This window comes from Pseudoxanthomonas sp. SGT-18 (assembly GCF_003931645.1).
Lineage (GTDB): Bacteria > Pseudomonadota > Gammaproteobacteria > Xanthomonadales > Xanthomonadaceae > Pseudoxanthomonas.
On the sequence record NZ_RRYJ01000003.1, the window covers coordinates 113,016 to 225,050 of the forward strand.

The window sequence follows — 112,035 nt, forward strand, 5'->3', positions numbered from 1 at the left end:
AGCTGTTGCTGCTGCTGTTCCTCGCCGGCCTGCTGGCCGGCTTCATCGATTCCATCGCCGGCGGCGGCGGCATGGTCACCATCCCGGCGATGCTGCTGGCGGGCATCCCGCCGCTGCAGGCGCTGGGTACCAACAAGCTGCAGTCGCTGTTCGGCGCCGGCACGGCCAGCTGGAGCTATGCCCGCCATGGCCACGTCGACCTGCGCGCGCAGCTGCCGATGGCGCTCACCGCGGCCGCAGGCGCAGTCGCCGGGGCGCTGCTTGCGACGGTGGTCCCCGGGAGCTGGCTGCGCGCGGTGCTGCCGCTGCTGCTGTTCGGCATCGCCCTGTACTTCTGGCTCAAGCCGGACGTCGGCGCGGTGGAGCGGCATCGACGCATCAGCGAGAAGGCCTTCGCCCTCACCTTCGTGCCGGTGATCGGCTTCTACGACGGGGTGTTCGGCCCGGGCACCGGTTCGTTCCTGATGCTGGGCTTCGTCGGCCTGGCCGGGTTCGGCATCCTCAAGGCCACCGCGCACACCAAGTTCCTCAACTTCGGCTCCAACCTGGGCGCGTTCGCGGTGTTCGTTGGGTCCGGCGCGGTGCTGTGGAAGGTCGGCCTGGTGATGGGCGCCGGCCAGGTGCTGGGCGCACGCCTGGGCTCGCGCTTCGCCATGCGCCAGGGTGCGAAGGTGATCAAGCCGCTGCTGGTGACGGTGTCGCTGCTGCTGGCGTTGCGGCTGCTGGCGGATCCGACCCATCCGTTGCGGGAGTGGGTGGGGTTCTGAAGCCCCCTCTCCCCGGGATGGGAGAGGAAAGGAACGAAGCCACGCCCCGAACGCACGCCACGGGCCGCGGTCGCGCGCGGGTATTGCTGCCGCTGTTTGCGGCCTTGCCCCGCATGCCGTCGCGTGGCGACGGCATGTGGCCTCCCCTCGCCTAGACCCGCTCGAAGATCGCGGCGATGCCCTGGCCGCCGCCGATGCACATCGTCGCCAGGCCGTAACGGCCGCCGGTGCGGTGCAGCTCGTGCACCAGCTTCACCGTGATGATCGCGCCGGTCGCACCGACCGGGTGACCGAGCGAGATGCCGCTGCCGTTGGGATTGGTCTTCTCCGGATCGAGGCCCAGCGCATCGGCGACCGCGCAGGCCTGCGCGGCAAAGGCCTCGTTGGACTCGACCACGTCGAGGTCCCCGACCTGCAGCCCTGCGCGCGCCAGCGCGGCGCGGGTCGCCGGCACCGGGCCCATGCCCATGTACATGGGCTCCACGCCCGCGTGCGCGTAGGCGACCAACCGGGCCAGCGGTTTCAGCCCGTGCCGCTGCACCGCCTCGCCCGTGGCCAGCACCACCGAGGCCGCGCCATCGTTGATGCCCGAGGCATTGCCAGCCGTCACCGTGCCGTCGGTCTTGAACACCGGCCGCAGGCCGGCCAGGTCGCCGGCGGTGACGCCAGCGCGCACATGCTCGTCCACGCGGAACTCCGTCTCCCTGCCTCGACGTCCCACCTCCACCGGCACGATCTGGCCCTCGAAGCGTCCCTCCGCGATCGCCCGCGCCGCGCGCCGGTGGCTCTCCAGCGCCAGCGCGTCCTGCCGCTCGCGGTCGATGCCGTGGCGCTCGGCCACGTTCTCCGCCGTGATGCCCATCAGCACCTTGTCGAACGGGTCCTTCAGGCCCTCGTTGAGCGCGTCCACCATCACCGCGTCGCCGAGCTTGCGGCCCCAGCGCTGGCTGGGCACGTGGAACGGCACCCGGCTCATCGACTCCGCGCCGCCGGCCAGCGCCACCTCGCAGTCGCCGAGCAGCAGCGACTGGGCCGCCGACACGATCGCCTGCAGGCCCGAGCCGCACAGCCGGTTCACCGTGAGCGCCGGCGCCGCCACCGGCACGCCCGCCTTCACCGCGACCACCCGGGCCAGGTAGGCGTCGGCCGGCTCGCTGGGCAGCACCTGCCCGTATATCGCATGGCCGATCGCGGACGGATCGATACCCGCGCGGGCGATCGCCTCGCGCGCGGTCACCACGCCCAGCACGGACGGCGGCACGTCGCGCAGGCTGCCGCCGAACGCGCCGATGGCCGTGCGCACGGCCGAGACAAGGAACACGTCGGTCATGGCGATCCCCCCGGGTTCAGGCGGGCACGCCGGACCTGGCGCGCAGCGCGCTGGCGACCTCGCGCTCGGCCTGGGTGAAGCCGTAGTCGGGCACGACCTGGCCGCCGGGATCGGACACCGCGTCCCACGACGCCATCAGCCGCTCGCCGGCGTCGTCGCCACCACCGAGATGGCGGCCCTCGGTCAGGGTCACGTAGGCGCGGGCGAAATGCCCGGCACCGGCGCAGACGATCGCGCGGGTCGGCGCGTCGTCGACCACCAGCGGCAGCAGCGCCGGGCTGACCAGCGCCGGATCCAGCACGTCCAGCTGCTCCTGCGGCAGGATGCCTTCCATCATCCGCGTGTACGCGGTCGGCGCCAGGCAGTTGGCCTTGATCCCGTACTTGGCGCCCTCGATGGCGAGCGTCTGCATCAGCCCGACCAGCGCCATCTTCGCCGCGCCGTAGTTGGCCTGGCCGAAGTTGCCGTACAGGCCGCTGGACGAGGTGGTCAGGACGATGCGGCCGAATTTCTGCCCGCGCATCGCCTCCCACACCGCCTTGCAGCAGATCGCCGCGCCCATCAGGTGCACGTCCACCACCAGGCGGAAGTCGTCCAGGTCCATCTTGGCGAAGCTCTTGTCGCGCAGGATGCCGGCGTTGCTGATGAGGATGTCGATGCGGCCCCATGCGTCATGCGCGCGCTGCACCATCGCCGCGACCGCGGCTTCGTCGGTCACCGAAGCTGCCACCGCCATCGCCTCGCCGCCGGCCGCGCGGATCTCCGCGGCGACCGCCTCGGCGGCCTCCAGGCCCAGGTCGTTGACCAGGACCTTCGCGCCCTTGCGCGCCAGGTAGAGCGCATGCTGGCGACCCAGGCCGCCGCCGGCACCGGTGACGATCGCTGTCCTTCCCTTCAGTGGCATCATCGAACTCCCGTTTGTCGTGAGGCACGGAACGGGAGCGCACCGGCGCTCAGCCGGGTTTCGAACGCGTTCCGTTCCGCGGTTTGCAGATGGTCTTGAAGCCGGCGGCCATGAACTTCGCCATGCGCGCCTTCACCGCTTCGTAGTCGTCCGAGCGGCACAGGCCGCCGGAGAGGCGGTCGATGCGCCCCGTGCGCGCCAGGGTGAGCATCAGCGCGCCAGTGACGAAGTGGTAACCCCAGAAGATGTCCTCCTCGGCCGCTTCCGGCAGCGCGCGCTTGAGCAGGCCGATCAGGCGCAGCACCACCGGGTCGAAGTGCTGGTCCATCAGCTCGCCGCCGTGGCGGGTGTTGGACATCAGCGCGCCGAGCGCACCGTAGTTCTTCCACGCCTCGCCGCCCTGGCTGTACAGGTCCAGGTCGGTGTCCAGGAACGCGCGCAACGCGCCTTCCACCGTGGGCTTGCCCTTGCAGGCTTCCTCGTAGGCGTCCAGCGCCTGCATGCGCGCGCTGCTGGTGACGCCGGCGCGACGCGCGATCACCGCGTCGAACAGCGTCTGCTTGTCCTTGAAGTAATAGTTGACCAGGGTGTGGTGCACGCCCACGCGCTCGGCCACGTCCTTCAGCGTGACGCCGTACAGCCCGTCGCGGGAGAACAGGTGTTCGGCCGCGTCGAGGATCTGTTCGGTCATCTCCGCGCGCTGGGCCGCCTTGGTGGTGCGCGCGGTCCGGGTGGTGCCGGCCTTCTTCGCACCACCCCGCCGGGATCCGGACGTCGTCGCCTTTGGCACCCTGCAGCCTCCAATGCCGCCCGGCATATGCGCTGGCCGGAGACATCACGCCTCCCGTCGCCATTGTGCGCCGCCGAATTCGGCCCTCAGCCGCATTTTGTCAATTTTGCCGGTCGCTGCCAAAGGCATCCGTTCCACCCGGATGATCTCATCCGGCATCCACCACGAGGGCACCGCGCCGCGCAGCGCGTCCAGCAGCTCGTTGTCGGTGGTGTCCGCGTCGGCGCGCATCTCCACCAGCAGCACTGGGCGCTCGCCCCACTTCGGGTGCGCCCGCCCGATCACCGCGGCCAACGACACGCCCGGGAGCCGGCCGACGATCTCCTCGATCTCGGCCGGGTTGATCCACTCCCCGCCGGACTTGATCAGGTCCTTGGCGCGACCGGTGATGACCAGGTTGCCATGCTCGTCGATGCGCGCCAGGTCGCCGGTGGGGAACCAGCCATCGGCGTCCACCGCCGGTTCGAGCTGGCCGAAATACCGGTAGACCACGCTGGCCCCGCGCACGCGCAGGTGCCCCTCGCAGCCGCGCTGCTGCGGCAGCGGTACGCCGTCGGCGTCGGTCAGCAGCAGGTCGATGCCCAGCGCCGGGCGCCCGGACAGGTGCGGGGCGCGCCCGGGATCGTCGGGCAGGGCGACGGTGCCGGTGGGCGACAGCTCGGTCATGCCCCAGCTGGTCTGCACCACCGCCCCCAGGCGCTGCTCGATGCGCTGCATCAGCGCCGGTGCCATCGGCGCGCCGCCGACGAGGATCCGCTTCAGCGAGGGCACCTCGCCGCCGTGCGCATCGAGATGGTCGACCAGGCCCAGCCACACGGTGGCCACGCCGATCGCCACGGTGACGTCCTCGTCGCGGATCAGCCTGGCGAGGCGGGCGCCATCGAGATGGCGACCCGGCAGCACCAGCTTCGCGCCCACCGCCGGCGCGGCGAACGGCACGCCCCAGGCGTTTGCATGGAACATAGGAACGGCCAGCAGCACGCTGTCGCGCTGCGACAGCGCCATGGTGTCGGCCTGCAGTGCACGAAGCGTATGCAGGAACACGCCGCGATGGGTGTAGGTCACGCCCTTCGGCGCGCCGGTGGTGCCGGAGGTGAAACACAGGCCGCAAGGCAGGCGTTCGTCGAAGCCGCCCCATCCGGCCGGCTTGCGCGGCGCACCGGATCCCGCGTCGAGCAGACGCTCCAGTGGTTCGATCGCCGGCGCAGCATCGTCCGCCACGGCCGTGCCATCGATCGACAGGATCCGTTCGACCGACCCGGCGCGCGTGGCGATGGCCCGCGCCAGCGGCGCCAGGTCGGCGGCGGCGACCAGCACGCGCGCGCCGGACTGTTCCAGCATCGTCGCCAGGTGTGCCTCGGACACGCGCGGGTTGAGCGTCTGGCAGACCGCGCCCATGCCCATCACCGCGTACCAGGTCTCCATGTGCGACTGGGTGTTCCAGGCCAGGGTGGCGACCACGTCGCCGCGACCGACGCCCATCCCGGCCAGCAGTTCCGAGACTTCGCGGCTGCGACGCTGCAGGTCCGCGTAGCCGACGCGCGCCGTGCTTCCATCCTCGGCCGCGGTGACCACCTCGACCCCGGCGTGCCACTTGGCACCATGCTCCAGGAACCTGTCGATGGTCAGCGCCCAGGCCTGCATCTGGCCATGGATCACGGACATCCAGGCACTCCGGCGGGCAGCGGCGGCGCGGCGATGCCGACGTTCCAGTGCCAGGGCTGGCCGCCCTGCGCGCGGCGGCGGCACACCACCTGCTCCACGAGTTCGTACATGCCCGGCATCAGCTTTTCGCCCGGCACCGGCGCGCCGTCGAAGGCCATGTAGGCGCGCGCCTGGCCATAGGGCTGCCACGCCGGCTGGCCGGCGACGACCGGCTGCCCGCTGCGCGCGAACGAGGCCCAGTAGCCCGACATCGCCGCGGTCAGCGCCCGCTCGCCGTCGGAGTCCGGTGCCTTCGGCCACTGCGGCGGGGTGCGGTCGTGCCTGGCGAACACGTACGGCAGCTCGGCGGCGTGGAATGCGTGCAGGCCGGCGTCGCTGGCGGCCGGGTAACCGTGGTTGAAGTAGTACAGGTACGACGGCAGGCCCAGTTCGGCCTGCTTGCGTACCAGCCGCTCGGCGGTCCAGCCGTACAGCGCGTCGCGGGTGGTGGCCAGCATCGCCGCGTCGAGGTCGGTCGCCGGATAGCGCTGCAGCATCGCTTCGGCCAGGTCGCCGTAGGCGGCGCGGATCGCCGCCTCGTAGGCCGCGGCATCGGCCGGCTTCGGCGGCAGCAGGAAGCGCAGCGAGCGGATCTCGCCCTCGTTGAAGCCGGCCAGGATCGGCACCGGCGCCTGCTCGCCGCGGTCGAACACCTCCACCAGCTGCGCCGGCAGGACCTTGCCGTCGACGTTGCCGAACGGCAGGAAACCGGACATCGCCGCCTTCACCGTCAGCTCCTGCGGGTCCATGGCACGGAGCCGCGGCAGGCCGCGCACGCCGAGCTTGCGGCCCAGCTCCAGGCCCGACTCCTCGGCCGCGGGCATGCCATGCACGGCCTCGCGCAGCGCCGGCGTGGTGATCATGTACGCACTCTGGGCGATGGCCTTGTGGAACAGGCCGCGCGCCGGCGGTGCGGCCATCAGGTACATCACGCTCAGCGCGCCGGCCGACTCGCCGGCGATGGTGACGTTGCCCGGATCGCCGCCGAACGCGGCAATGTTGCGCTGGACCCAGCGCAGCGCCTCGATCTGGTCGAGCAGGCCGTAGTTGCCGGACACGCCGTCTGCCGACTCGGCGCTCAGGTCCGGATGGGCCAGGTAGCCGAGCACGCCGAGGCGGTAGTTGATGCTCACCACCACCATGCCCTGCCCGGCCAGGCGCGCGCCGTCGTACATCGGCTCGCGGCTGGAGCCGGCGACCAGCGAACCGCCGTGGATCCACACGAACACCGGCGCGTCCTTCGCCTCGGCCGGCGCCCAGACGTTGAGCGACAGGCAGTCCTCGCTGGTCGGCAGGGCCTCGCCTGGCGAGTAGATGCTGCCGGGGCGCGGCGGCGGCTGCACGCAGGCCGGGCCGAAGCGGGTGGCCTTGCGGGTGCCCTTCCAGGGTTTGGCTGGCACCGGCGCGCGCCAGCGCAGCTGCTTCACCGGCGGCTCGGCGTAGGGAATGCCAAGGAAGGCATGGATGCCGCCGTCGAGCGCCTCGCCCCGGAGCGCGCCGACGGGGGCGTGGACGACCGGCCCCTGGGACCACGCCGCACCCGGAAGCGCGGCACAGCCCAGGACCGCGGACACGACCAGAGAGCGGAAGGTGGATCGGGTCACGGGGTGGTCTCCTGCGAAGCCTGGAGTCGGATGGTGCGCGCCAGCCGCAGGAACATGCCCACCGCCAGCAGGTAGAACGGGATCAGGGTGTAGAACGCCATCTGCAGCGAGTTGTCTGGGTGGCTGGCGCGGAAGAAGTCGCTGGCCATGCCCAGGTAGGCCGGGCCGAGGCCCAGGCCGATCAGGTTCATCACCAGCAGCAGCAGCGCGCCGGAGAGCACGCGCTGGTTCGGTCGCACTTCCTCCTGCACCAGGGTCACCGCCGGCGACAGGTAGAAGTAGTTCAGTCCGGTCGGCAGCAACAGGAAGGCCAGCGCCAGCGGCCAGCGGTCGGCCCACACGAACAGGGCGAACAGCGGCATCGCAAGGGCGAGGCCTGCGGCCGGCAGGTAGGCGTAGGCGGTCTTCGACCGGCGCGACAGCCGGTCGATCAGGCGACCGGAGGCGAACATGCCGGCACAGATGCCGGTGCCGATCACCAGCGCGTACCACACCGCCACCTGCTCCAGCGCCATGCCCTTCTCGCGCATCAGGAACAGCACGGTGAAGTTGAGCACCGCATAGGTGATGAACTGGGTCGCGCCGCAGGCCAGGGCCATGCCGCGCAGCACCGGGTTGGCGAAGTACTCGCGGCAGGTGCGCCAGAACGGCGGAGCCGGCTCGGCGGCGGCAGCCACCGCTCCGGGCGCGGCATCCAGCCCGCCCTTGCGCGGCTCGCGCACCACCTGCCACACCACCAGCGCGGTCACCACCCCGACCACGCCGACCCAGATGAACGCCAGGCGCCAGGAGTAGGCCGCGGCGATCGAGGCGCCGAAGGCCACGCCCAAGGCCTGGCCTATCGGCGGGCCGAGGTTGAACAGGCTCAGCGCGGTGCCGCGCATGCCCGGCGGGAAGTAGTCGGAAATGATCGCGTAGGACGGAGGCACGCCGCCGGCCTCGCCGACACCGACGGTCATGCGTGCCAGCGCCAGCTGCGGATACGAGGAAGCCATGCCGCAGGCGGCGGTGGCCGCGCTCCACAGTGCGCAGGAGAACGCCAGCACCCGCACCCGGTTGGTGCGGTCGGCCAGCCAGCCGACCGGGATCGCCAGGATGCAGTAGAACATCGCGAAGTACAGGCCGCCGATCAGGCCGAGCTGGGAGTCGGTGACCCCCAGTTCGTCCTGGATGGGCTTGGCCAGGATCGACAGCAGCTGCCTGTCGAGGAAGTTCAGCACGTAGACCAGGCACAGGATCGCCAGCACGATCCATGCCCGCGCGCCCGGTCGCGCGTGCTGCGCGCCGGGCATCGCCTGGCTGGCCGGAAGCGCGGCCATCAGAACCGGTACCCCACGCGCACGCCGACGGTGCGCGGCCGCACCAGCGCGTAGCGGCCGTCAAGGAACGCCTCCGGATGCACGTAGGTCACCGAACGGTCGTCGAACAGGTTCTCCACGTACATGCCCACCGTGTAGTGGTCGAACGCGGCGGCGACATTGGCGTTCACCACGGTGTACGCGTCGGTGTAGTCGAAGGTCGGGCTGACCACGCCCGGCTGGCCGGGCACGTACTGGAACTGTCCGGGGAAGTCGCCGACGTGGACGATCGCCAGCGAGGCATTGCCCTCCGAGCCGCGGATGAAGTCGAAGCGGTAGCTGGTGACCAGCGAGGCGCTGAACTCCGGCGCGGCCAGCCGCGCGCCGAGGACAGTGCCGGAAATCGTGGCCTCCTGCGGGGTCAGTTCATCGACCCGGGCGCGGTTGAACGAGCCGTTCAGTGCGATCGTCCAGTCCATGTTCGGCATGGCCATCAGCTCGAACTCCAGGCCACGGCTGTAGGCCCCGCCGATGTTGGTGGCGAACTGGACCTGGTCGGAGACGCGGTTGGCCTGCACCTGGATGTCGTTCCAGTCGACGTAGTACAGCGCCAGGTTGGCGGCCAGGCGGCCGTCGAGCCAGCTGCCCTTCATGCCCAGCTCGTAGTTGATGAGCTTGTCCGAATCGGCGCCGTAGGGGATGACCAGGTCGTCCGGGTCGATGGTGCTGACCGATCCGGCGCGGGCATTGACCACCGGCGCGCGGAAGCCGGTGGCGACCGCAGCGTAGGTGGTGACCGACGGCACCGGGCGCCAGGAAGCGCTGAGCCGGTACGACGGGCCGGTTTCCTTGGCCTTCGCGCCGGTGGCGGCCTCGACCGGGGTGATCGTGACCGGGCCGCCGGGGATGCCGAAGAAGGCGTACAGGTAGGCCTGGGTGAGGTAGTCGCTGTTGTAGCCGCCGGCGGCGGTGAAGGCCTGGGCCTGGGTGCTGCCGTAGCGCAGGCCCAGGGTGGCCCAGAAGTCGTCGTTGAAGTGGTAGGTCAGCTGGCCGAACAGCGCCTGCTCCTTTGACACGTCGGTGCTGAGGAAGCGCAGGTAGTACTCGTCCGGCAGGCCGGTGATGCCGCTGCGCTGCAGGAATTCCTCGTTGGAGCGGTAGCCGAAGTAGACGTCGCGGTCGCGCTTGAAGTGGAAGCCGCCGAGCACCCACTCGAACCGGCCACCGGTGTCGGACACCAGGCGCACTTCCTGGACGAAGGTCTTGCTGTTGAACGGCGCGTCCAGGGCGAAGGCGAAGGCCTGGCCGTAGGTGCCGGCCAGGTCCACGTTGAACGCCGCGTCGTAGTCCGACCAGGTCGAGGAGCTGGTCAAGTGGGCGCCGTCGAACTGGTAGTCCAGGGTCAGGTTGTAGTTGTCCATCGTCCCGTTGAACATGTCGGGACGGTCGGAGTAGCGCTTGTCCCGGCCGAGGTCCGGGTTGGTCAGCGAGGAATCCTCCGGCGTGCTCTCCTCGCGCGACAGGCGCACCTGCGCGGAGAAGCGGTCGGTCGGCTCCCACAGCAGGGTGGCGCGGCCGCCCCAGGCCTTGAGCACGTTGGCGTCCTTGACGCCGGTGCCGAGGTTGTCGATGTAGCCGTCCTCGTTGCGCGAGAAGCCGACCACGCGCAGGGCCATGGTGTCCTGCGCCAGCGGGATGTTGACCATCGCGTTGTAGCGCTGGCGCAGCGAGCTGGAACCGGTGACGCCGACGTCGGCCAGGAACGAGGCGTCGAAGGCGTTGGGGTCGGGCGCGTGGGTCAGGATGCGCAGCGCGCCGGCCAGCGAGCCGGAGCCGAACAGCGTGCCCTGCGGGCCGCGCAGGAACTCGATGCGCTCGACGTCGTACAGGCTCGGGTCGAGCACGGTCGAGTTGCCATTGGCCGAGATCGGCAGTTCGTCGATGTAGATCGCCACCGTGCTCTGCAGGTTGGCGTTGTAGCCGTTGGTGGCGATGCCGCGCGCGGTGAAATTGTTGAAGTTCGCACTGGGGCGGTTGAGCACCACGCCCGGGGTTTCATGGGCCAGGCCCTCGTAGCCGACGATGCCCTTGGCATCGAGCTGTTCCTGGCCGAGCACGGTCACGCTCAGCGGCACGTCCTGCAGCTTCTCGCTGCGGCGGGTCGCGGTGACCACGATGGCGTCCAGTTCCTGGGCGCCGCCAGGCTGGGACCGCGATTCCAGCGCCTGGCCGGTGGCCTGCGCCAGGGCGGAAACAGGTAAAGCGAGCAACGTTGCCACGTATGCGGACGCGACCAGACGACTTGCCATGCGGATCCCCTCCCAAGGATTGCCGGTTAAGCACGAAAGCGTGCCCGGATACTGCAAGGCGGAAACCGCGCTGTCAACACTCACTCACGGCTGTGTGAATATTTTTTCTGGTCCGGAAACCGCTTTTGGATCAGGAGCTTGCTGCTGCACTGCGACAATCCGCAGGCGTCCGGTGGCGCCCGCGCAGGCGCGCCCGGTACGCACGCATGCGTACGCGATGGCCCACGGAATAGCTGCGGTGCATGCCGGCGACGCCCGCACGGAACGGCGCCCCTGCCGGCGCCAGGAAGGCTGCGCTGGCTTCAGCGGAAGACGACGGTCTTGTGGCCGTTGAGCAGGATGCGGTGCTCGACGTGGCGGCGCACCGCACGTGCCAGCACCTGCGATTCGATGTCGCTGCCGACGCGGATCAGGTCGCGCGGGGTCATGGCGTGGTCCACCCGGGCCACGTCCTGCTCGATGATCGGGCCCTCGTCCAGGTCCGGGGTCACGTAGTGCGCGGTGGCGCCGATGATCTTGACCCCGCGCGCGTGCGCCTGGTGGTAGGGCTGGGCGCCCTTGAAGCTGGGCAGGAAGCTGTGGTGGATGTTGATCGCGCGCCCGGCCAGCGCCTCGCACATGCGCGGCGAGAGGATCTGCATGTAGCGCGCCAGCACCACCAGGTCGACCCGTTCGCGCTCGACCAGGTCCAGGATCGCCTGCTCCTGCCGCGGGCGGTTCCCGTTGTCCACCGGCAGGTGGTGGAACGGCACCCCGTAGGAGGCCGACAACGCGGCGAAGTCGAGGTGGTTGGAGACCACCGCGGCGATGTCCACGTTGAGCTGGCCGCTGTGGGCGCGGAACAGCAGGTCGTTGAGGCAGTGGCCCTGCTTGCTGACCAGCACCAGCAACCGCGCACGGCGGCGCGCGTCATGCACCTGCCAGTCCATGCCGAATTCCGCCGCCAGGTGGCCGAAGCGCTCGATCAGCGCCGGGTACGCCTCCGGCGCGGGCAGGTCGAAGTGCACGCGCAGGAAGAAGCGGCCGGTCTCCTCGTCGCCGAACTGCTGGGCGTCGAGGATGTTGCAGCCCTGGCCGAACAGCAGGCCGGAAACGCGGTAGACGATGCCGGTACGGTCCGGGCAGGAGAGGGCGAGGATGTAGTCGTGGCGCATAGGCCGGCCATGGTATGCGAGCCACGGCCGGCGCGCGCGGCGGTTGCAGCTGTTACCACCGCCTCAGCCGAACAGGCCGCGCGCCCCGTGCGGCTCGCAGCGCAGGTACTGCGGCGGTGCGTGCACCTTCGCCCCCAGCTCGGCGGCGGCATGCCAGGGCCAGCGCGGGTCGTAGAGCATGCCGCGGGCCAGGGCCACGGCATCGGCCTGGCCACCGGCCACGATGGCCTCGGCCTGGCGCGCTTCGGTGATCAGGCCCACCGCGATCACCGGCATGCGCACCTGGCCGCGGATCGCCGCGGCGAACGGCACCTGGTAGCCCGGGCCCACGGCGATCTGCTGGCGCGGATCCAGGCCGCCGCTGGAGACGTGGATGAAGTGGCAGCGGCGCGCGTCCAGTTCCCGCGCCAGGGCGATGCTCTGCTCCAGGTCCCAGCCGCCCTCGACCCAGTCGCTGGCGGAGATGCGCATGCCCAGCGCCACCTGCTCCGGCAGTGCCGCGCGCACTGCATCGAACACCCGCAGCGGAAGGCGCATGCGGTTCTCCAGGCTGCCGCCGTAGGCGTCGTCGCGGTGGTTGCTCAGCGGCGACAGGAACTGGTGCAGCAGGTAGCCGTGCGCGGCGTGCAGCTCGATCAGGTCCAGGCCGAGGCGCGCGGCGCGGCACGCCGAGGCCACGAAGGCCTCGACCAGGGCATCGATGCCGGCCGCGTCCAGCGCCTGCGGCAGGGGGTGGTCTCCGGCATACGGCAGGGCGGAAGGGGCCACCGTGGTCCAGCCGCCCGGCTCGCCGGCGGCGATCGGGCCGCCGCCCTCCCACGGCCGCGCGGTGGAGGCCTTGCGTCCGGCATGCGCCAGCTGGATGCCCAGCGGCATCGGCGACCAGCGCCGCAGCGAGGCCAGCAGCGCGGCCAGCGCCGCCTCCTGGTCGTCGTTCCACAGGCCCAGGTCGGCATGGGTGATGCGGCCGTTGGCCTGCACCGCGGTCGCTTCCAGGATCAGCAGGCCGGCGCCGGACAGGGCCAGGTTGCCGAGGTGGATGTGGTGCCAGTCCGAGGCCACGCCGTCGTGCGCCGAGTACTGGCACATGGGCGCGACCACGATGCGGTTGCGCAGTTGCAGGGGACCGAGGTGGAGCGGGGTGAACAGCTGGCTCATGGCGAGGCGGTTACCGGTGGGCCCCGCATTGCAGCCCCACCGCGGTGGCGCTGCAAGGCCGTGGCCGGATCGCAGCGTCGCGCGATCCGCACCGCCGCCTCACAACGCGGCGACCAGCTCCGGCAGGACCCGGGCGCAGTCGGCTTCCAGCCTGGCCGCCTCCAGCCCGTCGGCGCGGGTGCGGCCGCGGTTGAGGATGGCCAGGGGGATGCCGGCCTCGGCCGCCATCCGCGCGAAGCGGAAGCCGGACCAGACCATCAGCGAGGAGCCGACCACCAGCAGCGCGTCGCTGTCGTGCAAGGCGGCGGTGGCCTCCTCGACCCGGGCGCGGGGCACGCTCTCGCCGAAGAACACCACGTCCGGCTTGAGCATGCCGCCGCAGGCCGGGCAGTCCGGCACCTGGAAGGCGGCGAAGTCCACGCCTTCCAGGTCGGCGTCGCCGTCCGGCGCCACCGCGGCCAGGTGCGCGTCCCAGCCGGGATTGCACGCCAGCAGCTGCTGCTGGAAGCCGGCGCGCGGCAGGCGCAGGCCGCAACCCAGGCACGCCACGTGGTCCAGGCGCCCGTGCAGGTCGATCACCCCGGTGCTGCCGGCGCGCTGGTGCAGGCCGTCCACGTTCTGGGTCAGCAGCCGGGCGACCCGGCCCTTGCGCTGCAGTTCCGCCAGGGCGTGGTGGGCGGCATTGGGCCGGGCCGCGGCGAACGGCGCCCAGCCGGCCAGGCTACGAGCCCAGTAACGGCGGCGGGTGTGGCCGTCGCCGGTGAAGGCCTGCAGGGTGATCGGCGGCGTGCGCTTCCAGGCGCCGTCGGCGTCGCGGTAGTCGGGGATGCCGGAACCGGTGCTGATCCCGGCGCCGGTGAGCACGAACAGGCGGCGGTGGCGGGCGAGGAACGCGGCCAGCGCGGCCTGTGCCGCGGCGGCGGGGGGTGGGGCGGTGGCGGCCTGGACGGACATCGGGGACGGCGGCGGAAGGCTTGGCGCGGGCGGACATGTTGCACGAGATCGCCCACATGTCGGTGTGCAGGCGCCGCCCTGACAGCGTTGTCTGGCGCCGGCGGCACGTCGCGCTTACGGGCCGGCGGCTAAGATCGTCGGCCCCCGAACCTAGCCAAGGGAACAGCCGTGACCATCAACCGCGAACAGCGTGACCGCATTGCTTCAGGCCAGGGTTTCATCGCCGCGCTCGACCAGAGCGGCGGCAGTACGCCCAAGGCGTTGAAGCTGTACGGCATCGACGAGTCGGCCTACGCCAACGAAGCCGAGATGTTCGCCCTGGTGCACCGCATGCGCGAGCGCATCGTCACCAGCCCGGCCTTCGACGGCAGGCGCATCCTCGGTGCCATCCTGTTCGAGCGCACCCTGGACGACCGCTTCGCCGGCGAGGAGGCGGCGCGCTTCCTGTGGGAGCGCAAGCAGGTGGTGCCGTTCCTGAAGATCGACAAGGGCCTGGAGGCCGAGGACGGCGGCGTGCAGCTGATGAAGCCGATCCCCGGGCTTGAAGAGCTGCTGGCGCGGGCCAAGGCCAAGGGCGTGTTCGGCACCAAGGAGCGCTCGGTGATCAAGGCCAACAACCCCGCCGGCATCGCCGCGGTGCTGGACCAGCAGTTCGAGCTGGCGCGCAAGGTACTGGCCGCCGGGCTGGTGCCGATCGTCGAGCCGGAGGTGGACATCAAGGCCGCCGACAAGGAGGCGATCGAGGCCGAGCTCAAGCGCGGCCTGCTGCAGCGCCTGGACACGATCGACGCCGCCACCCCGGTGATGCTCAAACTGACCCTGCCCAGCATCGACGGCTATTTCGCCGAGCTGGTCGCGCATCCGTCGGTGCTGAAGGTCGTGGCCCTGTCCGGCGGCTACAGCCGCGAGGAGGCCAACGCCAGGCTCGCCCGCAACCCGGGCGTGATCGCCAGCTTCAGCCGCGCCCTGACCGAGGGCCTGGGCGCGCAGCAGTGCGACGAGGAGTTCAACCAGGCCCTCGATGCCTCGATCGAGTCGATCTACCGCGCCTCGATCGCCTGAGGCCGCGCGCGGGCGGATGCCCCGCGCGGGGCATCCGCGGCATCATTGCAGGCCCGCCGCATGCCGCGGCAGGCCCGGTTCCCCGTGATGCATCCCGACACCACCGCCCTGATCGTCGTCGACCTGCAGCCGGACTTCATGCCCGGCGGCGCCCTGCCCTGCCACGAGGGCGATGCCATCGTCCCGGCCATCGATGCGCTGCTGCGCTCGCGCAGCTACCGCACCGTGGTCGCCACCCAGGACTGGCACCCGCGCGGGCACGCTTCCTTCGCCAGCGCCCATCCCGGTCGCCAAGCGTTCGCGCAGGTCGAACTGCACGGCCAGCCACAGACCCTGTGGCCGGACCACTGCGTGCAGGGCATGCCCGGCGCCGCGCTGGACCCGCGGGTGGACTGGAGCGCGGCCGACCTGGTGCTGCGCAAGGGCACCCGGCCGCAGGTGGATTCCTACAGTGCGTTCCGCGAGAACCATGGCCCCGGCGGCAGCCGCCCGGCCACCGGCCTGGCCGGCTGGCTGCGCGAACGCGGCATCGACGAGGTGCACGTATGCGGCCTGGCGCGCGACTACTGCGTGCTGTGGACCGCGCAGGACGCGGCAGCCGCTGGCTTCCGCGTCCGCTTCCTGTGGGAGCTGACCCGGCCGGTGGCCCCGGACGGCGACGCGCCGACCCGCAGCGCGCTGGAAGCGGCCGGGATCGCCCTCGGCTGAGGCCGCGCCACAAAGGAAAACGCCGGCGCGAAGCCGGCGTCTTCCTGCCTGGAAGGCCGCGAGGGACGGCCTTCCGGAACGCGGGGGATCAGAACTCCTGCCACTCGCCGTCGTCGGCGGTCGCCGCCGCCACCGGCGCCGCCGCGGCCGCGCGCGGGCGCGCCGCAGGCGCTGGCCGGGCCGCTGCCACCGCCGGGCGCCTGTGCGCCGGCGCGCGCAGCGCGGACTGGCCCAGGCCATCGGCCAGGCGGAACACCGCCACGGCCTCCACCAGCTGCCCGGCCTGCTCGGCCATCGAGCGCGCCGCGGCGGAAGCCTCCTCCACCAGCGCGGCGTTCTGCTGGGTGGTCTCGTCCATCTGCACCACGGTCTGGCTGACCTGCTCGATGCCCGCGGTCTGCTCCTGCGAGGCGGCCGAGATCTCGGACATGATGTCGGTCACCCGGTGCACGCTGGCCACGATCTCGCCCATGGTGGTGCCGGCCTTCTGCACCAGCGCCGAACCATTGGCGACCTTGCCCACCGAGTCGTCGATCAGCTGCTTGATCTCCTTGGCGGCGCCGGCCGAGCGCTGGGCCAGGGTGCGCACCTCGGAGGCGACCACGGCGAAGCCGCGGCCCTGCTCGCCGGCGCGCGCCGCTTCCACCGCGGCATTGAGCGCCAGGATGTTGGTCTGGAAGGCGATGCCGTCGATCACCGAGATGATGTCGGCGATCTTCTTCGAGGAATCCTCGATGGCGGTCATGGTCTGCACCACCTCGCCGACCACCGCGCCGCCCTGCGAGGCGACGTCGGCCGCGCCGATGGCCAGCTGGTTGGCCTGGCGCGCATGCTCGGCGTTCTGCTTGACGGTGGAGGTGAGCTCCTCCATCGAGGCGGCGGTTTCCTCCAGGTTGGCGGCCTGCTGCTCGGTGCGGCGCGCCAGGTCGGCGTTGCCCTGGGAGATCTCGGCGGCGGCGGTGTTGATGCTGCCGGAAGCCTCCTGGATGCGGCTGACGATGCTGGTCAGGTTCTGCACGGTGGTGTTGGCGGCATCCCGCATCTGCGCGAACACGCCCTCGTAGTCGCCGTCCATGCGCACGGTCAGGTCGCCGTCGGCCACCGCCTGCAGCACCTGGGCCAGCGACTGCAGGCTGGTGTCGGAGGTGTGCATCAGGCGGTTGAGGTTGGCGACCATGTCGCGGAAGCCGAACTCGAAGCGGGATTCGTCGCCGCGCTGGCTGAAGTCGCCATGCACGGCGGCGGTGCTGAGGTTGCCGATCTCCTCGCTGAGCGCCAGCAGGTTGGCCTTCACCCCGTCCATCGCCTCCATCAGCACGGCCTTCTCGCCCGGCACGCGCGGGAAGTCGTCGTGCAGGTCGCCGCGGGCGTAGGCGCCGGCCAGGCGCCCGGCCGTGAGCGCGGCCTGGACGTGCTCGTTGACGACCGCGTTCACGACCTCCATCAGGCTGCTGTAGTCGCCCTGGACCACGCTGGGATCCAGGCGCGCGGAGATCGCGCCGAGGTCGTGCTGGCGGCCCATCTCCTTCGTCGCTTCGATCACGGTCTGGACCGACTCGCGGGTGGCCTGCACGGCGCGCAGGACGTCACCGACCTCATCGGCACCGCCGACCAGGCGGGTGCCATCCGTCCTGCCGGCGGCCAGGTCGCGGGCGGCCGCCGCGGCCAGGCCCAGCGGGCCGGTCAGGCTGCGGGTGAACACCACCGCCAGAAACACCCCGAAGACGATTGCGATGCCCAGGACCGCGAACAGCGTGGTGCGCGCGCGGCTGGTGGCCACCACGGCCTCCTCGTGCGCCGCCTTCATCTGGCGGGCTTCGCGCTCGACATAGGCGTTGACCGCCTCGCGCCAGGTCTTCAGGCCGGCGCCTGCCTCGCCGTTGAGATAGGTGGTGGCCTCGGCGATGTTGCCTTCCAGCGCCAGTTTGGCGACATGGTCGTTCAGCGGCGCCGCGTCCACGCGGGCCTTGTTGATGGCCGCCAGCAGGCGCTTGCCTTCCTCCCGCGCCGGCATCGCATCCAGCTTTTCGTAGGTCGCGGCGAAGTTCTCGCGCGTTTCCTTGATCCGCTGCTGCGCAGCCAGGCGCTCCTCGTCGCTCTCGGCGAGGATCATGGCCTGCATGTCGATGTTGAGCAGGTTGGCGCTGTCGTACAGCGTGTTCGCCAGCGCGGTCTTGGTGACACGTTCGACCGCGATGGTTTCCAGGTGCTTTTCCAGCGTGGACAGCGAGGTCGCCGAAACCACGGCGATCGCGGCCATCAGCACCAGCAGGAAGCCAAAGCCGGCGAACATTCGCTTGCCGACGGTAAAGCGTTGGAGGAACTCGTTCATGACTGCCTCGGGGGGAGGTTGTTGCGGCTGGAGGACGGCGGAGCCGCCCGGGGCGCCTGGTCGGGGGATGCCCGGAGCCGCGCGGGCGGTTCCGGGTGTGCCCATCTATCGGCGCCCGCTGCACGGCGATTGAGCAGGCCTAATGAAGATCCTCAATACGATCGACGGTCTCTGCGGATTGGTAGCGATCCCTTGGCCCGGCGCAGCGCCGCCCGGGCGGTTGCACAGGGGTCTTTCGCCGCCGGGAGTGCCGAGCTCGTCACACTATCGGTGGCGAAAATCTGAATAACAGGCGTCCGCGGCGCAGCCGGGTCGGCTGCCTGCGCGGCACGGTGATCGGCTACGCTTTCGCGATGCCACCCGACCCTGTTTTCCCGGCGGACGATCCACCGCCGCAGCCCCCGGAAAAGCCGCTGCCGTCCGAATGCTGCGAGAGCGGCTGCCCGATCTGCGTGTACGACCTCTACGCCGAAGCCCTGGACGAGTACCGCCAGGCGCTGGCCGCCTGGCAACAGCGCCATCCCGGGATCGATCCCGGGGTGGCCTAGTCGGCCGCGGCGCCCGCCAACAGCTTGGGTACCGGCGTCGGCCGGCCCAGCGGATCCAGCGCGATCATCACGAACTGCCCGCGGGTGCACAGCTTGCGCTCGCCGCTGAGCAGGTTCTCGGTGATCACCTCGACCTCGACGTTCATCGAGCTGCGGCCCACCTTCACCAGGCGCGCGATCACCTCCACCAGGTCGCCCTTGTGGATCGGCTGGTTGAAGTCCACCTGCTCCGAGCGCGCGGTCACCACCGTGGTACGCGCGTAGCGCGAGGCGACGATGAAGGAGGCCATGTCCATCCACGCCAGCGCCTGGCCACCGAACAGCGTGCCCAGGTGGTTGGTGTGGTCGGGGAAGACCATGTTCATCAGGCGCGCCTCGGTGGGGCGCGCTTCGGCGGGGACGGCTTCGGACATGGCGGCGTTCTCCCTGTTGGCCCGGCCCGATCATCGCCGATCCAGGGAAAGGCGCGCGTGAGGCGACGGCTACAGGTACGCCGCGACTGCCGCGGCCAGCTGCGCGGGGCCTTGGAAGCCCGGCAGCCGCGCCGTCTCCACCCCATCGCGGAACAGCGCCAGGGTCGGGGTCTGGCGCAGGCCCAGGCCGCGGAAGAAGTCCTCGCCGACCTCCTCCAGCTTCACCTTCAGCAGCACCAGGCCCTGCGCGGCCGGCTCGGTGGCGAACCTGCGCAGCGCAAGATCGAGCATGGTGCAGCCCGGGCAGGCGTCCTTCCAGTAGTCCACCAGCAGGCGGGGATGGGCCGCCAGCGCGGCGGCATGGGCCTCAGGCGAGGCGGCGTGCAGGATCTGCATGGGCAGCGGCTCCGGTGGCGGCCAGCACCTGGTCGGTCCAGCGGGCGATGGCCAGCGCATCGCGCTGCCCATGCGGCATCTGCTCGATTTCCAGGCGCGGGAAGGGTGAATCGAAGAAGCGGGCGATGCGCCGCACCGCGCCGCAGTAGTACTCCTCGCCCCACTGGGTCTCGCCGGTGCCAAACACGGCCACGTTGGCCGGCTTGCCCACGGCCGCGACCAGGTCGGCGATGAACTGCTTCATCTCCGCCGGCGTGCGCCCGCCGTTGTCGGTCCAGCTGCCCAGCAGGTAGAGGTCATGGCGCGGATCGCCCGCGTCGGCCAGCGCGTGCAATCCCGCCTCCAGCCAGGTCACGGCGTGGCCATGCGCCTCGCAGTGCCCACGCACCTGCCGTGCGAGGTCGCGGGTGTTGCCGCTGAGGGATGCGTAGGCGATCAGGAGGCGCATGAAGGCCGGGATTGGTGATTCGATAAAGGCGAGGGTTCGAGGTCAATGTCCGGGTCCCGTGATTGGCGCCGAAGCAGCTTTGCTCTTTCCGATCACGAATGACCAATCACGAGTCACGTGGCTCATAGCTCATCGAATCCGTTGTCCGCGTTGGTCTTCTTGTACGAGGCATTACGCATCTCGAAGAAGTCGGTCTTGGTCTGGGTGAAGTTGTCGGCGTAGGCGCGGATCCAGGGCATGACGTTGTCGGTGGTCTCCGTGTACAGCGACTCGATTCCCAGCATCCCGGCCATCTTGTTCGCGCGGTACTTCACGTAGCGGATCATCTCGTCCACGTCGATTCCGTCGATCCCGTCCAGCACTTCGCCGGTCCACTGCGTCTCCAGCTCGATCGCGTGGCGGAAGGCGACGTGCACGTAGTCGGTCAGCTCGTCGGTCTGCAGTTCCGGGTTCTCGCCGACGATGGCGCGGATCACCTCGCTGATGAACTTGGTGTGCGCCAGCTCGTCGCGGTTGATGAAGCTGATGATCTTGCCTGTGCCGGCCATCCGGTTCTGCCGCACCAGGTTGTAGAAGTAGGCGAAGCCGGAATAGAAGTTGATGCCTTCCAGGATCGAGGACTGGATCAGCGCGCGCAGCAGGGTCTCGGCGGTCTTCTCGCGCATGAAGTCCTCGTATGCGGCCATGATCGGTGCGTTGCGGCGCAGGATGGTCGGGTGGGTGCGCGCGATCTCGAACACCCGGTTCTGGTTGGCCAGGTCGGTGATCGAGGCCAGCACGTAGCTGTAGCTCTCGTTGTGGATCACTTCCTGCTGGCCGATGATCGCCGCGTTGGCGTGCGCCGCCGGATCGGTGATGTACTCGGCCACGTTGTAGATGAAGCGGGTCTGCGGCGAGTCCAGGGTGGCCAGCAGGCCGATGATCGAGTCGAAGGCGTTCTTCTCGCGCGCCGACAGCTCGCCGTACTGGCGTGCATCGCCCTTCATGTCGACCTCGTCCGGGATCCAGAAGTTGGTCGAGAGCTCCTTGTAGGCGCGGTAGAACGACGGGTAGGGGATGTCGTTCCAGTTGAGGATGCCCGAGGTGGTCCCGTTGATGATCCCGGTCGAACGGTTGGGATGGCGCGGCTCGAGGATGCGGATGCGGTCCAGCCGGGTGGCAGTACGCGGTGCGGCTACAACGTTCATGGTTCGTCTCTCTCTGCCAATCGCCCATGGCGACCAGCTCACTGGGGGAAAGCCCCCCCTGAGTCAGGGGGGCGCCGAAGGCGCGGGGGTGTGGAGGCTGATGAGCGGGGCCCACGGTTCGCAACGGGACCGTGGAACCTGGCAAGCGCGAGCGCGCGCAGTCAGCTACTGCACCATTCGCATTCCGAAGCCTCGATGTCGTTCGAACGCACGTAGTAGGTCGTCTTCAGCCCCTGCCGCCAAGCCTCCAGGTGCAGCTCCAGCAGCACCGAAGCGCGGATCGAGGAAGGTACGTAGAGGTTGAAGCTGATTGCCTGGTCCACGTGGCGTTGGCGGCGCGCGTTCTGCCGCACCGAGGCGAACTGGTCCACCTTCCACGCGCCCTTCTCGTAGTAGGGCCAGGTTTCCAGCGACAGGCCGGGTGCGGCCACCGGGCGCCGGTAGTCCTTCTTTTCCTCGTAGTAGAACGCCGAGTAGACCGGGTCGATCGAGGCGCTGGAGCCGGCGATCTGCGCGGTGGACATGTTCGGCGCCACCGCCAGCAGCCAGCCGTTGCGCAGGCCGTTGACCGCCACCTGAGCGGCTAGGTCCAGCCACTCGGGCGAGTTGTAGCCGCGTTCGCGGAAGTAGGCGCCGGTGTGCCAGTCGCTGCCGGGGAAGGCCGGGTAGGTGCCCTTTTCCTTCGCCAGCTCCATGCTGGCCTGGATCGCCAGGCGGTTGATCCGCTCGTACAGCGCGTCGCTGTAGTCCTCGGCCTCCTTCGAATCCCAGTGGATGCCCTTGAGTGCAAGCAGGTGGTGCCAGCCGAAGGTGCCCAGGCCGATCGCGCGGTACTTGCGGTTGGTGATGGTCGCCTGCGGCACCGGCAGCTGGTTGAGGTCGATGACGTTGTCGAGCATGCGCACCTGGATCGGTACCAGGCGCTCGAGCACGTCGCTGATCAGGTCGCCCTGGCCCTCGGCCTGGACCACGGCGCGGCCCAGGTTGATCGAGGACAAGTTGCAGACCACGAAGTCGCCAGCCTGCTTCGTGGTCACGATCTGGTCGCCGGAGACGACCTCCTGGATCATCCGGGTCGGGCTCTGGTTCTGCAGGATCTCGGTGCACAGGTTGGACGAATACACCATGCCGCAGTGCTTGTTCGGGTTCTTCCGGTTGACCTCGTCGCGGTAGAACATGAACGGGTTCCCGGTCTCCAGCTGCGAGACCATGATCCGCTTGAACAGGTCGATCGCGCGGACCGTCCTGCGGCTGATGCGCCCGTCCTCGACCAGCTCCTGGTACTTGCTGCGGAAGCTGCCCTCGCCGCGCTTTTCGTCGTAGAAGTCCTGCAGGTACCAGCCCTTGGCCTGCTTCACCTCGTGCGGGTCGAACAGGTACCAGTCGCCGCGCCGCTCCACCGCCTCCATGAACAGGTCCGGGATGCACACCGCGGTGAACACGTCGTGCGCGCGCAGGCGCTGGTCGCCGTTGTTGAGGCGCAGGTCGAGGAAGGCCTCGATGTCGCGGTGCCAGATGTCCAGGTACACCGCCACCGCGCCCTTGCGCTGGCCCAGCTGGTCCACCGAGACGGCGGTGTTGTTGAGCTGCTTGATCCACGGCACCACGCCGCCGGAGGAGTTGGGCACGCCGCGGATCGGCGCGCCGGCGGCGCGCACGTAGCCCAGGTACGCGCCCACGCCGCCGCCGCCCTTGGACACGCGGGCGATGTCGGTGTTGGAGTCGTAGATGCCCTGCAGGCTGTCGTCGACGGTGTCGATGAAGCAGCTGGACAGCTGGCCGCCGACCTTGCCGGCGTTCTGCAGGGTCGGCGTGGCCACCGTCATGTACAGGTTGGACAGCGCCCAGTACGCCTCGCCCACCAGCTGCATGCGCCGCTGGCGTGGCTTCTCGTCCTGCATCAGGTACAGGGCGATGGTCAGCCAGCGCTCCTGCGGCAGCTCGTAGACGTTGCGCGCCTGGTCGGTGGCCAGGTAGCGTGTGGCCAGCAGGTACAGGCCGTTGTAGGTGAACAGCTTGTCGCGCTCCGGGTCGAGCAGGCGGCCGGCCTCCTCCAGCTCCTCCTTGGAGTAGGCGCGCAGGATGTCGTTGGAATAGATGCCGCGGTCGGCCAGGCTCTCCTGCAGGCCGACATAGGAACCGTACTTCCGTGCCACGTCGTAGAAGCGGTTGCGGCTGGCGCGCTTGTACAGGCGGCGCAGGTACAGGCGCGCGGCGAAGTACTCCCATTCCGGCGCGGCCAGGTCCACGCGCGCCTCCGCCTCGCGGACCAGGTGGTCGACCAGGTCGTCGGCCGACAGCGCTTGCTTGCGCGCGACGAAGCCGAGCACGGCGCGCTTGTAGTCGCCGATGTCCAGCTGGGGAAACTCGGCCGCGACCGCATCGATGCTGCGCTCCAGGCGCGCCGGGTCGAATGGCAGGCGGCGGTTGCCGGCCTCCTTGGTGATCCAGGTGGTGGCTGCCGGCGGCGGGGCCGGTGCGGCAGCGCGCGCGGCGGGCGGGGTGGGAACCGGGGCGTCGGCAAGCGCGTGGCCGGCGGCGGCCATGGCTGCGGTGGCCGGGGCCGCGCCGGCGACCGGCGAGGGGGTGTCCTGGGATGTCATGCGCATCCTCCGTGGCGTGATGCACCCCGCGTCCCTCCCTCGGGGAACGCGGATCCGGTGCGGATGCGGAGGATGCGAAGGCAGCGTCGCAACGGCCGCGACGCAGCGCGGCTGCGGCGGACCCTGCTTCGCCAGTCTTCCCCCCTCCGGGGATTCCGTGACCGGCACCGCGCGGTGTGCTTGGCGCGGCTGTCGGCAGGTCTTCGGACTTCCGGACGTGGAGGTTTCCCTCCGCCTACTTCCGCCGCTTCCCAGGCCCTGGCCCAGTGCGTTGGTGCGGGTTCGTTTCCGGTTACCGCTGCGGGGCAGTGCCGGATTCGCCTTGCGGCCCACCGGACTTCCCTTTTAAACCCGCGCCGCGGCGCGGGTACCGACGCGACACAAGATAGTGGGGTACCAGGATCATGGCAACCCCATATCTCGGAACAGGCACCCTGTTGGCGGACTCGTCCGGGCCGCCGCCTGCGCCAGCCCCGCGCCTTTGCGACACTGCCGGCATGCGCATGCCTGCCCCCGACCCCAGGTCCGTGGCCAGCACCCTGGTGCTGGGCAGCCTCGCCCACTTCCTGCTGGCCGCGGTGGCGGTGCAGGCGCTGCGCCCGGAATACGACCCCTGGCTGGCGCCGCTGAGCCTGTACCTGTCCGGTGCCTGGAGCGCGTGGCTGCGCGCGGGGTACTACGGCCTGGCCCTGGGCATCGTGCTGCTGGCGCTGGAACTGCGGCGCACGCTGGAGCCGCGGGCGCGCTACGCGCTGGTGCCCGTGCTGCTGTGCGGCGGCGCGCTGGCGCTGGCGGCCACCGCCGCCTGGCCGGGACCGGCACCCGGGTACCCGGTGGACGACCTGGAGGCGCTGGTCCACCGCATCGCGGCGATGGCCGCGTTCCTGCTGGTCGGCAGCGGCATGCTGCTGCAGTCCGCTGCGCTGCACCGCGATCCGCACTGGCGCGGACGGGCCCTGGCGGCGCTGCTGCTGGCGCTGCTGGCCTTCGCCGGGCTGTGGCTGCACGCGTTGTGGCGCGAGCTGCCGCGCGGGGCCTCGCAGAAAGCGGTGGTCGCGCTGTACCTGTCCTGGCTGTGGCTGTGCGCCTGGCGCCTGCGCACGGCGCCGCGCTGAGGCTCAGGCGCGGTGCGGGGTGGCCAGGTACTCGGCGCTCTGCATCTCGATCAGGCGCGAAGCGGTGCGCTCGAACGCGCCGCCCAGGCGCTGGCCTTCGTACAGTTGCGGCGGGGCCGCGTCGGCGGTGCACACCAGGTTGACCTGGCGGTCGTACAGCTCGTCAACCAGGTTGACGAAGCGCCGTGCCGCGTCCTCGTTCACCGCGCCCATGCGCGGGATGCCGCCCAGCAGCACGGTGTTGAACTCGCGCGCGATCTCGATGTAGTCGGTGGTGCCGCGCGGGCCGTCGCACAGCGCGGCGAAGTCGAACCAGGCGATGCTCTTGCCGCGGCCGCGCACCGGGATCTTGCGCGCGTCGATCTCGATGTTGCACGCGTGGGCCGCGTCGCCACCGCTCAGCTCGCGCCAGCGCTCGGCCAGCCAGGCGTCGGAGCCTTCGTCCAGCGGCGCGCGGTACACCGGGGAACGGGTCAGCGCGCGCAGGCGGTAGTCCTCCTGGCCATCGGAGCGCAGGACGGTGCAGTGCTGCTGCAGCAGGTCGATCGCCGGCAGGAAGCTGGCGCGCTGCAGGCCGTCGCGGTACAGGTTCTCCGGCGCGGTGTTGGAGGTGGTCACCAGGGTCACGCCCTCGGCGAACATCCGCTCCAGCAGGCGCGCCAGCAGCATGGCGTCGCCGATGTCGGTGACGAAGAACTCGTCCAGCACCAGCACCTTCAGCGCGCCGCGCCAGCGCCGGGCGATGTGCGCCAGCGGGTCGGCCTCGCCGGCGTGCTCGCGCAGGCGCTCGTGCACGCCGCGCATGAAGCGGTGGAAGTGGGTGCGGTACTTGCCGTTGCTGACCTGCGGCTTGTCCGTGCCCGGCGAGTACACCGGCAACGGCAGCGATTCGTAGAACAGGTCGACCACGAAGGTCTTGCCGCGCCCGACCTCGCCCCAGTAGTACAGGCCGCGCACCGGCGCCGCCGGGCGCGCGAACAGGCGCGACAGCAGGCCGCCGGAAGGCGGCGCCAGCAGCGCCTGGTGGATGCGGTCCAGCTCGCGCAGGGCCGGGTGCTGCGCCGGGTCGTCGCGCCAGCGCCCGGCCGCGGCGCCCTCGGCGTAGACCTGCGAGGGGGTGCGCACGCCGCTTGCGCTCATGCCTGCGACAGCCAGCCCTTGACCTCGTGCTGGATGGCGCCGCGCAGGTCGATCAGCTTGCGGTGGAAGAAGTGGCTGGTCTCGGGCATGCGCACCAGCTGCGGCTTGCGCGGCAGCGAATCGATCCAGTCGTACACCGCCTGCGGGTCGACGATCTCGTCCTGGTCGCCCTGCACCACCAGCCACGGCACCTCGGGGATCTGGATGCCGGAGAAGTCCCAGCCGCGTCCGGCCACCGGCGGCGCGATCGAGATCAGCGCATCGGGCGCCAGCTCGGCGGCGCTGGACAGGCTGACGTAGGAGCCGAAGCTGAACCCGGCCAGCCACAGCGCCTGGCCCGGGCGCGCGGCGCGCACCCAGTCCACCACCGCGCGCAGGTCCTCGCGCTCGCCGACGCCGCGGTCGAACTCGCCCTCGGAGGCGCCGGTGCCGCGGAAGTTGAAGCGCACCGTGGTCGCGCCCAGCTCGCGCAGCGCGCGCGCGACCATGGTCACCACCTTGTTGTGCATGGTCCCACCCTCGGTCGGCAGCGGGTGGCAGACCACCGCCACCAGCGGGCGGGCGTCGCCCGGTTCGGGCAGGTCCACGGCCACCTCCAGCGCGCCGGCCGGGCCGGGCAGCATCAGGGTGGTCGACTCGTCGGGGAAGGCGCTTGCGGTCATGCGCACATGATACAGACCGGCCGCGCGGCGCCGGTGTGGCTGCCGCGCCCGCCACTCGGCGACAATGGCGCCTTCCCGCCCGCCTCCCCGCGCATGCATTTCCTCCTGCTCAGCGTGACCTGCAGCGTCCTGGTCTCGGTGCTGCTGAAGCTGGCGCCGCGCCGCGGCTGGGACGTGGGCCAGATGGTCACCTGGAACTACCTGGCCGCGGCCCTGCTGTCGGCCTGGCTGCTCAAGCCGCCGGCGGCCGCCCTGCACCAGCCTGGCGCACCCTGGGGTGCGCTGCTGGTGCTGGCGGCGCTGCTGCCGACCCTGTTCCTGGTGCTGGCCGCGGCGGTGCGCCACGCCGGCATCGTGCGCACCGACGTGGCCCAGCGGCTGTCGTTGCTGCTGTCGCTGGCCGCGGCCTTCGTGTTCTTCGGTGAGCGCGCCGGGGCGATGAAGCTGGCCGGCCTCGGCCTGGGCCTGCTGGCGGTGCTGGGCATCCTGGCACGCCCGGCCGCTGCGCCCTCCGGCAGTCGCGGCTGGCTCCTGCTGCTGGCGGTATGGGCCGGCTTCGCCGTGGTCGACGTGGTGCTCAAGCGCCTGGCCATGGCCGGCACCCCGGCATCGGCCGCGCTGCTGGTGGCCTTCGTGCTGGCGTTCTTCGGCATGTCCGCCTGGCAGCTGTGGCGGATGCTGGCGCAAGGCATGCGCCCGGGGCTGCGCCACGCCGCCGCGGGCCTGGCCCTGGGGCTGCTCAACTTCGGCAACATCGTGTTCTACGTGCGCGCCCACCAGGCGCTGCCGGACAGCCCGGCCACGGTGTTCGCGACCATGAACATCGGCGTGGTCGTGGCCGGCACCCTGGTCGGCGTGCTGGCCTTCGGCGAACCCACCTCCCGGCTCAACCGCGCCGCCATCGCCCTGGCCATCGCCGCCATCGCCCTGATCGCGCTGGCGCCGCGCTGAGGCGGACAAGCGCCGTGCAGGCGCGCTTCCCTAGAATGTGCCGATGAATACCCCGCACGATTCCAGCCTCGGCCGCGAGGTCGCCTACCCGACCCGCTACGACCCGACGCTGCTGTTCCCGATCCCGCGCGCCGGCGCCCGCGCCGAACTGGGCCTGCAGGCAGGCGCGGCGCTGCCATTCACCGGCCACGACCGCTGGCATGCCTACGAACTGGGCTGGCTGGACGGCCGCGGCCGCCCGCAGGCGGCCACCGCGACCGTGCTGGTGCCGGCCGATTCGCCCTGCCTGGTCGAGTCCAAGTCGTTCAAGCTGTACCTCAACTCGCTCAACGGCGAGCGCTTCGCCGATGCCGGCGCGCTGCGCGCACGCATCGCCGCGGACCTGTCGCAGGCGGCCGGCGCCGCGGTGCGGGTGGAGTTCGGCCTGCCGCCGATGGCGGCAGGCGCCGAAGGCGCCAGCATCGACGATGCCGACGTGGACATCGACCACTACGGCCCGCCGCAGGCGGAAGTGCTGCGCGCCGATCCGGCCGAGGTGGCCGAGGAATACCTGCACTCGGGCCTGCTCAAGTCCAACTGCCCGGTGACCGGCCAGCCGGACTGGGGCAGCGTGCACCTGCGCTACCGCGGCCCGCGCATCGACCGCGGCAGCCTGCTGCGCTACCTGGCCGGCTACCGCGAGCATGCCGGCTTCCACGAGCAGTGCGTGGAGCAGATCTTCCTGGACGTGCTGGCCCGCTGCCGGCCGCAGTGGCTGTCGGTGGAGGCGCGCTATACCCGCCGCGGCGGCCTGGACATCAACCCCTGGCGCGCCACCCCGGGGCAGCCGGCGCCGGCGCCGCTACGCGACCTGCGGCAGTAACCGCGGCCGCCCAATGCCGGCTTCACGGGTCACAGATGAAACGTTAACGACGCCTGTGACAACGTTGCGCCGTGCATTGGTCCGGCGCCTGGCAGGGTGGCCGCCGGACCCGGCGACCGGGCTCTCCCGGTGCTGCCTTCTCTCTCTCCCGGCAGGGTGAGTGGCTCCTTGGGCGCGCCCTCCCGCGCCCTTCTTTTTGTCCGGACCCGGTTGATTCGGCGCCAGGCAGGCGCCATGCAGGGTTCATGGACGCCCCTACCGAACCCATGCCCCAGGCCGGCAGCGACCGGCGCAGGATCCTGCGCGCCTTCAACGCCAGCCTGGCCTTCGTGTTCCTGCTGCTGGTGGTGTTCGTTTCCCAGCCCGGGCTGGACGTGCGCGCCCTGGCAGTGGCGCCGCGCGACATCGGCCAGTGGATCGGCCTGCTCGCCGCGCCGTTGCTGCACGGCTCGCCGGAGCACCTGGGCGCCAATGCCGGCGCGATCCTGATCCTCGGCACCCTCGCCGGCGCGGTGTATCCGCGCGCCACCCTGCGCGCACTGCCGCTGCTGTGGCTGGGCTCGGGCCTGGGCGCCTGGCTGCTGGGCGATCCGGGCAGCCGCCACCTCGGCGCCAGCGGCCTGACCCATGGCCTGATGTTCATGGTCGCCGTGCTGGGCCTGCGCCGGCGCGACCGCGCCTCGATCGCCGCCGGCATGATCGGCTTCCTGTTCTACGGCAGCATGCTGGTGACCGTGCTCCCGCACGAGCCCGGGGTGTCGTGGCAGTCGCACCTGGGCGGGGCGCTGGCAGGCCTGCTCGCCGGCCTGCTGTGGTGGCGCGCGGACCCGCTGCCGCCACGCCCGCGCTACAGCTGGGAGGACGAAGAGGAGGACGCCGGCTCCCCCCAGGCCGGCACCGACGCCGACACCCTGGAACCCCCGCCGCCGCGCGACGTGCCGGTGCTGTGGCACCGTCGGCCACCGGTGCGCGGCGTGGTGCTGCGCTTCCCGCCGCCGCGGCGCGGACCTCCCGCGGAGCCCTGAGCCCGGCGGCATGACCGCCCGCACATCCGCGCCCACGGTGGGCCGCGGATAATCGGCGGCCTGTTCCCCTGCGCAGGACCTCCCATGCCTTCCGCTTCCGCCCCCGCGCCGGCCCGCTGGCGGCGGGCCCTGGTTCCCGTCCTGCTTGGCGCCGCGCTGGCCGCGTGCAGCGCGCGCCCCACCCCGCCCGCGCCCGCACTGGCCGCCGACGGCGTGCCGGAAAGCCGGCCCGGCTGGGCCATCGGCTACCTGCCCGACGCCGCCGTGCCCGACAGCCTGGCCCTGCTGCCGCCGCCGCCGTCCGGAGAAGCGGCCGCGCTGGACCAGGCGCGCATGCAAGCGGCGCTGGCGCTGCACGGTACCCCGCGCTTCGCCCAGGCCGCGGTGGACGCGGAGCTGCAGTTCCCGCAGGCCGCGCCGCTGTTCGCCTGCGCCCTGGGCGTGGAGATCGACCTGCAACACACCCCGGCCACCTGGCGCCTGCTGCGCCGCAGCCTGGCCGATGCTTCCCGCTCCACCCGCAAGGCCAAGGACCACTACAAGCGCCCGCGGCCGTTCCTGGCCAACCACGCGCCCACCTGCACCCCGCAGGACGAGGCACGCCTGGCGCACAGTGGTTCCTATCCCTCCGGGCATACCGCGATCGGCACGCTGTGGTCGCTGGTGCTGGCGCAGGCCGCGCCGGGCCACAGCGATGCCCTGCTGGCGCGCGGCCGCGCCTTCGGCGAGAGCCGGGTGGTGTGCAACGTGCACTGGACCAGCGACGTGGTCGAGGGCCGCTTCATGGGCATGGCCACCTTCGCCCGGCTGCAGGCCGAGCCGGCGTTCCAGGCCGACCTGGCCGCCGCGCGCCGCGAGCTCGCTGCCGCGCGCGCCGCCGGCCGCGTACCGCAACGCGACTGCGCCGCCGAAGCCGCGGTGCTGCAGGTGGCCGCCAACCCCGGCTGAACACCGGGCGTGGCCCCTGGTGCCGGGCTGACATCCGGCACCTGCGCATCCCGGCGCGCGGTCCTAGACTCGGCCCGCGATTCCCCCCCAGGAGGCCGCCATGACCCAGTGGTACCTGCACGACCCCGCGAGCAACCGCCGCCTCGGCCCCATGGACACCGACAGCGCGCGCGCCGAGGCCGCGCGCAACCCCGGCCTGCTGGCCTGGCGCGAGGGCATGGGCGACTGGCTGCCGGTGCGCAACATCGCCGAGCTGGTCGACGGCGTGCCCGGCGACCCGGCCGCCACGCCGCCGCCGCTGCCGCGCAATGCCGGCCGCGCCCGCGCCGACGAGATCGAGTTCCGCATCCACGGCCAGGAGATGCAGTTCGTCGAGATCGAGCTGGATCCGGGCGAGAGCGCCATCGCCGAGGCCGGCGCGCTGATGTTCAAGGACGCCGCGGTGCAGATGGACACCATCTTCGGCGACGGCTCGCACCGCGGCCAGGGCGGCGGCTTCATGGACAAGCTGCTGGCGGCCGGCAAGCGCGTGATCACCGGCGAGAGCCTGTTCACCACCATGTTCACCCACACCGGCAGCGGCAAGGCCAAGGTGGCCTTCGCCGCGCCCTACCCGGGCACGGTGCTGGCGATGAAGCTGGACGAGCACGGCGGCCGCATCATCTGCCAGAAGGACAGCTTCCTGGCCGGCGCGCGCGGCGTGCAGGTCGGCGTGCATTTCCAGCGCCGCATCCTCACCGGCCTGTTCGGCGGCGAGGGCTTCATCATGCAGAAGCTCGAGGGCGACGGCTGGGTGTTCATCCATGCCGGCGGCTGCGTGGTCGAGCGCGAGCTGGCCGCCGGCGAGCGCATCGACGTGGATACCGGCTGCGTGGTCGGCTACCACGCCAGCGTCAGCATGGACGTGCGCCCGGTCGGCGGCATCAAGAGCATGCTGTTTGGCGGCGAGGGCGTGTTCCTGGCCACCCTGACCGGACCGGGCAAGGTCTGGCTGCAGTCGCTGCCGTTCTCGCGCCTGGCCGGACGCATGCTGCAGGCCGCGCCGCAGGCCGGCGGCCATAACCGCGGCGAAGGCTCGGTGCTGGGCGGGCTGGGCCGCATCCTGGACGGCGACAACCGCTTCTGACACCACGCGGCGCGGCCGCCCCGTCCGCGCCGGCGTCATTGGCTACCGTCGTCCTGCCCGCCGGGCGACGGGAGCGCGCCACGCGTCCTGCTGCACCTGACCGGGTGAAGCGTCAGGCCGACGAGCGACGGCGTGCAAAGTCCAGGCGGGCGAGTGCCCAGCACGCCGGCACCGCAACAAGCTGGCAGAACAGCCAGATGCCAGTGGCCGTATCCGGCCACGCCGCCGCCGGCAGCAGGACGTCGCAAGCGGCAAGCGCCAGCATGACGGCGACAGGCGCCAGCACGATCAAGGCCGCACGCACCGAGCGGTCGAACGGACCGGCCCCGGGGCTGCGCATCAAGGCAAACAGGGCCGGCCAGCCATGCAGCAGCGCCAGCACGAAGCTGACCACCAGTGCCCGCGATGGCGCCTGTCCTTCGGTGCCTACGAACTTGAGCCACCAGAGCGCCGCAAACAGCGCTGCGGACAGGAGGCCGAGAACTGGAACCTTCCGGTCGCGCACTGACCCGACCTGCTGCCTGGCACCTGGAGCCAACTCGCGCCGCAAGGCAGCGTCACCGCGGCGCGGGCACCGCGCCGATGGCGATGGCGATGCCGGTATTGCAGTCGATGCGCAGCGCCTGGCGCGCGGACAGGCCGTAGCGCGGCGTCGTTTCCGGCGTGTAGTCGCCCAGGCCGCCGGTGGAGCGCAGCAGGCGCAGGCGGGTGCCGTCGCGCGGATCCAGCAGCGGGCTGCGGCAGGCCGGCCCGGCCACCGGCGAGGTGGCGCCGGTAGCGGCGTCGAGCACCTGGAAGCGCGGGGGCAGGTCGGTGATTGCGCCCGGGTCGGCGCGATCCGGCCATGCGCTGGCGCAGGAAGCCAGCAGCAGGGTGGCTGCGGCGGTCAACAGCAACGGTTTCATGGCGTCCCCCTTGCCTGTGTGTCCACGGACCGGGGCAGGGGGATTATCGACGCTGCAAGGCGCCGCGCACCCGTGCCGTCGGCCATCCCCCGGGACGCTCAGCCGGGCGCGCGGTCGGAGGGATGGTTGATGCCGTCGCTGGTCGGCACCTCGCCCAGGTCGAAAGGATTGATGCCCTCCAGGCAGGCGACGTTGAGCCCGTACTCGTTCGGGTCCGAGCGCCGCTGGTGGTGGGTGTGGATGCCGCATATGCCGCAGAACCAGTGGCGCGCGGTCATGGTGTTGAACTGGTACAGGCGCAGGTGCTCCCGGCCGGCGGCCACGCGCAGGCGGTGCAGCGGCACGGTGGCCACGATCGTGCCCTTGCGCCGGCACAGCGAGCAGTCGCAGCGGCGCGGGTCGACCACGCCGTCCGGCAGTTCCACCTCCAGCCGCACCGCGCCGCAGTGGCAGCTGGCGCGGTGCACCGGCTGGATCGGCACGCCTCCGATGACCTTGTACATGGCAACTCCCGCCGGGCGGGTTGCCGCCACCTTAGCGCCGCGGCAGTGGCAGGCCGCGGGATTCTTTCACGGTGCGCAGCACGAAGCTGGAGTTCACGTCGGCCACCCCGGTGTTGTTGAGCAGGCGGTCGAGCAGGAAGCGCGAGAAGTGCTCCAGGTCCTCGACGTAGACGTGCAGCAGGTAGTCCATGTCGCCGGTCAGGGCATGGCAGGCCACCACCTCCTCCCAGTCCTGCACATGGGCGACGAAGCGGTCGATGCCGGGCGTGCCGTGCTTCTCCAGCTGCACCCGAACGAAGGCCTGCAGGCCCAGGCCCAGCGCGCGCGGGTCCAGGCGCGCGCCGTAGCCGGTGACCACCCCGGAGGCCTCCAGCCGCTGGATCCGGCGCAGGCAGGCCGAGGGGCTGAGGTTCACCCGCGCCGCCAGTTCGGCATTGGCGGCGCGGCCTTCCTGTTGCAGCAGGGCCAGCAGGCGCAGGTCGGTGCGGTCGAGTTCGACGGTGGCGGCCATTCGTTGCAGTGCACCACGGTTGTGACGCAACAACATTGCGCCAGGCGCCGGGATATCCGCAACTTTGCAACCCGGTTGCGCGGGATCGGTCCTAGGCTGGGGGACGCCCCGCCAGTTCCGGAGACCCCGCCATGGCCACGCCCCGCCGCGTCGAATCCGAACGCCTGCAGACCGACAAGGGCTATGTCCCGGTCTACACCACCGCCATCGTCGAGCAGCCCTGGGACGACTACAGCGCCGACGACCACGCCACCTGGGGCACGCTCTACGAGCGCCAGCGCAGGCTGCTGGTCGGCCGCGCCTGCGACGAGTTCCTGCGGGCCCAGGACGCGATGGGCATGGACGCGCGCGCGATCCCGCGCTTCGACCAGCTCAACGAGGTGCTGGGCGCGACCACCGGCTGGACCCTGGTGGGCGTCGAGGGCCTGCTGCCGGAGCTGGATTTCTTCAAGCACCTGGCCAACCGCCGCTTCCCGGTCACCTGGTGGATCCGGCGCCCGGAGCAGATCGACTACATCGCCGAACCGGACCTGTTCCACGACCTGTTCGGCCACGTCCCGCTGCTGATGGACCCGGTGTTCGCCGACTACATGCAGGCATACGGCCGCGGCGGGGTGAAGGCGCACGGCATCGGCCCGGAGGCGCTGCAGAACCTGACCCGGCTGTACTGGTACACGGTGGAGTTCGGCCTGGTGCGCCAGGCCGGCGGGCTGCGCATCTACGGCGCCGGCATCGTGTCCTCGGCGGGCGAGTCGCAGTATTCGCTGGAGTCGGACGCGCCCAACCGGATCGGCTTCGACCTGGAGCGGATCATGCGCACCCGCTACCGGATCGACACCTACCAGAAGACGTATTTCGTGATCGACAGCTTCCAGCAGCTGATGGACGCCACCGCGCCGGACTTCACCCCGGTCTACGCGCGCCTGGCCGGGCTGCCGGCGCTGCCGGCCGGCGCGGTGCGCGACGGCGACCGCGTCCTGCACCGCGGCAGCGGCGAGGGCTGGGCCGAGGACGGCGACGTCTGAACCGGCGCGGGCGCTAGCGCGCGCCGGCGCGCAGGGCACGCGCGCCGCGCGGCAGGGCGCCCTCGCGCTGCACCCGGACCGAAGCCGCGGGCGCGCGCAGCAGCTGCTGGGCCAGTTCGCGCGCGGCCACCCGCAGTTCCGGCACGGCGATGATTTCCCACAGCTGCCCGCGCAGCAGCGGGCCGATGCAGTACAGCCCGCGCACCGGCGCGCCGTGGCGGTCCAGCGCCTCGAAGCGCTCGTTGGCGCGCAGGCCCAGGCCGAACGGATCGGGGCTGACCAGCCCGGCGTCGCGCAGCTGCCCGACCAGCGGGTGGCTGGTGCGCTCGATGTCGGTGTCCAGCCCGGTGGCGCGCACCAGCACGTCGTACTGCTCGGCCAGCGCGTGCGCCTGGCCGCGCTCGCGCAGCACCACCTCCACCGCTTCCTCGCCGCGGCGCGCGCGCAGCAGGCGCGCGGCACGCACCACCAGGCGGCCCTCGCCGCGCAGCTGTTCCAGCTCCTCGTGCACGCTGGGCGGCAGGCGGTGGCGCACCACCTCCCAGTACGGGCGCAGGTGGCGCAGGAAGCGGCCGCGCTGCACGTCCGCCAGCCCGCGCAGTAGCCCTGCAGGAACGGACGCAGCGCATCGACCAGGCTGCGCCAGTCCGGCACGATCGGCGCCAGGCTGCGCAGCGCGCGCAGCAGCTGGCGCACGTCGCCGCTGTTGAGCGCGTGCAGCACGGTCGGCGGCAGCGCGATCGGGGGGCTGGGTTCGGCCAGGTGCGGGCGCGGCAGCAGGCCGCGGCGCGAGATCGCGGTGATCGGGCCTTGGTGGCCGCGGCGCAGCAGGGTGACCACGGTGTCGGCCATGGTCAGGCCGGTGCCGATCACCAGCACCCGGGCCTGCGCCGGTACCCGCGCCAGCGCGTCCTCGCCGCGCAGGTTCTTCTGCCACGGCCAGGCGATGTAGGCCGGGTCCACCAGCAGCCGCGGGCCGACGCCCTGCAGCCGCTGCGGCGGCAGCGCGCCGACCGCCAGCACCACCCGGTCGGTGAGGAAATCGGCGCCGTCGGCCAGCAGCACCCGGAACGCGTCGCCCTCGCGCTCCACCGCCACCGCCTCCTGCTGCACCTGGCTGAAGCCGGCCAGCGACACCTGCGCTGCCGACTGCAGCCGCGAGTACAGGTACTCGCCGTACACCAGCCGCGGCAGGAAGCTGTCCTCCGCGCGCCGGGTGAGGTTGAGCCAGCGCGCGAACTCGGCCGGCTGGTCGGCGGTGGCGCCCATCTCGCGGGCGCGCACGTTGAGCAGGTGCTCGGGGCGGGCCTCGCCGTAGGCCACGCCGCGGCCGAAGCCGTCGGCATTGCCGACCAGGCACAGGTCCACGCCAGTGGGGGCGATGCGGGCCAGTTCGGTCGCCAGGACGCTGCCGGCGAAACCGGCGCCGATGATGGTGATGCGCATGGCGCTGCCTCCGTGGATCGTTCGCCTTCGATTGGAACGGCGCGCCGCTCCCGGGGGGTAAAGATGCGATTATCCCGGGGCTGCCGGCTCGCTACGGTTCGGCAGAAGCACATTGCGCATTGCCATGAGCGGCGCCCGTAGCGGACACCTAACGGGGCCATGCCTAGACTTGCGCCACCCGCTTCTGCACGCCATTGGCCCCCGATGAAGACCGCGACCCTGCTCCTGGCCGGCGCCACCGGCGCGCTCACTCCCGTTGCCGCCACCGCCGCCCCGGAACCGGAGGGCGTGCCGGCCGACCTGCCTGGCGTGCTCGTCACCGCGCGGCTGGATTCGGTGCCCGCGTTCGAGCTGCCGGCCTCGCTGGACGTGGTCGACCTGCAGGCCGGTTCGGCGCGGCCGCGCAGCGATGTCTCCGAGGTGCTGTCCGGCATTCCCGGCCTGCTGGCGCGCGACCGCGGCAACCGCGCCCAGGACACCCAGCTGTCGATCCGCGGCTTTGGCGCGCGCTCCACCTTCGGCGTGCGCGGCGTGCGCCTGTACGCCGACGGCATCCCCGCGACCATGCCCGACGGCCAGGGCCAGGTCTCGCACTTCGCCCTGGCCGCCGGCGACCGCATCGAGGTCATGCGCGGCCCGTTCTCGGCGCTGTACGGCAATTCCTCCGGCGGCGTGGTCCAGCTGTGGAGCGCCGATGGCACGCCCGAACCCAGCCTGGACCTGCGCGCCACCGCCGGCCGCTACGGCCACCTGGCCGGCAGCGCGCGCCTGCGCGGCACCGCCGGCGGCACCGGCTACAACGTCTCCGCCGCGGTCCTCGACAGCGACGGCTACCGTGACCACGGCCAGGCCAGGCGCAGCTCGCTCAACGCGCGCCTGCACCGCGACCTGGAAAGTGGCGGCCGGATCGAGCTGGTCGGCAACCACTTCCACGCCCCCGACGCGCAGGACCCGCTGGGCCTGACCCGTGCGCAGATGCAGGCCGACCCGCGCCAGGCGACCGCGGTCGCGCACGACTACGACACCCGCAAGTCGGTGCGCCAGGACCAGCTGGGCCTGCACTGGCGGCAGCCGCTGGGCGGCGGCTGGAACCTGCGCGCCAGCAGCTGGGCCGGGCAGCGCGACGTGGTGCAGTACCTGGCGGTGCCGCCGGCGGCGCAGGCCAATCCGCTGCACTCCGGCGGGGTGATCGACCTGGATGGCGCCTACGGCGGGGCCGACGCGCGCGTGGCCTGGCGGGACGCGGGAGGCCGTTTCGAACTCACCGCCGGCGCCAGCTTCGAGCGCCAGCGCCAGGACCGCCACGGCTACGAGAACTTCCTGCCCGGCGACGGCGGCCCGCGCCTGGGCGTGCGCGGCGCCCTGCGCCGCGACGAGGTCAATACCGTGCGCAGCTTCGACCAGTACCTGCAGGCCTGGTGGAAGCTGGCCCCGCGCTGGGCGCTGCAGGCCGGTGCCCGCCACAGCCAGGTGCGGTTCGAGGCCAACGACCGCTACGTCACCGCCGGCAATCCGGACGACAGCGGTTCGGTGCGCTACTCCGCCTTCACCCCGGTGGCGGGCCTGGTGTTCAGCGCCAGCGACGATCTGCGCCTGTACCTGTCGGCCGGGCGCGGTTTCGAGACCCCGACCTTCAACGAGCTCTCCTACCGCGCCGATGGCGGCGCCGGCCTGGCCTTCGACCTGCGCCCGGCGCGCAGCGACAACCTCGAGCTGGGGCTGAAGTGGCGCAGCGATGCCGGCACCGCGGTCGAGGCGGCGCTGTTCCGGGTCGATACCGAGGACGAGCTGGCGGTGGCCAGCAACAGCGGCGGGCGCTCCAGCTTCCGCAACGTGGGCGGGGCGCGGCGCGAAGGCGCCGAGCTGTCGGCGCGCCTGCCGCTGACGGCGGCGTGGTCGCTGCAGGTCGCCGCGACCTGGCTGGATGCGCGCTTCAGCGACGGCTTCGGCCAGGTGGCCGCGGGCGCCGCGATCCCCGGCGTGGCCCGGCGCCAGGGCTGGGCGCGGCTGCAGTGGCGTGGCCAGGCCTGGGAGGCGGCACTGGAAGGCCTGGCCCTGGATGCGGTGCCGGTCAACGACGCCGGCAGCGAGTCGGCCGCCGGCCACGGCCTGCTGCACCTGGAGGCCGCGCGCAGCTGGGACGCCGGCGGCAGCCGCCTGCGCGCGTTCGCGCGGGTGGACAACGTGCTGGACCGGCAATACGCCGGGTCGGTGATCGTGAACGAATCCAACGGCCGCTACTACGAGCCCGGTCCCGGCCGCGCCCTGCTGCTGGGCATGGAACTGCGCCGCTGAGCGCGGCGACGGTCTCGGCGGAAACGGTCGAGCCGCCGCCGGGACCCTGCTACGATTGGGCGGTTTTTGCGGCGCCGCGCCACGGCGGCGCCCGTTCCCGTCCCATCCCACCGCACAGAGCCAAGCCGTGTCCTTCTTCTCGAACGTCGAACTGGTTCCCGGCGACCCGATCCTGGGCCTGACCGAGGCGTACAACGCCGATACCCGTGCCACCAAGGTCAACCTGGGCGTCGGCATCTACTACGACGAACAGGGACGGATCCCGCTGCTCAAAGCGGTGCAGCAGGTGGAGCAGTCGCTGGCCGCGGCGGCGCGCCCGCGCGGCTACCTGCCGATCGACGGCCTGCCGGCCTACACCCAGGCCACCCGCGAGCTGCTGTTCGGCAAGGATTCGCCGCTGCTGGCCGCCGGCCGCGTCGCCACCACCCAGACCGTGGGCGGTTCCGGCGCGCTGCGCGTGGGCGCCGAGCTGCTGCGCAAGGTGCTGCCGCACGCCACCTTGGCGCTGAGCAACCCGAGCTGGGAGAACCACCGCGCGGTGTTCAGCGCCGCCGGCTTCGAGGTCAGGGACTACACCTACTTCGACGCCGCCACCCATGGCGTGGACTTCGCCGGCATGCTGGCCGACCTGCAGCAGCTGCAGCCGGGCACCACCGTGCTGCTGCACGCCTGCTGCCACAACCCCACCGGCGCCGACCTGACCGTCGAGCAGTGGAAGCAGGTGGCGCAGGTGCTCAAGGAGCGCCAGCTGTTCCCGTTCGTGGACATGGCCTACCAGGGCTTCGACAAGGGCATCGCCGAGGACGCAGCCGCGATCGGCATCCTGGTGGACGCCGGCATCGACAGCTTCATCGTCGCCAGCTCCTATTCCAAGTCGTTCTCGCTGTACGGCGAGCGCGTGGGCGCGCTGAGCGCGGTCGCCGCCACCGCCGAACAGGCCAGGGCGGTGCAGTCGCAGATCAAGCGCATCATCCGCACCATCTACTCCAGCCCATCGGCGCACGGCGCCTCGCTGGTGGCCGGCGTGCTCACCAGCCCCGAGCTGCGGGCGCTGTGGGAGGAGGAGTTGGCGCAGATGCGCGAGCGCATCCACGCCCTGCGCGCAGGCCTGGTGGCCAAGCTCGCCGAGCTGGGCCGGCCGGAGTTCGGCTTCATCTCGCAGCAGGCCGGCATGTTCTCCTACTCGGGCCTGAGCCGCGAGCAGGTGGACCGCCTGCGCGACGAGTACGGCATCTACGCCGTGGGCACCGGCCGCATCTGCGTGGCCGCGCTCAACCAGGGCAACCTGGAGTACGTGGCGCGCGCGGTGGCCGCGGTCAGCGGCTGATCCCGCCGCCACGCCGATGCACGAAGGCCCCGCGATGCGGGGCCTTCTGCGTCGCGGGCCCGCGCGGGGAAAGCGCCTACTCGGGCAGCTTGGCCGGCACGAACGGCGATACCGGGTCGCTGGCCGGGAAGGTCTCCTCCAGCGCCTCGTCCTGGTTGCGGTCCTCGTGCCGCTTGCGCTTCTGCTCCTCGGCGGGCGTGGGGGGCTGCCGCTCCTTGCCGGGCGGCGGCGGGTCCTTGCGGTCTCGGTGGGACATGCTCTGCCTCGTGGTCTGTCCGGCGGGAACGCCCATGCTTGCGCCAGGCCGCTAAAGAACGCGTGAGGGGCCGCGTCCGCGCGCCTGTGCGCGTCGCTCACGGCCGCGCCACGGCGCCCGTGCTAACCCTCCAGTCCCCGTCGCCCGAGGCTCCGCCATGGCCCGCCCGATCTGGACCGGCACCCTTTCCTTCGGCCTACTCAACGTCCCGGTCTCGCTGATGTCCGGCGAGCGCCGCACCGACCTGCACTTCCGCATGCTCGACTCGCGCGACCACAAGCCGGTGCGCTACGAGCGGGTCAACGCCGACACCGGCGAGGAAGTGCCGTGGAAGGAGGTGGTCAAGGCCTTCGAGTACGACAAGGGCAGCTACGTCGTGCTGGAGGAATCGGACATCAAGGCCGCCGCGCCGGAGAGCCACGAGACGGTGGAGGTGGAGACCTTCATCGACGCGATCGAGATCGACCCGCGCTACTACGAGAAGCCGTACATCCTGGTCCCGGGCAAGAAGGCCGAGAAGGGCTACGTGCTGCTGCGCGAGACCCTGCGCAACAGCGGCCGCGCCGGCATCGCGCGGGTGGTGATCCGCACCCGCGAATACCTGGCCGCGGTGCTGCCGCAGGGCGATGCGCTGATCCTGATGCTGCTGCGCTATCCGCAGGAACTGGTGGATCCGGCCGAGCACAAGCTGCCGGAGGGTTCGGCCTCCGACTACCGGATCAGCGCCAGGGAACTGCAGATGGCCGAGCAGCTGATCGACTCGATGAGCGGCAAGTGGACCCCGGACGACTACCGCGACGAGTTCCGCGAGCGGCTGCAGGCCATCATCCGCAAGCGGATCAAGAGCGCCGGCGGCACCACCCAGGTGGACGACGAGCCGGACGCGCCGGAGGAGACCACCACCAACGTGGTCGACTTCATGTCCCTGCTGGAGCAGAGCCTCAAGGCCAAGAAGCGCACCCCGGCGAAGAAGGCTTCGCCGGCCAAGAAGGCCCCGGCGAAGAAGGCCGCGCGCAAGTCCACCGCCAAGAAGGCCGCGAAGAAGGCCCCGGCGCGGCGCAAGGCCGGCTGAGCCGCCCCCACCTGCCGGAAGTCACTTCCTGCGCCGGGACCATTGCCTCGGCGCCGGGCAGGACCGAGCATGCGCCCATGCGCCGCATGCTCGAACCCCTGCTGCGCCCGCTGCCGTTGGCCGGGTTGCTGACCATCCTCACCGTGGGCTACGCGCTGCGCTTCGCCACGCCGGAGCAACAGCCGCTGGCGCTGGCGCTGCTGGGCGCGTTCCTGCTGCTGTTCCTCGCCCTGCAGCTGCTGCCCGAGCACTGGCGCCGCAGCCGCGACCTGGTGCTGGTGGCGATGGCGCCGGTGATCCTGGCGCTGGGCGGGCTCAGCTACCGGGTCAATGCCTCGCAGGTACTGCTGGTGATCTGGGTGGCGTGCATGTTTTCGGCCTGGCCGGCTCGCACCTGCCTGGCCGCGGCGGCGGTGGCCAACATCGCCTTCTGCATCGCCCTGCGCCGCGCCGGCTTCCAGGAGCCGGAGCCGATGGTCCTGATCAACATGGGGTTCCAGGCCCTGGCCGCGATCTGCGTGCACTACGCCACCTCGGCCGAGCGCTCGCGCGACGCCCTGGCCCGGGTCAATGCCGACCTGCTGGCCACCCGCGCCCTGCTGGCAGACAGCGCGCGCGACGCCGAGCGCCTGCGCATGGCCCGCGAGCTGCACGACGTGGCCGGGCACAAGCTCACCGCGATGCGGCTCAACCTGCGCCTGCTGCTGGGCGAGCCGCAGCTGGCAGGCCGCCACGAGCTGGTGGTGGCCGAGCGGCTGTCGGGGGAGCTGATGGCCGACATCCGCCAGGTGGTGCAGTCGCTGCGCGACGACCGTGGCCTGGACCTGGCCACCGCGCTGCGCGCGCTTGCCGCGCCGTTCCCGCGCCCGCGGCTGGAGCTGGAGATCGACCCGGGCGTGCGGGTGGCCGATCCGGCCGTGGCCGAGACCCTGCTGCGCGTGGTGCAGGAGGCGCTGACCAATGCCGCCCGCCATTCCGGCGCCGGCACGGTGCGGGTCCGGCTGCAGCGCGAGGACGGCGGGCTGGCCATCGACATCCACGACGACGGCCAGTGCCGCGGCCCGGTGCGCGAGGGCAACGGCCTGTCCGGCATGCGCGAACGCCTGGCCGCGCTGGGCGGGCGGCTGGACGTCGGCCTGACCCCGGGCGGCAGCCTGCGCCTGCAGGCGAGGCTGCCGGCATGAGCGGATCCGCGCTGCGCCTGGCCCTCGCCGACGACCAGGCCCTGGTCCGCACCGGCCTGCGCGCCCTGCTGGAGCGGCTGGACCTGGTGGTGGCGCTGGAGGCCGAGGACGGCCATGCCCTGCTCGAGGCGGTGGCCGCGCAGCCGGTGGACGTGATCCTCAGCGACGTGCGCATGCCCGGCCTGGACGGCATCGCCATGGTCCACGCCCTGCGCGGGCGCGGCGACCCCACCCCGGTGCTGCTGCTGACCACCTTCGACGAGGCCGACCTGCTGCTGCACGCGCGCGAGGCCGGGGCCCAGGGTTTCCTGCTCAAGGACGCCGCGCCGGAGCAACTGCACGAGGCGATCCGGCATGTGGCCGCCGGCGGCACCCTGCTGGCGCCGGTCTCCACCGAGCCGGTGCGCGCGCGCTTCCGCTTCCGCGACGACACCCCTCCTGAGGAGGGCTTCAGCCCGCGCGAGGTGGCGATCCTGCGGCTGCTGGCCGGCGGCTATTCCCACAAGGAAATCGCGCGCAGCCTGTTCCTGGCCGAGGGCACGGTGAAGAACTACGTCTCGGCGATCCTCGACAAGCTCGGCACCCGCGACCGCACCCGCGCGGTGCTGAAGGCCATCACCCTACGCATCATCTGAAGCCGGGCCGAGCAGGTCCGGCCCGCCCTGCGGTACCCGGAAGGGCCCGGCCCACGCCCGCGCCGGCGCCGCTCAGCGTCTGACGTCGTAGCGGCCTTCGCCGACCAGGGCCTCGACCTCGGCCTCCGACACCAGGTTGAAGTCGCCCGGGATCGAATGCTTGAGGCAGCCGGCGGCCAGGCCGAAGCGGATCGTGCGCTGCGGCTCCCAGCCGCGCAGCAGGCCGTGCAGCACCCCGGCGGCGAAGGCGTCGCCGCCACCGATGCGGTCCACGATCGGCCCCACTTCCTCCTGCGGCGCCAGCGCGGTGCCGGACTGGCGGCCGACCAGCACGCCGGCCAGGGCGTGGTGGTCGACGTTGCGCGGGGTGCGCAGGGTGCAGGCCAGCCATTGCAGGTGCGGGAAGGCGGCAAAGGCGTCGGCCGCGGCCGCCTGCACCCGCTGCAGCGGTTCGGCCTGCGGGTACTGCCCGCCCAGCACCACGCCCATGTCGCGGTGGTCGGCAAACAGCACGTCGGCCTCGGCCATCAGCTCGCGCAGGATCGACGGTGCATCGCCCTGCCAGGCCTCCCACAGCTTCGGCCGGAAGTTGCCATCGAAGGACACCCTGGCCCCCGCGGCACGCGCGGCACGCGCAGCGGCCAGCGCCGCGGCGGCGGTATTGGCGCCCAGCGCCGGGGTCACGCCCGACAGGTGCAGCCAGTCGGCGCCGGCCAGCAGCGCCGGCCAGTCGTAGGCATCGGCCGGGGCCAGGGCGAAGGCCGAGCCGGCGCGGTCGTACAGCACCTCGGCCGGGCGGTGGATGGCGCCGGGGGCGAGGAAGTACAGGCCCATGCGCCCGGGCACCCGGCGCACCGCCGCAGTGTCCAGCCCGTGGCGGCGCAGTTCGCCGAGCACGGCCTCGCCCAGCGGGTTGTCGGCCACGGTGCTGGCCATGGCCACGCGGTGCCCGAACCGGGCCAGCGACACGCCCACGTTGGCCTCCGCCCCGCCCACCCGCACCTCCAGCTGCGGGCTTTGCAGCAGCTTCTCGCGGCCGGGCGCGGCCAGGCGCAGCAGCAGTTCACCGAAACACACGACACGCGCGGACATCGCGACTCCTTGGCTGTGGCTGTGGGACCGCAGGCAGCCCGCCGCTGGGGCGAGGCCAATCGGTGTCATTGTAGTGGCCGGACGCGGCGGCGCATGCGCGGGACGGGCCTCCCGCGCGGCACCCGCGTCCGCCGGCAATGCGGCGGCGCGCCGCGGGCGTTGCCGGTGCTTGCGGCCATGCCGCCGCGGCGCGGGCACTCGGGGACGGAGCGTTGCACCGCCCCCTGGTTCCTGCCCGCAGGCCGCGCGCGGATAGAATCAGGCCCCTGTCCACGGGAAGCCAGATATGCCAGCGAGCAAGAGTCCTGAAGTGGCCCGCCTCCCCGCAGGCAAGCCGGCCACCATCAACGACATCGCCCGGCTTGCCGGGGTGTCGAAGAAGACCGTCTCGCGGATCATCAACAACTCCCCGCTGGTGCGGAAGGACACCCGGGAGAAGGTCGAGGCGCTGATGCGCGAGGTCGGCTACACGCCCGACCCGATGGCCCGGGGCCTGGCGTTCCGCCGCTCCTTCCTGATCGGCATGGTCTACGACAACCCCACCGCGCAATACATCGTCGACATGCAGTACGGCGCGCTGGACGCGCTGCGCGACTCGGGCTTCGAACTGGTGGTGCACCCCTGCGACAGCCGCACCCCGGGCTACATCGATGGCGTGCGCCGCTTCGTGCAGCAGCAGAAGCTGCACGGGGTCATGCTGGTGCCGCGCGCGTCCGAGGACCAGGCCCTGGCCGACATGCTGGCGGAGATGGGCTGCCGCTACACCCGCATTGTCTCGGCGGCGTTCGACGATAGCGACAACCGCATGATCGTCACCCACGACCGCGAGGGCGCGATCGAGGCGGCCGAGTACCTGCTGCACCTGGGCCACCGCGACATCGCCCTGATCACCGGCGCCACCACCTACCGCTCGGCGCGGGAGCGCACCGAGGGCTTCGTCGAGGCACTGGCGCGGCGCGGCATGGTGGTGCCGAAGTCGCGGATCATCGAGGCCAGCTACTCGTTCGAGTCCGGCGTGGCGGCGGCCGAGCAGCTGCTGGCCGGCCGCAACCGGCCCACCGCGATCTTCTGCGGCAACGACGAGATCGCCGCCGGCGTCTACAAGGTCGCGTTGCGCTCGGGCATCAGCATCCCGCGCGACCTGTCGGTGGTCGGCTACGACGACAGCCCGCTGGCCTCGCGCCTGTGGCCGGCCCTGACCAGCGTGCGCCGGCACATCCGCGACACCGGTCGCATCGCCGCCGCCGCGCTGATCCGCAGCGACACCGTCGCCCTGCCGGTGGCCAGCGTGCGGCCACACCTGATCGTGCGCGATTCCTGCCAGCCGCCGGCCTGAGCCGGCCGTCGCGGGCGCTCAGAACAGTTCGCCCTGCGGCGAGGGCGGCCGTGGCGGCTGGAAGCGGCTGCAGGCCAGCGGACGTTGCCGCGCCTGCGCATAGCCGAAGCGGCGCCAGGCCAGGGCGAAACGCTGCTCCAGCAGGTCGGCGTAGCGGCCCTGGCCACGCATGCGGGTGCCGAAACCGGAGTCGTAGTCGCGCCCGCCGCGCATCTGCTGCACCGTGCTCATGACGTGTTCGGCGCGGTCGGGCAGGTGCGCCTGCAGCCAGTCGCGGAACAGCGGCGCCACCTCGTGTGGCAGCCGCAGCAGGATGTAGCCGGCGCTGGTGGCGCCGGCCTCGCGCGCCGCCTCCAGCACCCGCTCCAGCTCGTGGTCGTTCACCCACGGGATGGCCGGGGCGAACATCACTCCGACCGGAACCCCGGCCTCGTGCAGGCGGCGCATCGCCCGCAGCCGCGCGTGGGGGGCGGCGGCGCGCGGTTCCAGGCGGGCGCTGAGGTGCGGATCCAGCGAGGTCACCGAGAAGTGCACATGGACCAGGTCGAGCGCGGCGGCGGCCTGCAGCAGGTCCAGGTCGCGCTCCACCAGCGCGTTCTTGGTGATCAGGGTGAACGGGTGGCGGCACTCGAGCAGCACCTCGATCAGCTGCCGGGTCAGTTGCAGCCTGCGTTCCAGCGGCTGGTAGGCGTCGGTGTTGATGCCCAGCGCGATCGGGCTGGGGCGGTAGCCGGGGCGCGCCAGTTCCCGGCGCAGCAGGTCCGGCGCGTTGGTCTTGGCGAAGATCTTCGTCTCGAAATCCAGGCCCGGCGACAGGTTGAGGTAGGCATGCGAGGGCCGGGCAAAGCAGTACGAGCAGCCATGCTCGCAACCGCGGTAGGGGTTCACCGACTGCGAGAAGCCCACGTCCGGGGAATTGTTGCGGCTGATGATGCTGCGCGCGGTTTCCTCCTGGACCCGGGTGCGCGGGCGCGACGGATCCGGGCCGGATTCGGTGTCGGCCTCCGGCGGCGCCCAGCCGTCGTCCACCGCCTCGGTGGTGGTGGCCTCGAACCGCCCCGGCAGGTAGCCGCGCGCGCCGCGCCCCTTGATGACAGGTCCGTGCATGGGCCCAGCCTGCCACGGCCGCGTCTCAGCGGCTGCGACGCCCTCACCCCCGCGTCGCCGCCGGCCCGCCTAGAATCGCCGCCATGCCCGACCTCATCCAAGCCGCCTGGCAGGCCGTCAGCTCGGTTCCGAACCTCGGCCTCTACCTCGCCGTGGCCTGGCTGCTGTACATCCCCTGGCTGGTCGCCTGGGTCGTGCTGCAGAAGCGCGAGCCGGTCGCCACCCTCAGCTGGGTGCTGTCCCTGGCCCTGCTGCCCTACATAGGCTTCCTGGTCTACTTCCTGCTCGGCCCGCAGCGGATCAAGCGGCAGCGCCTGCGGCGCGGGCGCTCGCGCTCGGGCATGGGCCACTACTCGGCAATCTGCCCGGCCGACGACAGCGCGGTGGAGCTGGCGCGCGTGGCCCAGTCCACCACCGGACTGCCGCCGTCCACCGCCACCCGCGCAGACTGGCTGGTCGACGGCCACGCGACCTACACCGCCCTGCTGGAGGCCATCTCCAGGGCCCGCCACCACATCCACCTGGAGTACTACATCTGCCGCCCCGACAGGACCGGCGGACGCTTGCTGGAGGCGCTGGCCGAGCGTGCCCGCGCCGGCGTCGAGGTACGCCTGCTGCTGGACGCGGTGGGCTCCGGGCCGCTGCGCGAACGCCACCTCAGGCCGCTGGTCGAGGCCGGCGGCCAGTTCTGCTGGTTCCATCCGACCAAGTTCCGGCCGTTCACCCGGCCGTGGCTGAACATGCGCAACCACCGCAAGATCGTGGTGATCGACGGCGCGGTCGGCTTCATCGGCGGGATCAACATCACCGACGACCACGACGAGACCGTCCGCGATCGCGCCTTCCGCGACCTGCACATGCGGGTGGAGGGCGAAGTGGTGCGCAGCATGCAGCTGGCCTTCGTCGAGGACTGGATCTACGCCGACTGCACCGAACCCACCCGGTTCGGTGATCCCGCCTACTGGCCCGAGGCTCCGCGCGGCCGGATCTTCGCCCAGCTGCTGGTGTCCGGCCCGGACTCCTCGTGGGAAGCGATCCACCGCCTGCAGGTGGCCGCGATCCACGAGGCGCGGCGCCGGGTATGGCTGGCCACGCCCTACTTCGTGCCGGGCGAGGCGGCGCGCATGGCCCTGACCTCGGCCGCGCTGGGCGGGCTGGACGTGCGCCTGCTGGTGCCGCGGCGCTGCGACTCGCTGCTGGTGACCCTGGCCGCGCGCTCGTACTTCGACGAGCTGCTCAAGGCCGGGGTCAAGGTCTACGAGTACGGCCCGCGCATGCTCCACACCAAGGCCCTGGTGACCGACGACGACCTGTGCGTGGTCGGCAGCGCCAACTTCGACCACCGCAGCTTCCGGCTCAACTTCGAGGCCTCGATGATGCTGCGCGACCGCCAGACCTGCGAGGCCCTGGCGCAGCTGCTGGAAGGGGAGATGGAGCAGTCCACGCGGGTCCGCCTGGACCGCCCCATGGGCCTGTGGCGGCACCGCCTGCCGGAGGCGTTCGCGCGCCTGCTGTCGCCGGTGCTGTAGGCGACGGGCGGCCACGCTGGCGGATGCGCGGGCTGGCCGGCGGCCGCCGGCGGCGGCATCATGGCGGCGCCGGGGCGCACGAGGGGGCGCCGATCTGCGGAGAATCGCGATGCACTGGCTGTACCTGCTGCTGGCCCTGGGGGCCCTGATGCTTGCCTTGACCACCCATAGCGCCGGGCTGTTGGCCCTGTGGCTGCTGATGATGGCCGGCTTCCTGCTGGCCTGGGTGGTCGGCTGGTACCGCGAGCGGATCGGCCAGGGCAGCCGCGACGAGGTGGCGATGGTCGATCCGGCCGAGCTGCTGCGCCTGCGCCAGCTGGCCGAGGCGCGCCGGCGCGAGGCCGCCGTGCGCCAGGGCGGCGACAGCCCGCCGGCGCCATGACCCGGCTGAGCGTCAACGTCAACAAGGTCGCGGTGCTGCGCAATTCGCGCGGCGGCCGGGAGCCGGACGTGCTGGAGGCCGCGCGCGCCTGCCTGGCCGCCGGCGCCCACGGCATCACCGTGCATCCGCGTCCCGACCGGCGCCATATCGTCGCCGAGGACCTGCCGCCGCTGGCCGCGGCCACCGCAGGTTACGGCGTGGAACTGAACATCGAGGGCAACCCCTTCGCCCCGCCGCGTCCCGGCTATCCCGGCCTGCTGGCGCTGTGCGGGCAGGTACGCCCGGCCCAGGTCACCCTGGTCCCGGACAGCGACGGCCAGCTGACCTCCGACCACGGCTTCGCCCTGGAAGGCGACCTGCAGGCCCTGGCCGACCAGGTGGCCGGGTTCAGGGCGCTAGGCTGCCGGGTCAGCCTGTTCGTGGACGCGGGCAATCCGCGGGTCGAGCGCGTGGCCGAGGTCGGTGCCCAGCGCATCGAGATCTACACCGGCCCCTATGCCGAGGCCCATGCCGCCGGCGATGCCCGGGCGGCACTGGCCGCCTGCGCCGACACCGCGCGGCGGGCCCAGGCCGCGGGGCTGGGGGTCAATGCCGGGCACGACCTGTCCCAGGCCAATCTTGGCCAGTTCCTCGCCGCGGTACCGGGGATCGAGGAAGTCTCCATCGGCCATGCCCTGGTGGGCGAGGCGCTTTACGCCGGCCTGGACGCCACCGTCCGCGCCTATCTCGGGATCCTCGGCCGCACTGGCTGAGTGCCCCGCGGCGGTCGCGGCCAGCCGCCGCCGGACCGGCCACAGGCAAGTGCGCCCGTACCGGACCTGCCGGGCAACAGGTCCGGTACGGGCGCCGCCATCCGGTTTGCGGGTTCCACGTGGCGGTACTGCATGCAGCCCGGGACGCGGCGCGCCGGCCCGACGGCTTCCGCCGCGGGCTCCGGGGACGCTGCGTTGCTGTCCGGCGCTGCCGCGCAGCGGCCGCCCGCCTTCCGGGGACGGGTCTGGCGCACCGCTCGGGGCCACGCCGTGCCGTAACCGGAGCGGGGCCGGCGCCGCGGCAGCGTGAAACGAAAAACGCCGCCCGGAGGCGGCGTTATCCCAGTGCTGGTCCCGGCGACCCTACCGCTGCAGGAGGCGGGGCCGCCAGGGCACTGTTACTGCACGAAGTTGATCTTCTTCATGTCCGCGTTCTTGGCCGCGGCCAGCACGCGCGTCAGCACTTCGTACTGCGAGTCGCCGCTGGCATCGATGCGCAGCTCCGGCTGGTTGGTCGGATCGCGCTGCACTTCGGTCTCCATCAGCTGCTGGAGGTTGGCCAGGGCAACCGGGCCGTTGTTCCAGTACACCTGGTTGGAGGCGTCGATGCGCAGGTCGATCGGCGGCGGCGGTTCACGCGTGACCGGCGGCGGGTTGAGCACCCGCTGCGGCAGGGCCACGTCGATCGGGTAGGTCATGATCGGCGCGGTCACGATGAAGATGATCAGCAGGACCAGCATCACGTCGATCAGCGGCGTGACGTTGATCTCCGCCATTGGGCCCTTGTTGCCACCCGTACTGAAAGCCATGGGTTACTGCCCCTTCTCTTTGGTGGCGACAAAACCGATGTCGAGCATGCCCTGACCCTGGGCCACCTTGATGACATCCTGGATGATGCCGGTGCGGGTGGTGCGGTCCGCGCGCAGGTTCAGCGGCGGCTGCGGGGTCTGCTGGGCAACGCTGGACAACCTCGACTCCATCACCTCGCGGGTGATCGGCTCGTCGTTCCAGTAGAGCGAGCCATCCTCCGTCACCGCGATGGTGATCGGCATCAGGCGATCGTTCTCCTCGTCGTGCGAGCGGACCAGGTTGGCCTCGGGCAGCTCGACCTTCACCTTATGCGCCATGAGCGGCGCGGTGATGATGAAGATGATGAGCAGCACCAGCATCACGTCCACGAGGGGCGTGACGTTGATGTCGTTCATCGGACCGCTGCTGTTGTCGGTACTGAAGGCCATGGGGCTCTCCGTCTAGGCTGGAACGACGCTTCGGTACCGGCTCAGCGCACGCGCGAGCCGGTGGCGAAGAAGTCGTGCAGATCGTGAGCGAACGCGTCGAACTTGGCGATCGTGGCGCTGTTGATCTTGCTGAAGAAGTTGAAGGCGAACACGGCCGGGATCGCGACGAACAGGCCGATCGCGGTCATGATCAGCGCCTCACCCACCGGGCCGGCAACGGCGTCGATCGAGGCCGAACCGGTCGCGCCGATGCGGATCAGGGCGCCGTAGATGCCCCACACGGTACCCAGCAGGCCGACGAACGGAGCGGTCGCGCCGACGGTGGCCAGCAGCACCATGCCCGACTGCAGCTTGGCGCTCTCGCGGGTCACGGCCTGGCGCAGGGCGCGGTCGACGAACTCCGAGCGGCTCAGGTTCTCGCCCAGGCCGGCGCCGGCGCCTTCGGTGCGCTGGTGGTGGGCAGCCGCCTGGGCGGCGTCCAGGGCGATCTTGGAGAACGGCTCGCTGCGCGGCTGCTCTTCCATCACGCGGATGGCTTCCTGCGCGTTCGGGGCTTCCCAGAAGGCGTTGACCACGCGGTCGGCGGCGGCCTTCAGGCGCATGTTCTTGATGGCGTTGAAGATGGTCCAGTACCAGGACGCCGCCGACATGAACACCAGGACGAGCAGCACGATCCAGGAGACGGCGAACTCACCGGGCTTGGTGGTCATCTCGTGGAGCAGGTGGTCGAAGCCCATCTGGTTCAGGGCGGAGGCGTTGCCCCCGGCAGCGGCGGCGATGAAGAGTTCCTGCAGCATGACGCTTACCTTTGTTTGGTTTGGTGGTGTTGTAGAAGGAAGGCGGAAACGTAGGCCCGGCTACCGTGGCGGCGGGCCGCCACGGGGTTCGGACATCAACCCAGGGTGAAGTTCACCGGGACCCGGACGCGACCGGCCGCCTTCTGGCCGTCCACGACTGCGGGATTGAAGCGCCACTTGCGAGCCGCCTCCACGGCGGCACGGTCGAGGTCGCGGTTACGGCTGGACTTTTCGACCGTGACGTTGGTGACATTGCCATTGGCGTCGACGTCGATGACCAGGATCACCTCGCCCTCGATGCCGGCGCGCGCGGCGGCCGGCGGGTAGCGCGGCGGGTTCATGTTCTTGGACGAGATGTCCACGCTGGCCGCGATGTCGGTCGGCGGGGCCGGCGGCGCCGGCGGGCTCGGCTCCTGGAACACGTCGGTCGGCCGCGGTTCCGGAACGTCGATCGGCGGAGCCTCCGGCGGCGGCGGCACCGGCGAGGGCTTCGGCGGCGACAGCTCCTTGATCGGCGGCGGCGGCTTGTCCTGCTTCGGCGGCGGCGGCGGCGGCGGCGGGGGTGGCGGCGGGGCGTCGACCAGCGTCACCAGGATGGCGCGCTCCTTCTCCTTCTCCGCCTTGGGGGCCACGGCCGGGATCAGCAGCAGCATCAGCGCCGCCAGATGAAGCGCGATGACGAACGCGATGCCGATGATGCGCGGCCAGCTTAGCCCGCTGTCCTCGGTTTCTTCGTAGTTCCTGTGGACGACCAGTTGTTCAGTCATTGCGCCAATGGCTCGATTGTGAGGCTGGAACCCGGCGGTTCCGTGATGCACGGTGAAAACCGCATGAACCGCCAAGCATATACCAATACCGAGGCCCTGTGCCTAGGGCCCGGCGGCTGATTTTGGACTACTTATTTGAGGTTGATGATCTTGCGCGCGTCCTCGGGCTTGCGCACGCCCTTGGCCAGGGCCTGCTGGGCGGCCTGCTTGGCCTCCGGCACGCGACCTTCCTGGTAGAGGACCCTGGCCAGGTTCAGGTAGGTCTCGCCGTCCTTGGACAGCGGGGCCGCCTTCTGCCAGTTCTCGATCGCCTGCGGGATCTGCTCGCTGTAGTAGTAGGACTGGGCCAGGGCCAGGTAGGTCTGGTAGTCCGGCTTCAGCAGGCCCTTCTGCAGGCCCTCGTTGATCACCGCGATCACGTCCTTCTCGCGGCCTTCCATGTTGGCATAGGTGACGTAGAGCTGGCGGTACTCGCGCTCCTCGCTCAGCTGGCCGGCGGCGCGCAGCTTCTCCAGCACCTCGGCGGCCTTGTCCATGCGCTCGGCCTGGGCGTAGACGGTGGCCAGGTTGGTCTGGGCCTTCTTGTCGCCCGGGTTCTTGGCCACCAGGCGCTCGGCCAGGGCGATCGCCTCGCCGTGCTGGCCGGACTCGACGTAGCAGGCCATCAGCAGCTGCACCCAGTTGTCCCGGGCTTCCGGCGACTCCACCGCCTGCTTCAGCACCGGGATCGCCTCCTGGTAGCGCTCGGCCTGGTAAAGCGCCTGGCCCTTGAGCACCAGGTCCTGCGGCTTGGAGGACTGGGTCTCGGACAGGTAGCGGTCGAGCACGGCCAGGCCCTGGTCGACCTCGTCGTCGGCCAGGTGCAGCTGGGCCAGCATCAGCATCGACTGGTAGTGGCCGTTGTTGTCCAGGCCGTTGTACTGCAGCACCTGCTCCAGGTAGGCCTTGGCGGCAGCGCTGTCATCCTCGCTGTAAGCCGCCTGGGCGGCGACCTGCGCGGCCAGGGCACGGTCGTAGTCGTTGGTGCCTTCGGTGGCCAGGATCTGGTCGGCCAGGCTGCGGGCCTGGGCGTAGTCCTCTTCGTTGAACGCGTCCAGCATCTTCTGCAGGTTCTTGCCCGCCTTGCGCGAGGACGTGGTCGCCGGCTCCTTGCGGGTCGCCTGCGGGTACAGCTGCTCGGCCCCCTGCGACTTCTTGCTGCCGCGCGACTGCGCGGCGGCGTCTTCCGCCAGCACCACGCCCCCGAGGGCGGCTGCGACGAAAAGCGACAGGACGGCGTGCTTGCTGCGGAATTTCATGGATCACCTCTTTCGTGCCACCGGTGGTCGATGGCGGATCGGTCGGCAAACCTAACAGAACCTGCCTCAATACGGAAAGGACTGGTTCCGGATGTTAGGAAGACGTTATCAGCCGCAACGCGGCGTTCGGCCCGCGTTGCGTGCTGCCTGGTAGGTCCCCTGCAGGGTCGGCGCCCGCTGGCGCAGGCTGGCAATCCGGTTCTGCGGGTCGGGGTGGGTGGACAGCCATTCCGGCTGGCGGCTGCCGGCGGCATCGATCATGTTCTGCCACAGGTTGACCGCCTCGGCCGGGTCGAAGCCGGCCTGGGCCATGAGTTGCTGGCCGATCTGGTCCGACTCGGCCTCCTGGTTGCGCGAGAACGGCAGCAGCAGGCCCAGCTGGGCCAGGGTGCCGCCGCCCTGGGTGATGGCCTGGGAGGCGCGGTCGCCATAGCGGGCACCGGCGACCGCGCCGAGCAGGCCCAGCACGCCGGAGGTGGCGGCCTGGCGCGAGACGCGCTCGTTGGTGTGGCGGGCGTAGACGTGGCCGATCTCGTGGCCCAGCACCGCCGCCAGCTGGTCCTGGTTCTTCGCCACCTTGAACATGCCGGTGTGCACGCCGACCTTGCCGCCCGGCAGGGCGAAGGCATTGGGCGTGTCGTCGACGAACACCGCGGTCTCCCACGGCAGCGAGCGCCACTCCGCCGGCAGCTGCGCGACCAGCGCCTGGACCACGCACTGCACGTAGGCCGACTGCTGCCCGCCGGAGAGGGTCTGCTGCTTGGCCTTCATCTCGTTGAAGGCCTGGGCGCCGACCTGGTTGAGCTCGGCGTCCGAATACGCCATGTACTGTTTGCGGCCGGTCGGCGAGGTGGTGGTGGCGCAGGCGGCCACGACCACCGCGATTGCGGCGGCAAGCATCCACTGTCTCATTGTGATCCCGCCCTTGCTGGTTCCACGGGAAAGTGTGTTCGCGGGGGGCTTAACTTTTCGTCAAGCACGCGGCTCAGGCAAGCCCGTGTACCAGCAGCGCCAAGCCGTTGTTGGCCGCATGCGCGGCGATCGGCGCCCACAGCGTGCCGCTGCGCCAGTACAGCCAGGCGAACACCGCGCCCATGCCGCTGTACACCGCCAGCAGCATGGCCACCGCCAGCGGCGAGTTGGCGCTCACCCCGGGGACCTCGTGCATCAGCGCGAACGCCAGGCTGCTGAGCACCACGCCCAGCCACGGCCGGCCGGCGTCCAGGAAGCGCCCGAACAGCACCCGGCGGAACAGCAGCTCCTCGTAGGCCGGGGCCAGGACCACGGCGAACAGCACCAGGAACACCGGCCAGCGCCGCGCGGCCTCGTCCACCAGGGCCAGGTTCGAGGGGACCGGTTCGGCACCGGTCAGCGAGATCAGCCAGCTGGCCAGCGAGCTGCCGGCGAACACCAGCACTCCGGCGCCCAGCGCACGGGCCCAGGTGCGCGGACTGCGCGCCGCCTGCCACGACCACTGGCGCTGGTGCGCGGTGGCCGGCCGGCGCCAGAAGTACAGCACCAGCGCCGCCGCGGACATGCCCAGGATCGCCGCCAGCATCTGCACCAGCGCGCCGGGTTCGCCCACCGCGCGCGCCAGGCTGGCGGCGTCGGCGCTGCCGCCAAGCGCGGGCATGGCGGAGAAGGCGCGCCAGGCGCCCCAGGCCATCATCACCGCGAAGGTCACGGCCAGCAGCACGCCCACCGCCACCACCAGGTCCAGGGCGAACGCGCCCAGCACCCACGGCAGCCGCGCGGTCGGGACCGCGCCGGCGGCATGCGCCGGCGGCGCCGGGGCCGGTTCAGACATCGAGGTTGGCGACCTTCAGCGCGTTGTTCTCGATGAACTCGCGGCGCGGCTCGACCACGTCGCCCATCAGCGTGCTGAAGATCTGGTCGGCGGCGACCGCGTCCTCGATGCGCACGCGCAGCAGGCGGCGGGTGTCCGGGTTGACCGTGGTCTCCCACAGCTGCTCGGGGTTCATTTCGCCCAGGCCCTTGAAGCGCTGAATCTGGCGGCCCTTCTTGGCCTCCTCCATCAGCCAGGCCTGGGCCTCGGCGAAGCTGGCCACCGGCTGGCTGCGGTTGCCGCGGATCACCTGCGCGCCCTCGCGCACCAGGCCGTGCAGCAGCACCGCCGCATCGTGCAGCGGGCGCAGCTCGCCGCTCTCGAAGATCGACAGCGGCAGCACCTGCTGCACTTCCTCGCCCATGTGGCGGCGGGTCAGGCGCAGCGCGGCCGGGCGGTCCTCGGCCGCCGGCAGCAGCTCCAGGCCGAAGCGCGGGGTGCCGAGCTTGCCGCGGTTGAGGCGCGCTTCCAGCGCCTTGAGTTCGGCCGCGCCTTCCGGGTTGCGCGCCAGGTGCTCGGTGTCCAGCGGCGCGAAGTCGACCAGCGCCTCCAGCAGCAGCGGGTCGAAGCGGTGCGCGCTGCGCTGGATGGTGTCGCGCGCGGCCGAATAGGCCAGCAGCAGCTTCTCCAGCGCCTCGCCGGTGATCGGCGGCTCGCCCTCGGCCGGGACCAGTGCGGCGCCGTCGACCGCACTGCTGGCCAGGTAGGCGTCCAGCGCCGCGTCGTCCTTCAGGTACAGCTCCTGCTTGCCCTGCTTGACCTTGTACAGCGGCGGCAGGCCGATGTAGACGTGGCCGCGCTCCAGCAGCTCCGGCATCTGCCGGTAGAAGAACGTCAGCAGCAGGGTGCGGATGTGGGAGCCGTCCACGTCCGCGTCGGTCATGATGATGATGCGGTGGTAGCGCAGCTTGTCGGGGTTGTACTCGTCCTTGCCGATGCCGGTGCCCAGCGCGGTGATCAGGGTGCCGACCTCGGCGCTGGAGAGCATCCGGTCGAAGCGCGCGCGCTCCACGTTGAGGATCTTGCCGCGCAGCGGCAGCACGGCCTGGTTCTTGCGGTTGCGGCCCTGCTTGGCCGAGCCGCCCGCCGAGTCACCCTCCACGATGAACAGTTCAGATAGCGCGGGATCCTTCTCCTGGCAGTCGGCCAGCTTGCCGGGCAGGCCGGCGATGTCCAGCGCGCCCTTGCGGCGCGTCAGTTCGCGCGCCTTGCGCGCAGCCTCGCGGGCGCGGGCGGCGTCCACCACCTTCTCGACGATGACGCGGGCTTCCTGCGGGTGCTCCTGCAGGAATTCCTCCAGGCGCGCGCCGAACACGGCTTCCACCGCCGGCTTGACCTCCGAGCTGACCAGCTTCTCCTTGGTCTGGCTGGAGAAGCTGGGGTCGGGCACCTTCACCGACAGCACCGCGATCATGCCTTCGCGCATGTCGTCGCCGGAGAAGCTGACCTTGGCCTGCTTGGCCAGGCCGTTCTGCTCGATGTAGTTGGTCAGGGTGCGGGTCAGCGCGGCGCGGAAGCCGGCCAGGTGGGTGCCGCCGTCCTTCTGCGGGATGTTGTTGGTGAAGCAGAACATCGTTTCCTGGTAGGCGTCGGTCCACTGCAGGGCGACTTCCACCACGATGCCGTTCTGCTCGCCGCTGACCGAGATCACGTTCGGGTGCAGCGGGTTCTTCAGCTGGGCCAGGTGCTCGACGAAGCTGCGGATGCCGCCTTCGTACTGGAACACGTCCTGGCGGCCCTCGCCGCGCTCGTCGACCAGGGTGATCTTCACGCCGGAGTTCAGGAACGAGAGCTCGCGCAGGCGGCGCGCCAGCACCTCGTAGTGGAACTCGACGTCGGTGAAGATCTCCTGGGCCGGCTTGAAGCGCAGGCAGGTGCCACGCTTGTCCGAAGGCTCCAGCTGCTTGAGCGGGTACAGCGGCTCGCCCAGGGCGTATTCCTGCTGCCAGTGGAAACCGTCGCGCCAGATGTCCAGCCACAGGTGTTCGGACAGGGCGTTGACCACCGACACGCCCACGCCGTGCAGGCCGCCGGAAACCTTGTAGCTGTTGTCGTCGAACTTGCCGCCGGCATGCAGCACGGTGAGGATCACCTCCGCCGCCGAACGCCCCTCCTCCTTGTGGATGTCGACCGGGATGCCGCGGCCATTGTCGGAGACGGCCACCGAGCCGTCCTCCAGGATCCGCACCACGATGTCGTTGGCGTAGCCGGCCAGGGCCTCGTCGATCGAGTTGTCGACCACCTCGAACACCATGTGGTGCAGGCCGGTGCCGTCATGGACGTCGCCGATGTACATGCCCGGGCGCTTGCGCACGGCCTCCAGGCCCCGCAGCACGGTGATCTTGCTGGAGTCGTAAGTACCTGGGGTGGAGCTGGGAGTCTGTTCGCTCATGCCTTCGCCGCAATCGGAAGCCAGGCCGCACGCCTTGCGGGCGACCGGGTGGCTGTGGGGTGACGGTCGATTATATCAGGCCGGGCCACCCGGCCCGGGACCGCCCTGCCCGGCCCGGATCTGGCCCTGTTCCACGTGGAACACGTGGATGGGCAGCGCGGTATGCCCGGCCAGCACGGCTGGCAGTTCGGTGGCCGTCACCAGCACCTGCACGCCGGGTTGGGCCTCGAGGAAGGCCAGCACCCGGTGCTGGTGGTCGCGGTCCAGTTCCGAAGGCAGGTCGTCCAGGGCCATGACCGGCCAGTGCCTGCGCCGGGCCGCGAAATCCGCCGCCTGGGCCAGCAGCATGGCCAGCGCCGCCAGCTTGGTCTGCCCGCGCGACAGCGCTTCCCTGCCCGGCAGTCCGGCCAGCCGCAGGCGCCAGTCGGCGCGATGCGGGCCGACGCCGGTGTAGCCGAGGGCACGGTCGCGGTCGCGCCCCAATAACAGCGCATCGGCCAGCGACAGCTCGTGCCGGCGCCAGCCGGGCTGGAACTCCAGGCCCTGCAGGGGCAGCGAGGCCGAAAGCCGGGCAGCGACATCCAGCAGCCGGGGTTCCAGCGCGGCCAGGTAACCCTCGCGGAATCCGGTCAGGAGCTCCCCTGCCTCGGCCAGCTCGTGGTCCCAGGCATCCAGCTGGGCATTGCTGCCACCGGACTTGAGCAGCGCATTGCGCTGGCGCAGGGCGCGGGCGTAGCGCCGCCACGGCAGGAGGAAGTCGTGTTCCACGTGGAACAGACCCCAGTCCATGAAACGCCGGCGGTTGTCGGCGGCGCCGGAAATCAGGGCGTGGCTACCGGGATCGAAGGTCACCACGGCCAGTGCCGCGCACAGTTCGCCCAGCTGCGGCACGTCGCGGCCATCCAGGCGCCCGGTCCAGGCGTCGCCGGAATGGCGCAGGCCGGCGCGGCGCAGCGCGGGCACGCCGACCGCGTCGGCCTGCTCCCATTCCACAAATACTTCCAGCGCCTCCGCCTCGTGGCGGACCAGGCCATCACGCACCCGGCCACGGAAGCTGCGGCCATAGGCCATCAGGTGCAGGGCTTCCAGCACCGTGGTCTTGCCGGCGCCGTTGGCGCCCAGCACCAGATTCAGGCCGGGGCCCGGCTCCAGCCCGGCCTCGCCAAAGCGGCGGAAATCGCGCAGCTGCAGCCGGGTTACCCGCATGGCACCGGATTTCCCAATGCAAGACGCCCGGCATCGGCCGGGCGTCGTACAGGTTCCACGTGGAACACGGCGGTTTCCACGGTCAGAGGCGCAGCGGCATGACCACGTGGCGGCAACGGTCGCTGCCGGCCTCGCGCACCAGCGCCGAGGAGTTGGCATCGCGCAGGGCCAGCACGATGTGCTCATCGCGCAGCGCGCCCAGCGCATCCAGCAGGTAGTTCACGTTGAAGCCGATCGCCAGGCCGTCGACCTTGGTCTCCGCCTCGACCTCTTCCTGGGCCTCTTCCTGCTCCGGATTGTGCGCGTTGATGCGCAGCAGTCCGGGCGAGATCTCCACGCGCACGCCGCGGTACTTCTCGTTGGACAGGATCGCGGCGCGCTGCAGGGCGGCACGGATGACCTCGCGGTCGACCTTGACCTCCTTCTCCGCGCCAATCGGAATCACCGCCTCGTAATCCGGGAAGCGGCCATCGATCAGCTTGGAGGTGAAGCTGACATCGTCGCGCTTCACCCGGATGTGGCTGCGACCGATTTCCAGTTCCAGGGTGCGGTCGCCGCCTTCCAGCAGGCGCTGCAGCTCGGTCACGCCCTTGCGCGGGACGATGATCTGGCGCTTGGTGCCCACCGGCTGCTCCAGCGGCGCTTCGCACAGGGCCAGGCGGTGGCCGTCGGTGGCCACGCAGCGCAGGATCTGCTCGCGCAGGTCGAACAGCAGGCCATTGAGGTAGTAGCGCACGTCCTGCTGGGCCATGGCGAAGGCGGTGCGCTCGATCAGTTCCTTGAGCGCCGCTTCCGGAACACTGATGCGTTCGGTGGCTTCGACCTCGTCGACCGAGGGGAAGTCGTTGGCCGGGAGCGTGGCCAGCGAGAAGCGGCTGCGTCCTGCCTGCACCGTGACCTTCTCGCCCGAGAGGCTGATGGTCACCCGGCTGCCGTCCGGCAGGGCACGCACGATCTCGAACAGCTTCCGCGCCGGGATCGTGATCTCGCCGTCCACCGCGTCTTCCACCGCGGCACGGGCAATCATCTCGACCTCCAGGTCGGTACCGGTCAGCGAGAGCTGCCCGTCCTGCACCTGGACCAGGAAGTTGGCGAGAACCGGCAGGGTCTGCCGCCGTTCGACCACGTTGACGACCTGGGCCAAAGGCTTGAGCAGGGCTTCGCGCTGGAGAGTGAAACGCATGGGATTCCGTGCCTCTACGCTTTTAAAGAGATGTGGAATAAATCTGAAAGCGGTGGTGCTGGAGGGCGCCGAAGCCTGTGGAAAACTATAGCAACCCGTTGTTTTTGAAAACTTTTCCTGGAGGACAAACCTTGCGGGAAAGTCTCCGGGCGATCCGGGACAAGCTGTGGATGGTTTTGGGGGTTGGATTCTGTCCCCGGGTTATCCCCAGCCTGCCCCCGTTTTCCGCCCAATTTACCCCAGCTCGGTCCACCGCAGCCGCCGGCCGCGGACGGATCACTCGCTGAGCTTGCGGATCAGCTTGTCCCAGTCCTCGCGCAGCTTGCCGTCGGTCTCCATCAGGGTGCGGATCTGGCGGCAGGCGTGCAGCACGGTGGTGTGGTCGCGGCCGGCGAAGGCGTCGCCGATCTCCGGCAGCGAGTGCTCGGTCAGTTCCTTGGTCAGGGCCATGGCCACCTGCCGCGGGCGCGCCAGCGAACGGGTGCGGCGCTTGGACAGCAGGTCCTTGACCTGCAGCCCGTAGTAGTCGGCCACGGTCTTCTGGATGTTGGGGATGCCGATCGCCTGCTGCTGGGCGCGCAGCAGGTCGCGCAGGGTCTCCTGGGCGAACTCCACGGTGATCGCGCGGCCGGTGAAGTTGGCGCGCGCGGCCAGGGTGTTGAGCGCCCCTTCCAGGTCGCGCACGTTGGAGCGCATCTTCTTGGCCAGCAGGAACGCGACCTCGTCCGGCACCACGGTGCCGCGCTCGCGCGCCTTGGCCAGCACGATCGCCGCGCGGGTCTCGAAGTCCGGCGGGTCGATCGCCACCGACAGGCCCCAGGCCAGGCGCGACTTCAGCCGCGGCTCCAGGCCGTCCACCTCGCGCGGGTAGCGGTCGCAGGTCATGATGATCTGCTGCCGGCTGTCGAACAGCGCGTTGAAGGTGTGGAAGAACTCCTCCTGGGTGCGGTCCTTGCCGGCGAAGAACTGGATGTCGTCGATCAGCAGCGCGTCGATCTGCTGGAACTGGCGCTTGAACTGGTCGGCGGTCTTCTCCTGCAGCGAGCGGAAGAAGGCGTTGTAGAACTGCTCCGAGCGCAGGTACAGCACGCGCGCGCCCGGGTTGAGGCGGCGCATCTCGTTGCCGGCGGCGAACATCAGGTGGGTCTTGCCCAGGCCGGTGCCGCCGTACAGCAGCAGCGGGTTGTGCGCGCGGTCGCCCGGCTTCTGCGCCGCCTGCCAGGCCGCGGCGCGGCCGAGCTGGTTGGAGCGGCCCTCGACGAAGTTCTCGAAGGTGTAGTGCGGGTCCAGGTTGCCGTTGAACGGCTCGGCCGGGGCGCTGGCGCGCGCCGGGGCCGGCCCGGCGACCGCGGCGGCAGCCGGCACCGGCTCGGCCGGCTTGGGCCGCGAGCCGATCTCCAGGGAGACGTTCAGGTGCCCGGCGAAGTGCTGGGCCAGCTCGCGGATGCGCGCCAGGTAGCGGTCGCGCACCTGCTCGACGATGAAGGCATTGGGGGCATAGAGGACGACGCTGTCGGGGCGCTCCTCGGCCTGCAGGGGTTTGAGCCAGGTATGGACGTCCTCGGCCGGAAGTTCGGCTTCGAGGCGTTCCAGACAGCGGGGCCAGGCATCCATCGGAAAGGCAAAGCTCGTCGGGCGGTGGCCGCGCCGCCGCAAGCGTCGCCGGGCCACCGCATGGGTCGGGTCGGGACGCGCCAGCCTACCATCCGGGCCCGTCTTTTCCCACTGTTATCAACAGGGCATCCACAGGGCCGCGCGCGGCCCGGCGCAGGAGGCATGCACGCGAACTTGACCGAAGTGCCCGCGCTCCCTACACTTTCCGGTTCTTTCGCCCCATTACCGAATCGAGTGCCGCCATGGCCACCAAGCGCACCTTCCAGCCCAGCAACCTCAAGCGCAAGCGCGACCACGGCTTCCGTGCCCGCATGAAGACCGCCGATGGCCGCAAGGTCCTGGCGCGTCGTCGTGCCAAGGGCCGCAAGCGCCTGAGCGCCTGATTCGCCTCGCGGCCCCGTCTTCCGGACCCCGGGCCGCTGCGATCTTCCGCGAGATGACCACGGACCCGCGCGCGCGATTCCCTCGCAGCGCCCGGGTCCGTTCGCGCGTGGAGTATTCCCGCGTGTTCGAGGGCGGCCGTCGCCTCGGCGACGCCCTGCTCGGCCTGCACTGGTTGCCCGGCGACGGCGAGCCGCGCCTGGGCCTGGCGGTGTCGCGCAAGGTCGATCCGCGCGCGGTCGGCCGCAACCGGATCAAGCGCGTGCTGCGGGACGACTTCCGCCACCTGCGCCTGCATCTGGCGCCCGGCGATTACGTGGTCGTGGCCCGTCCGGGCGCGGCGCGCGCCGGCAACGGGCAGCTCCGGCAGGCGTTCCAGCGCCTGCTGCGCAAGGCCGGCGCATTGCCGGGCCCGGCCCGCGGCGGCACAATGCCGGCGCCTCCTCCTTCCGCTTCTCCCTCCGATTCCTTGCCGGACCTTCCCTCCGGCTGAGCCTGCCTGCCCTGATGAACCAGACCCGCGTATTCCTGATCCTCGCCTGGCTGATGGTGGCCGTCCTGCTGTGGATGGAATGGGGCAAGGAGCAGGCCGCACCGCCGGCCTCCGCGTCCGCCCCCACCACCGCCGTGGCCGAGGAGGCGGTGCCGCAGCCGGTGGCCGCGGTCCCGGCCGACGGTTCGGTCCCGGCCGCCACCGCGCCGGCCCCGGCCGTGGCCGCCACCCCGGCGGCGGCGTCCGCGCAGCGGGTCACCGTGAGCAGCGACGTGCTGCGCCTGGTGCTGGACGGCGGCAGCGTGGTCCAGGCCGACCTGCTGCAGTTCCCGCGCAGCCGCACCGGCGATGGCACCCCGGTGCGCCTGTTCGACGCCGACCCGACGCATTTCTATGCGGCGCAGAGCGGCTGGGTCAGCGCCAGCGGCGGCGCCCCCACCCACCTGTCCGGCTTCGTCCCGGCCGAGGCGCAGCGCGAGTACGCGCTGGCCGAGGGCGCGGACACGGTCGAGGTGCCGTTCCTGTGGCAGGGCGACAACGGCGTGCAGATCCGCCGCACCTACGTGCTGTCGCGCGGCGACTACGCGGTGACCGTGCGCGACGAGGTGGTCAATGCCGGCAGCGCGCCGTGGCAAGGCCAGGTCTACCGCCAGCTGGTGCGCAAGCCGCCGGTGATCGAGCGCGGCTACACCAGCCCCGAGTCCTTCAGCTTCAACGGCGCCGCCTGGTACGACGGCAGCTACGACCGCCGCAAGTTCGACGAGGACTACCTGGAGGACGGCAAGCTCAACCTGCAGGCCAGCAACGGCTGGGTGGCGATGCTGCAGCACCACTTCTTCAGCGCCTGGCTGCCGGCCGGCCAGCAGGCGGCGGGCACGATCTCGCTGGACAAGGTGGGCGACCGCGCGCTGGTGCGCGAGGTGGCCAACCCGCTGGTGGTCGCCCCGGGCAGCTCCGCCACCGCCGAGGCGCGCCTGTACGTCGGTCCGAAGCTTGTGTCGCAGATCCGCGCCCAGGGCGTGCCCGGCCTGGAACGCGCGGTGGACTACAGCCAGTTCACCATCCTCGCCCTGCTCGGCGAAGGCCTGTTCTGGGTGCTGAGCCACCTGTACGACCTGTTCGGCAACTGGGGCTGGGCCATCATCGGCCTGGTGGTGGTGGTCAAGGCGCTGATGTATCCGCTGTCGGCCGCCCAGTACAAGAGCTTCGCCAAGATGCGCAAGTTCCAGCCGCGCATCCAGCAGCTGAAGGAGCGCTATGGCGAGGACCGCCAGAAGTTCCAGATGGCGATGATGGAGCTGTACAAGAAGGAGAAGATCAACCCGATGGGCGGCTGCCTGCCGATCCTGGTGCAGATGCCGGTGTTCCTGGCGCTGTACTGGGTGCTGGTGGAGTCGGTGGAGCTGCGCCACGCGCCGTGGATCCTGTGGATCCAGGACCTGACCGCGCGCGATCCGCTCTTCATCCTGCCGGTGATCAACGTCGCGGTGATGTGGTTCACCCAGAAGCTGCAGCCGGCCGCCGGCATGGATCCAATGCAGCAGAAGATGATGCAGTTCATGCCGCTGGTGTTCGGCGTGATGATGGCCTTCTTCCCCGCCGGCCTGGTCCTGTACTGGGTGACCAACGGCGCGCTGGGCCTGCTGCAGCAGTGGTGGATGATGAAGCGCCACGGCGAGCCGGCGCCCAAGGCCGCCAAGTAAGCTTCCAGGGAACCCGCCGCCAGGCGGGTTTCCTTTGTCCGCCGCCTGCGCCGCGGGAGAATGCGGACGCCCCGTCCCGTTTGCGACCGCCATGACCGCGTCCGACACCATCGCCGCCATCGCCACCGCCCCCGGCGCCGGGGGCGTGGGCATCGTGCGCCTGTCCGGGCCGCGCGCGCTGGCCATCGCCGCCGCCCTGTGCGGGCGCGAGCCGGCGCCGCGCCGCGCCCTGCGCGCGTTCTTCCGCGAGGCCGACGGCGCGGTGATCGACGACGGCATCGTGCTTGCCTTCCCCGGCCCGCACAGCTTCACCGGCGAGGACGTGGCCGAGCTGCAGGCGCATGGCAGCCCGGTGCTGCTGCAGCGCCTGGTCGAGCGTTGCCGCGAGCTGGGCGCGCGCCAGGCGCGGCCGGGCGAGTTCAGCGAGCGCGCCTTCCTCAACGGCAAGCTCGACCTGGTCCAGGCCGAGGCCATCGCCGACCTGATCGCCGCTTCCGACCTGCGCGCCGCGCGCGCCGCGCGGCGTTCGCTGGAAGGCGCGTTCTCGCGCCAGGCCGAGGACATCGCCGCCGAGCTGCTGCGGCTGCGGATCCACGTGGAGGCGGCAATCGACTTCGTCGACGAGCCAATCGAGACCCTGGGCCTGCCCCAGGTGGCCGCCGGCCTGCAGCGGCTGCGCGCCGCGCTGGAGCAGCTGCTGCAGCGGGCCGAGCGCGGCCGCCGCCTGCGCGACGGCCTGCACGCGGTGCTGCTAGGCCGGCCCAACGCCGGCAAGAGCTCGCTGCTCAACGCCCTGGCCGGCGACGCCCGCGCGATCGTGGCCGACGTCGCCGGCACCACCCGCGACGTGCTGCGCGAAGTGGTGCGGATCGACGGCCTGGAACTGGTGCTGGCCGATACCGCCGGCCTGCGCGAGGGCGGCGACGCGATCGAGCGCGAGGGCATGCGCCGCGCCCGCGCCGAGGTCGCGCGCGCCGACCTGGCCCTGCTGGTGCTCGACGCGCGCGACCCGGAGCCGGACCGCGCGCTGCTGGAGGAAGTGGCGCGCGAGGTGCCGCTGAAGCTGTGGATCCACAACAAGGCCGACCTGCTGCCGGCGCCGCCGGCCGGCGACGGGGCGCTGTACGTGTCGGCGCTGACCGGACAGGGCCTGGACGGGTTGCACGCGGCCCTGCGGCGGCTGGCCGCCAGCGGTGCGCCGGAGGCGGCCGAGGGCGAGTTCAGCGCGCGCGCCCGCCACCTGGAGGCGCTGCGCCGTACCCTGCAGGCGGTGGACGCCGCGGCCCTGGAGCTGGAGGCCGGGCAGCTGGAGCTGGCCGCCGAACAGCTGCGCCTGGCCCACGACGCGCTGGGCGGCCTCACCGGCCGCCTCACCGCCGACGAACTGCTGGGCCACATCTTCTCCAGCTTCTGCATCGGCAAGTAGGCGCGCCGGCGCGGCCGACGAACGCTTGTGCGCGGCCGACGCGCGGTTGACAATCGGGGACGTACGGCGCGATACGGGGAGCCGTATTCCGTAGTCAAACGGGTTCCACCACGGGGGAGTACAGATGACCTTGACGATTCCGCCGGGTTCGCGGTTCGTGGCCTGCCTGCTGCTGGCCGCCGCACTCGGTGCATGTTCCAAGCAGGAAGAAACCGCCGCCGGCGCCAGCGCCGGGGCTCCTTCCGCCCAGGCCGGGGCCGAGGCCGCGCCGGCGCCGGCGGTGGCCGCCAAGGTCCAGGGGATGGGCGCGGAGGAATTGCGCGAGCTGGCCACCCGGGCCCTGCGCGAGAACCGCATGTATGCCCCGGCCGGCGACAACGCGATGGAGTACTACCTGGCCCTGCGCGACAAGCTGCCCGACGACGCCACCGTCGCCAGCGCGCTGACCGACCTTATGCCGTACACCGTGATCGCCGCCGAGCAGGCGGTGAACCGCGAGCAGTTTGACGAGGCCCAGCGCCTGGTCGGGCTGATCGAGAAGGCCGATGCCGGCAACCCGGCGCTGCCGCGCATCCGCCAGAGCATCTCCAGCGGCCAGCAGGCCGTGGCCAAGCGCAGCGAGGCCGAAGCGGCCCGCGCCCGCGCCGAGGCCGAGGCGCGCCAGGTCGCCGAGCGCCAGCGCATCGCCCAGCAGCAGGCCGCCGAGGCCGAGGCGGCGCGCCGGCTGGCCGAACAGCAGGAAGCCGCGCGCCTGGCCGCCGAGCGCGAGGCCGCCGCCCGCCGCGAGGCCGAGCAGCGCGAAGCCGCCGCCCGCCAGGCCGCCGCGCAGCAGCAGTCGCGCCCGGCGACCACCCAGCAGGCCCCGGCGCCGCGTCCGCTGCGCCCGATCAGCATGCCGGCTCCGCGCTACCCGCCCGACGCCCTGCGCGCCGGCACCTCCGGCGAGGTGCTGGTGGAGTTCACCGTCGGCACCAGTGGCGAGGTCACCGACGTGCGCGTGGTGCGTTCCAACCCGCCGCGCGTCTTCGACCGCGAGGCGATGAACGCGGTGCGCCGCTGGAAGTACGAGCCGATCGATGCTCCGGTCACCACCCGCCGCACCCTGGCCTTCACCCCGAACGAGTAAGCGCCCGGGACAAGGCCAAAGGAAAGGCCCGGCAAGCGCCGGGCCTTTTCCGTTTCCGCCGGTGGATGGCGGTGCCTCAGGTGGAGATCGCCAGCTTCTCCTGGCGGTAGCGCAGCACCGCCGCGCCCCACAGCAGCAGGGCCAGGCCCAGGCTGCAGCCGAGGTAGATCGCCCACTCCCGCGGACTCACCGTCTCGGCGCGGATGATCCGCAGCAGCATCTGGTTCTGCGCCAGGAACGGCACCGCGAACTGCCAGGCCTCGGTCTTCACCGGGTTGGCCATCAGCACCAGGCTGGGGATCATCGGCAGCAGCATCAGCCAGGTGATGTGGCTCTGCGCCTCCTTCAGGCTCTTGGCCGAGGCCGCCAGCAGGGTCAGCAGCGAGGTGCCGACCAGCAGGATCGGCAGCAGCACGAACAGCATCTTGGCGATCGCCAGCATCGACACGTCCATCTGCCGGGTGATGCCGGTGGCCATCAGCGCGGAGGACTTCAGCGCCAGCAGCGACAGCAGCAGCGTGGCCAGGCCGAGGATGCAGGCGGCCGCGATCTTGCCGCTGACGATCGCCCCGCGCGCGGCCGGGGTGGCCAGCAGCGGTTCCAGCGACTGCCGCTCGCGTTCGCCGGCGGTGGCGTCCAGCACCAGGGCCATGCCGCCGAGGAAGCCGGTGAGGATCATGAAGTACGGCAGGATGAAGGCCAGCACCCGGCCGCGCCTGGCGGCGTCGGTGGCCACGTCGCGGGTGCCCGGGTTGAGCGCCTGCGCCACCGAGGCATCCACGCCGCGCGCCAGCAGGCGCAAGGCGCCGACCTGGGCGCCGTAGGCGCGCAGCGCGCCCTGCACGCGGCTGGCGGGGATGGCCGAGTCGCGCTGGGTGGTATCCACCAGCACCTCCACCAGCGCGGGGCGGCCGGCGCGCCAGTCCGCGGCGAACTCCTCGGGGATGTGCATGCCCACCTCAACCCGCTGCTCGCGGATGGCCTGCTCCAGGTCCTCCGGCGCCGGCACCGCGCGGATGCCCTGGGTGGCGAGGAACGCCACCAGGTTCGGTGCGCGCTCCAGGCCGATGGTGGGCACCTCCAGCTCCTTCTCGCTCTGGGTGCGCAGCTTCTTCTCGGTCAGCGCGCCCATGCCCAGCATGATCGCCGGGAACAGCAGCGGTCCCATCACCAGGGTCAGCACCAGGGTGCGGCGGTCGCGCAGGATGTCGCGCAGTTCCTTGCACATCACGATCCACATGGTGGTCAGCGCGTTCATGCCTGCAGGCCCTCCCCGGAACCGATCACCTTGACGAAAGCATCTTCCAGGCTCGCTTCGCCGGTCTGCGCGCGCAGCTCGTCGGCGGTGCCGGAGGCGACCACCTGGCCCTTGGCGATGATGACGATGCGGTCACACAGCGCCGCCACCTCCTGCATGATGTGGCTGGAGAAGATCACGCAGCGGCCCTCGTCGCGCAGGCGGAACAGGAACTGGCGCATGGCGCGGGTGGTCATCACGTCCAGGCCATTGGTCGGCTCGTCCAGGATCACGTTGCGCGGGTCGTGCACCAGGGCGCGGGCGATCGCGGTCTTGGTGCGCTGGCCCTGGGAGAAGCCCTCGGTCTGGCGGTCGAGGATGTCGTCCATGTCCAGCGCCGCCGACAGCGTGGCGATGCGCTCGGCGGTGCGTGCGGCGGACATGCCGTGCAGGCGCGCGAAGTAGGCGATGTTCTCGCGCGCGGTCAGGCGCTTGTAGATGCCGCGCGCGTCCGGCAGCACGCCCAGGGCGCGGCGCACCGCCATCGGGTCGCGCGCCGGGTCGATCCCGTCGACCTCGATCTGGCCGCGGTCCGGGCGCATCAGCGTGTAGAGCATGCGCAGGGTGGTGGTCTTGCCGGCGCCGTTGGGGCCGAGCAGGCCGGTGATCTGGCCGTCGCGGGCCTCGAAGCCCACGCCGGACACGGCCTGCACCGTGCCGGTGCGGGTCCTGAAGCTCTTGTGGAGGTCTCGGGCGACGATCATCGCTGAACTCCGTGGTGGTGGTCGTGGCGCATCAGGGCTCCCATCCGTTGAAGCTGGTGAAAGGGGGGACGTAACTCATGCTCGCCAGGCAGGACGCATCCAGGGCCTTGGCGTCGGCGCTTTCGATGAACTGCCCGAGCAGGCGCGGCATGCAGCCCAGGCCCAGGGTGCCGTGGCCCTGGCCCTGCAGCACCAGGTGGCGGCCGTTGGGCAGGCCCTGCAGCACGCGCTCGGCGTAGCGCGGCGGGGTGACCGGGTCCATCTCGCCGGACAGCAGCAGCGCCGGGACCCCGGACTGCAGCGGCGCGGTGAAGTCGTCCGGGCGCGTGCCGTGCGGCCAGGCCTCGCAGGCGGCGAAGAACATGCGCGCCACCTGCGGTCCCAGCAGGGTGCCTTCGGCGCTGGCGGCCGCCTCGTGCTGGCGGTCGGCGTCCTCGGCGCAGATCACCGACCACTGCATGCCGACCGCCATCTGCTGGGCGGTGCCGCGCGCCATCAGCTCCGACAGCGACTTCAGCGGCGCGTAGCGCCCGTGCGCGGCCTCGTCCAGCACCAGCGGCAGCAGCGCCGCGGTCTGCGGCATGTACGAGAACATGAAGGCCAGCCCGGTGACGGTGCCGGCGTCGACCCGGCCCTTGAGGCTCTCGCCGCTGGCCGGATCGCGGTACTCGACCTCCACCGGCGCCTGCTCCAGGCGCCCGACCAGCTGCCGCAGCTGCGCCTGCGGATCCTGCGGGAAGCGCTCCGCGCATGCCGGCAGCTCGCGGCAGCGCCCGGCCTGCAGCGCCAGCGCGTCCTCGAAGGTGCGCGCGAATTCGCCGCCGACCACCAGGTCGTTGGGCGCCACGCCGTCGAGCACGATGCTGCGCACGTGCTGCGGATGGCGGCGGGCGTAGTGCTGCGCCACCCGGGTGCCGTAGGACGCGCCGACCAGGTTGACCTGCTCGGCGCCGATGGCACGGCGCACCGCCTCCAGGTCGGCCACCGCCGCGGTGGTGGTGTAGAAGCGCGGGTCGGCGCGGTCGGCGACCTGCGCCGCGCATTCGCGCGCCAGCCCGACCACGGCGGCGAAGGCGGCCTCGGTGTCGCGCGGATCCAGCCCGTCCAGCGAGCCACGCTCGCATTGCAGGAGGTTGGAACCGCCGGTGCCGCGCTGGTCCACCAGCACGACGTGCCGCTGCCGGCGCACCTCGGCAAAGGCCGGATCCAGCAGCGGCCACACCTGCAGCGCCGACTGTCCCGGGCCACCGGCGAGGAAGAACACCGGGTCCGCGGCATCGGCGCCGTCCTCGGTGGGCGGCAGCCAGGCGATGTTGAGCGCGATCCGGCGGCTGCCGGCATCGTCCGGGTCCTCGGGCACCTCGTAGCGGGTGCAACGCGCCTGCACGCTGCGGCCGGCCACGCCGCCGGCCAGGGTGCACGGCTCGAACACCAGTTCGCCGTAGCGGTTGTCGTCCTGCGGCGGGGCCGGGGTGGCGCCGCCGCCGCGGCCGGCGAGCGCGAGCGCGGTGGCGGCGGCGAGCGGGATCAGTGTCTTGCGGGTCTTCATGGGATGGGCCCGTTCAACGAAGGGTGGAAGGGATGCGGCGCTCAGGCCTCGTCGGGGATGAACACGTCCTCGATCCGGCGCCCGAACAGCCGCGCGATGCGGAACGCCAGCGGCAGGCTGGGGTCGTACTTGCCGGTCTCCAGGGCGTTGACCGTCTGCCGGGACACCTCCAGGCGCTCGGCCAGTTCGCCCTGGGACCAGCCCCGTTCCTCGCGCAGCGTACGCAGGTGGTTCTTCATCGCCCGGTACCGGTCACTGGTAGCGGCGCATGACCAGGAACTTGGCCACGCCGTAGGTGGCGCACAGCAACGGGAACACCCAGATCATCACGGCCGCGGCGGGCAGATCGATGACCTTCGCGGCCTGGAGGAAGCCGCCAGACATGTACAGCAGCGCAACCAGCGTCGTGGCGATGCTCACCGCTTCCAGCTCGATGCGCTGCTGCATCTCGTCCGCGTCGCGGATGTAGCGCACCATCGCGCGCAGCACGAAGGCGATGGGCGGCACCGGCAGCAGCGCGACCAGTGCCCGCAGCGGGCCTTCCGGCCCACCGTCCCTGAGCACGGACACGGTGGCCACCACCATGACCATGTACGCAGCCATCGCCAGCAGGATTTCCCGGGTGTAGCGCCGGCGCAGGTCGGCCGGAGCCGCCTCGTACAGGGCCGGCAGGCGCCAGCGGATCAGGCCGCTGGCCAGCGAACCGACGCCGATGCTGACCAGCATCACCGAGGCGATGTCGGCGATGCGCTCCGGCAGCAGCGGCTTGGCCGCCAGGCCGAGCGCGATGGCGACGATCCCGCCGAGCAGCCAACCAACCGCGGGTTTCAGTGCGTCCATGGGGCCCTGCTCCGCAGTGCGCTGGCGAAGGCGGAAACAACGCCCTCCTTCGAAGCGGCCCCGGCGATGCCGGCGCCGACGAAAGCCAGGCCGATGCCGGGGAATCCGATGCCGCCGATGTGCTTCCTGCCGGGCATGTCCACTCCCTGTAAAGCGTGCTTGACAGGTGGACGATAGGGCCGTCCCCCGGGCCTGTCAAGCACCCTTTACAGCAGCGTGCAGGCGCCGGCGGCAGGGCCGCACATGGGCACCCGCGGCATCATTTGTTGCTGACGTACTTCTCCCGGCGGATCTGCGCCGCCCCGAACCCCATGCCCTTCAGCGCCTCGAAGGTCGCGTCCACCATCTCCGGGTTGCCGCACAGGTAGGCGATGTCGCGCGCCGGATCCGGGACGAACTCCGGCAGCTGCTGCTGCACGTAGCCGTGGCGCACGTCCGCATGCGCATGCGGGGAACCCGTCCCGGGCAGCTCGCGCGACAGGCAGGGCACGTAGCGGAACTGCGGGTGCGCGTCGGCGAACGCGCGGAAGTCGTCGGCGTACAGCAGCTCGCCGGGCGTGCGCGCGCCGGCCAGCAGCACCACATCGATGCCGCGCTCGGCGATCAGCCCGGCCAGCACCGGCAGCATCGAACGGTACGGGGTCACGCCGGTGCCGGTGCCGATCAGCAGGTAGCGCGCGTTGCGGTCGCCGGGCATCAGGCAGAAGCGACCGTAGGGCCCGCTGGCGTTCACCCGCCCGCCGATCTCCAGGGCCTCGAACAGCGCGGTGGCCGCGCCGCCGGGGACGTGGCTGACCGCGATCTCCACCGCCTCGCCCGGGCCCATCGCGTGGTCGTGGATGGTGGCCAGGGAGTAGCTGCGCCGCGCCGGCGTGCCATCGGCGTAATCGAAGTGGATCTGGATGAACTGGCCGGGCACGAAGTCCAGCGGTTGGCCATCGTCGCGTGCCAGCACGTAGTGGCCGATGGTGGGCGCGAGCATGCGGCGCTCGACGAGGCGGAGCGGGAACTGGACGGGCACGGTATTCGTTTCGGGACAGTGTGTGCCGGGCGGCTTCCCGGCTGCGACCTATAATAGCCGCAGCTCCGTGCAAGCGCCTTCCAGGCGCGAAAGGCCTCATGACCCCACACTCTCCCGAGGCAGCGGCTCCGGCGCTGCGCGTACGCGAACTGCGCAAGACCTACGGCAACGGCGTGGAGGCGCTCAAGGGCGTCTCCCTGGACGTGGCGCCGGGCGACTTCTTCGCCCTGCTCGGCCCCAACGGCGCCGGCAAGTCGACCCTGATCGGCATCGTCAGCTCGCTGGTCAACCCGACCAGCGGCAGCGTCGAGGTGTTCGGCACCGACCTGGTCTCGCGCCGCAGCGAGGCCATGCGCCTGGTCGGCCTGGTGCCGCAGGAAATCAACTTCAACCTGTTCGAGCAGCCGTACGACATCCTGGTCAACTACGCCGGGTTCTACGGCATCCCGCGCGAGGAGGCCGGCCCGCTGGCCGAGCAGGAGCTGCGCCGCGCCCACCTATGGGACAAGGCGCGGGTGATGAGCCGCACCCTGTCCGGCGGCATGAAACGCCGGCTGATGATCGCGCGGGCGATGATGACCCGGCCGCGGCTGCTGATCCTGGACGAGCCCACCGCCGGCGTGGACATCGAGATCCGCCGCGACATGTGGCGCGTGCTGCGCGAGATCAACGCCGCCGGCACCACCATCATCCTCACCACGCACTACCTGGAGGAAGCGGAGAGCCTGTGCCGCAACCTCGCCATCATCGACCGCGGCACCATCGTCGAGCAGGGGCCGATGCGCGCGCTGCTGGCCAAGCTGGACGTGGAAGGCTTCCTGTTCGACATCGACGGCGAGCTGCCGGCCCGGCTGCCGGAGATCGAGGGCACCACCCTCGTGGCGCTGGACGCCCACACCCTGGACCTGGACATGCCCCGCGCCATGGACCTCAACCGCGTGTTCGCCGCGTTCGACGCGGCCGGCATCCGCATCCGCTCGATGCGCACCAAGAGCAACCGCCTGGAGGAGCTGTTCGTGCGGCTCACCGGCCAGAAGGAGGCCGCATGAGCAGCACGCCGCTGGCATCCAGATCGCCGCGCGCCGCCAACTGGGTGGCGCTGGGCACCATCGTCCGCCGCGAGGTCAACCGCATCCTGCGCATCTGGGGCCAGACCCTGGTGCCGCCGGCGATCACCATGACCCTGTACTTCCTGATCTTCGGCGGCCTGATCGGCTCGCGGATCGGCGACATGGGCGGCTACAGCTACATGGAGTTCATCGTCCCCGGCCTGGTGATGATGAGCGTGATCCAGAACAGCTACGGCAACATCTCCTCCTCGTTCTTCGGCGCCAAGTTCGGCCGCCACGTCGAGGAGCTGCTGGTCAGCCCGATGCCCAACTGGGTGATCCTCGGCGGCTACGTGGCCGGCGCGGTGCTGCGCGGCCTGATGGTCGGCGCGATCGTGCTGCTGATCGCCATGTGCTTCACCAAGGTGCGCATCCCGCATCCGCTGGTCACCCTGAGCACGGTGCTGCTGGGCGCGACCATCTTCTCGCTGGCCGGCTTCGTCAACGCGGTCTACGCGCGCAAGTTCGACGACATCGCCATCGTCCCGACCTTCATCCTCACCCCGCTGACCTACCTGGGCGGCGTGTTCTATTCGGTCAAGCTGCTGCCGCCCTGGGCCGAGGCGGCCACCCACGCCAACCCGATCTTCTACATGGTCAACGCATTCCGCTACGGCCTGCTCGGCAGCACCGACGTGCCGCTGTGGGTGGCCTATGCGCTGATGCTCGCGTTCGTCGCGGTACTGTCGGCGATCTCGCTGGTGCTGCTGCGCCGGGGCGTGGGCCTGAGGAGCTGAGGCCATGCGCGTGCTCGTGCTCGGCGCCGGCGGCACCGGCGGTTACTTCGGCGGACGCCTGGCCCAGGGCGGCGGAGACGTCACCTTCCTGGTGCGCCCTGCCCGCGCCGCGCTGCTGCGCGAACGCGGCCTGCGCATCCGCAGCCCGCTGGGCGATGCCGACCTGCAGGTGGCCACGCTTACCGTGGAGGAGCTGCCGGCCGCGGTCGCGCGCCAGCCGTTCGACCTGGTGCTGCTGTCGTGCAAGGCCTACGACCTCGACAGCGCGATCGAGGCGGTGGCACCGGCGATGGTCCCGGGCACCACGCTGATGCCGATCCTCAACGGCCTGCAGCACTACCCGGCGCTGGACGCGCGCTTCGGCCGCGGCAACGTGCTCGGCGGCCTGTGCTTCATCAGCGCGACCCTGGGCGAGGACGGTTCGATCCTGCACCTGGGCCGACCGGCCTCGATCACCTTCGGCGAGCGCGATGGCGGCAGCAGCGCGCGCGTCGAGGCCTTTGCCGCGCTGTGCGCGCAGGCCGGCATCGACCACCGCGCCAGCGCCGACATCGGCCAGGAACAGTGGATCAAGTTCAGCTTCCTCGCCGCGCTCGCTGCCGGCACCTGCCTGGTGCGCGCCAGCGTGGGCGATATCGTCGCCGGGGAAGGCGGCGCCGAGCTCATGGCCGCGCTGCACGACGAATGCCTTGCCGTGGCCGCCGCCGAAGGCCAGCCGGTGCCGGAAAAGGCGCGCGGGATTGCCCGCGCCAGCCTCGTGCAGGAAGGCTCGGACGTGAAGGCCTCGATGCTGCGCGACCTGGAAGGCGGACGCCAGGTGGAAGCCGCGCATATCGTCGGCGACATGTGGCGGCGCGCCCGGACACATGGCCTGCAGGCGCCGCTGCTGCAGGCCGCGTGGGTAAACCTGCAGGCCTACCAGCGGCTGCGCGGCGGCTGAGCCTGGGGCGGCGCGCGGCGTTGCGCCGTGTGCCGACGCCCCCACGGCGGCGTGCATATCCGCGACGGGCGTCACGCCGCGCGGCGCGGCTTGCGGAACGTTAACGGCCTTCCTGCTATCGGTGTCCCCTTCCTGCGGCCCGATGGAGGAACGATGTCCCCACCGCCGACGCCTGGAGCGACGACTTGAACCCCAGCGCCGCGTGCTGTGGCGTCATCCTGCTGTCCGCACGCGCGGCCGGCTGCGGGGAAACCGCCGGTGGCGATCCAGGCGTGGACACCGCTTCGCAGGCCAGCGCCGTCATGGACCCTGCCGCCGATGCGCGCGCCAGGCTGCCCGCGCTGCACGTCGTGCTGGCCTGGGAACACCTGGTGGCCGGCCGCAACCCGCAACAGCACGATTACGACGGGCGCATGGCCGCGTGCGCGGAGGCCGGCTGGCCGGCACGCCGCTCGCGGCGGAGGAACGCGCCCGGCTCGGTACCGGACGGGTGGAGATCATGGTCGACGCGCGGCGCCAGCGCGTGCGCCAGACCATGTGGACCCTGGGTGTGGACGAAGCGCTTCCGGCGCACGAGGCGGTGTGCCACCCGCGCCTGCACGAGGAGCTGCTGGAGTACGAAGCGCACCCGGATGACCGGCGCTTCCTACCGCTGGATGGAGAGCAGCTGGCCGCGGACGAGGCCCTGGCCACCTCGATCGGCTGGCGCAGGGACGGAAGCGGCCAGGTGGGCGGCCAGGACTGCGTGCGCTGGCAGTCCGACCGCCAGGAGGTATGCATGTGGAGCGGTGGTACCGGCTGGGGTATCGGGCTGCTTCCGCTGGACCTGCGCGGCTGCAACGGAATGCCGCTGGACCATTACCTCGGCGCCATCCCCCTGCAGTCGAAGTCGCTGGATGGCAGCGGCTGCAACCTGGAACTGCAGTCCTTCAGCCTTGGCCGCGGCCTGTTGCCCGCCGATCCGTCCGGGGCCGGCGGCCAGTGAGGCCGGCCGGATCGTGCACCTGTCGCCTGCCCGCCCCCGGCCCGTTCCATCCGCCGGGTCCGCCGATCCGGCCCGCCTTCACCACCAAGCCCTGGGAGGCTGCATGAAGAACCTCGAGCTGAAATCCGGTGCGCTTGCGCTGGCCATCCTGCTGGCCGCCGGCGCCTGCAACCGCGAACAGCCCGCGCCCGACCCGGGCTCCGCCGATGCCGCCCAACCAGCGGCCGGCGACGGGGCAGCGTCGCTGGACGACCCCGGGGCCGAGCAGCACCGCAACATGGTGCGCGCGGGCGCAGCCTTGTACGTGGCGCCGGAGTTCTGCGGCCTCCAGTACGACGATGCCGAGCGTGCACGGATGCGCGAGCAGCAGAAACAGCTCACCGTCGAGCGGGGCCACATGGGCGCCGCGCAGTTCGATGCGATCTTCGACGCCGGCATCGACGAGGCACGCGAGGCCTTCGCCAATGCCTCGCCCGAGGAGTTGAAGCAGACCTGCGACACGATCAGGGCGATGCACGGGGCGGCGCCGCAGGGCTGACCCGCAAGATTGCGGGCGCGGCCGCCCGGGCGGCCGCGCTCAGCCGGGCAGGCGGAAGAAAGCGCGCGCCGCCGCGGTGCTGCTGGCGGCGGTGGTCGCCGGATCCTCGCCGCGGTCGCGCGCCAGTTCCTCGACGATGTGCGGGAGGAAGGACGGCTCGTTGCGGCGGTCCTTCGGCATGGGCCTGAGCGTGCGCGGCAGCAGGTAGGGCGCGTCGGTCTCCACCATCAGGCGGTTGGCCGGGATGTTCTTCACCAGCTCGCGCAGGTGCTGGCCGCGGCGCTCGTCGCATAACCAGCCGGTGATGCCGATGTACCAGTCCTGGTCCAGGTAGTCGAACAGCTCCTCGCGCGTGCCGGTGAAGCAGTGCACCACCGCCGGGCCGTGGCGGCCGTCGAACTGCTTCATCACCGCCATGAAGTCCGCGTGGGCGTCGCGCTGGTGCAGGAACAGCGGCTTGGGATTGCCGGCCGCGGCCAGGTCGGCGGCGATCTGCAGCTGCTGTTCGAACGCCTTGCGCTGCGCCGGCCGCGGGGAGAAGTCGCGGAAGTAGTCCAGCCCGCATTCGCCGACCGCCACCACCTCCGCGTGCGCATGCAGCGCGCGCAGCTCGGCGTCGCATTCGGCGGTGTACTCGGTGGCGTGGTGCGGATGCACCCCGGCGGTGGCGTAGAGCACGCCCGGATGGCGCCGCGCCAGTTCCAGCGCCAGCGGGTTGTGCTCGCGGCTGGCGCCGGTCACCACCATCTGCACCACCCCGGCCTCGCGCGCGCGCTGCAGCACCGCGTCCAGGTCGCGCTCGAAGCTTTCGTGGGTCAGGTTGGCGCCGATGTCGATCAGGTGCATGGAGCGGTCTTGCGATTCGCGGTGGGCCCGCATTCTAGCCGGGCACCACGGCCGGGCCCGTGCATCGCCGATAATGCGCCCCGGTTCCCAACGAGACCCAGCACGGCCGCGTCGCATGGCGCGGCTTCGAACGCCGGCCCATGGAATTCCCCATCACCCCGCTGCTGCCCGCGATCCGGGACAGCCTTGCCGTGCAGCCACGCCTGGTCCTCGAGGCACCGCCCGGCGCCGGCAAGACCACCCAGGTGCCGCTGGCCCTGCTTGCTGCGCCCTGGCTGGAGGGGCGGAAGATCGTGATGCTGGAGCCGCGCCGGGTGGCCGCGCGCAGCGCCGCCGGGTTCATGGCCCGGCAGCTGGGCGAGGAGGTGGGCGGCACGGTCGGCTACCGCATCCGCTTCGAGAACAAGGTGTCCGCGCGCACCCGGATCGAGGTCGTCACCGAAGGCATCCTCACCCGCATGATCCAGGACGACCCGCTGCTGGAAGGCATCGGCGCCCTGCTGTTCGACGAGTTCCACGAGCGCCACCTGTCGGCCGACCTGGGCCTGGCCCTGGCCCTGGACGTGCAGGCGCAGCTGCGCGAGGACCTGCGCATCGTGGTGATGTCCGCGACCCTGGACGGCGAGCGCCTGGCGCGCTTCCTCGATGCGCCGCGCCTGTCCAGCGAGGGCCGTTCCTTTCCGGTTGAGGTCAGCCACTTCCCCGCGCGCCGCGACGAGTCGCTGGAGGCGCAGGCGCGGCGCGCGGTCGAGCAGGCCCTGGCCCAGCATCCGGGCGACGTGCTGGTGTTCCTGCCCGGGCAGCGCGAGATCGCGCGGGTCGGCACGGCACTGGATGCCGCCTCCCTGCCGGCCGACGTGGAAGTACAGGCCCTGCATGGCGAACTGCCGGTGGAGCAGCAGTCGCGCGTGCTGCAGCCGGCGCCCGACGGCCGTCGCCGGGTGGTGCTGGCGACCAACGTGGCCGAGTCCTCGGTGACCCTGCCCGGGGTGCGGGTGGTGATCGACTCCGGCCTGGCGCGCGAACCGCGCTTCGATCCGGTCAGCGGCTTCTCGCGGCTGGAGGCGGTCCCGATCTCCCAGGCATCGGCCGACCAGCGCGCCGGCCGTGCCGGGCGCGTCGCCCCCGGCGTGGCCTGGCGGCTGTGGCCGCAGTCGCAGCGGCTGGAGGCGCAGCGGCGGCCGGAGATGGCCCAGGTCGAACTGGCCGGGCTGGCGCTGGAACTGGCCGCCTGGGGCAGCGACGAGCTGCGCTTCGTCGATCCGCCGCCGCCCGGTGCGCTGGCCTCGGCGCGCGAGCTGCTGCAGCGGCTCGGCGCGCTGGAGGGCGGATCCATTACCGCGGCCGGCCGGAAGATGCTGGAACTGGGCACCCATCCACGACTGGCGGCGATGCTCCTGGCCGCGCGCGGCGCGCGCGAACAGGCCCTGGCCGCGGACCTGGCCGCCCTGCTGGAGGCGCGCGACCCGCTGCGCAGCCGCAGCGACGCGCTGGCCGAACGCTGGCGCGCGCTGGCCGCGTTCCGCGGTGGACGCATGCCGGCCGATGCCAGCCGTTCCGCGCTGGCGGCGATCGATGCCGCCGCCCGCCAGTGGCGCCGGCGCCTGCGCTGCGAGTCCACGCCGCCGGCGGAGATCGAGGCCCACGAGCTGGGCGACCTGCTGGGCCATGCCTTCCCCGACCGCATTGCCGCCCGGCATCCGGCCGATCCGCTGCGCTACCAGCTGGCCAACGGCCGCATGGCCCGCCTGTTCGAGGACAGCGCCCTGCGCGGCGAGCCCTGGCTGGTGGCCACCGAGCTGCGCTTCGAGCCGCGCGGCGACGCCCTGCTGCTGCGCGCCGCGCCGGTGGACGAGGCCCGCCTGCGCGCCGACTTTTCCGACCGCTTCGTCGAGGAGGAAGGCGCGGTCTGGGATGCCGAGCGCCGCGCCCTGGTCGCCCGCCGCGAATCGCGCTTCGACCGCATCGTGCTCGACAGCCGCCCCGCCGGCCGGGTGGATCCGGAACAAGCCGCGCAGGCGCTGACCAACGCCGTGCGCGAACTGGGCCTGGAGGCCTTGCCGTGGACCGAAGGCCTGCGCCAGTGGCAGGCGCGCGTGGCCTGCCTGCGCGGCTGGATGCCGGAACTGGGGCTGCCCGACCTCACCGACGAGGCCCTGCTGGCCAGCGTCGACGCCTGGCTGCGCCCGGCCTTCGCCGGCAAGACCCGGCTGGACGCGCTGTCCGAGCAGGAACTGGGCGAGGCGCTTAGGTCGCCGCTGGACTGGAACCTGCGCCAGCAGGTGGACCGCCTGGCCCCGGTACGCATTACCGTGCCCTCGGGCATGGACCGGCCGATCGAATACGCGCTGGAGCCGGATGGCACGCCGCGCCCGCCGGTGCTGGCGGTCAAGCTGCAGGAGCTGTTCGGCCTGGCCGACACCCCGCGCATCGCCGACGGCCGCGTGCCGCTGCTGCTGCACCTGCTCTCTCCCGGCGGCAAGCCGCTGCAGGTCACCGGCGACCTGCGCAGCTTCTGGGACAACACCTATCCGGAAGTGCGCAAGGAGATGAAGGGGCGGTATCCCAAGCATCCGTGGCCGGATGATCCGTGGTCGGCGACTGCCACCCACCGGGCCAAACCGCGGGGGACGTAAGGCCTACGTCGCCGGCAGCCACGACGGTGCGCGGCATGGCTGCCGGGCGAGCATGGCGCATGGCCAGTTACTGCTGGCCTCTCCGGTGCTTGCCTGGCCCTGGCCTGGCGCTGGCCGTGCCGCGCAGCGGCGGGCTGTCGATCGGCAGCCACCGGGGCGGCAAGCTTGCCTTCCGCATGATGTCCGGCTTCGACGGCCACGCACGCTGGAACCGGGCGCGGTGCAGCAGGGCACGGTGTACGAGTGGGTCGCATCGCCATCACTGCCTGCTGGTGTCGCTGGCCTGGCGGGCCAGCCGCAACCGCGGCGGCGCGCCGCAGGCCGCCTGGGCCGGGCGGCTGTCCGTCGCATGAACATGCAGCGGTTGCGGCCGGAACCTGCGCGGCCCGGCCGCGGGCCCTGACGTATCTTGCACGGGTGCCCGCCCACACTGGGCCCCGTCTCCCCATTCCTGAAAGAAGGGATCGCCATGAGCAAGCTCACCATCATCACCGACCGGGCGCTGGAACTGGCCGAGCAGGCCGGCGCCGGCCTGCGCAGCGCGGGCCGCCAGGCGGGTTCGGGCCTGCGCCACGCCGGCGTCGGCGCCGAGCAATGGCTCAAGGCCGGTGCCGCCCTGGGCGCCGCACGCGCCGGCACCCGTGCCGCCGCCACCGTGGTCCGCCGCAATCCCGTGGCCGTGGCCGCCGCTGCCGCCGTGGTCGGTGCCGGCGTGCTGGCCTACGTGATGTACCGCAAGCGCCGCCAGCAGCGCGCAAGCGCCCCGCTGGAGGGCGAGGCCTACCAGGTGCGCGACAACGGCAATGCCCGCGCCCGCGCCAGCGCGCGCCGTACCCACAACATCACCAGTGCGGAGTGACTGGCTCGGGATTGGTGATCCGGGATTCGTGATTCGTGCGGGAGTTCGCGGGAACCGCGGATCCACGGCTCCCGGCTCGCCGCGCCGTTGCCTGGCGCCTCAACGCACCACTTCGCTCCATTGCCCAGGTGGCAGCGGCGTGCCGTCGGCGCCGTGCAAGCGGTGCGGGCCGATCGCCACGCGCACCAGGCGCAGGGTAGGCAGGCCGACCGCGGCGGTCATGCGCCGCACTTGGCGGTTGCGGCCCTCGGTGATCACCAGCTCCAGCCAGGCATCGGGCACGGTCTTGCGGTAGCGCACCGGCGGATCGCGGGGCCACAGCGCCGGTGGCGGGTCCAGGCGCCGCACCTTCGCCGGGCGCGTGGGGCCGTCGTTGAGCACCACGCCTGCGCGCAACGCCTGCAGCTGTTCCTCGCGCGGGTCGCCTTCCACCTGCACCCAGTAGGTCTTGGGCTGCTTGTGCCGCGGATCGGTCAGGCGGTGCGCCAGCGCGCCGTCGTCGGTCAGCAGCAGCAGGCCCTCGCTGTCGTGGTCCAGGCGGCCGGCGGGGTACACGTCCTTCGGCAGGCCGAAGCCGGCCAGGGTCGGGCGCGGCGGCTGGCTGCGGTCGGTGAACTGGCAGAGCACCCCGTAGGGCTTGTTGAAGGCGATCAGCATCGGGGTGCGGCGGAACCTCAGTCGGCCAGGCCGACGCCACCGAGCGGCCGGGTGATCCAGTGCGAGTCGAAGCCGGCAATCAGCGGCCGCGCGCGGGCGATGGCGTCGCGCACGGCCGGCAACTGCAGCGAGGCCTGGTGGCTTTGCGCATTGTCCCAGACCTCGGTGATCCACAGCGCGTCCGCGTCCTCGGTGTCCTCGGCCACCACGTAGGCCAGGCAGCCGGGCATGGAGGTGGTGGACTCCAGCAGGATCGCCGCCAGCGCCCCGCGCTGGCCGGGCTGGGCCCGCAGTTTTCCGATCAGTCCGTGCATGGATGCGTCTCCTCCGGCGGCCAGCGCCGGCGCCAGGGGCATGGCGGCCAGTCCGGCCGCCAGCGTGGTGAGGAAGGTGCGGCGGTGCATGGCAGCGCGCCCTGGGGGGATGAAGAACCTGGTGGCGTTGAGAGGGCGGGCCACGGCCCCCCGCCCCCACCGTTCATTTCATTCCCGGGGCGGCTTGACGAAGCGCAGGGTCATGCGGTCGCTTTCGCCGATCGCCTGGTACTTGCCGCGGTCGGCCTCGTCGTGGCGGTTGGTCGGCGGCAGGGTCCATACGCCGTTGGGGTGGTCCTTGGTGTCGCGGGGATTGGCATTGACCTCGCTGCTGCCGTCCAGCACGAAGCCGGCGGCCTCGGCCAGGGCGATGACCTGGGCCTGGCCGACGTAGCCGCTGCCGTCGTCGGCCGGTACGTCGGCCGCGGCGCGGTGCTCGACCACGCCCAGCACGCCGCCGGGCTTGAGCACGTCGAAGAAGCCCTTGAACATGCCTTCGGCCTGGCCGGCCATGCGCCAGTTGTGCACGTTGCGGAAGGTCAGCACCAGGTCGGCCGAACCGGCCGGGCCGAACACCGGGGCCTTGGGATCGTAGGCCACCACCTCGGCCTTGCCGTACTGCGGCGCCGAGGCCAGCTTCTTCTCCAGGCCCGCGCGCGCGCGCTGCTGGTAGTCGCGGCCGGGGCCGGCGTCCACCGCCTGCGGATCGACCACCGCCGCCACGTAGCGGCCGTGGTCGCGCAGGTAGGGCGCCAGGATCTCGGTGTACCAGCCGCCACCGGGGGTGATCTCGACCACGGTCATGTCCGGGCGGATACCGAAGAACGCCAGGGTCTGCCCGGGGCTGCGGTAGCGGTCGCGGGCGACGTTGGCCGGATCGCGCCAGCTACCGCCGATGGCCGCCTGCAGCGCCGCATCAGGCGCCGGCTCGGCGGCAGCGGCGGCCTGCGCGCCCGCCTGCGCGGCCGGCAGGCCGAGGGCGAACGCGATGGCCAGGGCACAGGCACGGGAACGGGACATGCTCATCAGCGTCGTGCTCCTGCTTGGGGACGGGGCGAGACTAGCATTGGGGCCGTGATTCGGGATTGCGGATTCGTGACCCGAAAGAGCAGGAGCGGCCCCCCGTTCGCCGTGCGGCATGCCGGAGGCGCTCTTACGAATCCGCAATCCCGAATCCCGAATCCCGCGCCGTACCCTGATTCGTTACGCGAGGCGCAACGAATCAGGGTACGGCGGTGTATCCGGCCACTGGCCGTCCCGCAGCTGCGCCTGCAGGTCGCGCCACCACTGCGGCTGGAACAGGCCGGGGTGGGCGGATTTCAGCGCGGCCAGCAGCGGCGCGGGCAGGCCCATGAACTGGCCGAAGCGTTCGGGAAACACGTCCTGCGGGCCGACGTGGAACCAGGGCTCGGCCGCGACCTGTTCCTCGTAGGTCGTCGCCTGCGGCCAGTCGCGGAACTCCAGCTCGGAGACCGAGCGGATCTCGTCGTAGTCGTAGAACACGACGCGACGGTGGCGGGAGACGCCGAAGTTCTTCAGCAGCATGTCGCCGGGAAAGATGTCGTTGCGCGCCAGGTCGACGATCGCCTGGCCGTAGTCCAGCACCGTCTCGCGCCGCGCCTCGGCGCCCTGCTCGCGCAGGTACAGGTCCAGCGGGCGCAGGCGGCGCTGCACGTAGCACAGCTTCAGCACCACGTCGTCGCCGTCCTCGACCACGCTGGCGGCGCAGCTTTCGCGCAGCTCGCGCAGCAAGGCCGGGTCGAAGCGCGCGGCCGGGAAGCGCAGGTACCGGAACGGCTGCGCGTCGAGCAGGCGGCCCACCCGGTCCAAGCGGAACACGCGCTCGTACTGCGCCTGCACTTCCTCCGGCGTGGTCCGCTTGGGCCAGGCGAAGCGGTCGCGGATCACCTTGAAGACCAGCGGCTGCCCGGGCAGGGTGAACACCGCCATGACCATGCCCGGGGTGCCCTCCGCCGGCACCAGGCGTTCGGCCGGGTGGGCGTGGAAGTAGCGGAAGAAGCTGCGGTAGCGCTCGGTCTTGCCCTGCTTGGCCCGGCCCAGCACGGTGTACAGCTCGTCCACCGGCTTGTGCGGCAGCAGGGTGCGCAGGAACACCACCGCGTCGCCCACGGTGGGCAGGTCGGCCTGGAAGTAGCTGCGCGAGACGCCGAACAACTGGGCCACGTCGCCGCGGCGGGTCAGCACCGCCTCGGCGCGGATGCCGGAATCACCGTTGACCAGGGCCACCACGCAGGGCGAGAAGCGGTGCTCGCCGAACACCCGCCCCACCAGGTAGGCGCGGCGCTCGCGGTAAAACACCGTGTCCAGCAACTCGATCGAGCGCACCGGATGCTCGCCCCAGTGCGCCAGGTCGTCCTGCAGGCGCACCGCGATCGCCGCCGCGCAGCGCGCCAGGTGCGCATAGGGCACGTCGAAGCGGTAGTCGCCGAGCATGCGCACGAACGCGTCCACCGGGCGGCTGGTCGAGACCGCGTAGCTGTGCCGCGCCACCGGGCGGGTGATGGCGTCGGTGGGCTCGATGTCCAGCGCCACGAACTCGATGTCCGCGTCCAGGCCGCGGGTGCGGAAGAAGCGCCGGGCGAGGGTGTTGAAGAAGGTCTTGTACAGCTCGGTGTCGATCGCGCCCTCGATCGAGGCGGCGTAGTGGTCGCGCACCCGCGCCCACAGCGTGCGGTCGTGCGCGTGCAGGCCCAGCAGCGCGGCCAGGCGCCGGCGGCATTCGTCGATGCACAGGTCGTACAGGTCCAGGCGCTCGGCGGCGTCGGCGCGGGCGCCGGCCCAGTCGCGCTGCTCGAAGCGCCGCCTGGCGCGGCGGCTGATCGCGGCGAACCGCGCGTGGTAGTCGTCGAACGCGTCGCGTGCGACCTGGGCAATGGCTTCGGCCTGGATCATGGCGGGATGGTAGCGGGGCGGTTCACGGGGCGGACGGAGCCGCGGCCTGCTGCAGCAGCCAGGCGCGCACGGTGGGGAAGGCCGGATGCGCCAGGCTGCGCTCCGGATACACCAGGTAGTGGCCGAAACCGGCGGGCAGGCGCCTGCGGCCTAGGGTGACCAGGCGCCCGGCGCGCAGCAGCGGCTCGGCCAGGGTCAGCCGCGCCAGCGCCACGCCCAGTCCCTCCGCGGCGGCCTGGTGCAGGGTCTCGGTGTCGTCGAAATGCGCGGTATAGCGCTCCGGCGCGCTGCCGCCGGTGGCGGCGAACCAGTCCTCCCAGCGCCCGGAGGGATCGCCCAGCAGCGGCAGCCGCGCCAGCCGCTGCGCCGCCGGCACCTTCGCGTGCCGCTTCAGCAGGCCGGGGCTGGCCACCGGCACCAGCCACTCGTCGAACAGCAGCTCGGCGCGCACGCCCGGCCAGTTGCCGCCGCCCAGGCGCAGGGCCAGGTCCACCGGCTCGCGTTCGAAGTCCACCACGTGGGTGCTGGACTGCAGGCTCAGTGCCAGGTCCGGATGCGCGGCCAGGAACGAGGGCAGGCGCGGCACCAGCCAGGCGGTGGCCATCGAGGGGATCAGGCTGATGGTCATGCTGCGCCCGCGGCGGCGCGCGCTGGCGCGCTGCAGCGCCTGCGCGATCGCGTCCAGCGGCCCGCCCACCGCCTCGTACAGGCGCCGTCCCTCAGGGGTCAGTTCCACCCCGCGCGGGCCGCGTGCCAGCAGCTGCTGGCCGAGGCGTTGCTCCAGCTGGCGCATGCGGTGGCTCAGCGCGCTCACCGTCAGGTGCATGCGCTCGGCGGCGCGGGTCAGGTTGCCCAGCCGCGCGGCGGCGACGAAGGCCTCCACCTGGTCCAGCGGAATCCGGCCCATCTTGAGCCTCCCTCAAGTCTGGCTTGTGGAACTTGCGCTACGTGCGCGGCCAGCATCGCCTTAGCTTGATCCACGTTCAAGCCAGCCGGAGCACGGACATGGGTACGAGGAACACGGGCGCATACGGAAGCGAGCTGTCGGCGATGTTCCGCCAGCTGCTGTCGATGGAGGGCTACGTGGTGGACCTGGACGCGGCCACCGCGCACCCGGCGGACGCCACGAAGCACGACGCCCGGCGCGAGGCCGGGCGTCGTCGGGTGGAGCGGGAAGTGGAGGCCGCGCTCAGGCCGCCAGTGCCGCGAGGCTGGCGTTGAAGGTCGGCGACGGGCGCATGGCCGCGCTGGTGCGGGCCAGGTCGGGGTGGTAGTAGCCGCCGATGTCCACCGGCTTGCCCTGGGCGCCGTTGAGCTCGGCGACGATCTTTGCCTCGTTCTCGGCCAGGGCCTTGGCCAGCGGCGCGAACTTCGCCTGCAGCGCCGGATCCTCGTCCTGCGCGGCCAGCGCCTGCGCCCAGTACAGGGCCAGGTAGAAGTGGCTGCCGCGGTTGTCCAGCTCGCCGACCTTGCGCGCCGGCGAGCGGTTGTTGTCCAGCACCAGGCCGTTGGCCTGGTCCAGGGCCTTGGCCAGCACCGCGGCCTTGGCATTGCCGGTCTGCTCGGCCAGGTGCTCCAGCGAGGCGGCCAGGGCCAGGAATTCGCCCAGCGAATCCCAGCGCAGGTAGTTCTCCTCGAGGAACTGCTGCACGTGCTTGGGCGCGCTGCCGCCGGCGCCGGTCTCGAACAGGCCGCCGCCGGCCATCAGCGGCACGATCGACAGCATCTTCGCGCTGGTGCCCAGCTCCAGGATCGGGAACAGGTCGGTGAGGTAGTCGCGCAGCACATTGCCGGTCACCGAGATGGTGTCCTTGCCCTGGCGGATGCGCTGCAGCGAGAACTTCGTCGCCTCCACCGGCTCCAGGATGCGGATGTCCAGGCCGGAGGTGTCGTGGTCCTTGAGGTACTTCTCGACCTTGGCGATGACCTCGCGGTCGTGGGCGCGGTTGGCGTCCAGCCAGAACACCGCCGGGGTGTTGCTCAGGCGCGCGCGGGTCACGGCCAGCTTGACCCAGTCCTGGATCGGCGCGTCCTTGGTCTGGCACATGCGCCAGATGTCGCCGGCCTCGACCTTGTGCTCGAACACCAGCTTGCCGTCCTGGTCGAGCACGCGCACGGTGCCGTCGGCCGGGATGCGGAAGGTCTTGTCGTGGCTGCCGTACTCCTCGGCCTTCTGCGCCATCAGGCCCACGTTCGGCACCGAGCCCATGGTGGTCGGGTCGAACGCGCCGTTGGCCTTGCAGTCGTCGATCACCGCCTGGTACACGCCGGCGTAGCAGCGGTCCGGGATGACCGCCTTGGCGTCCTGCAGCTTGCCCTGCGCGTTCCACATGCGGCCGGAGTCGCGGATCATCGCCGGCATCGAGGCGTCGACGATCACGTCCGAGGGCACGTGCAGGTTGGTGATGCCCTTGTCCGAGTTGACCATGGCCACCGCCGGGCCGCGCGCGTACACCGCCTCGATGTCGGCCTTGATCGCCGCCTGCTGCTCCTCCGGCAGCGAGGCGATGCGCGCGTACAGGTCGCCGATGCCGTTCTCCGGCGAGAAGCCCACCGAGGCCAGCGCGTCGGCGTGCCTGGCCAGGGCGTCCTTGTAGAACTCCGAGACCACCACGCCGAACATGATCGGGTCGGAGACCTTCATCATGGTCGCCTTCAGGTGCACCGAGAACAGCACGTCGTTGGCGCGGGCGTCCTCGACCTGCTCGGCCACGAACGCGGCCAGCGCCTTGCGGCTCATGGTGGCCGCGTCGACGATCTCGCCGGCCTTGACCGCCACCTTCTCCTTCAGCACCACGGTGCGGCCGTCGGCCTGGGCCAGTTCGATGCGCAGCGCGCCGTCGGCGGCGATGGTGGCCGACTGCTCGCTGCCGTAGAAGTCGCCGGCGGCCATGTGCGCCACGTGCGACTTCGAATCCTTGCTCCAGGCGCCCATGCGGTGCGGGTGCTTGCGCGCGTAGTTCTTGACCGAGGCCGGTGCGCGGCGGTCGGAATTGCCCTCGCGCAGCACCGGGTTGACCGCCGAGCCCTTGACCCGGTCGTAGCGGGCCTGGATGTCCTTTTCCTTCTCGTCCTTCGGCGCGTCCGGGTAGTCCGGCAGCGGGTAGCCCTGCGCCTGCAGTTCCTTGATCGCCGCCTTCAGCTGCGGCACCGAGGCGGAGATGTTCGGCAGCTTGATGATGTTGGCTTCCGGGCGCTTGGCCAGCTCGCCCAGCTCGGCCAGGTGGTCGCCGATCTTCTGGTCCTCGCCCAGGTAGTCCGGGAACTGCGCCAGGATGCGGCCGGCCAGAGAGATGTCCCGGGTTTCGACCTGGATGCCGGCGGTGGCGGCGAAGGCCTGGACGATGGGCAGCAGCGACTGGGTGGCCAGGAACGGCGCTTCGTCGGTCAGGGTGTAGATGATCTTCGGCGTGTTCGACATGGTCTGCGGGGGCTCTCTGGTGCGGACGGCGGTACGGAACAGGAAGCGCCGGGGCGCCCGCGGCGGCGGCAGGACCCGGCGGCGAAACCCCGGCATTGTCGCGTGTTTTGCCCTCCGATGCGCGCTTCGCGCGGCGCGCGGCCATGCCCGGCGGTACGGTCGGGCCCGCCGCGGGCGGCCGCCGGGCCCCGGCGAACGTACAATTGCGCGATGAATACCCCCTACCCCACCGTGCGGCTGAAGAACGCGTGGCGTTCCAGCCATCCCTGGATCTTCCAGAAGCTCGTCGAGAAGCCGGCCCAGCGGCCGCGCCCGGGCGAGATCGTCGACGCCTACGACGTGGACGGACAGTTCATCGGCCGCGGCTTCTACAACGGCCACTCGCGCATCGCCCTGCGCATCCTGGAGACCGACCCGGCGGTGGCGGTGGACGCGGACTGGTTCGCGCGCCGGATCGGCCAGGCCGTGGCCCTGCGCCGCGAGGTGCTGAAGCTGGACGAGGTGTCCAATGCCTGGCGCGTGGTCCACGCCGAGGGCGACGGCCTCACCGGCCTGGTGGTGGACCGCTACGACGACCTGCTGGTGGTGGAGTTCTTCAGCGCCGGCATGTGGCGCTACCGCGAGTGGATCTACGCCGCGCTGCAGGCGCAGTTCCCCGGCGCGCGCATCTACAGCTTCGCCGAGGACCACGTGCAGAAGCAGGAGAGCTTCGACTACCGCCCGGTGTACAGCGGTGGCGGCTCGCCGGAGCCGGCCATCATCACCGAGCACGGGATCCGCTTCCGCGCCGACCCGGCCGGGGCGCACAAGACCGGCTTCTTCGCCGACCAGCGCGAGAACCGCGAGTGGTTCTCGCGCCAGGTGGCGGGCAAGCGCGTGCTGGACCTGTGCTGCAACACCGGCGGCTTCGCCGTGTACGCAGCGGTGCGCGGCGCCGCCGAGGTCACCGGCATCGACATCGACGAGGCGGTGATCGAGATCGCCAAGGGCAACGCCCGCCTCAACAACGTGCGCCCGCGCTTCGTCCAGGCCGACATCTTCCCCTGGCTGCGCGACGCGGCCGCCCGCGGCGAGCAGTACGACGCGGTGGTGCTCGACCCGGCCAAGATGACCCGCGACCGCGACCAGGTCATCAACGCGCTGAAGAAGTACCTGGACATGAACAAGCTGGCGCTGGGCGTGGTCAGGCCCGGTGGCCTGCTGGCGACGTTCTCCTGCACCGGCCTGGTGGCCGAGGACCAGTTCCTGGACATGCTGCGCCGCGCCGCGTTCTACGCCGGCCGCACCGTGCAGGTGCTGAAGGTGGCCGGCGCCGGCCCGGACCATCCGTTCCTGGCGCACGTGCCGGAGTCGCGCTACCTCAAGGCGGTGTTCTGCCGCGTGCTGGACTGAGCACGCCCCGCCGGTGCGGCCGGCGGGTTGATCGCGATCAAGGTGGCCGCCGCGCCCGGGCCCGAGCATGGGAGCAACCCGCCAGAGGAGCATTGCCATGAACAGGTTCGAAGGACAGGTCGCGATCGTCACCGGCGGCGCATCGGGCATCGGCGAGGCCATCTGCCGCCGCCTGGCGCGCGAGGGCGCGAAGGTCGTCATCGCCGATTACGACGGCGCCGCGGCGCAGGCGCTGGCCGCCGGCCTCGGCGAGGCGGATGCGCTGGCGTTCCAGCTGGACGTGGCCGATGCCGCGGCGGTGGAGCGCATGGTCCAGGCCACGGTGGAGCGCTTCGGCGGCCTGCACCTGGCGGTGAACAACGCCGGGATCGGCGGCCCCTCCCACCCCACCGCCGAGTACCCGCTGGCCGACTGGCACCGGGTCATCGACGTCAACCTGCACGGGGTGATGTATTCGATGAAGTACGAGCTGCCGGCGATGCTGGCCAGCGGCGGCGGTGCCATCGTCAACATGGCCTCGATCCTCGGCAGCGTGGGCTGGAGCGGCTCGATCGCCTACGTCGCCGCCAAGCACGCCCTGCTGGGCATGACGAAGACCGCGGCCATGGAATACGCCGGCCAGGGCATCCGGGTGAACGCGGTGGGCCCGGCCTTCATCGACACCCCGCTGCTGTCGGGCCTGGACCCGGCGGTGCGCGAGGGCCTGGTCGCCCTGCACCCGGCCGGACGCCTGGGCACCTCCGACGAGGTCGCGGCGCTGACCTGCTTCCTGCTGTCGAAGGAAGCCTCGTTCGTGACCGGCAGCTACCACCTGGTCGACGGCGGCTACACCGCGCGCTGAAGCCGCGCGGCAGCCGCCGCGCTCAGTGGCCCTGCTCGCGCAGCGCCGCGCGCACCTGGGCGTGGCGCGCCTGCACGTCCTGCGCCGGCGCCTTGTCCAGCAGGCTGGCCACCACGATCGCGACGGTGCCGGCGATGAAGCCGGGCACCATCTCGTACAGCGCGCTGCCGGTGTGCTTCCACGCGATCACGGTCGCCGCGCCGGCGAGCATGCCGGCCAGCGCGCCGTTGCGGGTCATGCGCTTCCAGCACAGCGACAGCACCACCACCGGGCCGAAGGCCGCGCCGAACCCGGCCCAGGCGTAGGCCACCAGGCCCAGCACCCGGCTTTCGGGATCGCGCGCGATCCACAGCGCCAGTGCCGCCACCGCCAGCACCATGGCGCGGCCGAACCACACCAGCTCACGCTGGCTGGCCTGCGGCCGCAGCAGGCCGCGGTAGAAGTCCTCGGTCAGCGCGCTGGAGCACACCAGCAGCTGCGCCGACAGGGTGCTCATGATCGCCGCCAGGATCGCCGACAGCAGCACGCCCGCCACCCAGGGGTTGAACAGCTGCTCGCCCAGGGCCATGAACACCCGCTCCGGGTTGGCGTCCACCGGGCCGGCGACCGCGGGGTGGGCGGCGAACCAGGCCACCCCGGACAGGCCAGTGGCGACCGCGCCGCCCAGGCACAGCACCATCCAGCCCATGGCGATGCGGCGCGCGCGCGGGATGGTGGCCAGGCTCTCGGCGGCCATGAACCGGGCCAGGATGTGCGGCTGCCCGCAGTAGCCCAGGCCCCAGGCCAGCGCCGAGACCACCGCCACCACGCCGCCGGCGCCGACCCAGTGCAGCCGGGTGGGGTCCACCTGCTCGACCAGGGCCACCGCTTCGGTCGGGCCGCCGGCGCCGAGCACCGCGAACACCGGTACCAGCAGCAGGGCGAAGATCATCAGCGTGGCCTGCACGGTGTCGGTCCAGCTCACCGCCAGGAAGCCACCCACGAAGGTGTAGGCGATGGTCGCCGCCGCGCCCCACAGCATGGCCTGGCCATAAGACAGGCCGAACATGCCTTCGAACAGGCGCGCGCCGGCGACGATGCCGGAGGCGCAGTAGATGGCGAAGAACACCAGGATCACCAGCGCCGAGAGGATCCGCAGCAGGCGGCTGCGGTCCTCGAAGCGGTGGCTGAAGTAGTCCGGCAGGGTCAGCGCGTTGCGGGTGCGCTCGGTGTACAGGCGCAGCGGCCCGGCCACCCAGCGCCAGTTGGCCCAGGCACCCAGCACCAGGCCGATCGCGATCCACGCCTCCGACAGCCCGGCCAGGTACAGCGCACCGGGCAGTCCCATCATCAGCCAGCCGCTCATGTCCGAGGCGCCGGCCGCCAGCGCCGTCACCAGCCCGCCCAGCGAGCGGCCGCCGAGGATGTAGTCGTCGAAGGTACGGGTGCGCCGCCAGGCGACGAAGCCGATGCCCACCATCAGCAGCAGGTAGGCGCAGAAGGTCACGAGCAACGGGGTACTGGCGGTCATGCAGGATCCGGTTGGCGGGTGGCCGCGGGGGCACGAAACCACACAGGCTAATTGCCGCGCCAGCATGGTTGCAATCGCAACCGAAACCCCGAAGGCTTAGCCCGAGCCCTGCAGGATGTAGTCGCGCAGCGCCACCGCGTTGTTGTGTTCCTCGTCCGCCGCGGCGTACACGAAGGTTACCGGCCCCCGCACAAGATAGCTGCGCAATCGCGCCAGTCCCGCCTCGTTGGCGGCGAGTTCGGCGAAGTAGCGCGCGCGGAACGCCTCCCAGCGGGCCGGGTCGTGGCCGTACCAGCGGCGCAGCGCGGTGCTGGGCGCGATGATCCGCAGCCAGGCCTCCAGTTCCAGCGTGTCCTTGCGCATCCCGCGCGGCCAGACCCCGTCCACCAGCAGGCGCAGCCCGTCCTCCGCGTCCGGCGGCTCGTACACGCGCTTCAGGCGCACCGGATAGCGGGCGGGGCGGGCCATGGCCGGCACTGTGTGGGCGCGCGGATTCCCCCGGCGTGAAAGCCCCGCGCGGTCGCGGGGCCTGAGACCGCCGGCCGCTACACTTCGCGCATGACCGAATCCCTGCTCCTGATCGTCATCGCCGGCCTGCTGCTGGCGATCCTGGCCTGCGTGGTCGCCCTGCTGCTGCGTCGCCCCGACGCCGCCTTCGAGCGCCTGCGCGCGCAGCTGGAGGAAGCCCTGCGCGCCGAACAGCGCGACGGCCGCCTGGAGCTGCGCCAGCAGCTGGACGGCCTGGCCACCACCCAGGGCGCGCGCATCGATGGCTTCGCCCGCCACCTGGCCGACCTGGGCACCCGCACCGACGCCCGCCTGGACCAGCTGCGCGACTCCCTCACCGAGGACGCGCGCAAGGGCCGGGCCGAGGGCATCGAGGCGCAGGCCAGGCTGGGCGAGCTGCTGTCGCAGCGGCTGGGCGACATGCGCGCGCAGCTGGACCTGTTCGGCCGCCAGCAGGACACCCGCATCCAGGCCTTCGGCGAGCAGCTGGCGGCGCTGCGCGCGAGCCTGACCGAGGACGCCCGCGTCACCCGCCAGGAGGCGCTGGAATCGCAGCAGCGCTTCGCCGAGGGCCTCAACCAGCGCCTGCAGGAGCTGACCGCGCGCAACGAGCTGCGCATCGGCGAGATGCGCGCCACCCTGGAGCAGCAGCTGCGCGCGCTGCAGCAGGACAACGCCGCCAAGCTGGAGAAGATGCGCGAGACGGTGGACGAGAAGCTGCAGAGCACCCTCGCCACCCGCCTGGATTCGTCCTTCAAGCTGGTGTCCGAGCGCCTGGAGCAGGTGCAGCGCGGGCTGGGCGAGATGCAGCAGCTGGCCACCGGCGTGGGCGACCTCAAGCGCGTGCTGACCAACGTCAAGACCCGCGGCACCTGGGGCGAGGTGCAGCTGGACGCGATCCTGGAGCAGACCCTCACCCCCGAGCAGTACGCGCGCAGCGTGCGCCTGCGCCCGGACAGCGCCGAGGCGGTGGACTTCGCCGTGCGCCTGCCCGGCCGCGGCAACGACGAGGCGCCGCTGTGGCTGCCGATCGACTGCAAGTTCCCGCGCGAGGACTACGAGCGCCTGGTCGACGCCCAGGAACAGGGCGACCCGGAGCTGGTACGCAGCTGCGGCGCGCAGCTGGAGAAGGCGATCCGGATCCAGGCCAAGTCGATCTGCGAGAAGTACATCGTGCCGCCGCACACCACCGACTTCGCGGTGATGTTCCTGCCCACCGAGGGCCTGTACGCCGAGGTGATCCGCCGCGCCGGGCTGACCGACGCCCTGCAGCGCGAGCACCGCATCGTGGTCGCCGGCCCGACCACGGTCACCGCCCTGCTCGGCAGCCTGCAGATGGGCTTCCGCACCCTGGCCATCGAGAAGCGCTCCAGCGAGGTGTGGCAGCTGCTGGGTGCGGTGAAGAGCGAGTTCGGCAAGTTCGCCGGCATCCTCGAGCGCGCGGAGAAGCAGATCAGCACCGTGGGCAAGAGCCTGGGCGATGCCAGCCGCAAGACCCGCACCATCGAGCGCCGCCTGCGCAGCGTGGAGTCGCTGGGCCAGGAGCAGGCGCAGGCGCTGCTGGGCGACCTGGGCCTGGACGCGGTCGAGGCCGGGCTGGACGGCGAGGACGGCGGGTCCTGAGGCCGGAGGTGCGGCGGCCATCGCCGTCACGCGCGGTCGGTTTGATGGATGGAAGAAGGGCCCGGTCTCCCGGGCCCTTCGTGCACCTGCGTCGCTTCCGGCTCAGGTGCCGGGGATCGGCATCGCGTCCACCGGCACGGTGGGGTCGCGGTCCTCGCGCAGGTATTCGGGCAGGTCGTCGCCCTCGTGCCTGCGGTTGCCGCGGCGGTCGGCCTCGATCTGGTACTGGCGGCGCTGCATCCACGCGTCGCGGATCATCGCGTACTCGTCCACCGCGTTCTCGCGCATGCTCTCGATCGGCAGCAGCGCGGCGCGGCGGTCCACCAGCTGCGCGCCCTGCAGGGCGATGCGGTAGCGGTCGCGCTCGACCTGGCGGGTCGGCGACAGCGGCATGTCGCCGGCCAGGCCGAACACGTCGCGCACCGTGCGCGGGCCGAAGAACGGCAGCTCCACGTAGCGCGAGTTGCGCCAGCCCCAGATGCCCAGGGTCTGGCCGAAGTCCTCGCTGCGGCGCTTCATCTTCAGGTCGGTGGCCGGGTCGAAGATGCCGCCGATGCCCAGGGTGGTGTTGACCACGAACCGGCCCAGGGTCTGCACCGCGTCGCGCGGGCGGCCCTGCAGCAGCTGGTTGAGGAAGATCACCGGCGAGGCCAGGTTGTCGAAGAAGTTGCCCACGCCCAGGCGCACCGGTTCCGACACCACCGCCACGTAGGCGCGCGCCACCGGGCGGGCGATGGCGCGGTCGACCACGTTGTTGAAGGCGTGGATGCGCCGGTTCATCGGCTCCCACGGGTCGTAGGCCGGGCGCGCGGACGGATCGCCATCGGCCGGCGCGCCGTACAGCGCAGCGAAGTCGTCCTCGGCCTCGGTCGGCGCCAGGGCGTCGGTATCGGTGGCGGCGGGAGCGACGGGATCGACGGGATCGGCCGGCACCGCGGCGACTTCCGCGCCTTCCTGCGCTGGCGCCAGGGTGCCGGCTCCGGCCTCAGGCGCCGGCTGGGCGGCGGTCGCCGGATCGGTGGGTTCGCCGGCGGCAGCGACGGCCGCCGTGCCGGCCACGAGCGGGGCCGGCTCCGGGCCGGTGTCGGCGGACTTGGGCGCGCTGGCGCAGCCGGCCAGCAACAGCAGCGGCAACAGCAGGGCGCCGGTGGGGGCGGGCTTCATGGGGAGGCTCCGGCGTAGTTCAGTTGGGGGTCCAGCCGGTAGGCGGCGCGCAGCTCGGCCAGGCCGGGCGCGTCGCCCCGGATTTCGACCTGGCCGCCGGCGCGCATGCGCGCGGCGGCCTCGGCCAGCAGCGCCAGGCCGGCGCTGTCCAGGGCCTGGATCGCGCCCAGCTCCAGCGCGCGGGCGCCGTCGGCCAGCGCCTGCAGCGTCGGCCACAGCGCCACCGCGGCCGTCCGGTCCAGGCGGCCTTCCAGGTGCAGCACCTCGCCTTCGCGGCGGGCGCGGGCGCCGTCAGCGGCTGCCATTGGTGTCCGGGCGCAGGCTGCCGCTGCGCAGCTCGGCGGCGACCTGGGCGATCGTCTTCTGCCGCAGCGGGGCGTCGAACTGGGTGCGGAAGGTCTGCACGTAGGACACGCCCTCGACCATCACGTCGAAGATCTTCCAGCCGCCGTTGTTGCGCACCAGGTAGTCGACCGGGATCGGGTCGCCGCCGTCGCGCAGGATCTCGGTGGACACGCGCACGCCGCGGTTGTTCGGCAGCGGGGTCTCCGACTTCAGGCGGATGCGCGGGCGGCCCTCGAACGCCAGCAGGGCGTCGCCGTAGCGCTGCATCAGGTTGTCGGTCATGGCATCGGCGAACAGGGCCACGTCGGCCTCGCTGGCGCCGCGGCCGTGCGGGCCCAGCACCAGGCGCGCGGCGTACTCGCGGTCGAAGCCGGTGCGCAGTTCGGACTCGATGTAGGCGCGCAGCGCCTTGCGGTCCTTCTGGAACTCGGGGCGGCGCTGCTGCAGGGTGGTCAGGACGCGGGTGCCGGTTTCGACCACCTGGCGGCCCGGGGTCTGCGCGCTGGCCTGGGCCTGCGCCTGGGCGTGGACCGGGGCGCCCGCCAGCAGCGGCAGGGCCAGGGCGAGGGAGAAGATCAGGGGCTTCATGGCGTTTCTTCCGTGGGGGACGGTTCTTCGGTGGACGACGGGGACAGCACCTTGGCCGGGTCGGCGCCACCGCCGCCGGCACCGCCGAACATGTACTTGCCGACCAGCTGGATCAGGTCGATCGCCGGCTGGGTGTAGACGATCTCGTCGCCGGGGCGCAGCGGTTCCGGATCGCCGCCCGGCTGCAGGCCGATGTAGCTCTCGCCCAGCAGGCCGCTGGTGAGGATCGCCGCCGAGGTGTCGCCCGGCAGGTCCTGGTAGCGCTCGTCGATGGCCAGGGTGACGATCGAGTCGAACCGCACCGGGTCCAGCTCGACCTTCTTCACCCGGCCCACGACCACGCCGCCGATCTTCACCGGCGCCTGCAGCCGCAGCTGGCCGAGGTTGGCGAAGCGCGCGGTCAGCTCGTAGCTGCCGCCGCCGAGGCCGAACTGGCGGTTGGTCGAGGCGAAGGCCAGCACCAGCAGCGAGGCCAGCGCCAGGATGAGGAAGGCGCCGACCGCAAATTCAAGCCTGGGACCGCGGATTGCCATGGGGAGCTACCTGTGGGAAACGGATCGGAACAGGGCACCGGAGGATGCCCGGGGTTTTTCTGCAATGCCGGCACCGGGTGCCGGCGCCGGTTCAACGGAACAGCAGGGCCGACATCACGAAGTTCAGCATCAGCACCAGCAGCGAGGCATTGACCACCGCGCGGGTGGTGGCCACCGAGGTGCCCTCGATGGTCGGCTCGGCGTGGAAGCCCACGTAGGCGGCCACCAGCGCGCTAACCCCGCCGAACACCGCGGACTTCAGCAGCGCCACGCCGAAATCGTCCCAGAAATCGACGCTGCCCTGCAGCGCCGCCCAGAACGTACCGTTGTCCAGGCCCAGCACCTTGACCGCCTCGAACCAGCTGGCGGAGATGGCCAGCGAGCAGAAGAAGCCGGTCAGCAGCGGCACGCACAGCACCGCCGCCCAGAAGCGCGGTGCCACCGCCTTGGCCACCGGGTCGATCGCCATCAGCTCCAGCGCCTTGATCTGGTCGGTGGCGCGCATCAGGCCCAGCTCGGCGGCGATCGAGCTGCCGGCGCGGCCGATGAACAGCAGCGCGGTCAGCACCGGGCCCAGTTCGCGGTACAGGGACAGGCCCAGCAGGGTCGACAGCGCGTCCGCGGCGCCGAAGGTGGTCAGGGTGCGGTAGCCCTGCAGGGTCAGCACCAGGCCCACGAACGCGCCGCCGACGGCGATGATCGGCAGCGAGCGCCCGCCGATCTTGTAGATCTCCCGCGCCAGCTCGGCGAAGAAGTCGCGGCTGGGCAGCGAGGCGCGTAGCACCGACAGCGAGAACAGGCCGGCCCGGCCCAGGGAACGGATCGCGGCGACGGCGGCCATCAGGCAGCCTCCGCGCGCGCGGCGCCCTCGCGGGCGCTCTCGAACGGGATCGGGCCGTCCGGCTGGCCGTCCAGGAACTGGCGGATCAGCGGGTCGGTCGAGGCCTGCAGCTGTGCCGGGGTGCCATCGAACACGATGCCGTGGTTGGCGATCACCACCACCTGGTCGGCGATCGGCAGGGTCTCGTGCACGTGGTGGGACACGATGATGCTGGTCAAGCCCAGGCTGCGCGACAGGCGCTGGATCAGGCTCATGATCACGCCCGAGGCGATCGGATCCAGGCCGGTCAGCGGCTCGTCGTAGAGCATCAGCGGCGGATCCAGCGCCAGCGCCCGGGCCAAGGCCACGCGCCGGGCCATGCCGCCGGACAGCTCGCGCGGATAAAGCTCCGCCGCGCCGCGCAGGCCGACCGCGTTGAGCTTCATCTCCACCAGCCGGCGCAGCAGCGGCTCGGGCAGGCGGGTATGGGTGCGCAGCGGCAGGGCCACGTTCTCGGCCACGCTCAGGTCGGTCAGCAGGCCGTTGCCCTGCAGCAGCACGCCGATGCCCTTGCGCATCTCCAGCAGTTCGCGCGCCCCTCGCGGCACCGGGCGATCGAACACGCGCACGCTGCCGGCGGCCGGCACCAGTTCGCCGGTCAGCGCGGCCAGCAGGGTCGACTTGCCGGTGCCCGAGGGTCCGAGCACGGCGGTGATGCTGCCGGCGGGAACCGTCAGGTCGAGGTCGCGCAGGATGGTGCGTCCGCCGCGGTCGAGGCGGACTCCCTGCAGGGCGACGGCGTTGGCGGCGGGAGCGGGCATGTGGCGCGCGTTTCCTTCGCGGTTGGGGGAACCACAAACCGGCGCATCATGCGTCGGAAAGACTGAATCTTAACCTATCCATTGAACCGCCCAGTACAGGAATTGTCCCGGACGTGGGCCGGATCGTGCCACCGCGTGCACGTTGTCCGGCCCTGCCGCGCGCGGCTCAGGCGGCGGTGGAAAGCTGGCGCAGCTGCTGCAGCGAGCCCGGCTCGCCGGCGCGGTCGAACAGCTGCCGCAGCTGGCGGTAGACCTGCCCGGCATAGCCCTGGTCGTTGAGCAGCGAGCCGGCGTCCAGGCCGTCGATCGCGCCCTCGCGCACCCGCTCGAACAGCTGCTGGCGGAAGCGTGCCTGGAACGCGTCGGCTTCCGCGTCCAGCCGCGCCAGTTTCGTCGCCAGCGCATCCACGTCGCCCAGGTGGCGCAGCGCATGCAGCGCGCGCAGCTGGCCGAACAGGTGCGCGCGCAGCTCCAGGTAGGCCGCGCGCACCGGGCCATCGGGCCCGGCGAGGTGGCGCTGCAGGTTCTTCTGCAGCTGCCTGGCGCTCTTGACCGCGTTGACCATCTGCATCGCCGCCAGCTGGCTGCCGGCCCAGAAGCGCTGGTGCTCCTCGTCCAGCGGCAGCTCCAGCCGGCTCATGAATGCCAGCAGGTCGCCATACACGCCCTTGACCCGCTGCTGGTACAGCAGTTCGGCGTCCACCGCCTGGCCGGGCGCGCAGGAACCGTCGAGCAGGGCCGGATCGGTCCCGGCAGCGGACAGCGCGCGCGGCGGCAGGCACAGCGCCTGGCAGATCACCTCCATGCTCAGTTCGCCCAGGTGGCGCAGCTCCAGCGCCACCGCGGCCGCGGCCGCATCCACCGATTCCAGCGCCGGGCCGCTGAGGTGGCGCGCATGCACGCGCCCGATCGCCACATCCGCTTCGTGCGCCTCGGGCAACGCTGGATCGGGACGGTCCGGCAGCCAGCGCCGCAGCAGCGCCTCCAGCCGCCGCTGCCAGGGCCAGAACAGGGCCACGCCGCCGGCGTTGAACAGGGTGTGGAACAGGGCCAGCTGCAGCAGCGCGTTGCCGCCGAAGCCGGAGAACCCGGCCACGGCCTTCACCAGCCAGGTCAGCGGCAGCAGCAGGACCAGGGCCGCGCTCGCGGTAACGATGTTGAACAGCGCGTGCGCCAGGGCCAGGCGCTGGCCGCTGCGGTTGCCGCCGAGCATGCCGACGAAGGCGGTGCTGACGCTGCTGCCCACGTTCGAGCCCACCGCGATCGCCAGGCCCTGCTCCAGCTGCAGCTGGCCGCCGGCCAGCGCCGCCAGGGTCAGCATCAGGGTGGCGTGGCTGGACTGCAGGACCACGGTCACCGCCAGCCCGGCCAGCACGAACAGCGCGGTGCCGGCCACGCCGCTGCCCTGCACCGCGGCCGGGTCCAGGCCCGCGCCGAACTGGTCGAAGCCCAGCTTGAGCTGGTCGATGCCCAGGAAGATGAAGGCCACGCCCAGCACCACCCGCCCGGCCGCCTTGCCGCGCGCGCCGGCGAAGCCGCCCAGCACGCCGAACACCAGCAGCGGCAGGGCCAGCGGCGACAGGCTGAGGTCCTGCCCGGCCAGGGCCAGCAGCCAGATGCCGCTGGTCGCACCGAGGTTGGCACCCAGGATCACCGCGATGCCGCCGGCCAGCTGGATCAGCCCCGAGCCGATGAAGGCGATGGTCAGCAGCGAGACCAGGGTGGTGGACTGCAGCAGCGCGGTGCCGGCCATGCCGAACAGCAGCCCGCGCAGCGGGGTGCCGGTGCTGCGCGCCAGCAGCCGCTCCAGGCCGCCACCGGCCAGCTGGCGCAGGCCTTCCTCCAGGCACTGCATGCCGAACAGGAACAGCGCCAGGCCGGCGCACAGCTGCAGCCAGCCGGCGCTGCGCCAGAAGCTCCAGCCCAGCAGCAGCGCCAGTGCAAGCGCAAGCAAAGGTCCCAGCAGCGGCGGCAGCCGCATCGCGCGCATCCAATCCCCCTGCGGCCATCCGCGTCGGCGCGATTCTAGCCAGCGCCGGCCGCCGTCTCGCCTGTTGCGATGGCGCTGCGGCAAGATGGCCGGATGCCCGAGCACCATCCCGACGCCTGCCCCGACTTCCGGCTGTACCACTCCAACTCGCTGGAGATCCTGGCCGGGATCCTGGCCAGGGTGCTGCGCGAGCCGGCGCCCGGCCAGCCGCTGCTGGCGCCGGAGGTGGTGCTGATCCCGCAGGTGGCGATGCGCCGCTGGCTGCAGGCCACCCTGGCCGCCGAGCACGGCGTGGCCGCCAACATCCAGTTCCTCACCCCGGGCGAGTTCGTGGGCCAGGCGCTGGCCGCCAACCTGCCCACCGACCCGGACGGCGACGAGCTCGACGCCGAGACCCTGCGCTGGCACCTGTACGCCGCCCTGTGCGACCACGCCCTGCTGCGGCAGCCGGCCATGGCCCAGATCGCCGCCCACGTCGAAGGGGACGACCCGCTGCGCGCCTGGGCGCTGGCCGGCGAGCTGGCCAACGTGTTCAACAAGTACCAGGCCTGGCGCCGCGAGTGGCTGCTGCGCTGGGAGGACGGCGCCGACCCGGACGACCCGCAGGCCATCCTCTGGCGGCGCGTGGCCCGCGGCCGCCCGCACCGCGCGCGCCGCATCCAGCAGTACCTGGAGCGCTACGCGCCGGCCGGCGGCCCGTTGCCGCAGGGCCTGCCGCCGCGGCTGTCGGCCTTCGCCACGCTCAACGTCTCGCCCGACGTGCTGCGGGTGATCGCCACCCAGGCCCGGGTCGGCACCCTGCACCTGTTCGTGCCCTCGCCGGTGGCCGACTACTGGGGCGACCTGCAGCGCCTGCGCCGCGGCGAGCCGCGCGCCGAGGCGGAGGAGAACCGCCTGCTGCAGCTGTGGGGCGCGGCCGGCGCCGACTTCATGGCCCTGGTCGGCGGCTACGAGGTGGTCCATGCCTCGGCCGAGTTCGAGGTCCACGCCGACCCCGGCGAGGGCGGCGGCGCGCTGCGCGACAGCCTGTTGCGCCGGCTGCAGTCGGACATCTTCCACCGCCGCCCGCGGCCGGGCGCGCCGCTGCGCGCGGAAGTGGACCGCACCGACCCCAGCCTGCAGCTGCACGCCTGCCACACCCGCCTGCGCGAGCTGCAGGTGCTGGCCGACCAGCTGCGCGGGCTGTTCGACGACCCGCGCTTCGATCCGCCGCTGCAGCCGCGCGAGGTCGCGGTGCTGGCGCCGGACATCGATCCCTACCTGCCCTACCTGGAGGCGGTGTTCGGCCGCCGCGGCGAGGCGGACGCCATCCCCTACGCCCTGGCCGATGCCAGCCCGCTGGCCAACGAACCATTGGCCGGGGTGTTCCTGCGCCTGCTGGCGCTGCCGGTGTCGCGCTTCGGCCTGCACGAGGTGCTGGACCTGCTGGCCAGCCCGGCGGTGGCCGAGGCCAATGGCCTGGACGCCCCGGCACTGGACCGCCTGCGCGCCTGGCTGGACGCGGCCGGCGCGCGCTGGGGCCTGGACGCCGCCCACCGCGCGCGCCTGGATGCGCCGGAGGACGACGCCTACACCTGGGCCTTCGCCCTGGACCGCCTGCTGCTGGGCCACGCTTCCGGCAGCGACGCGTCGATCGAACTGGACGACGGCCGCGTGGTGGCGCCGCTGCCGGACCTGGAAGGCAGCGCGCTGGAGGCGCTGGACACCCTGCTGCGGCTGCTGCGGGTGCTGGAACGCAACGCCGGCGCGCTGGCCGGGGCGATGCCGCCGGCGCAGTGGCGCGAACGCCTGCTGGACCTGCTCAAGGCGCTGCTGCCGCGGCCGCCGGCCAGCCCGGCCACCCAGCGCGCGCTGGATCGCCTGCGCAGCCTGGTCGACGCCTTCGCCGACACCGCGCGCCGTGCCGGCTACGAGGCGCCGGTGCCGGCCGAGGCGGTGCGCGCCCACTTCGCCGCCGCCCTGGCCGAAGCCGATACCCGCGCCCCGCTGCTGACCGGCGGCGTCAGCGTCGCGCGCATGGTGCCGATGCGCCTGCTGCCGTTCCGGGTGATCTGCGTGCTGGGCATGAACGACGGCGAGTTCCCGCGCCGCGACCCGGCCGCCGGCCTCAACCGCCTGACCGCCGAGCTGGGCACCGGGAAGCGCCGGGTCGGCGACCGCTCCACCCGCGAGGACGACCGCTTCCTGTTCCTGCAGCTGCTGGCCGCCGCCCAGGACGTGTTCTACGTCAGCTGGATCGGCGCCGACCCGCGCGACGGCAGCGAGCGCGAGCCCTCGGTGCTGGTGTCCGAGCTGCTGGAAGCGGCGGTGGAACAGCACGCGCATCCGCCGGGCGAGACCGCCGGCCTGGCGGATGCGCTGGTGGTGCGGCATCCGCTGCAGCCGTTCGCCGCGGCCGCGTTCGGCGCCGGCGGCGAGCCGCGCCGCTTCTCCTACCGCCGCGACTGGCGCGAGGCCGCGGCGCAGCCGGCCGCGCGCCGCAGCGTGCTGGGCCCGTGGTTCCAGGGCCAGGCCCTGCCGCCACCCCCGGATCCGGACGAGCCGGGCGAGTCGGTGCTGCCGCTGGAGGCGCTGCGCCGGTTCCTGCTCAACCCGGCGCGCGAGTTCCTGGCGCGGGTGCGCGTACGCCTGCCGGAGCTGGAGGAGCACGGCGACGACGTCGAACCGCTGGCCGCGCCGGAAAGCGCGCTGGACCGCAGCCGCATGCAGCGGGCGGTGTTCGAGGCCGCCCTGCGCGGCGAGGAACCGCGGCGCATGCACGCCCTGCTGCGCGCGCGTGGCCTGCTGCCCTCCGGCGAACCGGGGCGGCGCCTGCTGGAACGCCAGGTGGGCGAACTGCAGCCCTGGCTGGAAGCCTTCGCCGGCTGGCGTGGCGACGCCGGTCCGCGGTCGCTGGTGGCCGAGGTGGTGGTCGACGGCGTGCGCCTGCGCGGCCGCATCGACGACGTCTACCCGCAGGGCATCGCCCGGGTGCGCCTGGGCAGGCCCGGCGGCCCGGCCACCATCCGCCACGGCCTGGACTGGCTGCTGGCGCGCGCCGCCGGCCTGCCGCTGGAACTGGTTGAGTTCCACGAGCTCAGGCTCGAGGACGGCGTGCGCCATGGCCCGTTCCCGCGCCCGCCGCTGGCCCCGGAGCAGGCGCGCGCGGTGCTGGCCGCGCTGCTGCGCCTGCGCGCGGCCGGCCTGTGCGAGCCGCTGCCGTTTGCCCCGTACAGCGGCTGGGAGATCTACCAGGGCCAGGGCGACTACCCCCGCAGCGTGCCCAGGGCGCGCACCTGCTGGCATGGCGGCGGACCGCGTCCGCCCGAGTCCGCCGATCCGGCGCTGCGCCTGGCCTTGCGCGGCCGCGATCCGTTCGCCGACCCGGCCCTGCTGCACCGCTTCGTCGAGACCGCCGAGGCGGTGTACACCGCGGTGGCCGACGGCCGCCTGGCGCCGGGCGTGGACCCGGACCTGCTGTTCGGCCTGGCCGGGGTGCACGACGCGGAGGACGCGGCATGAGCGGCGCCCGCGATCCGTTCCTGGAGCTGGACCTGCACGGCGTGCGCTCGATCGAGGCCTCCGCCGGCACCGGCAAGACCTTCACCCTGGCCACCCTGGTGGTGCGCCTGGTGCTGGAGCGCGCGCTGCCGGTGGAGAAGATCCTCGCGGTCACCTTCACCGAGGCCGCCACCCAGGAGCTGCGCGCCCGCGTGCGCCGGCGCCTGGTGCTGGCCGCGGACGTGGCCGCCGGCGTGGTGCCCGGCACCGGTTCGGCCGATGCCGAACTGACCGCGCGCCTGCTGCAAGCCCACCTGGCCCGCAGCGGCGAGGACGCCGCCGCGGTCGCGCGGCGCCTGCGCGCGGCCGCCGACGGCATCGACCAGGCCGCGGTGTTCACCATCCACGGCTTCTGCGCCCGGGTGCTGCGCGAGCACGCGCTGGAAAGCGGCCAGGGCTTCGAGCCGCCGGAGCTGTTGGCCAACGACCAGGGCCTGCGTGAGGCGGTGGCCGCCGACCTGTGGCGTGCCCACGCCACCGATGCGGCAACCGCCGCCGACCTGGAAGAACTGTGGCGCGATGGCCCGAAGGCGCTGGCCGCCGACCTGCCGGCGCTGGCGCGGCAGCCGCGCCTGCGCCCGCAGCCGCCGGACCCGGCGCAGCCGGATCCGCAACCACGGCTGGAGGCGGCCGCACGCGCGCTGCTGGAGGCCGGCCTGGCCCATGGCGACGAACTGCGCGAGGCGCTGCTGGCCGCGGTGGCGGGCAAGGTGCTCAACAACAACAGCTACCGCGCGGCCTGGATCGGCGAACTGTTCGACCAGCTGCGGCGCTGGTGCCAGGCCGGCCGCCCGGAGGTGCCGTTCCACCACGACAAGCTGGGCCAGCTGCAGCGCGCCACCCTGCTCAAGTGCACCAGCAAGGCCGGTGCCGGCAAGACCCCCGATTCGCCGCTGTGCGACGCGGTGCAGGCCTATGCCGAAGCCATGGAGGCGGTCGAGGCCTGGCGCGAGGCGCGCCGGGTGGCCCTGCTGCACCGCCTGCGCACGGATGCGCGACGCAGGCTGGCCACGCTCAAGCGCCAGCTGCGGGTGCAGACCTACGACGACCTGATCGACGGCGTCGCCGCCGCGCTCGACGGCGCCCACGGCGAGGCCCTGGCCTGGCGCCTGCGCGAGCAGTACGCGATCGCCCTGGTCGACGAGTTCCAGGACACCGACCCGCGCCAATGGCGGATCTTCGACCGCGTGTTCGGTGCCGCCAGCGGCGAGCCGGCGCTGTTCCTGATCGGCGATCCCAAGCAGGCGATCTACCGCTTCCGCGGCGGCGACGTGGAAACCTACCTGGCCGCCTGCGCCACCGCCGAGGCCGCGCCGGCGCTGGACCGCAACTTCCGCTCGCGGCCGAGCGTGCTGGCCGCGATCGAGGCGCTGTACGCGCAGGCCGGCGCCGCCGCCTTCGCCGATCCGCGCATCGCCTTCCACCCGGTGCAGCCGGGCGGGCGCCGCGGCGACGGCGACTTCCTGCGCGACGGCAGTCCGGCCCCGGCCCTGACGGTGTGGCAGGCCCCGCCGCCGCCGGTCGACGCCAAGGGCAAGCGCAAGCCCTGGCCGGCCGGGCGCTCGCGCGAACTGGCCACCGATGCCTGCGTGGCGGCGATCCATGCCGTGCTCAGCGATGCCCGCGCCGGCCGCGCCAGCATCGACGGCCGCCCGGTGCGGCCGGGCGACATCGCGGTGCTGGTGCGCAAGCACCGCGAGGCGACGCAGATCCGCCAGGCCCTGGCCGCGGTCGGCATCCCCGCGGTGGCCGCCGGCAGCCAGAGCCTGTTCGAGACCGGCGAGGCGCTGGAGGTGCTGGTGCTGCTGCAGGCGCTGCTGCACGGCGACGACGACGCCCGCCTGCGCGCCGCCCTGGCCACCGTGCTGGTCGGCCAGGACGCGCACCACGTTGCCGCCCTGGATGGCGACGGCGAGGCCATGCGCCAGTGGCGCCACGCCGCGCTGGGCTGGCGCGAGCGCCTGGACCAGGGCGGCCCGCTGGCCCTGCTGGGCGAACTGTGCGCGGCCCAGGCCACCCGCCTGCTGGCCCTGGTCGACGGCGAACGCCGCCTGACCAACTACCTGCAGCTGGCCGAGCAGCTGCAGGAAGCGCAGCGCCAGGCGCTGGGCCTGCACGGCCTGGTCGACTGGCTGGAACGGGCCATCGCCCAGGCCAGCAGCAACGACGAGACCCAGCTGCTGCGCCTGGAGTCGGACGCGCACCGGGTGCAGATCGTGACCCTGCACAAGAGCAAGGGCCTGGAGTACCCGCTGGTGTTCCTGCCGTTCGTCGGCATCGGCGCCAGGCCGGACACGCCCTCGCGCTGCGTGGTGGTGCACGACGCCGAGGGCCCGCTGCTGCAGTGGCGCCTGCAGGAGCAGGCCAGCGGCTGGGGTGATGCGGTCGCGCGCCACCAGGAAGCCTGCAGGGCCGAGGACGCGCGCCTGCTGTACGTGGGCCTGACCCGCGCGCGCGACGCGCTGTGGCTGGCCAGCGGCGAGTTCTACAACCACCACGCCACCCCCCTGTGGCCGATGCTGCGCGATCCGCAGGTGCTGGCCGCCGCCCTGCCCGGCTCCATCGTGCTCGATGCCACCCCGCCGCCGGCCAGCCTGCCGTGGCTGCCGGCCGAGGCCGAGGGCGAGGTGCCGCCGGCGCGCACGCCCGGCCGCTCCCTGGCCAGCGACTGGTGGGTGTACAGCTTCACCCAGCTGGCCCGCGCCGACGGCGCCGGCGACACCTCCAGCGCCGCTACCCAGCCGCCGCCCGGCGGCCGCGACGAACCCGCCGCGCCCGAGGCCGAGGCCCCGGCCGACGAGGGCCACGATCCGCGCTTTGCCGGCTCGCGCTTCGGCGTGGTCCTGCACGAGGTGCTCGAGTACGCCGACTTCGCCGCCTGGCGCGACTGGCGCCCGGGCGATCCGGCCCCGCCCGGCGAGGAGGCGCGCATTGTCCGCGCGCTGCGCAATGCCGGTTATGCCGAGGCCGAGCTGGACGACGGCATCGCCCTGCTGGCCAGCCTCGCCGGCCACACCCTGACCGTACCGCTGCCGGAGGGCGTGCGCCTGGCCGAGTTGCCGGAGGCGCAGCGGCGCGCGGAGATCGAGTTCCAGTTCGCCCTGGCCCCGACCCGCAGCGAGCAGCTGCTGGCCCTGCTCCACCGCCACGGCCTGCTGCGCGGGCGCAGCGGCTTCGGCGGCCGGTGCACGCTCGAGGGCCTGATGACCGGCCTGATCGACCTGACCTACCTGCACGACGGACGCTGGTACGTGCTCGACTACAAGTCCAACCGCCTGCGCGGCTACGGCCCGGCGCAGATGGCCGAGGCCATGGAACACAGCGAATACCCGCTGCAGGCGCTGATCTACACCGTGGCCCTGCACCGCTGGCTGCGCTTCCGCCTGGGCGGGGCCTATGACTACGCGTGCGACTTCGGCGGCGTGCGCTACCTGTTCTGCCGCGGCCTGGACGCGGCCGCCGCGGCACCCGACGGTAGCCGCCCGGGCGTGCAGGCCTGGCGCTTCGAGCCAGCACTGGTGGAGGCGGTGGACGCGCTGTTTGCCGGCCGCGAGCCGGCGGGAGCGGCGGCATGAGCCTGCTCGAGCGCCTGCGCAGCGAGGGCCACCTGCGCACCCTGGACCACGCCCTGGCCGTGGGCCTGCGCCGGCTCGACCCGGGCACCGCGGACGAGGTCGTGCTGGCCGCGGCCCTGGCCTCGCTGGCGGTGTCCGCCGGCCACGCCGGCTTCCGCATCGACCAGCCGCGCGCCCTGCTCGACCTGGACCTGGACTGGCCGGACCCGGCGCAGTGGCAGCGCGCGCTGCAGGCCTCGCGCTGGGTGGCCTGCCCCGGCGCGCGTGCGGACGAAGCCCCCGGCGCGGCGCCGCTGGTGCTGGAGCACGGCCTGCTCTACCTGCGCCGCTACCGCGAGTACGAGCGCCGCCTGGCCGCGGGCCTGCAGCGGCTGGGCAGCGGCGCCGCCGAGCCGGAAGGCATCGCCGCCCTGGCGCCGCTGTTCGCGCGGCTGTTCCCGCAGGCGGCCGGCGGCGGCGACCACCAGGCGCGCGCCGCCGCGGTTGCCCTGCTCCACCGCCTGCTGCTGGTCACCGGCGGCCCCGGCACCGGCAAGACCACCACCATCGCCCGCCTGCTGGTGCTGCTGGCCGCGCGCGCCGCCGCCGCCGGCCAGCCGGCGCCGCGCATCGCCCTGGCCGCGCCCACCGGCCGCGCCGCCGAGCGCATGGCCGAGAGCCTGCGCCGCGCCGCGCGGCTGCTGGCCGAGCAGGGCATCGAACCGGAGCTGCTGGCGCCGCTGGCCACCGGCGGCCGCACCCTGCACCGCCTGCTCGGCACCATCCCCGACTCCCCGCGCTTCCGCCACGACGCCGCCAACCCGCTGGACGTGGACATCGTGGTGGTGGACGAGGCCTCGATGATCGACCTGCCGCTGATGGCCAAGCTGGTGGAAGCGGTGCCCGACGGCGCGCGCCTGGTGCTGCTGGGCGACCCCGACCAGCTGCCCTCGGTGGAGGCCGGCGACGTGCTCAGCGGCATCCTCGCCGCCGCCGGCGACGGCATGCGCCTGGCCGCCGCCGACGCGGGCGCGCTGCAGCCGCTGCTGGGCGAGGTCGACCCGGCCGCGATCGCACCCGATGCCGCCGTGCCCTTCCCTGCCCGCCACGTGCACCTGGTGCGCGGCTGGCGCCAGTCGGCCGCGCTGGACCTGGCGCCGCTGGCCGCCGCGGTGCGCAGCGGCGACGGCGAACGCGCGCTGGCGCTGCTGCGCGAGGGCAGGCTCGACGGCGTGCACTACCACGCCGACGCCGCCGACCTGCTGCAGGACCCGGCCCGGCGCGAGCACTTCCTCGCCCACTGGACCGCCCTGGCCCAGGCGCCCACGCCCGCCGAGGCCCTGGCCCTGGCCGGACGCCTGCGCATCCTCGCCGCGGTGCGCGAAGGCCCGCAGGGCGCGCGCGGGCTCAACACCCGGATCGAGGCGTTGCTGGCCGAGCGCCTGGCCCAGCAGCAGCCGCGCACGCGCAGCGACGGTTTCTTCCACGGCCGCCTGCTGCTGGTCACCGAGAACCACTACCGCCACGGCCTGTTCAACGGCGACATCGGCATCTGCCTGCGCGACGACCGCGGCCAGCTGATGGCCTGGTTCCCGGGCGCCACGCCCGACGCTCCGCGCGCGTTCCATCCGGCCACCCTGCCCGCCCACGACAGCGCCTTCGCCATGACCGTGCACAAGGCCCAGGGCTCGGAGTTCGACGAGGTGTGGCTGGTGCTGCCGGGCAAGGACAGCCGCGTGCTCTCGCGCGAACTGGTCTACACCGGCCTGACCCGCGCCCGCGATGCGCTGCACCTGTGCGCCGACCCGGCGATCCTGGCCCTGGCGCTGTCGCGCCACGTCAGCCGCGTGTCCGGGCTGGCCTGGCGGCTGGGGGCCGGGGACTGAACGCGGCGCGCCCCAGGCGCGGCGGCGTGCCATCGCCCGGCGCGTCCTGATCCGGCCTGCACGCGCCACGTGCTGGCATGGGCGCGTGCCCGGGCGGCGGGCGTGCGAGGAGACGGCCATGAAGCCATACCGCGGCAACGACGGGGATTCGGGCGTGGACGCCTACGAATGCGGGCCCGGCTGGATCGAGGTGCGGTTCCGCCGCGGCGGCACCTACCGCTACGACGCGCGCCACCCCGGCAGCGAACACGTGCTGGAGATGCAGCGCCTGGCCGAGGCCGGCGACGGGCTCAACACCTATATCAACCAGTTCGTGCGCGACGACTTCGCGGCCCGCCAGTCGCTGGACCCCTGAGCGGCGGCCCCATTGCGCAGCCCCCGGGACTGGAGGAACATCTGTGAACTACGTCACGGATATGCCCCGGCCGGGGCGACGCATAGCGATCAGGGGGAGATCGTCCATGGAACGCCTGTCCAAGCTGCTGTGCCTGCTGGGGATCCATCGCTACACCAAGCCGACGCATGACGGTGGCCTACGCTGCCGTTGCCGCCGGGTCCGCTACCAGCTGCGCTAGGACGCGCTGCCGCCGCTTCCGCGGCGCGGGCAAATTGAGACAAAGCCGATTCCGTGACGCAGCGGCGGACGCGATGCTCGTCCCATGCACGGCGGTCACCCGTCACGGTCCGGTGGGCCGGGCGGGAGCGTGGCCGGGCGTGCGCCAGGGGATCGCAGCCATGTTGCGCCTGATCTCGACGGTACTTTGCCTGCTGGGTTTCCATCGCTACGAGCTGCCGACCCGCGACGGCGGGATGCGCTGCCGTTGCCGGCGCGTGCGCTACCTGCTGCTTTGACGGCGGCACGCGCGTAGCGGGATCCAGCCGTGGGCGGGGAAGGCCATTGCCGGCGCCCGGCGCCGGCAGGGGCCTTTGCACGCACGCCCATGCGCGCCAGTCACGCCGCAGCCTCAGCGCAACAGTTCCGCCAGCGCCCAGGTGTCGAGGAAGGCGATCACGCGCACGATCCGGTCTTCGCGCAGCTGCATGTGCCAGGCATAGCGGTTGCGGTAGGTCCCGCCATCGCGGGTGGTGGCCTGGCCGGACCAGACCACCACCACCATGTCGTCCTGCGCCAGCACCTGTTCCACCGTCGGCACGATCGGCGTGGCCAGGCGCGCGCCGATCGGCGCCACCGCCTGTTCCAGGAACTGCGCGCGCGAGCGGTACACGCCGGAAACCGGGCTGGTGCCGGCCACGGTCCATTCCACGTCCTCGTGCAGCAGGTCGAACACGCTGCCGCGGCCGTCGCGCCAGGCGGCAAAGGCCTCGCGCACCCGCGCGGCATTGGCCGCCGCATCGGAGGCGGGGGGATCGGCCACCGGCGCGGCGGCGGCGGGCACGGCGGACGCCAGGGCAAGCGCGCAGCCGATGGCCAGGCGCCAGGGCAGGGAGCGGATGGGCATGGGGATCCTCCTGTGCATGCATGCTCAGGCCGGGTGCGCCACCGGGCGCACGACGATGTCGCTGGTGTCCACGTCCTCCGGCTGGGCGATGGCGTGGGCAATGGCGTTGGCGATCGCCTCGGGCCTGAGCGCGACCTTGCGGAACTCGGCCATGGCGCGGGCCGCGTCCGCATCGGTGATGGTCGCGGCCAGCTCCGACTCGACCACGCCCGGATAGACGCAGGTGACGCGGATGCGGTCGTTCTCCTGGCGCAGGCCCTCGGAGATCGCGCGCACCGCGAACTTGGTGCCGCAGTACACCGCCGCGGTCGGCATCGCGTACAGCCCGCCGATCGAGGAAACGTTGATGACGTGGCCGCTGCCTTGCGCCTGCATCGTCGGCAGCACCGCGGCGATGCCGTACAGCACGCCGCGCACGTTGACGTCGAGCATGGCGTCCCACTCCTCGACCTTCAGCGCCGCCATCGGCGACAGCGGCATGATGCCGGCGTTGTTGACCAGTACGTCGATGCGGCCGAAGCGCTGCAGCGCGTGTTCGGCGAAGGCCTGCATGCTGGCGCGGTTGGCCACGTCCAGTTCGCGGGCGCTGGCGCTGCCGCCGGTGGCGGCGATCGCCTCGGCCAGCCGCTGCAGGCGGTCCAGGCGGCGCGCGCCCAGCACCACGCGCGCGCCACGCGCGGCGAGCACGCGCGCGGTGGCCTCGCCGATGCCGCTGCTGGCGCCGGTGACCAGCACCACCTTGCCGTGGATGTTGTCGTTCATGGCGGGAACTCCGGTTGGGGGTGTCAGTCCGCGCGGAAGGCGGAGGCGGCCGGCACCCGGCGCAGGACCATGCCGGCGTGGTACAGCACGCCGTCGATGAACTCGCCATCGGCGGAAAAGCCGGTGTCGTCCAGGTAGTCGATGTGGTTGCCGCGGATCGTGTAGCGGCCCTGGTAGGCGCTGCGGCGCAGGCCGCGGACCTCGTCGTAGCGGCCGTCGGCGCGCAGTTCGTGGCGGATGTAGCCGTCGTCGCTCACCCACATCCCGACGTAGGGTGGGGCACGGACGGGGCCGTGGAGGCGGACGCAGGGACGCGGTGGGAAGCGGGAGAGGGAGCAGGGGCCATGGGGATTCTCCGTCGGGGGGTGGAACCACCCTAGGCCGGCGCCAGTGTCCACGGAATTCCCCCGGAACTGGACGTGGTGGTTAGATTGGCTAACCAATCCCCCAGGAGCCCGCCATGCAGCCGGACCTCAACCTGTTGCACCTGTTCCGGGCGGTGGCCGAGTCGCGCAATTTCCGCGCCGCCGCCGACCGCCTGGGGGTGACCCGCTCGGCCGTCAGCCAGGGCGTGCGCCGGCTGAAGGATGCGCTGGGCGTGGCCCTGGTGCAGCGCTCCACCCGCAGCGTGCGCCTGACCGAGGCCGGCGAGCGCCTGCACGCCCAGATGGCCGGGGCGTTGTCCACCCTGGCCACGGCGCTGGAGGAGGCCGGCGGCGACGCCAGTCCGCGCGGCGTGCTCAGGGTGGCGGTCGCCTCGATCGCCGAGCCGTTCCTGTCCGGCCCGCTGGTGGCCTCGTTCGTGCAGGCCTACCCGCACATCACCCTGGACGTGACCGTGACCGACGAGGAGTTCGACATCGTCGCCGCCGGCTTCGATGCCGGCGTACGCCTGGGCGAGGTGATCGAGCAGGACATGGTCGCCGTGCCACTGGGCGGGCCGCAGCGCGAGCTGGCGGTGGCTGCCCCGTCCTACCTGGCCGCGCACGGCGTGCCGGTGCATCCGCG

The 112,035-nt window shown here is 72.0% G+C and carries 101 protein-coding genes, 3 pseudogenes and 1 riboswitch (2 of these 105 running past the window's edge); of the genes and pseudogenes, 41 read left to right on the plus strand and 63 right to left on the minus strand.

Annotated features, from left to right (window positions below; genetic code table 11):
- On the plus strand, positions 1-767 hold the 3' portion of the coding sequence (locus EIM47_RS05920; RefSeq protein WP_125076384.1) for a TSUP family transporter. The gene continues 19 nt to the left of window position 1, outside the view; the window shows 767 of its 786 coding nt (coding positions 20-786); the start codon falls outside the window, past its left edge; it ends in the stop codon at positions 765-767.
- Positions 768-918: 151 nt separating this feature from the next.
- Here EIM47_RS05920 and bktB read toward each other — a convergent pair whose 3' ends face one another.
- From bktB to EIM47_RS05975, 10 genes are all read right to left on the minus strand, one after another.
- Positions 919-2,097, minus strand: coding sequence for a beta-ketothiolase BktB (gene bktB, locus EIM47_RS05925; RefSeq protein ID WP_125076385.1), 1,179 nt, complete (start codon positions 2,095-2,097; stop codon positions 919-921).
- 16 nt (positions 2,098-2,113) lie between these two features.
- On the minus strand, positions 2,114-3,001 hold the full coding sequence (locus tag EIM47_RS05930) for an SDR family NAD(P)-dependent oxidoreductase (protein ID WP_164514551.1): 888 nt from the start codon (positions 2,999-3,001) through the stop codon (positions 2,114-2,116).
- A gap of 49 nt (positions 3,002-3,050) precedes the next feature.
- A complete protein-coding gene (locus EIM47_RS05935; protein ID WP_037034191.1) occupies positions 3,051-3,692 on the minus strand; it encodes a TetR/AcrR family transcriptional regulator in 642 nt (213 codons plus the stop codon).
- A gap of 144 nt (positions 3,693-3,836) precedes the next feature.
- Positions 3,837-5,456 (minus strand): AMP-binding protein, encoded by a 1,620-nt coding sequence (locus tag EIM47_RS05945; RefSeq protein WP_125076388.1) that lies wholly within the window; start codon positions 5,454-5,456, stop codon positions 3,837-3,839.
- On the minus strand, positions 5,447-7,099 hold the full coding sequence (locus EIM47_RS05950; RefSeq protein ID WP_240626170.1) for a carboxylesterase family protein: 1,653 nt from the start codon (positions 7,097-7,099) through the stop codon (positions 5,447-5,449). Before EIM47_RS05950 ends, EIM47_RS05945 begins: the two co-directional genes overlap by 10 nt.
- Positions 7,096-8,418, minus strand: coding sequence for an MFS transporter (locus tag EIM47_RS05955; protein WP_125076389.1), 1,323 nt, complete (start codon positions 8,416-8,418; stop codon positions 7,096-7,098). Before EIM47_RS05955 ends, EIM47_RS05950 begins: the two co-directional genes overlap by 4 nt.
- Positions 8,418-10,676: a TonB-dependent receptor gene (locus EIM47_RS05960; protein WP_240626171.1), complete on the minus strand. Its 2,259-nt coding sequence runs from the start codon at positions 10,674-10,676 to the stop codon at positions 8,418-8,420. Before EIM47_RS05960 ends, EIM47_RS05955 begins: the two co-directional genes overlap by 1 nt.
- Positions 10,677-11,008: 332 nt before the next feature.
- Positions 11,009-11,860 (minus strand): formyltetrahydrofolate deformylase, encoded by an 852-nt coding sequence (purU, locus tag EIM47_RS05965; RefSeq protein WP_125076390.1) that lies wholly within the window; start codon positions 11,858-11,860, stop codon positions 11,009-11,011.
- 63 nt (positions 11,861-11,923) lie between these two features.
- On the minus strand, positions 11,924-13,018 hold the full coding sequence (locus EIM47_RS05970) for an NADH:flavin oxidoreductase/NADH oxidase (protein WP_125076391.1): 1,095 nt from the start codon (positions 13,016-13,018) through the stop codon (positions 11,924-11,926).
- A 99-nt stretch (positions 13,019-13,117) separates the two neighbouring features.
- Positions 13,118-13,972, minus strand: a complete 855-nt coding sequence (locus EIM47_RS05975; protein ID WP_019399352.1) for an NAD-dependent protein deacetylase — start codon at positions 13,970-13,972, stop codon at positions 13,118-13,120.
- A gap of 174 nt (positions 13,973-14,146) precedes the next feature.
- On the opposite strand from EIM47_RS05975, the gene EIM47_RS05980 reads away from it, so the two are divergent.
- Together EIM47_RS05980 and pncA are read left to right on the plus strand one after the other, a co-directional pair.
- Entirely contained in the window at positions 14,147-15,034 is an 888-nt protein-coding gene (locus EIM47_RS05980; RefSeq protein ID WP_037034327.1) for a fructose bisphosphate aldolase, read from the plus strand.
- 87 nt (positions 15,035-15,121) lie between these two features.
- Positions 15,122-15,742 carry a bifunctional nicotinamidase/pyrazinamidase gene (gene pncA / locus EIM47_RS05985; protein WP_125076392.1) on the plus strand — a complete coding sequence of 207 codons (621 nt, stop codon included), beginning with the start codon at positions 15,122-15,124 and terminating at the stop codon, positions 15,740-15,742.
- Between the two features lie 88 nt (positions 15,743-15,830).
- Here pncA and EIM47_RS16095 read toward each other — a convergent pair whose 3' ends face one another.
- Positions 15,831-18,074, minus strand: coding sequence for a methyl-accepting chemotaxis protein (locus EIM47_RS16095; protein WP_125076393.1), 2,244 nt, complete (start codon positions 18,072-18,074; stop codon positions 15,831-15,833).
- A 353-nt stretch (positions 18,075-18,427) separates the two neighbouring features.
- Between EIM47_RS16095 and EIM47_RS05995 the strand changes: the two genes are divergently transcribed.
- The gene (locus EIM47_RS05995) at positions 18,428-18,622 is read left to right on the plus strand and encodes an oxidoreductase-like domain-containing protein (protein ID WP_028914321.1); all 195 of its coding nucleotides are present in this window, start codon (positions 18,428-18,430) and stop codon (positions 18,620-18,622) included.
- Here EIM47_RS05995 and EIM47_RS06000 read toward each other — a convergent pair.
- From EIM47_RS06000 to EIM47_RS06020, 5 genes are all read right to left on the minus strand, one after another.
- The gene (locus tag EIM47_RS06000) at positions 18,619-19,035 is read right to left on the minus strand and encodes an acyl-CoA thioesterase (protein ID WP_125076394.1); all 417 of its coding nucleotides are present in this window, start codon (positions 19,033-19,035) and stop codon (positions 18,619-18,621) included. The genes EIM47_RS05995 and EIM47_RS06000 overlap by 4 nt on opposite strands.
- Before the next feature lie 69 nt (positions 19,036-19,104).
- Positions 19,105-19,431 carry a thioredoxin family protein gene (locus tag EIM47_RS06005; RefSeq protein ID WP_019397437.1) on the minus strand — a complete coding sequence of 109 codons (327 nt, stop codon included), beginning with the start codon at positions 19,429-19,431 and terminating at the stop codon, positions 19,105-19,107.
- The gene (locus tag EIM47_RS06010; protein WP_019397436.1) at positions 19,403-19,879 is read right to left on the minus strand and encodes a flavodoxin; all 477 of its coding nucleotides are present in this window, start codon (positions 19,877-19,879) and stop codon (positions 19,403-19,405) included. Before EIM47_RS06010 ends, EIM47_RS06005 begins: the two co-directional genes overlap by 29 nt.
- 122 nt (positions 19,880-20,001) lie before the next feature.
- Complete coding sequence (locus tag EIM47_RS06015; protein WP_125076395.1) at positions 20,002-21,066, minus strand: ribonucleotide-diphosphate reductase subunit beta; 1,065 nt, start codon at positions 21,064-21,066, stop codon at positions 20,002-20,004.
- Between the two features lie 161 nt (positions 21,067-21,227).
- Complete coding sequence (locus EIM47_RS06020) at positions 21,228-23,669, minus strand: ribonucleoside-diphosphate reductase subunit alpha (protein WP_125076396.1); 2,442 nt, start codon at positions 23,667-23,669, stop codon at positions 21,228-21,230.
- A 176-nt stretch (positions 23,670-23,845) separates the two neighbouring features.
- Positions 23,846-24,059, minus strand: a riboswitch (cobalamin riboswitch).
- A gap of 113 nt (positions 24,060-24,172) precedes the next feature.
- Here EIM47_RS06020 and EIM47_RS06025 point away from each other — a divergent pair.
- On the plus strand, positions 24,173-24,784 hold the full coding sequence (locus tag EIM47_RS06025) for a DUF998 domain-containing protein (RefSeq protein ID WP_240626172.1): 612 nt from the start codon (positions 24,173-24,175) through the stop codon (positions 24,782-24,784).
- A 3-nt stretch (positions 24,785-24,787) separates the two neighbouring features.
- Here the strand turns inward: EIM47_RS06025 and zapE are convergent, their stop codons facing one another.
- Positions 24,788-25,924 (minus strand): cell division protein ZapE, encoded by a 1,137-nt coding sequence (zapE, locus tag EIM47_RS06030; RefSeq protein ID WP_028914317.1) that lies wholly within the window; start codon positions 25,922-25,924, stop codon positions 24,788-24,790.
- Positions 25,921-26,586 carry an alpha/beta hydrolase gene (locus EIM47_RS06035; RefSeq protein WP_028914316.1) on the minus strand — a complete coding sequence of 222 codons (666 nt, stop codon included), beginning with the start codon at positions 26,584-26,586 and terminating at the stop codon, positions 25,921-25,923. The genes zapE and EIM47_RS06035 overlap by 4 nt, the downstream gene beginning before the upstream one ends.
- Before the next feature lie 93 nt (positions 26,587-26,679).
- Here EIM47_RS06035 and EIM47_RS06040 point away from each other — a divergent pair, with 93 nt between their 5' ends.
- From EIM47_RS06040 to EIM47_RS06060, 5 genes are all read left to right on the plus strand, one after another.
- Positions 26,680-27,537, plus strand: coding sequence for an EamA family transporter (locus EIM47_RS06040; protein WP_125076397.1), 858 nt, complete (start codon positions 26,680-26,682; stop codon positions 27,535-27,537).
- A gap of 43 nt (positions 27,538-27,580) precedes the next feature.
- On the plus strand, positions 27,581-28,399 hold the full coding sequence (gene queF, locus EIM47_RS06045) for an NADPH-dependent 7-cyano-7-deazaguanine reductase QueF (RefSeq protein ID WP_019397429.1): 819 nt from the start codon (positions 27,581-27,583) through the stop codon (positions 28,397-28,399).
- A 245-nt stretch (positions 28,400-28,644) separates the two neighbouring features.
- Positions 28,645-29,424 (plus strand): rhomboid family intramembrane serine protease, encoded by a 780-nt coding sequence (locus EIM47_RS06050; RefSeq protein WP_039730770.1) that lies wholly within the window; start codon positions 28,645-28,647, stop codon positions 29,422-29,424.
- A gap of 84 nt (positions 29,425-29,508) precedes the next feature.
- Entirely contained in the window at positions 29,509-30,372 is an 864-nt protein-coding gene (locus EIM47_RS06055) for a phosphatase PAP2 family protein (protein WP_028914314.1), read from the plus strand.
- Positions 30,373-30,472: 100 nt separating this feature from the next.
- Complete coding sequence (locus EIM47_RS06060) at positions 30,473-31,498, plus strand: TIGR00266 family protein (protein WP_019397426.1); 1,026 nt, start codon at positions 30,473-30,475, stop codon at positions 31,496-31,498.
- Positions 31,499-31,610: 112 nt separating this feature from the next.
- Here EIM47_RS06060 and EIM47_RS06065 read toward each other — a convergent pair whose 3' ends face one another.
- From EIM47_RS06065 to EIM47_RS06080, 4 genes are all read right to left on the minus strand, one after another.
- Entirely contained in the window at positions 31,611-32,003 is a 393-nt protein-coding gene (locus EIM47_RS06065; protein WP_125076398.1) for a hypothetical protein, read from the minus strand.
- 52 nt (positions 32,004-32,055) lie between these two features.
- A complete protein-coding gene (locus tag EIM47_RS06070) occupies positions 32,056-32,403 on the minus strand; it encodes a hypothetical protein (RefSeq protein ID WP_125076399.1) in 348 nt (115 codons plus the stop codon).
- Between the two features lie 98 nt (positions 32,404-32,501).
- Positions 32,502-32,906, minus strand: a complete 405-nt coding sequence (locus tag EIM47_RS06075) for a GFA family protein (RefSeq protein WP_019397423.1) — start codon at positions 32,904-32,906, stop codon at positions 32,502-32,504.
- Between the two features lie 31 nt (positions 32,907-32,937).
- Positions 32,938-33,417 (minus strand): Lrp/AsnC family transcriptional regulator, encoded by a 480-nt coding sequence (locus EIM47_RS06080; RefSeq protein WP_019397422.1) that lies wholly within the window; start codon positions 33,415-33,417, stop codon positions 32,938-32,940.
- A gap of 131 nt (positions 33,418-33,548) precedes the next feature.
- On the opposite strand from EIM47_RS06080, the gene phhA reads away from it, so the two are divergent.
- Positions 33,549-34,442 (plus strand): phenylalanine 4-monooxygenase, encoded by an 894-nt coding sequence (gene phhA, locus EIM47_RS06085; protein ID WP_125076400.1) that lies wholly within the window; start codon positions 33,549-33,551, stop codon positions 34,440-34,442.
- A 13-nt stretch (positions 34,443-34,455) separates the two neighbouring features.
- On the opposite strand, the gene EIM47_RS15905 is transcribed toward phhA, so the two are convergent.
- Positions 34,456-35,025 (minus strand): FAD-binding protein, encoded by a 570-nt coding sequence (locus EIM47_RS15905; protein WP_240626173.1) that lies wholly within the window; start codon positions 35,023-35,025, stop codon positions 34,456-34,458.
- A gap of 287 nt (positions 35,026-35,312) precedes the next feature.
- Positions 35,313-35,888: pseudogene (locus EIM47_RS15910) on the minus strand (FAD/NAD(P)-binding protein); the annotation flags it as partial.
- A gap of 204 nt (positions 35,889-36,092) precedes the next feature.
- On the opposite strand from EIM47_RS15910, the gene EIM47_RS06095 reads away from it, so the two are divergent.
- Both EIM47_RS06095 and EIM47_RS06100 read left to right on the plus strand, forming a co-directional pair.
- Positions 36,093-38,183 (plus strand): TonB-dependent receptor, encoded by a 2,091-nt coding sequence (locus EIM47_RS06095; protein ID WP_125076401.1) that lies wholly within the window; start codon positions 36,093-36,095, stop codon positions 38,181-38,183.
- 127 nt (positions 38,184-38,310) lie between these two features.
- Positions 38,311-39,510, plus strand: a complete 1,200-nt coding sequence (locus EIM47_RS06100; RefSeq protein WP_125076402.1) for an amino acid aminotransferase — start codon at positions 38,311-38,313, stop codon at positions 39,508-39,510.
- A gap of 76 nt (positions 39,511-39,586) precedes the next feature.
- Here the strand turns inward: EIM47_RS06100 and EIM47_RS06105 are convergent, their stop codons facing one another.
- Positions 39,587-39,766: a hypothetical protein gene (locus EIM47_RS06105; protein ID WP_125076403.1), complete on the minus strand. Its 180-nt coding sequence runs from the start codon at positions 39,764-39,766 to the stop codon at positions 39,587-39,589.
- A gap of 157 nt (positions 39,767-39,923) precedes the next feature.
- Here EIM47_RS06105 and EIM47_RS06110 point away from each other — a divergent pair, with 157 nt between their 5' ends.
- The 3 genes from EIM47_RS06110 to EIM47_RS06120 all read left to right on the plus strand — a co-directional run bounded on the left by EIM47_RS06110 (position 39,924) and on the right by EIM47_RS06120 (position 42,657).
- Positions 39,924-40,838: a Ku protein gene (locus tag EIM47_RS06110; RefSeq protein WP_125076404.1), complete on the plus strand. Its 915-nt coding sequence runs from the start codon at positions 39,924-39,926 to the stop codon at positions 40,836-40,838.
- A 77-nt stretch (positions 40,839-40,915) separates the two neighbouring features.
- Complete coding sequence (locus EIM47_RS06115; protein ID WP_125076405.1) at positions 40,916-42,022, plus strand: histidine kinase; 1,107 nt, start codon at positions 40,916-40,918, stop codon at positions 42,020-42,022.
- A complete protein-coding gene (locus EIM47_RS06120) occupies positions 42,019-42,657 on the plus strand; it encodes a response regulator transcription factor (protein WP_125076406.1) in 639 nt (212 codons plus the stop codon). Before EIM47_RS06115 ends, EIM47_RS06120 begins: the two co-directional genes overlap by 4 nt.
- Positions 42,658-42,729: 72 nt before the next feature.
- Here EIM47_RS06120 and EIM47_RS06125 read toward each other — a convergent pair whose 3' ends face one another.
- Positions 42,730-43,749, minus strand: coding sequence for a sugar kinase (locus EIM47_RS06125; RefSeq protein WP_125076407.1), 1,020 nt, complete (start codon positions 43,747-43,749; stop codon positions 42,730-42,732).
- Positions 43,750-44,035: 286 nt separating this feature from the next.
- Between EIM47_RS06125 and EIM47_RS06130 the strand changes: the two genes are divergently transcribed.
- A complete protein-coding gene (locus EIM47_RS06130) occupies positions 44,036-45,085 on the plus strand; it encodes a LacI family DNA-binding transcriptional regulator (protein WP_125076408.1) in 1,050 nt (349 codons plus the stop codon).
- Between the two features lie 18 nt (positions 45,086-45,103).
- On the opposite strand, the gene EIM47_RS06135 is transcribed toward EIM47_RS06130, so the two are convergent.
- Entirely contained in the window at positions 45,104-46,192 is a 1,089-nt protein-coding gene (locus EIM47_RS06135; protein ID WP_125076409.1) for a PA0069 family radical SAM protein, read from the minus strand.
- Between the two features lie 83 nt (positions 46,193-46,275).
- Between EIM47_RS06135 and cls the strand changes: the two genes are divergently transcribed.
- The 3 genes from cls to EIM47_RS06150 all read left to right on the plus strand — a co-directional run bounded on the left by cls (position 46,276) and on the right by EIM47_RS06150 (position 48,855).
- Complete coding sequence (cls, locus tag EIM47_RS06140) at positions 46,276-47,721, plus strand: cardiolipin synthase (protein WP_028914294.1); 1,446 nt, start codon at positions 46,276-46,278, stop codon at positions 47,719-47,721.
- Positions 47,722-47,830: 109 nt separating this feature from the next.
- On the plus strand, positions 47,831-48,103 hold the full coding sequence (locus EIM47_RS06145; RefSeq protein ID WP_125076410.1) for a hypothetical protein: 273 nt from the start codon (positions 47,831-47,833) through the stop codon (positions 48,101-48,103).
- Positions 48,100-48,855: a pyridoxine 5'-phosphate synthase gene (locus tag EIM47_RS06150; protein ID WP_125076411.1), complete on the plus strand. Its 756-nt coding sequence runs from the start codon at positions 48,100-48,102 to the stop codon at positions 48,853-48,855. The genes EIM47_RS06145 and EIM47_RS06150 overlap by 4 nt, the downstream gene beginning before the upstream one ends.
- Before the next feature lie 398 nt (positions 48,856-49,253).
- Here EIM47_RS06150 and EIM47_RS06155 read toward each other — a convergent pair whose 3' ends face one another.
- The 11 genes from EIM47_RS06155 to dnaA form a co-directional block, all read right to left on the minus strand.
- Entirely contained in the window at positions 49,254-49,664 is a 411-nt protein-coding gene (locus EIM47_RS06155; RefSeq protein ID WP_026010245.1) for a biopolymer transporter ExbD, read from the minus strand.
- Positions 49,665-49,667: 3 nt separating this feature from the next.
- A complete protein-coding gene (locus EIM47_RS06160) occupies positions 49,668-50,093 on the minus strand; it encodes a biopolymer transporter ExbD (RefSeq protein WP_019397393.1) in 426 nt (141 codons plus the stop codon).
- A gap of 41 nt (positions 50,094-50,134) precedes the next feature.
- On the minus strand, positions 50,135-50,890 hold the full coding sequence (exbB, locus tag EIM47_RS06165) for a TonB-system energizer ExbB (RefSeq protein WP_019397392.1): 756 nt from the start codon (positions 50,888-50,890) through the stop codon (positions 50,135-50,137).
- 95 nt (positions 50,891-50,985) lie between these two features.
- Complete coding sequence (locus tag EIM47_RS06170; protein WP_125076412.1) at positions 50,986-51,657, minus strand: energy transducer TonB; 672 nt, start codon at positions 51,655-51,657, stop codon at positions 50,986-50,988.
- 131 nt (positions 51,658-51,788) lie between these two features.
- Positions 51,789-52,955, minus strand: a complete 1,167-nt coding sequence (locus EIM47_RS06175) for a tetratricopeptide repeat protein (RefSeq protein WP_019397390.1) — start codon at positions 52,953-52,955, stop codon at positions 51,789-51,791.
- 108 nt (positions 52,956-53,063) lie between these two features.
- Positions 53,064-53,867, minus strand: a complete 804-nt coding sequence (locus EIM47_RS06180; protein ID WP_028914291.1) for a M48 family metallopeptidase — start codon at positions 53,865-53,867, stop codon at positions 53,064-53,066.
- A gap of 73 nt (positions 53,868-53,940) precedes the next feature.
- Positions 53,941-54,762 (minus strand): type II CAAX endopeptidase family protein, encoded by an 822-nt coding sequence (locus tag EIM47_RS06185; protein WP_125076413.1) that lies wholly within the window; start codon positions 54,760-54,762, stop codon positions 53,941-53,943.
- Positions 54,755-57,193, minus strand: a complete 2,439-nt coding sequence (gyrB, locus tag EIM47_RS06190) for a DNA topoisomerase (ATP-hydrolyzing) subunit B (protein ID WP_019397387.1) — start codon at positions 57,191-57,193, stop codon at positions 54,755-54,757. Before gyrB ends, EIM47_RS06185 begins: the two co-directional genes overlap by 8 nt.
- Before the next feature lie 75 nt (positions 57,194-57,268).
- Positions 57,269-58,399 carry a DNA replication/repair protein RecF gene (gene recF / locus EIM47_RS06195; RefSeq protein WP_125076414.1) on the minus strand — a complete coding sequence of 377 codons (1,131 nt, stop codon included), beginning with the start codon at positions 58,397-58,399 and terminating at the stop codon, positions 57,269-57,271.
- Positions 58,400-58,481: 82 nt separating this feature from the next.
- Entirely contained in the window at positions 58,482-59,582 is a 1,101-nt protein-coding gene (gene dnaN, locus EIM47_RS06200; protein ID WP_019397385.1) for a DNA polymerase III subunit beta, read from the minus strand.
- 276 nt (positions 59,583-59,858) lie between these two features.
- Positions 59,859-61,196, minus strand: coding sequence for a chromosomal replication initiator protein DnaA (gene dnaA / locus EIM47_RS06205; RefSeq protein WP_019397384.1), 1,338 nt, complete (start codon positions 61,194-61,196; stop codon positions 59,859-59,861).
- Positions 61,197-61,438: 242 nt separating this feature from the next.
- Here dnaA and rpmH point away from each other — a divergent pair, with 242 nt between their 5' ends.
- The 5 genes from rpmH to EIM47_RS06230 all read left to right on the plus strand — a co-directional run bounded on the left by rpmH (position 61,439) and on the right by EIM47_RS06230 (position 66,325).
- Positions 61,439-61,579, plus strand: coding sequence for a 50S ribosomal protein L34 (gene rpmH, locus EIM47_RS06210; RefSeq protein ID WP_019397383.1), 141 nt, complete (start codon positions 61,439-61,441; stop codon positions 61,577-61,579).
- Positions 61,580-61,632: 53 nt separating this feature from the next.
- Entirely contained in the window at positions 61,633-62,070 is a 438-nt protein-coding gene (gene rnpA, locus EIM47_RS06215) for a ribonuclease P protein component (protein WP_050992112.1), read from the plus strand.
- A gap of 14 nt (positions 62,071-62,084) precedes the next feature.
- Entirely contained in the window at positions 62,085-63,773 is a 1,689-nt protein-coding gene (gene yidC / locus EIM47_RS06220; protein ID WP_019397381.1) for a membrane protein insertase YidC, read from the plus strand.
- A 91-nt stretch (positions 63,774-63,864) separates the two neighbouring features.
- Positions 63,865-65,199 (plus strand): tRNA uridine-5-carboxymethylaminomethyl(34) synthesis GTPase MnmE, encoded by a 1,335-nt coding sequence (mnmE, locus tag EIM47_RS06225; RefSeq protein WP_028914286.1) that lies wholly within the window; start codon positions 63,865-63,867, stop codon positions 65,197-65,199.
- Positions 65,200-65,323: 124 nt separating this feature from the next.
- Positions 65,324-66,325, plus strand: a complete 1,002-nt coding sequence (locus EIM47_RS06230) for an energy transducer TonB (RefSeq protein WP_019397379.1) — start codon at positions 65,324-65,326, stop codon at positions 66,323-66,325.
- Positions 66,326-66,401: 76 nt separating this feature from the next.
- Here the strand turns inward: EIM47_RS06230 and EIM47_RS06235 are convergent, their stop codons facing one another.
- From EIM47_RS06235 to EIM47_RS06260, 6 genes are all read right to left on the minus strand, one after another.
- A complete protein-coding gene (locus EIM47_RS06235) occupies positions 66,402-67,583 on the minus strand; it encodes an ABC transporter permease (protein ID WP_125076415.1) in 1,182 nt (393 codons plus the stop codon).
- The gene (locus EIM47_RS06240; RefSeq protein ID WP_028914283.1) at positions 67,580-68,326 is read right to left on the minus strand and encodes an ATP-binding cassette domain-containing protein; all 747 of its coding nucleotides are present in this window, start codon (positions 68,324-68,326) and stop codon (positions 67,580-67,582) included. Before EIM47_RS06240 ends, EIM47_RS06235 begins: the two co-directional genes overlap by 4 nt.
- A gap of 31 nt (positions 68,327-68,357) precedes the next feature.
- Complete coding sequence (locus EIM47_RS06245) at positions 68,358-69,875, minus strand: alpha/beta hydrolase (protein WP_125076416.1); 1,518 nt, start codon at positions 69,873-69,875, stop codon at positions 68,358-68,360.
- A gap of 41 nt (positions 69,876-69,916) precedes the next feature.
- Positions 69,917-70,114: a helix-turn-helix transcriptional regulator gene (locus tag EIM47_RS06250; RefSeq protein ID WP_028914282.1), complete on the minus strand. Its 198-nt coding sequence runs from the start codon at positions 70,112-70,114 to the stop codon at positions 69,917-69,919.
- A gap of 13 nt (positions 70,115-70,127) precedes the next feature.
- The gene (locus EIM47_RS06255; protein WP_125076417.1) at positions 70,128-70,715 is read right to left on the minus strand and encodes a hypothetical protein; all 588 of its coding nucleotides are present in this window, start codon (positions 70,713-70,715) and stop codon (positions 70,128-70,130) included.
- Between the two features lie 259 nt (positions 70,716-70,974).
- Entirely contained in the window at positions 70,975-71,736 is a 762-nt protein-coding gene (locus EIM47_RS06260; protein ID WP_125076418.1) for a ferredoxin--NADP reductase, read from the minus strand.
- Between the two features lie 98 nt (positions 71,737-71,834).
- Here EIM47_RS06260 and EIM47_RS06265 point away from each other — a divergent pair, with 98 nt between their 5' ends.
- From EIM47_RS06265 to EIM47_RS06285, 5 genes are all read left to right on the plus strand, one after another.
- Positions 71,835-72,785, plus strand: coding sequence for an ABC transporter ATP-binding protein (locus EIM47_RS06265; RefSeq protein WP_019397371.1), 951 nt, complete (start codon positions 71,835-71,837; stop codon positions 72,783-72,785).
- The gene (locus tag EIM47_RS06270) at positions 72,782-73,582 is read left to right on the plus strand and encodes an ABC transporter permease (RefSeq protein ID WP_125076419.1); all 801 of its coding nucleotides are present in this window, start codon (positions 72,782-72,784) and stop codon (positions 73,580-73,582) included. The genes EIM47_RS06265 and EIM47_RS06270 overlap by 4 nt, the downstream gene beginning before the upstream one ends.
- A 4-nt stretch (positions 73,583-73,586) precedes the next feature.
- Positions 73,587-74,522: a 2-dehydropantoate 2-reductase gene (gene panE / locus EIM47_RS06275; RefSeq protein ID WP_125076420.1), complete on the plus strand. Its 936-nt coding sequence runs from the start codon at positions 73,587-73,589 to the stop codon at positions 74,520-74,522.
- A gap of 421 nt (positions 74,523-74,943) precedes the next feature.
- On the plus strand, positions 74,944-75,507 hold the full coding sequence (locus EIM47_RS06280; protein ID WP_125076421.1) for a hypothetical protein: 564 nt from the start codon (positions 74,944-74,946) through the stop codon (positions 75,505-75,507).
- 103 nt (positions 75,508-75,610) lie between these two features.
- On the plus strand, positions 75,611-76,045 hold the full coding sequence (locus tag EIM47_RS06285; RefSeq protein WP_125076422.1) for a hypothetical protein: 435 nt from the start codon (positions 75,611-75,613) through the stop codon (positions 76,043-76,045).
- Between the two features lie 39 nt (positions 76,046-76,084).
- Here EIM47_RS06285 and EIM47_RS06290 read toward each other — a convergent pair whose 3' ends face one another.
- On the minus strand, positions 76,085-76,891 hold the full coding sequence (locus tag EIM47_RS06290) for a TatD family hydrolase (protein ID WP_125076423.1): 807 nt from the start codon (positions 76,889-76,891) through the stop codon (positions 76,085-76,087).
- A 140-nt stretch (positions 76,892-77,031) separates the two neighbouring features.
- Here EIM47_RS06290 and hrpB point away from each other — a divergent pair, with 140 nt between their 5' ends.
- Both hrpB and EIM47_RS06300 read left to right on the plus strand, forming a co-directional pair.
- Entirely contained in the window at positions 77,032-79,527 is a 2,496-nt protein-coding gene (hrpB, locus tag EIM47_RS06295) for an ATP-dependent helicase HrpB (RefSeq protein ID WP_125076424.1), read from the plus strand.
- Positions 79,528-79,996: 469 nt separating this feature from the next.
- Positions 79,997-80,386, plus strand: coding sequence for a hypothetical protein (locus EIM47_RS06300; protein ID WP_019397364.1), 390 nt, complete (start codon positions 79,997-79,999; stop codon positions 80,384-80,386).
- A 168-nt stretch (positions 80,387-80,554) separates the two neighbouring features.
- On the opposite strand, the pseudogene EIM47_RS06305 reads toward EIM47_RS06300, so the two are convergent.
- From EIM47_RS06305 to EIM47_RS06325, 5 genes and pseudogenes are all read right to left on the minus strand, one after another.
- Positions 80,555-81,043: pseudogene (locus EIM47_RS06305) on the minus strand (pseudouridine synthase); the annotation flags it as partial.
- Positions 81,044-81,060: 17 nt separating this feature from the next.
- Positions 81,061-81,447, minus strand: a complete 387-nt coding sequence (locus tag EIM47_RS06310) for a putative quinol monooxygenase (protein ID WP_125076425.1) — start codon at positions 81,445-81,447, stop codon at positions 81,061-81,063.
- A gap of 78 nt (positions 81,448-81,525) precedes the next feature.
- Positions 81,526-82,377 carry a class I SAM-dependent methyltransferase gene (locus tag EIM47_RS06315; RefSeq protein ID WP_205948694.1) on the minus strand — a complete coding sequence of 284 codons (852 nt, stop codon included), beginning with the start codon at positions 82,375-82,377 and terminating at the stop codon, positions 81,526-81,528.
- Between the two features lie 183 nt (positions 82,378-82,560).
- Positions 82,561-84,270, minus strand: a complete 1,710-nt coding sequence (gene aceK / locus EIM47_RS06320) for a bifunctional isocitrate dehydrogenase kinase/phosphatase (RefSeq protein ID WP_125076427.1) — start codon at positions 84,268-84,270, stop codon at positions 82,561-82,563.
- 22 nt (positions 84,271-84,292) lie between these two features.
- The gene (locus EIM47_RS06325; protein ID WP_125076428.1) at positions 84,293-85,177 is read right to left on the minus strand and encodes a LysR substrate-binding domain-containing protein; all 885 of its coding nucleotides are present in this window, start codon (positions 85,175-85,177) and stop codon (positions 84,293-84,295) included.
- A gap of 98 nt (positions 85,178-85,275) precedes the next feature.
- Here EIM47_RS06325 and EIM47_RS06330 point away from each other — a divergent pair, with 98 nt between their 5' ends.
- Entirely contained in the window at positions 85,276-85,491 is a 216-nt protein-coding gene (locus EIM47_RS06330; RefSeq protein WP_232210955.1) for a hypothetical protein, read from the plus strand.
- On the opposite strand, the gene EIM47_RS06335 is transcribed toward EIM47_RS06330, so the two are convergent.
- Entirely contained in the window at positions 85,460-87,691 is a 2,232-nt protein-coding gene (locus EIM47_RS06335) for an NADP-dependent isocitrate dehydrogenase (RefSeq protein WP_028914265.1), read from the minus strand. The two genes, EIM47_RS06330 and EIM47_RS06335, sit on opposite strands and share 32 nt — an antisense overlap.
- A gap of 210 nt (positions 87,692-87,901) precedes the next feature.
- Between EIM47_RS06335 and EIM47_RS06340 the strand changes: the two genes are divergently transcribed.
- Both EIM47_RS06340 and EIM47_RS06345 read left to right on the plus strand, forming a co-directional pair.
- Entirely contained in the window at positions 87,902-89,083 is a 1,182-nt protein-coding gene (locus tag EIM47_RS06340) for a class I SAM-dependent rRNA methyltransferase (RefSeq protein ID WP_019397482.1), read from the plus strand.
- Positions 89,084-89,180: 97 nt separating this feature from the next.
- Positions 89,181-89,924, plus strand: coding sequence for an SDR family oxidoreductase (locus EIM47_RS06345; RefSeq protein ID WP_125076430.1), 744 nt, complete (start codon positions 89,181-89,183; stop codon positions 89,922-89,924).
- Between the two features lie 22 nt (positions 89,925-89,946).
- Here EIM47_RS06345 and putP read toward each other — a convergent pair whose 3' ends face one another.
- Positions 89,947-91,434, minus strand: coding sequence for a sodium/proline symporter PutP (putP, locus tag EIM47_RS06350; protein ID WP_125076431.1), 1,488 nt, complete (start codon positions 91,432-91,434; stop codon positions 89,947-89,949).
- Between the two features lie 96 nt (positions 91,435-91,530).
- Positions 91,531-91,902, minus strand: coding sequence for a DUF488 family protein (locus EIM47_RS06355; protein WP_019397485.1), 372 nt, complete (start codon positions 91,900-91,902; stop codon positions 91,531-91,533).
- A gap of 90 nt (positions 91,903-91,992) precedes the next feature.
- Here EIM47_RS06355 and rmuC point away from each other — a divergent pair, with 90 nt between their 5' ends.
- A complete protein-coding gene (gene rmuC / locus EIM47_RS06360) occupies positions 91,993-93,564 on the plus strand; it encodes a DNA recombination protein RmuC (protein WP_028915703.1) in 1,572 nt (523 codons plus the stop codon).
- Between the two features lie 102 nt (positions 93,565-93,666).
- Here rmuC and EIM47_RS06365 read toward each other — a convergent pair whose 3' ends face one another.
- The 7 genes from EIM47_RS06365 to EIM47_RS06395 all read right to left on the minus strand — a co-directional run bounded on the left by EIM47_RS06365 (position 93,667) and on the right by EIM47_RS06395 (position 99,825).
- Positions 93,667-94,728: a VacJ family lipoprotein gene (locus EIM47_RS06365; RefSeq protein WP_125076432.1), complete on the minus strand. Its 1,062-nt coding sequence runs from the start codon at positions 94,726-94,728 to the stop codon at positions 93,667-93,669.
- Positions 94,725-95,033, minus strand: coding sequence for an STAS domain-containing protein (locus EIM47_RS06370; protein WP_125076433.1), 309 nt, complete (start codon positions 95,031-95,033; stop codon positions 94,725-94,727). Before EIM47_RS06370 ends, EIM47_RS06365 begins: the two co-directional genes overlap by 4 nt.
- The gene (locus EIM47_RS06375; protein WP_125076434.1) at positions 95,020-95,661 is read right to left on the minus strand and encodes an ABC transporter substrate-binding protein; all 642 of its coding nucleotides are present in this window, start codon (positions 95,659-95,661) and stop codon (positions 95,020-95,022) included. The genes EIM47_RS06370 and EIM47_RS06375 overlap by 14 nt, the downstream gene beginning before the upstream one ends.
- Positions 95,658-96,194: an outer membrane lipid asymmetry maintenance protein MlaD gene (gene mlaD, locus EIM47_RS06380; protein ID WP_019397490.1), complete on the minus strand. Its 537-nt coding sequence runs from the start codon at positions 96,192-96,194 to the stop codon at positions 95,658-95,660. The genes EIM47_RS06375 and mlaD overlap by 4 nt, the downstream gene beginning before the upstream one ends.
- Before the next feature lie 91 nt (positions 96,195-96,285).
- On the minus strand, positions 96,286-97,035 hold the full coding sequence (locus EIM47_RS06385) for an MlaE family lipid ABC transporter permease subunit (protein ID WP_019397491.1): 750 nt from the start codon (positions 97,033-97,035) through the stop codon (positions 96,286-96,288).
- Complete coding sequence (locus tag EIM47_RS06390) at positions 97,035-97,835, minus strand: ATP-binding cassette domain-containing protein (RefSeq protein ID WP_019397492.1); 801 nt, start codon at positions 97,833-97,835, stop codon at positions 97,035-97,037. The genes EIM47_RS06385 and EIM47_RS06390 overlap by 1 nt, the downstream gene beginning before the upstream one ends.
- 166 nt (positions 97,836-98,001) lie before the next feature.
- Positions 98,002-99,825, minus strand: a complete 1,824-nt coding sequence (locus EIM47_RS06395; protein WP_125076435.1) for a Na/Pi symporter — start codon at positions 99,823-99,825, stop codon at positions 98,002-98,004.
- A gap of 93 nt (positions 99,826-99,918) precedes the next feature.
- Here EIM47_RS06395 and recC point away from each other — a divergent pair, with 93 nt between their 5' ends.
- The 4 genes from recC (at position 99,919) to EIM47_RS06415 (ending at position 109,160) form a co-directional block, all read left to right on the plus strand.
- Positions 99,919-103,326, plus strand: coding sequence for an exodeoxyribonuclease V subunit gamma (recC, locus tag EIM47_RS06400; RefSeq protein WP_240626175.1), 3,408 nt, complete (start codon positions 99,919-99,921; stop codon positions 103,324-103,326).
- Entirely contained in the window at positions 103,323-106,940 is a 3,618-nt protein-coding gene (locus EIM47_RS06405; RefSeq protein WP_125076437.1) for an exodeoxyribonuclease V subunit beta, read from the plus strand. The genes recC and EIM47_RS06405 overlap by 4 nt, the downstream gene beginning before the upstream one ends.
- Positions 106,937-108,805: an exodeoxyribonuclease V subunit alpha gene (gene recD / locus EIM47_RS06410; protein ID WP_125076438.1), complete on the plus strand. Its 1,869-nt coding sequence runs from the start codon at positions 106,937-106,939 to the stop codon at positions 108,803-108,805. Before EIM47_RS06405 ends, recD begins: the two co-directional genes overlap by 4 nt.
- 118 nt (positions 108,806-108,923) lie before the next feature.
- On the plus strand, positions 108,924-109,160 hold the full coding sequence (locus EIM47_RS06415; RefSeq protein ID WP_019398379.1) for a hypothetical protein: 237 nt from the start codon (positions 108,924-108,926) through the stop codon (positions 109,158-109,160).
- A 610-nt stretch (positions 109,161-109,770) separates the two neighbouring features.
- Here the strand turns inward: EIM47_RS06415 and EIM47_RS06420 are convergent.
- The 3 genes and pseudogenes from EIM47_RS06420 to EIM47_RS06430 form a co-directional block, all read right to left on the minus strand.
- Positions 109,771-110,265, minus strand: coding sequence for a nuclear transport factor 2 family protein (locus tag EIM47_RS06420; RefSeq protein ID WP_125076439.1), 495 nt, complete (start codon positions 110,263-110,265; stop codon positions 109,771-109,773).
- Positions 110,266-110,289: 24 nt separating this feature from the next.
- A complete protein-coding gene (locus tag EIM47_RS06425) occupies positions 110,290-111,027 on the minus strand; it encodes an SDR family oxidoreductase (protein WP_028915708.1) in 738 nt (245 codons plus the stop codon).
- A 23-nt stretch (positions 111,028-111,050) separates the two neighbouring features.
- Positions 111,051-111,317, minus strand: a pseudogene (locus EIM47_RS06430) (Atu4866 domain-containing protein); the annotation flags it as partial.
- 170 nt (positions 111,318-111,487) lie between these two features.
- Between EIM47_RS06430 and EIM47_RS06435 the strand changes: the two are divergent.
- Positions 111,488-112,035 carry the 5' portion of a LysR family transcriptional regulator gene (locus EIM47_RS06435; RefSeq protein WP_125076441.1) on the plus strand. 358 nt of this gene lie beyond the right edge of the window, so 548 of the gene's 906 nt are visible here — the first part of the coding sequence; its start codon is at positions 111,488-111,490; its stop codon lies beyond the right edge, outside the window.

Bases quoted from the DNA above. Each gene is read 5' to 3' on its own strand.
- EIM47_RS05930 (WP_164514551.1), bottom strand. From the start codon at position 3,001: ATGCCACTGAAGGGAAGGACAGCGATCGTCACCGGTGCCGGCGGCGGC.
- EIM47_RS06325 (WP_125076428.1), bottom strand. From the start codon at position 85,177: ATGGGCCGGATTCCGCTGGACCAGGTGGAGGCCTTCGTCGCCGCCGCG.
- EIM47_RS06185 (WP_125076413.1), bottom strand. From the start codon at position 54,762: ATGTCTGAACCGGCCCCGGCGCCGCCGGCGCATGCCGCCGGCGCGGTC.
- EIM47_RS06050 (WP_039730770.1), top strand. From the start codon at position 28,645: ATGGACGCCCCTACCGAACCCATGCCCCAGGCCGGCAGCGACCGGCGC.
- EIM47_RS06310 (WP_125076425.1), bottom strand. From the start codon at position 81,447: ATGCACCGCCGCACCTTCCTCACCACGCTGGCGGCCGGACTGGCCGCC.
- EIM47_RS06070 (WP_125076399.1), bottom strand. From the start codon at position 32,403: ATGAAACCGTTGCTGTTGACCGCCGCAGCCACCCTGCTGCTGGCTTCC.
- EIM47_RS06405 (WP_125076437.1), top strand. From the start codon at position 103,323: ATGAGCGGCGCCCGCGATCCGTTCCTGGAGCTGGACCTGCACGGCGTG.
- EIM47_RS06025 (WP_240626172.1), top strand. From the start codon at position 24,173: ATGCCTGCCCCCGACCCCAGGTCCGTGGCCAGCACCCTGGTGCTGGGC.
- EIM47_RS16095 (WP_125076393.1), bottom strand. From the start codon at position 18,074: ATGAACGAGTTCCTCCAACGCTTTACCGTCGGCAAGCGAATGTTCGCC.
- EIM47_RS06250 (WP_028914282.1), bottom strand. From the start codon at position 70,114: ATGAAGAACCACCTGCGTACGCTGCGCGAGGAACGGGGCTGGTCCCAG.
- bktB (WP_125076385.1), bottom strand. From the start codon at position 2,097: ATGACCGACGTGTTCCTTGTCTCGGCCGTGCGCACGGCCATCGGCGCG.
- EIM47_RS06120 (WP_125076406.1), top strand. From the start codon at position 42,019: ATGAGCGGATCCGCGCTGCGCCTGGCCCTCGCCGACGACCAGGCCCTG.
- EIM47_RS06270 (WP_125076419.1), top strand. From the start codon at position 72,782: ATGAGCAGCACGCCGCTGGCATCCAGATCGCCGCGCGCCGCCAACTGG.
- EIM47_RS06130 (WP_125076408.1), top strand. From the start codon at position 44,036: ATGCCAGCGAGCAAGAGTCCTGAAGTGGCCCGCCTCCCCGCAGGCAAG.
- EIM47_RS06315 (WP_205948694.1), bottom strand. From the start codon at position 82,377: ATGTCCCGTTCCCGTGCCTGTGCCCTGGCCATCGCGTTCGCCCTCGGC.
- EIM47_RS06300 (WP_019397364.1), top strand. From the start codon at position 79,997: ATGAGCAAGCTCACCATCATCACCGACCGGGCGCTGGAACTGGCCGAG.
- EIM47_RS06395 (WP_125076435.1), bottom strand. From the start codon at position 99,825: ATGCGCGCGATGCGGCTGCCGCCGCTGCTGGGACCTTTGCTTGCGCTT.
- dnaA (WP_019397384.1), bottom strand. From the start codon at position 61,196: ATGGATGCCTGGCCCCGCTGTCTGGAACGCCTCGAAGCCGAACTTCCG.
- EIM47_RS06390 (WP_019397492.1), bottom strand. From the start codon at position 97,835: ATGCCCGCTCCCGCCGCCAACGCCGTCGCCCTGCAGGGAGTCCGCCTC.
- EIM47_RS06000 (WP_125076394.1), bottom strand. From the start codon at position 19,035: ATGTCCGAAGCCGTCCCCGCCGAAGCGCGCCCCACCGAGGCGCGCCTG.
- EIM47_RS06425 (WP_028915708.1), bottom strand. From the start codon at position 111,027: ATGAACGACAACATCCACGGCAAGGTGGTGCTGGTCACCGGCGCCAGC.
- rnpA (WP_050992112.1), top strand. From the start codon at position 61,633: ATGACCACGGACCCGCGCGCGCGATTCCCTCGCAGCGCCCGGGTCCGT.
- EIM47_RS06095 (WP_125076401.1), top strand. From the start codon at position 36,093: ATGAAGACCGCGACCCTGCTCCTGGCCGGCGCCACCGGCGCGCTCACT.
- EIM47_RS06150 (WP_125076411.1), top strand. From the start codon at position 48,100: ATGACCCGGCTGAGCGTCAACGTCAACAAGGTCGCGGTGCTGCGCAAT.
- EIM47_RS06135 (WP_125076409.1), bottom strand. From the start codon at position 46,192: ATGCACGGACCTGTCATCAAGGGGCGCGGCGCGCGCGGCTACCTGCCG.
- EIM47_RS06235 (WP_125076415.1), bottom strand. From the start codon at position 67,583: ATGAACGCGCTGACCACCATGTGGATCGTGATGTGCAAGGAACTGCGC.
- phhA (WP_125076400.1), top strand. From the start codon at position 33,549: ATGGCCACGCCCCGCCGCGTCGAATCCGAACGCCTGCAGACCGACAAG.
- EIM47_RS06240 (WP_028914283.1), bottom strand. From the start codon at position 68,326: ATGATCGTCGCCCGAGACCTCCACAAGAGCTTCAGGACCCGCACCGGC.
- EIM47_RS06345 (WP_125076430.1), top strand. From the start codon at position 89,181: ATGAACAGGTTCGAAGGACAGGTCGCGATCGTCACCGGCGGCGCATCG.
- EIM47_RS06355 (WP_019397485.1), bottom strand. From the start codon at position 91,902: ATGGCCCGCCCCGCCCGCTATCCGGTGCGCCTGAAGCGCGTGTACGAG.
- EIM47_RS06125 (WP_125076407.1), bottom strand. From the start codon at position 43,749: ATGTCCGCGCGTGTCGTGTGTTTCGGTGAACTGCTGCTGCGCCTGGCC.
- rmuC (WP_028915703.1), top strand. From the start codon at position 91,993: ATGACCGAATCCCTGCTCCTGATCGTCATCGCCGGCCTGCTGCTGGCG.
- EIM47_RS06040 (WP_125076397.1), top strand. From the start codon at position 26,680: ATGCATTTCCTCCTGCTCAGCGTGACCTGCAGCGTCCTGGTCTCGGTG.
- EIM47_RS06155 (WP_026010245.1), bottom strand. From the start codon at position 49,664: ATGGCTTTCAGTACGGGTGGCAACAAGGGCCCAATGGCGGAGATCAAC.
- EIM47_RS06370 (WP_125076433.1), bottom strand. From the start codon at position 95,033: ATGGCAGCCGCTGACGGCGCCCGCGCCCGCCGCGAAGGCGAGGTGCTG.
- EIM47_RS05975 (WP_019399352.1), bottom strand. From the start codon at position 13,972: ATGTCCGTCCAGGCCGCCACCGCCCCACCCCCCGCCGCCGCGGCACAG.
- recF (WP_125076414.1), bottom strand. From the start codon at position 58,399: ATGCGGGTAACCCGGCTGCAGCTGCGCGATTTCCGCCGCTTTGGCGAG.
- EIM47_RS06080 (WP_019397422.1), bottom strand. From the start codon at position 33,417: ATGGCCGCCACCGTCGAACTCGACCGCACCGACCTGCGCCTGCTGGCC.
- queF (WP_019397429.1), top strand. From the start codon at position 27,581: ATGAATACCCCGCACGATTCCAGCCTCGGCCGCGAGGTCGCCTACCCG.
- dnaN (WP_019397385.1), bottom strand. From the start codon at position 59,582: ATGCGTTTCACTCTCCAGCGCGAAGCCCTGCTCAAGCCTTTGGCCCAG.
- EIM47_RS06005 (WP_019397437.1), bottom strand. From the start codon at position 19,431: ATGCAGATCCTGCACGCCGCCTCGCCTGAGGCCCATGCCGCCGCGCTG.
- gyrB (WP_019397387.1), bottom strand. From the start codon at position 57,193: ATGAGCGAACAGACTCCCAGCTCCACCCCAGGTACTTACGACTCCAGC.
- EIM47_RS06060 (WP_019397426.1), top strand. From the start codon at position 30,473: ATGACCCAGTGGTACCTGCACGACCCCGCGAGCAACCGCCGCCTCGGC.
- recD (WP_125076438.1), top strand. From the start codon at position 106,937: ATGAGCCTGCTCGAGCGCCTGCGCAGCGAGGGCCACCTGCGCACCCTG.
- mnmE (WP_028914286.1), top strand. From the start codon at position 63,865: ATGACCGCGTCCGACACCATCGCCGCCATCGCCACCGCCCCCGGCGCC.
- aceK (WP_125076427.1), bottom strand. From the start codon at position 84,270: ATGATCCAGGCCGAAGCCATTGCCCAGGTCGCACGCGACGCGTTCGAC.
- putP (WP_125076431.1), bottom strand. From the start codon at position 91,434: ATGACCGCCAGTACCCCGTTGCTCGTGACCTTCTGCGCCTACCTGCTG.
- EIM47_RS06245 (WP_125076416.1), bottom strand. From the start codon at position 69,875: ATGAAGACCCGCAAGACACTGATCCCGCTCGCCGCCGCCACCGCGCTC.
- EIM47_RS06365 (WP_125076432.1), bottom strand. From the start codon at position 94,728: ATGAAGCCCGCCCCCACCGGCGCCCTGCTGTTGCCGCTGCTGTTGCTG.
- rpmH (WP_019397383.1), top strand. From the start codon at position 61,439: ATGGCCACCAAGCGCACCTTCCAGCCCAGCAACCTCAAGCGCAAGCGC.
- EIM47_RS06055 (WP_028914314.1), top strand. From the start codon at position 29,509: ATGCCTTCCGCTTCCGCCCCCGCGCCGGCCCGCTGGCGGCGGGCCCTG.
- pncA (WP_125076392.1), top strand. From the start codon at position 15,122: ATGCATCCCGACACCACCGCCCTGATCGTCGTCGACCTGCAGCCGGAC.
- EIM47_RS06335 (WP_028914265.1), bottom strand. From the start codon at position 87,691: ATGTCGAACACGCCGAAGATCATCTACACCCTGACCGACGAAGCGCCG.
- EIM47_RS06285 (WP_125076422.1), top strand. From the start codon at position 75,611: ATGAAGAACCTCGAGCTGAAATCCGGTGCGCTTGCGCTGGCCATCCTG.
- EIM47_RS05995 (WP_028914321.1), top strand. From the start codon at position 18,428: ATGCCACCCGACCCTGTTTTCCCGGCGGACGATCCACCGCCGCAGCCC.
- EIM47_RS06420 (WP_125076439.1), bottom strand. From the start codon at position 110,265: ATGCCCATCCGCTCCCTGCCCTGGCGCCTGGCCATCGGCTGCGCGCTT.
- EIM47_RS06330 (WP_232210955.1), top strand. From the start codon at position 85,276: ATGGGTACGAGGAACACGGGCGCATACGGAAGCGAGCTGTCGGCGATG.
- EIM47_RS05945 (WP_125076388.1), bottom strand. From the start codon at position 5,456: ATGTCCGTGATCCATGGCCAGATGCAGGCCTGGGCGCTGACCATCGAC.
- EIM47_RS06075 (WP_019397423.1), bottom strand. From the start codon at position 32,906: ATGTACAAGGTCATCGGAGGCGTGCCGATCCAGCCGGTGCACCGCGCC.
- EIM47_RS06265 (WP_019397371.1), top strand. From the start codon at position 71,835: ATGACCCCACACTCTCCCGAGGCAGCGGCTCCGGCGCTGCGCGTACGC.
- exbB (WP_019397392.1), bottom strand. From the start codon at position 50,890: ATGCTGCAGGAACTCTTCATCGCCGCCGCTGCCGGGGGCAACGCCTCC.
- EIM47_RS06290 (WP_125076423.1), bottom strand. From the start codon at position 76,891: ATGCACCTGATCGACATCGGCGCCAACCTGACCCACGAAAGCTTCGAG.
- EIM47_RS05970 (WP_125076391.1), bottom strand. From the start codon at position 13,018: ATGAGCCAGCTGTTCACCCCGCTCCACCTCGGTCCCCTGCAACTGCGC.
- EIM47_RS06415 (WP_019398379.1), top strand. From the start codon at position 108,924: ATGAAGCCATACCGCGGCAACGACGGGGATTCGGGCGTGGACGCCTAC.
- EIM47_RS06010 (WP_019397436.1), bottom strand. From the start codon at position 19,879: ATGCGCCTCCTGATCGCCTACGCATCCCTCAGCGGCAACACCCGCGAC.
- EIM47_RS06340 (WP_019397482.1), top strand. From the start codon at position 87,902: ATGAATACCCCCTACCCCACCGTGCGGCTGAAGAACGCGTGGCGTTCC.
- EIM47_RS06255 (WP_125076417.1), bottom strand. From the start codon at position 70,715: ATGGACGCACTGAAACCCGCGGTTGGTTGGCTGCTCGGCGGGATCGTC.
- EIM47_RS06180 (WP_028914291.1), bottom strand. From the start codon at position 53,867: ATGAGACAGTGGATGCTTGCCGCCGCAATCGCGGTGGTCGTGGCCGCC.
- recC (WP_240626175.1), top strand. From the start codon at position 99,919: ATGCCCGAGCACCATCCCGACGCCTGCCCCGACTTCCGGCTGTACCAC.
- hrpB (WP_125076424.1), top strand. From the start codon at position 77,032: ATGGAATTCCCCATCACCCCGCTGCTGCCCGCGATCCGGGACAGCCTT.
- panE (WP_125076420.1), top strand. From the start codon at position 73,587: ATGCGCGTGCTCGTGCTCGGCGCCGGCGGCACCGGCGGTTACTTCGGC.
- yidC (WP_019397381.1), top strand. From the start codon at position 62,085: ATGAACCAGACCCGCGTATTCCTGATCCTCGCCTGGCTGATGGTGGCC.
- EIM47_RS06160 (WP_019397393.1), bottom strand. From the start codon at position 50,093: ATGGCCTTCAGTACCGACAACAGCAGCGGTCCGATGAACGACATCAAC.
- EIM47_RS06020 (WP_125076396.1), bottom strand. From the start codon at position 23,669: ATGACATCCCAGGACACCCCCTCGCCGGTCGCCGGCGCGGCCCCGGCC.
- EIM47_RS06105 (WP_125076403.1), bottom strand. From the start codon at position 39,766: ATGTCCCACCGAGACCGCAAGGACCCGCCGCCGCCCGGCAAGGAGCGG.
- EIM47_RS06015 (WP_125076395.1), bottom strand. From the start codon at position 21,066: ATGAACGTTGTAGCCGCACCGCGTACTGCCACCCGGCTGGACCGCATC.
- zapE (WP_028914317.1), bottom strand. From the start codon at position 25,924: ATGAGCGCAAGCGGCGTGCGCACCCCCTCGCAGGTCTACGCCGAGGGC.
- EIM47_RS05955 (WP_125076389.1), bottom strand. From the start codon at position 8,418: ATGGCCGCGCTTCCGGCCAGCCAGGCGATGCCCGGCGCGCAGCACGCG.
- EIM47_RS06110 (WP_125076404.1), top strand. From the start codon at position 39,924: ATGGCCCGCCCGATCTGGACCGGCACCCTTTCCTTCGGCCTACTCAAC.
- EIM47_RS06035 (WP_028914316.1), bottom strand. From the start codon at position 26,586: ATGACCGCAAGCGCCTTCCCCGACGAGTCGACCACCCTGATGCTGCCC.
- EIM47_RS06170 (WP_125076412.1), bottom strand. From the start codon at position 51,657: ATGACTGAACAACTGGTCGTCCACAGGAACTACGAAGAAACCGAGGAC.
- EIM47_RS06115 (WP_125076405.1), top strand. From the start codon at position 40,916: ATGCGCCGCATGCTCGAACCCCTGCTGCGCCCGCTGCCGTTGGCCGGG.
- EIM47_RS06145 (WP_125076410.1), top strand. From the start codon at position 47,831: ATGCACTGGCTGTACCTGCTGCTGGCCCTGGGGGCCCTGATGCTTGCC.
- EIM47_RS06385 (WP_019397491.1), bottom strand. From the start codon at position 97,035: ATGGCCGCCGTCGCCGCGATCCGTTCCCTGGGCCGGGCCGGCCTGTTC.
- EIM47_RS06375 (WP_125076434.1), bottom strand. From the start codon at position 95,661: ATGAAGCCCCTGATCTTCTCCCTCGCCCTGGCCCTGCCGCTGCTGGCG.
- cls (WP_028914294.1), top strand. From the start codon at position 46,276: ATGCCCGACCTCATCCAAGCCGCCTGGCAGGCCGTCAGCTCGGTTCCG.
- EIM47_RS06230 (WP_019397379.1), top strand. From the start codon at position 65,324: ATGACCTTGACGATTCCGCCGGGTTCGCGGTTCGTGGCCTGCCTGCTG.
- EIM47_RS06175 (WP_019397390.1), bottom strand. From the start codon at position 52,955: ATGAAATTCCGCAGCAAGCACGCCGTCCTGTCGCTTTTCGTCGCAGCC.
- purU (WP_125076390.1), bottom strand. From the start codon at position 11,860: ATGCGCCACGACTACATCCTCGCCCTCTCCTGCCCGGACCGTACCGGC.
- mlaD (WP_019397490.1), bottom strand. From the start codon at position 96,194: ATGGCAATCCGCGGTCCCAGGCTTGAATTTGCGGTCGGCGCCTTCCTC.
- EIM47_RS05935 (WP_037034191.1), bottom strand. From the start codon at position 3,692: ATGACCGAACAGATCCTCGACGCGGCCGAACACCTGTTCTCCCGCGAC.